The sequence below is a fragment of the Sphingomonas sp. CROZ-RG-20F-R02-07 genome, from assembly GCF_022662335.1.
Taxonomy (GTDB): Bacteria; Pseudomonadota; Alphaproteobacteria; order Sphingomonadales; family Sphingomonadaceae; genus Sphingomonas.
Map to the genome: position 1 here is coordinate 1 of NZ_JAKNQJ010000009.1, position 112,796 is coordinate 112,796.

Genomic DNA, 112,796 nt, shown 5'->3' on the forward strand with positions numbered 1-112,796 from the left:
GCAGCAGCGTGACCGCAAGGGCGACGATCGCCGCCAGTCCGGCAAGCTGACCGTCAACCGCGCGCTCGGCGACGACGGCGCGCGTTCGCGCAGCCTCGCCGCGCTGAAGCGCGCCCGCGAAAAGGAACGCCGCGGCGTCGGTGGCCCGCGCGAGGCGCAGGCCAAGCAGGTCCGCGACGTGGTGGTGCCCGAGGCGATCACCGTGCAGGAGCTCGCCAACCGCATGGCCGAAAAGGGTGCAGACCTGGTCAAGACGCTGTTCAAGATGGGCATGCCCGTCACGATGACGCAAACGATCGACCAGGATACGGCCGAGCTGCTCGTCACCGAATTTGGCCACAACATCGTCCGCGTGAGCGACTCCGACATCGATATCGCGCACGACACCGACGAGGATGCGGTCGAGACGCTGCGTCCGCGGCCCCCGGTCGTCACGATCATGGGCCATGTCGATCACGGCAAGACGAGCCTGCTCGACGCGCTGCGCGGCACCGACGTGGTGCGCGGCGAGGCCGGCGGCATCACCCAGCATATCGGCGCCTACCAGGTGACGCTGAAGGACAAGCAGAAGATCACCTTCCTCGATACGCCCGGCCACGAGGCGTTCACGCAGATGCGTGCGCGCGGCGCGGACGTGACGGACATCGTGGTGCTGGTGGTCGCGGCGGACGACGGGCTGATGCCGCAGACGATCGAGGCGATCAACCACACCAAGGCGGCCGGCGTGCCGATGATCGTGGCGATCAACAAGGTCGACAAGGAAGGCGCCAATCCGCAGAAGGTGCGCGAGCGCTTGCTGTCGGAAGAGATCGTCGTCGAGGACATGGGCGGCGACGTCCAAGACGTCGAGGTGTCGGCGCTCAAGAAGACCGGACTCGACACGCTGATCGAGAAGATCCTGCTCCAGGCCGAGCTGCTCGAACTGCGCGCCAACCCCGATCGCCAGGCCGAAGGCACGGTGATCGAGGCCAAGCTCGACAAGGGCCGCGGCCCCGTGGCGACGATCCTCGTCAGCCGCGGCACGCTGAAGGTGGGCGACGTGTTCGTCGTTGGCGCCGAAAGCGGCAAGGTGCGCGCGCTGGTCGACGACAAGGGCAAGCAGGTGAAGGAAGCGGGGCCGGCAATGCCGGTCGAGGTGCTCGGTCTCTCGGGCGTCCCGTCCGCAGGCGATCCGCTCCAGGTGGTCGACAACGAGGCGCGGGCGCGCGAAGTGGCGGAATACCGTGCCGGCGTGAAGACCGACAAGCGGACGACCTCAACCCCCGCCAGCCTGGAGTCGATGTTCTCCGCGCTGAAGGAAAAGCAGGCGATCGAATATCCGCTGGTCGTGAAGGCAGACACGCAGGGCACGGTCGAGGCGATCGTCGGCGCGATCAACAAGATCTCGACCGACCTCATCAAGGCGCGCGTGCTTCATTCGGGCGTCGGCGGCATCACCGAATCCGACGTGACGCTGGCCGGCGCGTCGGGGGCGCCGATCATCGGCTTCAACGTGCGCCCCAATGCCAAGGCGCGCGAGATCGCCGAGCGCCAGAAGGTCGCGTTCAAATATTACGACGTGATCTACGACCTGACGGACGACATCCGCGCCGGCATGGCGGGCGAGCTCGGGCCGGAGGCGTTCGAGACGGTGGTCGGCCGCGCCGAAATCCGCGAGGTGTTCTCGGCGGGCAAGCACGGCAAGGCGGCGGGCCTGCTCGTCACCGACGGTATCATCCGCAAGGCGCTCCGCGCGCGCATCACACGCAATGACGTCATCATCTACCAGGGCGAGATCGCCTCGCTGCGTCGCTTCAAGGACGACGTGGCCGAGGTTCGCGCCGGTCTCGAATGCGGCGTGACGTTCACGCAGAACTTCGTGGACATCAAGGCGGGCGACTATCTCGAAACCTTCGAGGTCGAGATGCGCGAGCGCACGCTGTAAAGGGCTTCCCCTCCCGCCCGCGCGGGAGGGGATATCGCGATGAAGAACGACACGCCCGAAACCAAATCCGTCCGCACGCTGCGCGTCGGCGAGCAGGTGCGCCATGCGCTCTCCGCGATCCTCCAGCGCGGTGACGTGCATGACGACGTGCTGGCGAAGCATCCGGTGACGATCACCGAGGTGCGCATGTCGCCCGACCTGCGCCACGCCACCGCCTTCGTGAAGCCGCTGCTCGGCGCCGACGAGGAGAAAGTGTTGAAGGCGCTGCGCACCAACACCGCCTTTCTGCAACGGGAAGTCGCCGCGCGCGTACAGACGCGCTATGCCGCCAAGCTGAAGTTCCTGGCCGACGAAAGCTTCGACGAGGGCACGCATATCGACCGGTTGCTGCGTGATCCCAAGGTCGCGCGCGATCTGACCGACGATTGACGGGGGCACCGGTAAGCCACATCTTGCCGACAGGCGCGCTCGGCCGCATCCTCGTCAGGCGGCCAGTGTCCGGAAGCCCCATTCCCATCGAGACGCTCGCCTGATGGCCAAACTCTATTTCTATTATGCCTCGATGAACGCAGGCAAATCAACCAACCTGCTCCAGGCCGATTTCAACTATCGCGAGCGGGGCATGGCGACGATGCTATTCACCGCGGGCGTCGACACGCGGTTCGAACGCGGCACGATCACGTCACGGATCGGGCTGTCCGAACCGGCGATTGCGTTCGATTCCGGCACCGATCTGGGCGCCTGCGTGCGCGAGCGTCATGCGCGCGAGCCGGTTGCGTGCGTGCTCGTGGACGAGGCGCAGTTCCTGACCGGCGCACAGGTCGATCAACTCGCCCGGCTGTGCGACACGACCGGCATCCCGGTGCTCGCCTATGGGCTGCGTACCGATTTTCGGGGCGCGCTCTTCGAGGGATCGGCGCGGCTGCTGGCGATCGCGGACAGTCTGGTCGAGATCAAATCGGTATGCACCTGCGGGCGCAAGGCGACGATGAACCTGCGGGTGGATTCCCAAGGCCGAGCGATCGCCGATGGCGAACAGACCGACATCGGCGGCAACGAACGCTATGTCGCGCTGTGCCGCCGGCATTTTACCGCGGCATTGGGTTAGGGCGTCGCACCGCATGCATGGCTGGATCATTCTCGACAAGCCGCTGGGGCTCGGATCGACGCAGGGCGTGTCCGCGGTGAAGCGTGCGCTGCGCCAGGGCGGCTATGGCAAGTGGAAGGTGGGCCATGGCGGCACGCTCGACCCGCTGGCGACGGGCGTGCTGCCGATCGCGATCGGCGAGGCGACGAAGCTGGCCGGGCGGATGCTCGACAGCGACAAGCGATATGAATTCACCATCGCGTTCGGCACGCAGACCGACACGCTGGACGGCGAGGGCGTGCCGGTCGCCACCGCGCCGCTGCGCCCGACGCGCGAGGCGGTGGCGGCGGTGCTGCAGCGCTTCACCGGGCCGATCGCGCAGGTGCCGCCCGCCTATTCCGCGCTGAAGGTGGATGGCGAACGCGCCTATGATCGGGCGCGCGCGGGCGAGACGGTGGTGCTCGCCAGCCGTGACGTGACCGTCCATGCGCTGGGCATCGTCGGCGACCCGGCGCCGGGCGCGTTGGAGGCGATCACGCTCAGCGCCCATGTCTCCAAGGGGACGTATATCCGCAGCCTCGCGCGCGACATCGCGGTGGCGCTCGGCACGGTCGGCCATGTGACGATGCTGCGGCGGACAAAGGCGGGGCCGTTCGGCCTCACCCAGGCGATATCGCTGGACAAACTCGACGAACTCGGGCAGGCGCGCGCCCTTGAACACCTACTCCTGCCGTTGAGGGCGGGGCTGGACGACATCCCGGCTCTATCCCTCACCCCCGCCCAGGCAGGAGCGCTCCGACAGGGGCGCGTGCTGGACGGGATCGCCGATGACGATGGCCTCCGCTTCGCCGTCCTGGACGATGTCCCGGTCGCGCTGGTCGAGGTTCAGGCGGGAAACGCCGTCGTCGTCCGCGGCTTCAACCTCCCGATGTCGAAGGAAGCATCATGACGATCACCGCCGAACGCAAGACCGAACTCGTCCGCGAACATGCCCGCCAGGACGGCGACACCGGTTCGCCCGAAGTCCAGGTCGCGATCCTCACCGAGCGGATCAAGAACCTGACCGAGCATTTCAAGGGCCACAAGAAGGACAATCATTCGCGCCGCGGTCTGCTGATGATGGTCAACAAGCGGCGTTCGCTGCTCGACTATCTCCGTCACAAGGACGGCCAGCGCTATCTCGATCTCATCGCGAAGCTCGGCCTTCGCAAGTAACCCGAAGGGCGCCCCCGTGGCGCCCTTCTCGTATGCGCCAGTTCCGCAATCCGGCGAACTGGCCGCGGGTCATGACAGACCCGGAACCGCCGCGGACCGGCTTAGTCCGCACATAGGCCCCGGCCGGCATCCGGCCGCCGGAGTGAAGGAAAACAGATGTTCGATACCCAGACCGTAAGCGCCCAGTGGGGCGGCAAGACGCTGACGCTCGAGACGGGCCGCGTCGCCCGCCAGGCGAACGGCGCCGTGCTCGCCACCCTGGGCGAAACCGTGGTGTTGTGCGCGGTCACCGCCGCACGCACCGTCAAGGAAGGGCAGGATTTCTTCCCGCTCACCGTCCATTACCAGGAGAAGTTCTCCGCCAGCGGCCGCATCCCCGGCGGCTTCTTCAAGCGCGAGCGTGGCGCCACCGAGAAGGAGACGCTGACCAGCCGCCTGATCGATCGCCCGATCCGCCCGCTGTTCCCGGAAGGCTTCTACAACGAGATCAACGTGATCTGCCAGGTTCTCAGCTATGATGGCGAGAACGAGCCCGACGTGCTCGCGATGGTCGCGGCGTCGGCGGCGCTGACGATCTCGGGCGTGCCGTTCATGGGCCCGATCGGCGCGGCACGCGTCGGCTATGTCGATGGCGAATACATCCTGAACCCGACGCTGGAAGAGACCAAGTCGGGCGATCTCGACCTCGTCGTCGCCGCCACCGGCCAGGCCGTGATGATGGTCGAATCCGAAGCCAAGGAGCTGTCGGAAGAGGTGATGCTGGGCGCGGTGCAGTTCGCGCACACGGCGTGCCGCGAGGCCGCGAACCTCATCATCGATCTGGCCGAAAAGGCCGCCAAGGAGCCTTGGGAAATGGCCGAGCAGGCCGACCTGTCGGCCGCCAAGGACAAGCTGAAGAAGCTGATCGGCAAGGACATCGCCGCCGCCTACAAGGTGACCGACAAGTCCAAGCGCTCGGACCTGCTGAACGCCGCGCGCGCCAAGGGCAAGACGGCGTTCGCCGATGCGAGCCCGCAGGACCAGATGGCTGCCGGCAAGCTGATGAAGAAGCTGGAGGCGGAGATCGTCCGCGGCGCCATCCTGAAGGACGGCACGCGCATCGACGGCCGCACCACCACGCAGATCCGTCCGATCGAGGCGATGGTGCATTTCCTGCCGCGCACGCACGGCTCGGCGCTGTTCACGCGCGGCGAGACGCAGTCGATCTGCACCACGACGCTCGGCACGCGCGACGCGGAGCAGATGATCGACGGGCTGAACGGCCTGTCCTACGAAAACTTCATGCTGCACTACAACTTCCCGCCCTATTCGGTCGGTGAAGTGGGCCGCTTCGGTGCGCCTGGCCGCCGCGAAGTCGGTCACGGCAAGCTCGCCTGGCGCGCGCTGCATCCGGTGCTGCCGTCGAAGGACGAGTTCCCCTACACCATCCGCGTCCTCAGCGACATCACCGAGAGCAACGGCTCGTCGTCGATGGCGACGGTCTGCGGCGGTTCGCTCAGCATGATGGACGCCGGCGTGCCGCTGAAGCGCCCGGTTTCGGGCATCGCGATGGGCTTGATCCTCGAAGGCAAGAACTTCGCGGTGCTGTCCGACATCCTCGGCGACGAGGATCATCTGGGCGACATGGACTTCAAGGTGGCGGGCACGTCCGAGGGCATCACCACGATGCAGATGGACATCAAGATCGCCGGCATCACCGAAGAGATCATGGGCAAGGCGCTGGCGCAGGCCAAGGAAGGCCGCGCCCACATCCTGGGCGAAATGGCCAAGGCGCTCGACCACACCCGCGAGGAACTGTCGGCGCACGCGCCGCGCATCGAGACCTTCACGATCGACAAGTCGAAGATCCGCGAAGTGATCGGCACCGGCGGCAAGGTGATCCGCGAGATCGTCGCGCAGACCGGCGCCAAGGTCGACATCGACGACGAGGGCGTCATCAAGGTCAGCTCGTCCGACAGCGCGCAGATCGATGCCGCGATCGCGTGGATCAAGGGCCTGGTCGAAGAGGCCGAAGTGGGCAAGGTCTATGACGGCAAGGTCGTCAACCTGGTCGATTTCGGTGCGTTCGTGAACTTCATGGGCGGCAAGGACGGGCTCGTCCACGTTTCCGAGATCAAGAACGAGCGCGTCGAGAAGGTGTCGGATGCACTGTCCGAAGGCCAGGCCGTGAAGGTGAAGGTCCTCGAGATCGATCCGCGCGGCAAGGTGCGCCTGTCGATGCGCGTCGTCGATCAGGAGACCGGCGCCGAGCTGGAAGACACCCGCCCGGCGCGCGAACCGCGCGAAGGCGGCGATCGCGGTGCGCGCGGTCCGCGGCGCGACGGCGATGGCGGCCGTGGCCCGCGTGGCGACGGCAATGGCGGCAATGGCGGCAATGGCGGCGGCGGCCGTGGCGGCGATCGTGGTCCGCGCCGGGACGGCGATGGCGGCCGCGGCCCCCGTCGCGATGGCGGCGGCGCTCCGCGCGGCGAGCGTTCGGGCGGTGACCGTTCGGGCGGCAAGGACGAGGGCGCGGCGCCCGAGTTCGCGCCGGCCTTCCTGACGGGCGATCGCGACTGATCGTTTCGCCACCGCGAAACGGGAAAAGGGGCTCGGGCGACCGGGCCCCTTTTTCGTTGAGGGCGCCGTCATCGTTAACCGGCCCTTATCCCTGTTTCGCCAAAGCGGATCGCGGCTCGGGGATGCGTGCGCCCGGGCAAGCGGGGTCGGTCATGGCGGTAAAGCTCATCATCTGGGATCTCGACGATACGCTGTGGCGGGGAACGCTGGCGGATGGCGAGCCCGTCACCCCCTTCCCCGCGCGCGTCGCGCTGATCCGCGCATTCAATGCCCGCGGTGTCGTCTCGGCGATCTGTTCGAAGAATGATTTCACGACTGCGCAGGCACGGCTGACCGAACTTGGGCTGTGGGACGAATTCGTCTTTCCGCAGATCGCGTTCGAGCCCAAGCCGCAGGCGATCGCGCGGATCATCGCGGACATGCAGTTGCGCGCCGTCGACGTGCTGTTCATCGACGACAATCCGCTGAACCTGGGCGAAGTCCGCTTCCTGCTGCCCGAGATCCAGTGCCTCGACGCCACCGCCGCCGATGCCGACACGGTGCTGGCGGCGCTGCTCGCCGCGCAGACCGGCACACGCAGCCGCGTGGCGGATTATCGGGTGCTGGAAACCCGGCGTGCCGATCGCGCCATGGGCCTTCCGCTATCCGACGTGGAATTCCTGCGATCCTGCGAGATCCGCGTCTGCCTGCCGTTCTGCATGGAGACGCTGGATCATGTCGGCCGCATCGCCGAACTCATCAACCGGTCGAACCAGTTGAACTACACCGGCTCGCGCGTGACGGTGGAGGAACTGCGCGAAACCATCATCGACGTCGTTCGCCACGCCAGCCTCGCGGTCTTCGCATGGGACCGATACGGCGATTATGGTCTGGTCGGCTTCGTCATGCTGGAGCGCGACCATGATCGCGCGCCGTTCGGCGTCCGCCATTTCGTGTTCTCGTGCCGCGCGATGCATATGGGGCTGGAGCGCTATGCGCTCGATCACCTCCCCGTTCGCGGTGCCACGCTCTATCCGGCCATCGCGGAGATGGCAGAGCCCGGTTTTGCCGACCGGTTCGATGCCACGCCATCGGACTGGATCGAATGCCGCCTGATCGACGATGACGAAAGCCGCAGCCGATTACTGGCCGATCGCATGGTCGCCGAGCCGGTGCTGCGGATCATGGCGAATTGCCAGTCGGGTGGCCTCGCCCATTTCAGCACGCTTCGCGCGCAGATCCTGTTCGATAATTTTCCGAACGTGTTCCTGCTGCGCAGCGTTCTGGACGATGAATTTCCCAGCCAGCCATTCCCACCCTATCTCGTTTATGCCGTGGGCACCGAATATGCGAACGGCCCGTGGGGGCCACTGGCGCAAATGCTCGATACCGGGCTTTACGCGCTGTGCGCGCGTCGGCTCGCGGCATTCGTTGCCGAACGCGGGATCGAAATGCTGGTGCTGCTGCCCCCCGACGATCAGCCGGACGGCTTCTATCGTCCGGATATCGGCATGAGCGCGGAACGCACCCGCGCGTTCAACGCGATCTGGCGCGATATCGTCACCCCCGGCCTGTCGATCGGGGAGCTGGGCCTGCTGCACGGCCCCGACGAGATGTACGACATCAACCATCACCGGCCGGAGTCGCTGCAAAAGGTCGCCGGCCTGATCGACCTCTGGCATGCGCAGGTTTCGGGCGAGGCGCCGACGATGGATAGGCAAGCCGCCTGATCCTGACGTCCTGCGGTCATCAAGTGGGGAGCTTCTGTTGCTCGGTGCTCCCCGTACCGCCGGTGTCCGCTTCTGTTGCCCGGTGCGGCCCGAACCGCGCTTTTGTTCGTGTAACCTAAGGCCGTGAGGCCGTCAGTTACGCGGCAATCGCGAGTGCTTCGTTATCGTTGGCACTTGTGTATGGGCCGTCGCGGTGGTCCCATTCCGAGCGAAACATAGCGCTTTTCAACACACGTCGATCCTGGTTCGACCCCGTCATCGGCGCCCGCCCCGAAGGATGGAAGCCGGTGGTGGAGTCGCCGGGTACTGCCCCCGGGTCCGCTGCGCCTATTGTACGCCACGCTTTATCGCCATAGCCGGACAGGAGAATCCCACCGGCACGCCCGATATAGGCGCTGGGCGGGCGCATGGAAACCCCGCCTTTCGCTCGCCACAAACCCGCGCCATAGAAACCTGGATCATGTTGACCCAGCGTTCCCGCTACGCGCTTCGCGCGATGCTCTACCTTGCCGAGGCGCCGATGGGCGCGCCGCCGATCCCCATGGGGCGGATCGCGGCGGAGGCAAACGTGCCGCGCAAGTTTCTCGAGCTCATCCTGGCCGATCTGCGCGAGGCGGGGCTGCTCCACAGCCACCGCGGCAAGATGGGCGGCTATTGTCTCTCGCGCCCGACGCACCTGATCTCGCTCGGCGACGTGATCCGCGTGATCGAAGGCCCGCTCGCGCTGGTCCCCTGCGTCAGCCGAACCGCCTATCGCCGCTGCACGGACTGCAAGAGCGAGGCGGACTGCGCGATCCGCCACGCCATGATGCGCGTGCGCGACGAGACCGCGCGGATCCTGGACGGCACCAGCCTGGCGGACGCGAACGCCGAGGACCTTGCCGCCGCTTGAGCCCGGGCGGGGTGCGGCTCGCTAGGACGGAAAAAAGCCTTCCAGAATGCTCTACCTGAAACCCAAGCCGAACACCGACCCGCCCTAGCCGACGCGGCGCGCCTTCAGTTCGTCGCGGATCTCGCGGAGCAACGTGACGTCGGCGGGTTCGGCGGCGGTCTTCACCTCGGGCTTGGGCATCAGCCGGTTCACCGCGCGGACGACGAGAAAGATGATGAAGGCGACGATCAGGAAATTCACCGCCGCGGTGACGAACGCGCCATAGCCGAACAGCGCGACGCCGGCCTTTTTCAGCGCGGCATAGTCGCTCGATCCGCGCAGTGCCGCGGGCACCGGGCCCATCACGATGAAATAGCTCGAAAAGTCCAGGCCGCCGAAGATCTTGCCAATGATCGGCATCAGCACGTCGTCGGTCAGCGACGTCACGATCTTGCCGAAAGCGGCACCGATGATGACGGCGACGGCGAGGTCGAGCACGTTCCCCCGCATCACGAACGTCTTGAACTCTTTCAGCACGGCGCCATTTCCCTTCTCGATTTGGCCTGCATCCTCCATGATGCGCGTGGTAGGGATAGGCCAGAAACCGGGAGGGATGTCCATGAAGCTTCGTGCCGCACTCGCAATGACCGCCGCCGTGTCGCTGGCCGGCTGCGGGTTGAACAGCATTCCGACCGCGGAGGAAAATGCCAAGGCACGCTGGGCCGATGTGCAGAACGACTATCAGCGCCGCGCCGACCTGATCCCCAATCTCGTCGCCACGGTGAAGGCTGCGGGCGCGCAGGAGAAGAGCATCCTCGTCGAAGTGACGCAGGCGCGCGCCGGTGCGCAATCGACCCAGCTTTCGGGCGACGATCTGAAGGATCCGGCCAAGGTGGCCGCATTCCAGCGGGCGCAGGGTGCCGTCACCATGTCGCTCCAGCGACTGCAGGAGGCCTATCCAGAGCTGAAGAGCCAGGGCAATTACACCACGTTGATGAGCCAGTTGGAAGGCACCGAGAACCGCATCGCGATCGCGCGCCGCGACTACAACCAGGCGGTGCAGGAGTATAACACGCGCATCCGCACCTTCCCCGACGCGGTGGGTGCCAAGGTGTTCTACGGTGCCAAGCCGATGGTGCCGTTCGCCGCCACGACGCCAGGTGCGGACACCGCGCCATCGGTCAATTTCGGCAACGCGAACTGATCGCGGTGCGCGCACTGGCCCGCCTCCTGCTCGCGCTGCTGGTCGCGCTGTTCGCGCTGTCGCCGGCGGCGGCGCAGACCTTCCCGAAGTTCACCGGGCTGGTGGTGGATGCCGCCAACGTCCTGCCCGACGCGACGAAGGCGGATCTGACCGCCAAGTTGCAGGCGCTGCAGCGCGATACGCACCGCCAGCTGGTGGTGGCGACGATCCCGGACCTACAAGGCTATCCGCTCGAGGATTATGGCAATCGCCTGATCCGCGCCTGGGGCGTGGGGCTGAAGGGCGTGGACAATGGCGCGATTCTCTTCATCGCGCCGAACGAGCCCGCGGGCCATCGGGGCCCGCGGATCGAGGTCGGCTACGGACTCGAGCCCGTGCTGACCGATGCGCTGTCCAGCACGATCATCAACCAGCAGATGATGCCCAAGCTGCAAGCCGGCGACGTGCCCGGCGCGATGGAGGCGGGCACCGATGCGATCATCGGCCAGTTGCGCGCCTCGCCCGATGAAGCCAAGGCCAGGACTGACGCCGCGGTGACGCAGTTCGACCGCGCCCACCGGCGTTCGTCGAGCGGCGGCGTGCCCATCGGATTGATCTTCTGGGCCATGGTGATCGGCTTTATCGGCCTGTCGTTCCTGCGGCGCGGATCACAGGGCGGCAGCCGCTTCGGCGGCAGCGCGCTGCCGATCTTCCTCTGGGGATCGAGCCTGGGCGGCGGAAGCTGGGGCGGCGGTGGCGGTTCCGGTGGCGGCGAGAGCAGCGGCGGGTGGGGTGATGGTGGCTTTTCGGGCGGCGGTGGCGGCTCGGGCGGCGGCGGCGGGGCATCGGGCGGATGGTGAGCTTCGACGAAGGCGCACGGACGCGGATCGCGGCGGCGGTGACCGCCGCGGAGGCAACGACGGATGCGGAGATCGTGCCGATCGTCGCGGCGCGTTCAGATGCCTATCACGACGTCGCGCTCCATTGGACGCTGATCGGCATGTTCCTGGCGCTGGCGCTCGTCGCGGCAATGCCCGCGCCGCTGGTGGCGCTGCTCGATCGGCTGCACGGCGGATGGGATATGGCGCTGCCGACGGGGATGCTCGTCAGCGCGCTGATCGTGCTCGTCGCGATCGTTTTTCTCGCATTTCGACTTCTCACCGCGCCGCTCACGGTCAGGATGGCGCTGACGCCGGGGCGTACCAAGACGCGGCGCGTTCGGGCGCGCGCGGTGCTGCTGTTTCGTGCTGCGATCGAGATGCGCACCGCGAGCCGGACGGGCGTGCTGCTCTATCTTTCGCTGGCGGAACGGCGTGCGGAGATCGTCACCGATGCCGCGGTCCTCGCGCGTGTCCGGCCCGAGGCCTGGGGCCATGCGATGCACGCACTGGTCGAAGCGCTGCGTGACGGGCGCGCGGGCGACGGGATGGTGGCCGCGATCGCGCAGGTGGGCGCGGTGCTGGCCGAGTCGTTCCCGCACACCGGCACCGATCCGAACGAGCTGCCCGACCGGCTGATCGAATTGTGAGCGATCTGGTCTGGGAGGGGCGGTTTCTGACCGTCCGCAAATCCGGCAGCTGGGAATATGCCGAGCGCCAGGGGAGCCTTGGCGCCGCGGTGATCGTGGCGGTGGACGACGGCCATCTGATCCTAGTCGAGCAATATCGCATCCCCGTCGGCCGCCGCTGCCTCGAACTACCCGCCGGGCTGGTCGGCGATACCGAGGCGGGCGAGTCGATCGCCCTCGCCGCCGCGCGTGAGCTTGAGGAGGAAACCGGCTATCGCGCCGACCGGATCGTGTCGGAGGGAAGCTTCTATTCCTCGCCGGGCATGACGTCGGAAAGCTTCACGCTCGTTCGCGCCGAGGGGCTGACCCGGGTCGGCAACGGCGGCGGCGAGGATGACGAGGAGATCATGGTCCACCGCGTCGCGCTGCCGCACGTGCCGGGCTTCATCGATGCCAAACGCGCCGAAGGGATCGGGATCGACGCCAAGCTGCTCCTGCTGCTGGGCGCGCGCCTCCTCCCTATTTGAAATTGTCGGCGTAGGCCTGCAGCTTCAGCGTCTTTTCGGGCGCGGGCACCACGACGTAATCGAACCCCTCGCGCTCGCAATGCGCGACCGCGGCCTCCATGGTCGGGAAGCCCAGGCGGATTTGGTCGCGCGTGTCGCCGCTGCCGGCCCAGCCGGTCAGCGGATCGGGGCGCTTGGGCTCGGACGGCTCGAATTCGAGCTGCCACTGGCCGGTCCGATACCGGCCGGACTGCATCGCGTTCTTGGGGCGCTGGAAGATACGGGCTGTAGGCATGGGCCTCTCCTTACCCAGAACCACGGCGGCGCGCATCCGCATTTTTCGTGCGCAGCGTCGGGTCGGCGGCGGCGGGATCGTCGGGCCAGGGATGGCGCGGATAGCGGCCGCGCATGTCCTTGGCCACCGCCGCCCAGCTTCCCGCCCAGAAGCCCGGCAGGTCGCGCGTCGTCTGGATCGGCCGCCCCGCGGGTGAAGTAAGGCTCAGCACCAGCGGCACGCGCGCGGTGCCGATCGTCGGGTGCACCGCCAGCCCGAACAGCGCCTGCACGCGCAGTTCGACGCGCGGCCCGCCCTCCGCGGCATAGTCGATCGCGTGCGTGCTGCCCGCGGGGCTGGTGAAGCTGGCCGGGGCGAGCGAATCGATCGTGCGCATGCCGTCCCACCCGATCAGGTCGCGCAGCGCATCCGCCAGCGCCGCGCCGGGCACCGCATCGAGCCGCCGCCGGCCCGCCAGCAACGGCGCCAGCCATTCGTCGGCACAGTCGATCAGCGCCGCATCGTCCAGCCCGACGCCGGCGAACGCCGCACGCTGGCGCAGCGCCAGCGCCGCCGCGCTCCAGGGCAGCAGCGCCAGGCCATGCGTGCGCACCCCGCCGAGCAGCGCCGCCGCGATCGCCGCCGGATCGGCGTTAGCATCGGTGCCGCTCGACAGGCGCAGCGTGCCGAGCGTCCGTTCGCGCAGCACCCGCACGCCGCCGGTATCGGGATCGAAGACGACCGTCCGTCGAGTCGCGATCCGGTCGGCGAACAGCGATTCGATCGTGGCGAGATCGGTGGCGGCCGCGGCGAGGATTCGCGCGCCGGCCGCCGACCCCTGCGTCTCCGCCACCGCGAGCCATTCGGCGCGCGCGAGCGGCGATGTCGGATCGAGCCGGAAGCCCCGCCCGCCGGCCGACGCCCACGCCTCCCCACGCGCGTCGCGGCGGCGCGCGACCCGATCGGGAAAGGCGAGCGCAATGCAGATGGGCAACCCCGCCGCATGACCCTCGTCCGCGCCGCCACTGCGAACGAGCGCCGCCCAGCGTTCTGCAAGCTTGCGCGCTGCCTGCGCCTTGGTGCCGCGCTCGCTGCGCCAGCGGCGCAGCCGCGTCTCCAGATCGGGGTCGTTGCCGCCGAGCCCGCGTTCGCCGAGCAGGACCGCGATCTCCGCCGCGATGCCCGCCAGCCCGATTTCGGCCGCGCGCACCAGCATATGCGCCAGCCGCGGCGGCATCGGCAGCGTCGCGATCCGCCGGCCATGCGGTGTCGGCCGGCCATCGCCGTCCAGTGCCTCCAGCGCCTCCAGCCGCGTTCGCGCCTCGGCCAGCGCCGCATCGGGCGGCGGATCGATCCAGCGCAGGTCGCGCGGGCTCCCTACCCCCCAGATCGCGCAGTCGAGCGTCAGCGCCGACAGGTCCGCCTCCAGGATCTCGGGCGGATCGAACCGCGGCAGCCCAGCCGTCGCCGCCTCTTCCCACAGGCGATACGCGACGCCCGGCCCCTGCCGCGCCGCACGGCCCGCGCGCTGCACCACCGCCGCCTGGCTCGCACGTTCGGTCACGAGCCGCGTCATCCCCGCCGCGCGATCGTAGCGCGGGCGCCGGGCAAGGCCCGAATCGACCACGATGCGAATGCCGTCGAGCGTCAGGCTGGTCTCGGCGATGCTCGTCGCCAGCACCACCTTGCGCCGGCCGTCCGGCACGGGAAGGATCGCCGTGCGCTGCTCGGCCGGGTCGAGCGTGCCGTGCAGCCGGTGGAGCGCGATCGTATCGGGCAGCGCCTCCAGCCGCTCGGCGACGCGCTCGATCTCCGCCACGCCGGGCAGAAAGGCGAGCACCCCGCCCTCCGCCTCGCCCAGCGCCAGCCGGATCGCCGACGCCACCGCATCCTCGATCCGATCGGCGGTGCGGCCGATATGGCGCAGCGCCAGCGTGTGGCTGCGGCCCTCGCTCTCGATCACCGGCGCCTCTTCGCCGCCGCCCATCAGCGCGGCGAAGCGCGCGCCGTCGAGCGTGGCGGACATGGCGAGCAGCCGCAGTTCGGGCCGCAACCCTGCCTGCGCGTCGAGCGCGAGCGCGAGGCCGAAATCTCCGTCGAGGCTGCGCTCGTGCACCTCGTCGAACAGCACCGCGGACACGCCCGCGAGCTCGGGATCGGCCTGGATGCGCGCGACGAAGATCCCCTCGGTGACGACGGTGACTCGCGTCGCGGCGGAACGCTTGCTGTCGAGCCGGGTGGCGTAGCCGAACGTCCGCCCCACCGCTTCGCCCGCATTGGCCGCCATCCGCTCGGCCGCCGCCCGCGCGGCGAGGCGGCGCGGGGAAAGCAGGAGGATCTCGCCGGTGCACCAGGGCTGCCCCAGCAACGCGGGCGCCACCGCCGTCGTCTTGCCCGCGCCGGGCGGGGCGACGAGCACGGCGTTGGGCGTACGGCTGAGCGTCGCGAGCAGGTCCGGCAGGACCGATTCGATCGGCAGCGCGGTCATGATCGGGGAGCGAAGTGGAGGAAGTGGAGGTGCTTCACGGATGAAGTGGAGAGACGGTGTTCGGGCGTTCGCGGGTAAAGTCCGGAGGGGGCGAGCGCGGGGGGCATGGGGATCGGGTGCCACGAAATGGCGACGTAGGACAGGGCGTGGGTTCGGTCTTGCCGGAGAGCGGCGGATTTCGCGGGCCCCCTCTTCGTTACCAGCATCGCTCCGCCTGCGGCATCCGGTTCGCGCGAAGACTCGAAGACGCGAAGACGCAAAGATGGCGTGCTCGGGGCGACGCCCCTCCACGCGCACCATCGACCCGAGGCAGGAGACACGACGCCGCCGGCTCCAAGCCCGCCTCTCGGCGCCTCCGCGCGGACCGGTCCGGACCGCAGAATGGGTTCACGCGGAGGTGCGGAGGCGCGGAGGGAATAGGTGAGCGCGATGCCGTGAATAAGCACGCCTGTTCGACCATCAAGCTTTGGCGTTTAAGACCTTATCTTATTCCGTTCGCCCTGAGCTTGTCGAAGGGCCCGTTCTGCAGGCTTAGGCTCGGCCGTCGAGAGCGCGCTTCGACAAGCCCAGCACGAACGGATCTGGAGACTGGATCGGACTGACGTCGTCCCGCCCCCTGCCCCCGCATTCACGAAACGCCGCTGCCGCCGTTCGCGCCGATGATGCTGCCGCTGGTATAGCTGTTGCCCGCCTCCGCCAGCGTCACGTACAGGCCGGCCAGTTCGGCGGGTTCGCCGGGGCGGCCATAGGGGGTGTCGGAGCCGAACTTCTCCAGCCCTTCCGCCGTCTGTCCGCCGGCCACCTGGAGCGGCGTCCACACCGGGCCGGGCGCCACGCCGTTGACGCGGATGCCCTTGGTGGCGAGCTGCTTGGCGGTGCCCTTGATGAAGATCAGGATCGCACCCTTCGTCATCGCGTAATCGAGGATGTCCTTGCCTGGGCTGAACGCGTTGACCGAGGTGGTGCACACGATCGCCGAACCCGGCTTCAACAGCGGCACCGCCGCCTTCACGATCCAGAACATCGCATAGACGTTGGTCTTCATCGTCTGTTCGAACTGCGCCGAGCTGATGTCGAGGATCGACTCCTTGGCCTGCTGATACGCGGCGTTGCTGACCAGGATGTCGAGCCCGCCGAGCTGCTGCGCCGCACGCCCCGGCAGCGCCGTGCAGAACGCCTCGTCGCGGATGTCGCCCGGCAGCAGCACGCATTTGCGCCCCGCTGCGCGGATCAGTTTGGCGACGTCCTGCGCATCGGGCTCTTCGGTCGGGTAATAGTTGATCGCGACGTCGGCGCCCTCACGGGCATAGGCGATGGCGGCGGCGCGGCCCATGCCCGAATCGCCGCCGGTGATGAGCGCCTTGCGCCCGGCGAGACGGCCCGAGCCCTTGTAGCTCTTTTCGCCGCAATCGGGGACGGGAGTCATCTTGCTCTGCAGGCCGGGCCAGGGCTGCGACTGCATCTGGAACGGGGGCTTGGCGTAGAGTTCGTGCGGATCGGTCAGCGGCATCGCCCCCGCCCCTGCCCCAGCGGCGTCGGCGGGTGCGGCGATCCCGATCGCGGCGGTGGCGAGGCCGGCGACCGCTGCACCCTTCATCACATCGCGTCGGCTGGTCGAATCGGTCATGGCTAATTCCTTGGAAAGACGGGACGAGAATCGCATGGGTGCGCAAAAGGGTCCGTCGCGCTTGCAGAGGCCACGCCCCCTCCCCTAACCCTGCGCCGATGACGCCGATCCCCGCCACCGAGGCTGAAGCCGCCACCCGCCTCGAAGCGCTCGCGGGCGAGATCGCGCATCACGATGCGCGCTATCACGGCGAGGATGCGCCCGAGATCACCGACGCCGCCTATGACGCGCTGGTGCGCGAGAATGCGGCGATCGAGACGGCGTTTCCGCATCTCGTCCGCGCCGATTCGCCCTCCGCCAAGGTGGGCGCGGCGCCGGGCGGCCATCTGGCCAAGGTGGCGCATGCCCGGCCGATGACCAGCCTCGACAACGCCTTTTCGGACGAGGAGGTGGCGGAATTCGTAGGCCGCGTGCGCCGTTTCCTGAAGCTCGACGAGGGCGAGCCCGTCGCGCTGACCGCCGAGCCCAAGATCGACGGCCTATCCTGCTCGCTGCGCTACGAGGCGGGCGTGCTGGTGCAGGCGCTGACCCGCGGCGACGGCCAGGTGGGCGAGGACGTGACCGCCAACGTGCGGACGATCCCCGACATCCCCGCGGCGCTGCCCGACGGCGCGCCCGCGATCTTCGAGGTGCGCGGCGAGGTGTATATGGCGAAGGCGGATTTCGCCGCGCTCAACGCGCGGCTGCTCGCCGAGGCGGAGGATCCCGACAAGGCGCGCCAGTTCGCCAACCCGCGCAACGCCGCCGCCGGGTCGCTGCGGCAGAAGGATGCGGGGGTGACGGCCAGCCGGCCCTTGCGCTTCCTCGCGCATGGCTGGGGCGAGGCGAGCGCGGTGCCGGCGGAGACGCAGGCCGGGCTGGTGGCGCTGCTGCGCGACTGGGGCTTTCCGATCGCGGCGGGGTTCGCGCGGGTGGACGATGCCGCGGGCGCGCTCGCGGTGTATCGCGCGATCGAAGCGGCGCGGGCGGACATGGCCTATGATATCGACGGCGTCGTGTACAAGGTCGACCGGCTCGACTGGCAGGCGCGGCTCGGCCAGGTGGCGCGCGCGCCGCGCTGGGCGATCGCACACAAATTCCCCGCCGAGCGTGCGCAGACGACGCTGCGCGGGATCGACATCCAGGTGGGCCGCACCGGCGCGCTGACACCGGTCGCGCGGCTCGAGCCCGTTACGGTGGGCGGCGTGGTCGTGACCAACGCCACGCTCCACAATGCCGACGAGATCGCGCGGCTGGGGGTGCGCCCGGGCGACCGCGTCCTGGTGCAGCGCGCGGGCGACGTGATCCCGCAGATCGTCGAAAATCTCACGCCCGAGGCGGAGCGTGCGCCGTGGGTATTCCCGCAGACCTGCCCCGAATGCGGGTCCGCCGCCGAACGCGGCGAAGGCGAGGTGGTCTATCGCTGCACGGGCGGGCTGATCTGCCCGGCGCAGCGCGTCGAGCGGCTGATCCATTTCGTCTCGCGCCACGCGTTCGACATCGGTGGGCTGGGGCTGAAGCGGATCGAGGAGTTCTTCAACGACGGGCTGATCGCGTCGCCGGCCGACATCTTCCGCCTGAAGGACCACCGCGACACGCTGATCGCGCGCGAGCGGCTGGCCGATGTGTCGGTCGATAAGCTGCTCGCCGCGATCGAGGACAAGCGGCGCGTCCCGCTCGACCGCTTCCTCTTCGCGCTCGGCATTCGCCATGTCGGCGAGATCACCGCGCGCGATCTGGCGCGCCGCTACGTCTCGGTGCGCGCGCTGGGCGCGGTGCTGCGCCATGCGGTGCGGCTCTATGGCGCGACGAAGCCGGCGATCGGCGAGAGCGAGCGCAAGTTCGTCCTGCGGCGCGACCGGCTGCTGGTGGCGGCGATCGAGACGGCGGGGATCGGGCCCGAGGTGGCGGGCGCGCTGATCGCCTTCGCCGCCGAGCCGCACAACCGCCGCGTGGTGTTCGATCTGCTGCGCGAGGTGGCGCCGCTCGACGTGGTGCACGAAACGCGCGCGTCCCAGGTGTCGGGCAAGACGCTGGTGTTCACCGGATCGCTCGAGACGCTGTCGCGCGACGAGGCCAAGGCGCAGGCCGAATCGCTCGGCGCGCGCGTGGCGGGGTCGGTATCGGCCAAGACCGATCTGGTGATCGCCGGGCCGGGCGCCGGATCCAAGCTGACCAAGGCCGCGGGGTTGGGCATCGCCGTCATCAGCGAGGCGGACTGGGCCGCGATCGTCGCCGGCGGCTAGCCCCGGATCGGTTCATTTCCGTTGCCTTTTTGCAACGCAGCATGACCGGAATTTCACCTGCGCAAAACTCGGGTGGCATGTGTCACGGAACCGAAATATCCGCCGTGCAGGGGACGGCATCGGCGGGGATGCCGCAGGGCTCGAGCGTGGACGCTCCAGGGGGAATTTTGATGCGTAACAACCTTTTCATGGGTGTGGCTCTCGTCGCGCTCGTCGCACCGGCCGGCGTGATGGCGCAGGAGACGACCTCCTCCATCCGCGGTTCCGTCACCAATGCGGGCGCGCCCGTTGCCGGTGCGTCGGTCGTCGCGACCAACGTGCCCTCGGGCACGCGCTCGACCGCGACCACCGATGCGGACGGCGCGTTCAACCTGAACGGCCTGCGTCCCGGCGGCCCCTACACGGTCGAAGTGACCAGCCCGCAGGGCAACACCACCGTCACCGACATCCAGACCGTGACGACGCAGGCCTATGACCTGCCGATCGACCTCGGCGGTGCAGGCGCGGGCGGCCCGGACATCGTCGTCACGGCCGCTTCGATCGGCAAGGCCGGTTCGAACTCGCAGGGCCCGGTGACCGTGCTGACCTCGGCACAGATTGCCCAGGTCGCCACGATCAACCGCGACGTCCGCGATCTGGAGCGCCGCGATCCGTTCGCCCGGCTCGACGACACGCCCACCGGTGGCCGCGCCGTGTCGTTCGCCGGCCAGAACGCGCGCTACAACAGCTTCACGGTGGACGGCGTGCCCATCACCGACAATTTCGGCCTCAACACCGATGGCCTGCCGAGCCGGCGTTCGCCGATCCCGCTCGATGCAATCGGCCAGTTCCAGGCGAAGGTCGCCACCACCGACGTGCGCGACGGCAACTTCCAGGGCGGCCTCGTCAATCTCGTCCTGCGTTCGGGCACCAACAACTTCCAGGGCACCGGCTTCTATTCGCGCCAGACCGACGGCCTGAGCGGCGATCGCACCGGCGACCTGCGGATCAACCTGCCCAAATACGGCCAGGACAATTACGGCGCGGAACTGTCGGGCCCGCTCATCAAGGACAAATTGTTCTTCATGGTTTCGGGCGAGCGCATCCGCGGCGCCTTCCCGCTCGTGGAAGGCACGGCGACCAACAATGCCGGCACTACGATCCCCAACATCTCGCAGGCGCAGGTCGATCAGGTCGTCGCGATCGCCAAGTCCAAGTACAACTATAACGCCGGCGGCGTTCAGACCGATTCGGGCGACAAGGACGACCGCATCGTCGCGAAGATCGACTGGAACATCAGCGATCGCCAGCGTTTCGCGCTGACCGGCACCTATGCCAAGGATCAGATCAACATCAACAGCTCGAACACGTTCGTCACCGGCACGCCGGGGCTGAGCCTGTCGTCGAACAACTATATCTCGGGCAACCGCCTCTATACGATCGTCGGCCAGCTGAACTCGGATTGGACCGACAGCTTCTCGACCGAATTGCGCGGGTTCTACAAGAACTATGTCCGTCTGGCGCAGCCGCTGCTCGGCAACAATTTCGCGCAGTTCCGCGTCTGCGATGCCGCGCAATCGGATCGCGGTGCCGCCGGAAACGTGGCGACCAGCACCACCCAGGCCACCAGCTGCGCCAACGGCAGCGGCGTCATCTCGATCGGTCCGGACAACTCGCGCCAGACCAACCAGCTCAACTCGCACACCTGGGGCGGGCTGGCGCAGGCGCGCCTGACGATGAACGGCCACGATCTGCGCGTCTTCACACAGATTCAGGACACGCAGATCTTCAACGCGTTCGTGCAGAACAGCGCGGGCAACTATTATTTCGACTCGCTCGCCGATTTCCAGTCGGGCAACGCCCAGTCGCTCACCTATTCGAACGCGGTGCCTTCGGATAACCCGAACGACGCGGCGGCGCGCTTCGGCTATCAGTCCTACACCTTCGGCGTGGAGGACAACTGGCGCGTCACCGACACGCTGAACATCTCGTACGGCGCGCGCTACGATCTGTATGGCGGCCATGCGGCACCCGCGTTCAGCCCCAGCTTCACCAACCGCTACGCCAATGGCGGAGTCGTGATGGGCCAGAACACGATCATCGGGCCGAACACGCAGTTCATCAACGGCCTGGGCCTGTTCCAGCCGCGGGGCGGCTTCGACTTCAAGCCGGTCAAGAACCTGAGCATCCGCGGCAGCGGCGGCATCATCGCCGGCGGCACGCCGGACGTCTATGTCTCGAACAGCTTCTCGAACACGGGCATCCTGACCAACAGCATCACGATCCGTCAGCAGAACGGCAACAATGCGGCTGGCCAGCCGGTCTACCAGGGCGTCGATACGCAGGTGACGGGTGCCGCCGCGCTGCAAAACGTGACGGGCACGGCCATCCCGGGCGCGGTCAACACCTATCTCAACAGCGGCACCGTCTCGTCGACGGCCACGACCAACGCGCTGGCGCGCAACTTCAAGATCCCGTCGCAGTTCCGCGCCACGCTGTCGGCCGACTACAAGCTCGATCTGCTGGGTGGCCAGTGGACGGTCGGCGCCGACGGCTTCTACTCGAAGGTGCGCAACCAGGTCTATTTCACCGACATCCGCTCGGTGCCGATCGCCGGTGCGCTCACCCCGGACGGCCGCCAGCGTTATACGGGCGTGACGAGCTTCGCCGACACCAACTCGGACATCTTCCTGACCAACACGTCGAAGGGCCGCAGCTATATCGGCGTGGCGCGGTTCGATGCGGCCTGGGATTTCGGCCTCTCGCTGTTCGGCAGCTTCACCTATCAGGACGTGAAGGACCAGGCGCCGGCGACGTCGTCCACGGCCAGCTCCAACTACGCTAACGGCGCGTTCGTCGATCCGAACAATGTCGCCTACGGCATCTCGAACGATCAGGTGAAATACTTCTACAAGTACGGCGTCACCTACGATCACGCCTTCTTCCGCGACTACAAGACGACCCTCTCGCTGTTCGGCGAGACGCGCATCGGCCATCCGTACAGCTACACCTTCCTCGATCCCTCGACGGGCCGCAGCCCGATCTTCGGGACGATCGGCAGCGGGTCGCGCTATCTGATGTACGTGCCGACCTTCGGCGGCGACTCCAAGGTGTCTTACGATACCGTGGCGCATCAGCAGCAGATCGAGCAGTATTTCCAGTCGGTGGGTCTCGGCAAATATCAAGGCCAGGTCAGCCAGCGCAACGTGTTCCACTCGCCGTGGTTCACCAAGCTGGATCTCCATCTGTCGCAGGAACTGCCCACGTTCGTCGGGAAGTCGCGGATCACGGTGTTCGCCGACATCGAGAACTTCACCAACCTGCTCAACCGCAAGTGGGGCCAGATCTCGGAATATGTCTTCAACTACAACGTGGCGCCTGTCCGCGTGCAGTGCCTGACGGCGCCGGTCGCCACCGGCGTCGCCGCCACCACGGCACAGCAGGTGACGACGACCGCGCAGACCTGCGCGCAGTATCGCTACACGCCGGCCGTCACCAATGCGGACGGCAGCTTCCAGGCGCCGGCGCTGTCGGTCTATGCCCGCCAGTCGCTCTACGCGATCCGTCTCGGCGCGCGCTTCAGCTTCTAAGCCGACGCCGCCCGATCGGGTCCGAGGGGCCGCCGTTCCACACCGGAACGGCGGCCTTTCGCGTTCTTCGGCCGCGCGAACGCTCCATCCCGCCACTACGCGCGCCGCCGCTTTGCGCACGAACGCCGCGGCGTGTAGGAACCGATGCGATGTCGGCTCCTTCCCTCGCCTCTACGCCAAGCCCGTCCACGCCCGGACGCACACCCTATGCTACGCCCCTGCCCGTCGCGCGGCCGTTCTTCGAGAACAAGAGCCGCGCCTTCTGGACGCTGCAGGCGGCGGGGTGGTCGGGCTATCTCGTGCTGCGCGGGGTCGCGTCGGTGTCGAACGGGCTGACGCTGGAGGCGATCGTCCCGATCATCATCGAGGCGATCGTCGGCTATTGCATCACGCTGCTGCTCTCGACGCTCTATGGCTATTATCGCCAGCTCGCGCGGCTGCCGGGGATCGCGCTGACGGTCGTCACGCTCGCCGCCGCGGTGGGGCTGTATGCGGTGCTCGACGCCTATGCCTTCTCGTTCCAGACGAACGTGCCGGGGATCACGCTCACCCGGCTGCTCGGCTCCACCTATGTCGCCTTCACCGTGCTCGCCGGCTGGTCCGCGCTCTATTTCGCGATCAATTTCTATCTGATCGTCGAATCGCAGATCGACCAGATGCAGCATCTGGAGGTGCAGGCCTCGTCCGCGCAGCTCGCGATGCTGCGCTACCAGCTCAACCCGCATTTCCTGTTCAACACGCTGAACTCGATCTCGACGCTGGTGCTGCTGAAACAGACCGAGCGCGCCAATGCGATGCTCAGCCGGCTGTCGTCGTTCCTGCGCTATACGCTGGCCAACGAGCCGACGGCGCATGTCACGATCGCGCAGGAGATGGAGACGCTGAAGCTCTATCTCGAGATCGAGAAGATGCGCTTCGAGGAGCGGCTGCGCCCCAAATTCGAGATCGATCCGGCCGCCGAGCGCGCGCGCCTGCCCTCGCTGCTGCTACAGCCGCTGGTCGAGAATGCGATCAAATATGCGGTCACGCCGCAGGAGGACGGCGCCGAGATCCGCGTCGCCGTTCAGTTGAACGGGGAACGCGTGCAGATCGGCGTATCCGATACCGGGCCGGGCTTGAACGGCGCGCGGCAAAGTCCGAGCCTTTCAACCGGCGTCGGCATTGCCAATATACGGGAGAGGCTGGCGCAGGCGTACGGACCCGATCACCGTTTCGAGATCCGTGCGATGCCCGCGGGCGGGTTCGGGGTGGAGATCGAGATCCCCTACCAGCTGGGTGAACCGAATAGAGAGAATGCATGACCATCCGCACCATCCTCGTCGACGACGAACCGCTCGCCATCCAGGGCCTAGAACTGCGCCTGGCGGCCTTCGACGATGTCGAGATCATCGACAAATGCCAGAACGGCCGCGAGGCGATCCGCAGCATCAAGACGCACAAGCCCGATCTCGTCTTTCTCGACATCCAGATGCCGGGCTTTGACGGCTTCTCGGTGGTGCAGGGGCTGATGGAGGTGGAGCCGCCGCTCTTCGTCTTCGTGACGGCATATGGCGATCATGCGCTGAAGGCCTTCGAGGCGGATGCGCTCGACTATCTGATGAAGCCGGTGGACGAATCGCGACTGGCCGACACGATCGAACGGGTGCGGCAGCGGATGTCCGAAAAGCGCGGCGTCGAGGATGCGGACAAATTGCGCGAGGTGCTGGCCGATGTGGCGCCCGATGCCGCGGCCGACATCGCCGATGGCGCGGGCGGTGGCGGCGAGCCCGCGGCGAACCGCTTCGAACGGCTCATCAACATCAAGGATCGCGGCCAGATCTTCCGCGTCGACGTCGACACGATCGAGCGGATCGACGCGGCGGGCGATTACATGTGCATCTATACCGGCGACAACACGCTGATCCTGCGCGAGACGATGAAGGATCTGGAAAAGCGGCTCGACCCGCGCCGCTTCCAGCGCATCCACCGTTCGACGATCGTCAATCTCGATCTGGTCAAGCAGGTGAAGCCGCACACCAATGGCGAATGCTTCCTGGTGCTCAATTCGGGCGCCAGCGTGAAGGTGTCGCGCAGCTATCGCGACGTGGTGGCGCGCTTCGTCCACTGACCGGCGGCATCGGGAGAATGGCATGCGCGACCTGATCCTGAAGATGTCGATGTCGCTCGACGGCTTCGTGAGCGACCCGGAGGGCGACAACCGCTGGATGTTCGGCGGCGATCCCGAGGCGAAGGCCTGGTCGATCGCGCATCTGTGGGAGGGCGGGCTGCACATCATGGGCAGCCGGACCTTCGCGGCGATGGCATCGCACTGGCCCGGCTCCACCGATCCGTTCGCGGCGCCGATGAACGCGGTGCCCAAGGCGGTGTTCACGCAGCACGGGGCGGCGGTGCTGCCCGCCCCCTGCACCGCCGGCGGCTGGGGCGACGCCTATGTGGCGAGCGGCGACCTTGGCGAGGAAATCGCCGCGCTGAAGGCGGAGGGCGGCAAGCCGATCATCGCGCATGGCGGCGTGCGCTTCGCGCGCGGCTTGTTGGCGGCGGGGCTGGTCGATCGGCTGGTGCTGATGGTGATCCCGGTGGCGCTGGGCCGGGGCCTGTCGGTCTTCGCCGATCTGGCCGCACCGCTGCCGCTCACCCTGATCCAGGCCCGGGCCTTTCCGGGCGGTGCGGTGGCGCATATCTATCGGGCGTGATCGCGCCGCCGGAATCCGGCGCTCGCCTCCTCTCGCCGAACGATGCTGCATCTGCTAACGAGCGGCCATGCTGAACCTGAACAACATCACGGTGCGCCTGGGCGGGCGCGTCATCCTCGACGGCGCCACCGCATCGCTGCCGCCGGGCAGCCGCGTCGGGCTGATCGGCCGCAACGGCGCCGGCAAGTCGACGATGGTGCGCGTGATCGCCGGCCAGCTCGAGCCCGACGACGGCTCGGCGGACATGCCGCGCGGCGCCAAGATCGGCTATATCGCGCAGGAGGCCCCGCACGGCCAAGCGACGCCGTTCGAGACCGTGCTGGCCGCCGATATCGAGCGCGCCGCACTGATGCTGGAAAGCGAGACGAGCGAGGATCCCGACCGGCTGGGCGACGTGTACGAGCGGCTGATCGCGATCGACGCCTATACCGCGCCCGCGCGGGCGGCGCAGATCCTGCTGGGCCTGGGCTTCGACGAGGAGATGCAGGCGCGGCCGCTCGACAGCTTTTCGGGCGGGTGGAAGATGCGCGTGGCGCTGGCCGCGCTGCTGTTCTCGCAGCCCGACCTGCTGCTGCTCGACGAGCCGTCGAACCATCTCGATCTCGAGGCGGTGATGTGGCTCGAGGATTTCCTGAAAGGCTACAAGGCGACGATCGTGGTGGTCAGCCACGAGCGCGATTTCCTGAACAACGTGGTCGATCACATTCTCCACCTGCAGGGCGGCAAGATCACGCTCTATCCCGGCGGCTATGACGCGTTCGAGCGGCAGCGGGCGGAGCGTCTGGCGCAGATCGAGGCGGCGCGTGCCAATCAGGCGGTGCAGCGCGAGAAGCTGCAGGAATATATCGCCAAGAACAGCGCCCGCGCCTCGACCGCGAAACAGGCGCAGAGCCGGCAGAAGATGCTCGCCAAGATGCAGCCGATCGCGGAAAGCTATAACGATCCCACCCTCTCCTTCGGCTTTCCCAACCCGACCGAGCTGCGCCCGCCGCTCATCACGCTCGACATGGCGAGCGTGGGCTATGCGGACGTGCCGATCCTCAAGCGGCTGAACCTGCGGCTCGATCCGGACGACCGGATCGCGCTGCTGGGCCGCAACGGCAACGGCAAGACGACGCTCGCGCGGCTGCTGGCGGCGCAGCTCGCGCCGATGGACGGCCAGATGGCATCGACCAACAAGATGAAGGTCGGCTATTTCACCCAGTATCAGGTCGAGGAGCTCGACCCGACGGACACGCCGATCGAGCATATGGCGCATCTGATGAAGGGCGCCACGCCCGCCGCGGTGCGTGGGCAATTGGGGCGGTTCGGCTTTTCGGGCGACAAGGCCACGACCAAGGTGGGCAAGCTGTCGGGCGGCGAGCGCGCGCGGCTGGCACTCGCGCTCATCACCCGCGACGCGCCACACCTGCTGATCCTCGACGAGCCGACCAACCACCTCGACGTCGATGCGCGCGAGGCGCTGGTGCAGGCGCTCAACGCCTATTCGGGCGCCGTCGTGCTCGTCAGCCACGATCGCCACATGCTGGAGCTGACCGCCGACCGGCTCGTGCTGGTCGATGACGGCACGGCGCGCGAATATGAGGGCAGCCTGGACGATTATATCGCGCTGGTGCTGAAGGGCGATTCGGCCAAGGGCGACGCGGCGTCGAAGGAAAGCCGCAAGGCCGACAAGAAGGCCGCCGCCGCCAGCCGCGAGAAGGATGCGGCGCTGCGCAAGACGGTGCGCGAACTGGAGGAGCAGACCGCCAAATTCACCAAGGAGCGCAACGCGATCGACCGGGCGATGTTCGATCCGGCGACCGCCGAGCCGCGGTTCGCGCGGCTGTCGATGGGCGAACTCGGCCAACGCCGCGCCGAGGTGAATGCCAAGCTGGAAGCGAGCGAGGCCAAATGGCTGGAGGCGAGCGAGAAGCTGGAGGGCGTGGCGGCGTAGAGCGGGCTGGCATCAGATTGACCGGATCACCAGATCCGTTCGTGCTGAGCCTGTCGAAGCACGCGCTCCGGGGTCGTGCCGTCGCATCCTGAACAGGCACGTCGACATGTTCGGTGCGAACGGATCAAGGTACCGCCAGCAAACTCCAGCCTCCCGCCGCCCGGGCGGGAGCGGTCAGGCCTCGTCGATCACGTCCTGCGGGCCCGTGCCGCCGGCGGCGGCCCGTTCGAACCAGGCCTCGACCTCGCCGGACAGCTTCAGCGTCAGCGGATTGCCGTGGCGATCGACCTTCTTGCCGAGCGCGACGCGGATCCAGCCTTCGGAGATCGAATATTCCTCGACGTCGTGGCGCTCCTGCCCCTTGAAGCGGATGCCGATGCCGCGTTCGAGCAGCGGCTGATCGAAATGCGGGCTGCGCGGATTGATCGACAGGCGATCGGGGGGCGTGTCGGTGGAGGGCGTATCGGTCATGCCGCGCGCTTAGCCGCCAACATCGCCCGCACGCCACAAAAAAGCGGCGCGGGGATCGCTCCCCGCGCCGCCTTCGTCAGACCCTGGGTCAGTTGCAGACCCGAACCGGCACGTTGCGGCCGTAATACGGGTCCCAACGCCACTGGCGCCAGCAATGCGGGGCGTAATAGCCGTTATAGCCCTCATAGCCGTTGTAATAGGCCCGTGGCGGGGGCGGGGGCGCATCATAATAGCCACCGCCATAATAGCCGCCACCATAGTATCCGCGATTATGGTCGCTTGCGATCGCCGCACCGACACCCAGGCCGAGAATGCCGCCGAGCACCGCCGCACCGCCGGCACCGATCCCGCCGCGATGATAGCCACCATGGTATCCGCCGCGATAACCGCCCCAGCGCTGTGCCTCGGCCGGCGCGGTTGCCGTGAGGGCGGTCGCGGCCAGCGCGATGCCCAATCCTGCCTTCTTCAGAAACGCGTTCATCTGAAACCTCCTGTAGCGACACGCCCGGTCCGCATGTTCGTTTCAACGCACCAAGTGCGACCGTGTTTCAGGAGATAGCCGAGTCGCTCTGAACCGAAGCGGAATGCGCCGTTAAGATGAGGTTTAGGTACCGATCAGCGCGTGTGGTGATAGCGGCATTGCGCGATCTCGATCTGCTGATCGTCGCCCCTGCCTGTCATCCGGTAGACGAGGCGATGCTCCTCGGTGATGCGGCGCGACCACCATCCGTTCAGCTTTTCGCGAAGCGGCTCGGGTTTGCCGATGCCGCGGAACGGCGATCGCATCATGTCGGCAATCAGCGCGTTCAGCCGATCATGGATGGGCGGATCATTGGCCTGCCAATGCAGGTAATCCGCCCATCCCCGCGACGCGAAAACCAGCTTCATGCGCGCTTGTAGGATTGCGCCTGCTCGTCCCACACGACCGCCAGGCCTCCGCCGCGATCCAGTTCGGCAACGGCCCCATCGAGCCGTTCGGCATTTGCCGGGCTGGAGCGGAGGTACAGCGTCTCCAGCATCGCATCACATTCGCGCTGCGCGAGCATCACGACGGGCTCGCTGCCCTGTCGTGTGATGAGGATCGCGTCACGATCGTCGTTCGCGCGGTCCATGTAATGGGCCAGGCGCTTGCGCAGATCGGTATAGCCGACATGGATCATGCGTACGTCATGACGTACGCATGATCCGGAGATAATGTCAGGCGGTGACCTTGGCGCGGCTGGCCTTCTTGCGCTCGTTGGCGTCCAGGTGGCTCTTGCGCAGCCGGATCGACTTGGGCGTCACCTCGACCATCTCGTCGTCGTCGATATAGGCGATCGCCTGCTCCAGCGTGGCGCGCTTGGGCGGGGTCAGGCGGACCTGGTCGTCCTTGCCGCCGCTCGCGCGGAAGTTGGTCAGCGCCTTGGTCTTCATCGGGTTGACTTCGAGATCGTCGGGCTTGGCGTTCTCGCCGACGATCATGCCCTCGTACAGCGCTTCGCCATGGCCAACGAACAGGATGCCGCGCTCCTCGAGCGGACCGAGCGCATAGCTGTTCGCCTCACCCGCACCGTTCGAGATCAGCACGCCGTTCTTGCGGCCCTCGATCTTGCCCTTGTGGGGGCCGTATTTCTCGAACAGCCGGTTCATGATGCCGGTGCCGCGCGTATCGGACAGGAATTCGCCGTGATAGCCGATCATGCCGCGGCTGGGCGCGGAGAAGGTGATGCGCGTCTTGCCGCCCGTGGAGGGGCGCATGTCGGTCATCTCGGCTTTGCGCAGGTTCATCTTCTCGACCACCGTGCCCGAATATTCGTCGTCCACGTCGATGATGACGGTTTCGTAAGGCTCGGTCTTGTTGCCGTTCTCGTCCTGGGCGAACAGCACGCGCGGGCGGCTGATGCCGAGTTCGAAGCCCTCGCGGCGCATCGTCTCGATCAGCACGCCGAGCTGCAGCTCGCCGCGGCCGGCGACTTCGTAGCTGTCGCGATCGGCGGCTTCGGTCACCTTCACGGCGACGTTCGATTCGGCTTCGCGGAACAGCCGGTCGCGGATCATGCGGCTCGTCACCTTGCTGCCTTCGCGGCCGGCCATCGGCGAATCGTTGACCGCAAAGCGCATCGACAGCGTGGGGGGATCGATCGGCTGCGCGTGCAGCGGCTCGGTGACGGTGATGTCGGCGATCGTGTTGGCCACGGTGGCGATCGACAGCCCGGCGAGGCTGATGATGTCGCCCGCCTTGGCCTCCTCGACCGGCACGCGGTCGAGGCCGTGGAACGACAGGATCTTCGACGCGCGGCCCGTCTCGACGATCTTGCCGTCGTTATCGAGCGCGTGGATCGCCTGGTTGAGCTTGACCGAGCCTGAATTGACGCGGCCCGTCAGGATGCGGCCAAGGAACGGATCGCGATCGAGCAGCGTGACGAGGAAGGTGAATGGCACGTCCTCCACTTCCACCGCGGGTGCGGGCACATGGCTGACGATCGTCTCGAACATCGGGATCAGCGTGCCCTCGCGCGCGTCCATGTCGGTCGAGGCATAGCCGTTGCGGCCCGAGGCGTAGAGCACGGGGAAATCGAGCTGCTCGTCGTTCGCGTCGAGCGACACGAACAGGTCGAACACCTCGTCGAGCACCTCCTGGATGCGCGCATCGGGGCGGTCGACCTTGTTGACGACGACGATCGGCTTCAGGCCCAGCGCCAGCGCCTTGCCGGTGACGAACTTGGTCTGCGGCATCGCGCCTTCCGACGAATCGACCAGCAGGACGACGCCGTCGACCATGCTGAGGATACGTTCCACCTCGCCGCCGAAATCGGCGTGGCCGGGCGTGTCGACGATGTTGATGCGGATGCTTTCGCTGGCGCCCGGCGGCGTCCAGTCGACCGAGGTGGGCTTTGCGAGAATGGTGATCCCGCGCTCCTTTTCGAGATCGTTCGAATCCATCGCGCGCTCTTCGACGCGCTGGTTGTCGCGGAACGTGCCCGACTGGCGGAAGAGCTGATCGACGAGCGTGGTCTTGCCGTGATCGACGTGCGCGATGATGGCCACATTGCGGAGGCTCATGAAAATTCCTGATTATCGTGAAGGAGCGTTGCGCGCGCCCATAGCGCAAATGGTGCGTTGCGGGAAGGGTGGCTTATGCGATGGGGATATCCGCGACGTCGCGCGCACCGTGCAGGAGCCGCACCAGCTCCATCCCGCCATCGATCGGCCGGTAGTAAAGCACGTAATTGCCGACCGTGAAGCTGCGCAGCCCGTTGCCAAGCTCGGGCCGTTCGCGGCCGAGCCGCGGATTGGCGGCCAAGAGCCGGAGTTTGGCATCGATCCGCTCGAGCAATGCGTCCGCGAACGCTTCGCTGTCGGTCGCGACGTAGCGCCAGATGCCGATCGCGTCCGAACGCGCGAGCGGAGACCGAACGGCGCGCACCGATCAGGCCGAGCGCGAGGCCGCCTTGATTTCGTTCACGTCCCAGTCCGCCGCCGGCCCGCTCTCCAGCCCTTCGGTGATCGCCTCGCGCAGGCGTTCGATCCTGTGGGCGGCGGCATCGGCGGGGGCGTGAACCGGCTCGTCGGAACCGATCGGCTCGAGCACGACCGCGCCGTCGGCGCGGCGATAGATCCGCACCTCGTCGGCCAGAAATCGATACGCCTTGGGTAGGCGGACGGCCTGGCTGCGGCCGGTCCAGAAGATCTTGGCCGTGTCGTTCACCGCACGGGCTCCTTGATAGCTATCGCGGATATATACCATTGCCGCCACTGGACAAGCGTATTATCGTAACAACACACTTGTGGGCGGCGGCTTTCATCGCCAGACTCGTGGACGAACATGGAGCGACGACGATGGCGACGACGGCCGAAACGCTGACCGAAGCACCCGCGCTGGTGCTGACCCCGCCCGATCCCGTGCCCGTCGTGCAGTCGACGAGCGCCGCCGGGCTGGTGCCGGTCGATGCCGGCGTGAAGTCGAAGCTGGACGAGCGCGTCGACGGGTTCGTCACCGATCTGGTCGCGCAGGACGTGAACTCGCCCGAATTCGGCAAGCGCGTCGATGCGATCACGGCGATGGGACAGAAGGAGATCCGCGACGCGGCGGGCCAGTCCAACCGCTTCCTCGATCGCCCGATCCGCGCGATGGACAAGGAAAGCGGCGTCGGCGCCGATCTGGCGCAGCTGCGCCGGGTGATCGAGGAACTCGATCCCGGCCGCAAGGGCGCGCTGTCGGGGCCGCGCAAGATCCTGGGCATCATCCCATTCGGCAGCAAGCTGAACACCTATTTCGACACCTACAAATCCTCGCAGACGCACATCGCCGCGATCCTGAAGAGCCTGGCTTCGGGCAAGGACGAGTTGCTGATGGACAATGCCGCGATCGACACCGAACGCGCGAACCTGTGGGCCGCGATGGGCCGGCTGGAGCAAATGATCCATCTGTCCAAGGCGATGGATGCCAAGCTGGAGGACAAGGCGAACGAACTCGACGCGACCGACCCCGCCAAGGCCAAGGCGATCCGCGAGACGGCGCTGTTCTACACCCGCCAGCGCAGCCAGGACCTGCTGACGCAGATGGCCGTCACCGTGCAGGGCTATCTTGCGCTCGATCTCGTCAAGAAGAACAATGTCGAGCTGGTGAAGGGCGTGGACCGGGCGAGCACCACCACCGTCTCGGCGCTGCGCACCGCGGTCACGGTGGCGCAGGCGCTCACCAACCAGAAGCTGGTGCTCGAACAGATCACGCAACTGAACACAACCACCGCGAACATCATCGATTCGACGGGCAAGCTGCTGAAATCCAACACCGCCGCGATCCACGAACAGGCCGCCGCCTCCACCATCCCGATCGAGACACTGCAGCGCGCGTTCCAGAACATCTACGACACGATGGACGCGATCGACACGTTCAAGCTGAAGGCGCTCGATTCGATGAAGACGACGGTCAACACGCTGGGCAACGAAGTGGAAAAGTCGCGCGGCTATATCGCGCGGGCCGAGGGCGCCGCGCAGGGCAGCCTTTCGGGACCGGCAGCCAGCCCCTTCAAGCTGGAGGCGATGTAGGCCTTGAGCCAGGTGGACGAGCAGATCGAGCGCGCGCGCGCGACGATGGCGCGCATTTCGGACGGGTATCGCGATGCGCCCGCGCGGCGGCGCACGACTCAGGCGATCGGACGCCGGCTGACGCGAATCGCCATGGCCGATGCCGCGATCCTGATCGCCGCCGTGCTGTTCGGCAGCATCGTCGCGCCGCTGGGGATCATGGGCGCCGTGCTGGTGATGGCGCTGCTCGTCGCAGCCACGCTCCTGTTCGCGCTCGTGCCTGCCGAAGGCCGCGCGCCGCCGCCCGAGAAGCTGCGCACGGTAGACCTGAAGGCGCTGCCGGCGCAGACCGAGCGCTGGCTCGGCGCTCAGCGGCCGATGCTGCCCGCCCCCGCCCGCACGCTGGTGGATCAGATCGGCGCCCGGCTCGACACGCTGTCGCCGCAGCTCGGCCGGCTCGACGGCGAAACCGAGGCGGGGCTCGAGGTGCGCCGGCTGATCGGCGAGCAGCTCCCCGCCTTCGTGGCCGATTACAACCGCGTGCCGGGCGCGCTTCGCCAGACCCCGCGTAACGGCAAGACGCCCGATGCCGAGCTCGTCGACGGGCTGCGGCTGATCGAGCGCGAGATCGCGGACATGACCGCGCGGCTGGCGCAGGACGATCTCGATGGCCTCGCCACCCGGCGGCGCTATCTGGAGACGCGCTACGGCGACGACGGCGCGGCGCCTACGCCCTAGGACGCGGCTCGCCGGTCGCGGCCGGATCGCAAAAAAGCCGGGCGTCCGCGACGCGCGATTGCGAAGTCCGTGAAGCACCGCCATGTTCGTACCGGACGAACCATGCGAGAGGGCCCTTGGATCCGGAGCAGATCATCGCCATGCGCGACCTTGTCGATCATCTGAATGCGGCGTTGGCGATTGCCGACGGCCTGTCCCAGACGCTGCTGGCCGCTTTGCTGTGCGAGTGCCTCGATAACGCGCAGCGGGTGCTCGGCGCGGCGATCTCCGATCGCGGCTGACGCCGCCGATCAGCCGTCCAGCACCTGACGCGCACGATCCGCGATCCGCGTCACGGCGGCGGCGTGGATCCCCGGCGCGGCGGCGATCACGCCGAAGGCGCGCGGATCGGGCCGGTTGAAGCGCAAGGGCGCCCCCAGCGCATCGCTGACCCCCGCGCCCGCTTCGCCCGCGATCAGCACCGCGGCGGCGACGTCCCACTCATGACCCCAGCGCAACGTCGCGACCAGATCCGCCTCGTCCGCCGCGACCATGGCGATCCGGAGCGCGATGCCGTTGGGCTTGTCGACCGCCACGAAATCGCGATCGATCCGCGGCAACGCATCGGCCGGAACGCGAGCGCCCGCCAGGCCGCGGCGCGCGCTCGCATGCAGCGCCGTACCGTTGCGGGTCGCGCCGCCGCCCCGCGTCGCCACCCAATGCTCGCCCCGCGCCGGCGCGTCGAGCACGCCCAGCACCGGCTCGCCATCCTCGACCAGCGCGATCGACACCGCCCAGCCCCGCCGCCCGCGAAGATAATCGCGCGTTCCGTCGATCGGATCGATCACCCACACCCGCGAGCGGGTCAGCCGATCGGCGCTGTCGGCGGTCTCCTCCGACAGCCAGCCCGCATCGGGAGCGATCGCCGAGAGCCGCGCGCGCAGCATCCGGTCCACCGCCAGATCGATCTCACAGGCGGGGCTCGCATCGGCCTTGCTCCAGCTTTCGACATCGGTGCGCCAGCGGGCGAGCGCCAGCGCGCCGGCCTCGCGCGCGACCTGCGCGACCGCGGCGGCGAGATCAGCCACCCGCGACGGTCATCCCCTCGATCCGCACGGTCGGCACGTTGGTGCCATAGCGAAACACCAGATCGTTGGCGGGCACGAGCGCCAGGAACATGTCCCTCAGGTTGCCGGCGATGGTGAACTCGGCGACGGGCGCGGCGATCTGACCGTCCACGATCCGGAAGCCCGCCGCACCCCGGCTGTAATCGCCAGTCAGGCCGTTCACGCCCATCCCGATCAGCTCGGTGACATAGACGCCGTCGGCGATGTCCGCGATCAGCGTCGCCGGCGGCATCGCGCCCGCTTCGAGATACAGATTGCTGGTGGAGATGCCCGGGCCGCCGCCGATGCCGCGCGCGGCATGGCCGGTCGGCTCCAGCGCCAATTGCCGCGCCGATGCCGAATCGAGCAGCCACGTCTCCAGCGTCCCGTCCTCGACGATCGTCGTCGGCGATACCGGCAGCCCCTCGCCGTCGAACGGCCGCGAGCGTAGCCCGTGCGGGCGGTGCGGATCGTCGCGCACGCACACGCCGTCCGCGAACACGCGGCTGCCGAGCGCATCGAGCAGGAAGCTCGTCTTGCGCGTGATCGCCTGCCCGCCGATCACACCGATCAGATGCCCGAGCAGCGAACCCCCGACGCGCGGATCATAGACGACGGTCATCGGGCCGCTCGGTAGCCGGCCGGGATCCAGCCGGGCCACGGCCTGCGCGCCCGCACGCGCACCGATCGCCTCGGGCGCGTCGAGATGCGCGCGATGCCGCGCGGAGTGATGCGCGTAATCGCGCTGCATCGCGCCACCCTCGCCCGCCAGCACGCTCGCCGATATGCCATAGCCGGTGGCGGCATAGGCGTTCGCAAAGCCGTGGCTGGTGGCGAGCGCCCAGACCGAGCGCGCCGCACTCGCGCCCGCGCCCTCGCTGTTCGTAACCCCCGGCACGGCGCGCGCGGCATCCTCCGCCGCCAACGCCACGTCGCGCAGCTCCTGCGGGCTGGCAGTGCCGCCGTCGTCGAGATCGAGCAGCGGCGCGGCCCCGTGCATCAGCCGCTCGGACGGCGCCAGCCCCGCCCAGCGATCCTCGGGCGCCTCGCGCGCCATGGCGATCGCGCGAGCGACGAGCGTGTCGAGCGCATCGTCCGACAGATCGGAGGTGGAGACGCTCGCGGTGCGGTGGCCGACGAACACGCGCAGCCCCATCTCCGCGCTTTCCGACCGGCCGACATCCTCCAGCGCGCCCAGCCGCACCGACACGTCGAGCGAGGCATCGGCGGCATAGACGGCGTCGGCGGCATCGGCGCCCGCGGCAGTGGCGCGCGCGACGATATCATGGGCGCGGGTCCGCGCGTCTTCGGGGGTCAGCATCGGCCCGACTTAGGGACGCGGGGCGCGGCGCGCTACCCCGCCGTGCCCACCACCAGACAGGCTGCGAACATCAACAGCCCGGCGAAGCGGTTGGCGCGAAACCGCGCGAGCGCGCCCGCGCCGTCGTCGGGCGCGAGCGTCGCGGCCTGCCAGCCGAGATGGAGCGCGACCGGGAGCAACGCCGCGAGCGCCAGGATATCGGGCCGCACCAGCCAGAACGCTCCCGCCCAGAGCAGGATCGCCACGGCATAGAAGCCGGCCACGCCCTCCCGCACATGCGCGCCCATCGCGAGCGCGGACGAGCGCACGCCGATCAACGCATCGTCCTCGCGGTCCTGAAGCGCGTAGATCGTGTCATAGCCGATCACCCAGGCGATCGACCCCGCGTAGAGCAGCGCCATCGGCCAGGAGGCGCGTCCCTGGATCGCGATCCAGCCCACCGGCAGCGCCCAGGAAAAGACGATGCCCAGCCATGCCTGCGGCCACCAGGTGATGCGCTTCATGAAGGGATAGGCCGCCACCGGCGCGAGGCTCGCCACCGCGACCGCCGCCGCCACGGGCGAAAGTTGCACCAGCACGATCAGCCCGACGAGGCACAGCGCAATGAGCCACGCCCATGCCGTCCGCACCGACACTAGCCCGCTGGGAATCGGGCGGGCGCGGGTGCGCGCCACCTGCGCGTCGAGATCGCGATCGACGATGTCGTTATAGACGCACCCCGCCCCGCGCATCGCGATGCTGCCGATCAGCAGCCAGAGCAGCAGATCCCAGCGCCGCACCGCGCCGCCCGCCAGCGCCACGCCCCAGGCGCCCGGCCAGAACAACAGCCACCATCCGATCGGCCGATCGAACCGCGCCAGCAGCGCAAGGCCGCGCATCCGTCGCGGCAGGCGCCCGACCAATCCGCCATGTTCGCTATCGGGAACGATCTGTTCGGCCATGCCGCCGGTTAGGAACACGGCGTTTGGCGCGCAACCCCGGAATGGTTACGTACGGCGCACGATGCCGCAGCCTTTGCCCCCTCGATGATCGGCCTGTCGGTCGCCGTCGGCCGCTTCGTGGAGGCGTTGTTCTGGGCGATCTTCCGCGTCGCCGGCGTCGTCGCGGGTGTCGCGCTGCTGGGGCTGGTGGCGCTGGCGCTGGTCGTCTGGCTGGTGCGCCGCCTCTGGCGACGGCGCAAACCTCCTGCCGAGCCGGAATAGCCGCCACCGCCACCGCCCCCCTCCCCGTGGCCCGGCGGATTTGTTACGGGGTGCCATGCCCGCCACCCCCGCCTGGCCGCCGCGATCGACGCCGCGGCTCTTCGTCGCCTCGCCGCTGTCGCTCGGGGCCCTCGCGCTCGACGGGCCGGCCGCGCATTATCTCGCCGGCGTGATGCGGATGCGGGTGGGCGATCCGGTCAAGCTGTTCGACGGCGAGACCGGCGAATGGCTGGGCGTCGCGCAGAGCGTCGGCCGGCGCGATCTGGTGCTCGACGTGACCGAGCGGTTGCGGCCGCGCGAGCCGGTACCCGATCTGTGGCTGTGCGCCGCGCCGCTGAAGAAGGGCCGCGTCGACTGGCTGGCGGAAAAGGCGTGCGAGCTGGGTGTCGCGCGGCTCGTTCCCACGCTCACCCGCCGCACCGTGATCGACAAACCCAACACCGAACGTCTGCGCGCGCACATGATCGAGGCGGCCGAGCAATGCGGCCGCACCGCGGTGCCCGACTGCGCCGAGCCGGTGAAGCTGGGCGCGCTGCTCCGCGATTGGCCCGCCGAACGCGCGCTGTTCTTCGCCGACGAGACCGGCGGTCTGCCCGCCCTGGCGGCGATGCGCGATCGCCCCGGCCCGGCGGCGATCCTGATCGGCCCCGAAGGCGGCTTCGACGATGACGAGCGCGCCGCGATCCGCGCCTGCCCCGCGGCGATCGGCATCGGTCTCGGCCCCCGCATCCTGCGCGCCGACACCGCCGCTGCGGCGGCGGTATCGCTGTGGATGGCGGCGGCGGGCGACTGGTAGCGTGCGCGATCGTGCGCACGCTCGATAGGCCTAGCAGCCCCGTTCATCGCAGCGTAAGGCGCGGATCATGACGACTGCCACGCCCAAGCCGATCATCGAATCGCGCGACCAGCTCATCCAGAGTTTCGCCCGGGGCGAGAAGCCCAAGGACCGCTGGCGGATCGGCACCGAGCACGAGAAGTTCGTCTATGCGCGCGCCGATCATCACGCGCCCTCCTATGACGAGGCCGGCGGCATCCGCGCGCTGCTCGGCGAACTCGAGCAATATGGCTGGAAGCCGGTGTACGAGGGCGATCACGTCATCGCGATGTCGGGCGCCGACGGCAGCATCAGCCTGGAGCCCGCCGGCCAGTTCGAACTGTCGGGCGCGCCGCTCGAAAGCCTGCACGACACCTGCGCCGAGACCGGGCGGCATCTGGAGCAGGTGAAGGCCGCGGGCGAGAAGCTCGGGATCGGCTTTCTGGGTCTCGGCATGTGGCCCGACAAGACGCGCGCCGAGCTGCCGCGGATGCCCAAGGGCCGCTATGTCATCATGCTGAACCATATGCCGCGCGTCGGCACCATGGGGCTCGACATGATGCTGCGCACCTGCACGATCCAGGTGAATCTCGACTATTCGTCCGAAGCCGATATGGTGAAGAAGTTCCGCGTCGGGTTGGCGCTCCAGCCGCTCGCGACCGCGCTGTTCGCCAATTCGCCGTTCACCGAGGGCAAGCCCAACGGCATGCTGTCCTATCGCAGCCATATCTGGTCGGACACCGATCCGCACCGCACCGGCATGCTGCCCTTCGTGTTCGAGGATGGCTTCGGCTACGAACGCTATGCCGAATATGCGCTCGATGTGCCGATGTACTTCGTCTATCGCGACGGCCGCTACATCGACGCGGCGGGCCACAGCTTCCGCGATTTCCTGAAGGGCGAGCTGGCGGTGCTGCCGGGCGAGAAGCCGACGCTCGACGATTGGAACGACCATCTGTCGACGGCCTTCCCCGAGGTGCGGCTGAAGACCTTTCTCGAGATGCGCGGCGCCGATGGCGGCCCGTGGAACCGGATCTGCGCGCTGCCGGCCTTGTGGGTGGGGCTGCTCTACGATCAGGGTGCGCTGGATGCGGCATGGGATCTGGTCAAGGGCTGGACGATCGACGAGCGCCAGGCGCTGCGCGACGCGGTGCCGCGGCTCGCGCTGGACGCGCCGTTGCCGGGCGGCGGACGGCTGCGCGATATCGCCAGCGACGTGCTCGACATCGCGAGCGCCGGGCTGTCGGCGCGGGGGCGGACGAACCGTGCGGGCGACAACGAGACCGGCTTCCTCGATCCGCTGCGCGCAATCGTGCGTACGGGCAAGGTGCCCGCGCAGAGCCTGCTCGATCGCTATCACGGCGCCTGGGGCGGCGACGTGAGCAACGTGTACGACGAAGAGAGCTTCTAGGCCGCGGCGCGGGGGCGCCGTCCCCACAACCACGCGAAGACCAGCGGCACCGCGCCGTTGCGCTGCATCCATGCGCTATAGGCGACATAGGCCGGATCGGCGGACAGATGCCGCTCCTCGGTCTTCGCGCGCCAGTAATAGATGCCGCTGACCACCCCCATCAGCACGGTCGCGCGGATCGCGTCGGTGGTGCTGCCCATCGTCAGCACCGGCACGCTGGTAAGCCACCACAACAGGTTCTTGGAAAGATAGGCCGGATGGCGCGACCAGGCATAGGGGCCGTGCGTCAGGATCCCGCGGTTGGTGAGATTGGAAAAGCGCGGCCCGAACGCGACGGTGGCGGAGGCGTAGATGCCCGCCAGCACCACGAGCGCGGCGCCGGCGCTCCACAGCAGCACCGGGTGGAACTGGAACCAGAACGCCCAGTCGCGGCCGTTGACGCCGTAATCGAACAACGAACCCCCGCCCATCAGGCTGGTTGGCGGATAGCAGAGCAGCGCCGCCACCCAGGCCGCGGCATAGGGGTTGGCGGTGCGAATGTGCGAATCGAGCGGGCGGAAGGTGAGGATATAGCCGACCGTCGCGAAGACCATGTCGATCACGAACATGAACCCGACGAGCGCGTTCGCCAGCGACACCGGATCGGCCAACAGCCCCGTGCCGGCGTTGCGCACGAACGGCCCGAAATTGCCCGGCACGCCCGCCAGCATGAACGCCAGGAAGAACGCCTTCACCGCCCAGATCCGCAAATGGTTGTAGAGCGCGGCGCGGTCGACCCCATCCTGCCCCGTCAGCCATGCGCCGAACGCCCAGGCGCCGTCGCGCGGCGCGACGAGCCGCCGGTCCAGCCACAGCACATAGGCGATCGAGCCCACGAACATCACGGGCGCGGCGACCGAGAAACACGCCATCGCGAACACCCAATTGCCGCTCCAGTAGAAGCGGAACGTGCCGTAGATCGCCGCGATGCCGGCCCAGGTGGCCCAATAGCCCGCAAGCTTCGTCAGGCTGGTGTCCAGCGTCTCGCGCCAGGGGCGTGGCGCATGCCAGTCGATTCCGGTGCTCGGATGGCGGTGGACCTTGTTGACCAGCAGCGACCAGCCGATCATCGGCACCGCGCAGGCGGCCAGATCGACCAGCGCCGAATAAGGCCCGTCGAGATGCCAGAGCACCGCCAGCCCCAGCCACGCGAGCAACCCCGCGAGCCCCGCCAGCCCCGCGCCCCGGCTGACCGCGGACGGCGGACGGGGATCGGCCATGGTCGCAGAGCCGCCTATCATGTCGTGATCCATGGCTTCACGGCTTAGCGGGGAATGGTAAGCAAGCCATGAAACATTCCCCCGCTTGCACCCCGCCCCCGCCCCGGCTAACCGGGTGAGGCACGCGGGTGTAGCTCAATGGTAGAGCAGAAGCCTTCCAAGCTTACGACGAGGGTTCGATTCCCTTCACCCGCTCCATCTTCGGCGTGCCTCCGACCTTCCGAAAACGCCGCTGGCGGCGCGGCGCGGCGGCTGTCATGAGGCGGTCATGCTCCTGATCCTCGCGCTTGCCGCGCAGGCGGTTCCCGCCGCGTCGCCCGTCCGGCCGCAACCCGCCGGCACCATCTTGGTCGATCCCGCCGCGATGTTCATCGCTGCCTGCGATGCCGATGGCGATGCGCGCGTCACCCGCGCCGAGCTCGATCCGTGCGTGGCGCGCAGCTTCGCGACCGCGGACGGCGCGGCCGGTGGCTCGATCGGCTATATCGCCTATGCCGAGTGGGCGAAGCGCTGGCTGGGCGACGCCAACGCGCTGCCGAGCCCGTTCGAGGTGGATACGAACGGCGACGACCGGATCACGCTCGCCGAACTGCAAGGCCGCTTCGCGCAGATCTTCCAGCGGCTGGACGTCGATCGGGACGGCGCGCTCACCCGCACCGAGCTGGTGACGATCCGCGCGAGCGCGCCACGCCTGCCGGACGACGCGGGCGGGCGGAAGAAGCGCCGGTGAGCCGCTTTTCCTTCACGATCGCGGCGACCGATGGCCGTGCACGGACCGGCGCGATCGCGATGCGCCGCGGCACGATCCGCACCCCCGCCTTCATGCCGGTCGGCACCGCAGCCACGGTCAAGGGCATGAAGCCCGCCGACGTCGCTGCGTCGGGCGCCGACATCATCCTCGGCAACACCTATCACCTGATGCTGCGCCCCGGCGCCGAGCGGGTCGCGCGGTTGGGCGGCTTGCATGCGTTGATGGGGTGGGACCGCCCGATCCTGACCGACTCCGGCGGTTATCAAGTGATGAGCCTGGCCGACCTGACCAAGCGCAGCGAGGAGGGCGTCGCGTTCAAGTCGCATCTCGACGGCACGCGGCACCTGCTGACGCCGGAGCGTTCGATCGAGATCCAGCGGCTGCTCGGCTCGGATATCGTCATGGCGTTCGACGAGCTGGTGCCGACCACCGCGACGGCTGAAGTGCAGGCCGCGGCCATGGAGCGTTCGATGCGCTGGGCACGGCGATCGCGCGACGCGTTCGACGGCGGCGGCGCGCATGCCGAGGGCGCGGCGATCTTCGGCATCCAGCAGGGCGCGCTCGACCAGGGCCTGCGCAAGGCCTCGGCGGATGCGCTGACCGCGATCGGCTTCGACGGCTATGCGGTGGGCGGCCTGGCGGTGGGCGAAGGGCAAGAGGCGATGTTCGGTTGTCTCGATTTCGCGCCCGATCAATTGCCCGCCGACAAGCCGCGGTATCTGATGGGCGTCGGCAAGCCGACCGACATCGTCGGCGCGGTCGAGCGCGGAATTGACATGTTCGACTGCGTGATGCCCACGCGCTCGGGCCGCACCGGCCAGGCCTTTGCACGGACCGGCCCGATCAACATCCGCAACGCCCGGTTCGCCGAGGATCAGGGGCCGCTCGATCCCGCCTGCCCCTGCCCGGTCTGCGCGACCTGGAGCCGCGCCTATCTCCACCATCTGGTGCGCAGCGGCGAGATGCTCGGCGCGATGCTGATGACCGAGCACAATATCTGGTTCTACGAAACGCTCATGGCAGACTTGCGCACGGCGATCGCGGCGCAGACACTCACCCTGTTCGCCAACCAATTCCGCGCCTTGTATGCAGGCGCGGCTTCGCATTCCGGAGAGCCCGCGTGACCGATTCGACCGACGACGCCCCCAACGAGATCCTCGCCGCTGCCAAGGAGGCCAAGGCGCGCAGCGAAGCCGCCGCCAAGGCGGTAACGGGCAAGGCCAAGAGCTGGCCGCTCGCCAAGATCGGGCTGGGCGTCGGGATCGGTTCGGCGGCGATCGCGGGCGCGGTGCTGTTCGCCAACCGGTCCAAGGACCAGTGAGCCTGCGTCGCGCGCTCGCCGCGCTGCTGATCGGCAGCATCGCCGCGCCGGTCATCGCCGCGCCGGCGCCGGCATCGGTACCGCCGATCGCGTTCACCGAACGCACGCTCGGCAACGGGCTGCGCGTCTATGCGATCCGCGACACGACGACGCCCAACGTGGCGATCCAGATGTGGTACGATGTCGGCTCGAAGGACGATCCCAAGGGTCGCTCGGGCTTCGCGCACATGTTCGAGCATCTGATGTTCAAGGCGACGCGCAACCTCGTCTCCGAACAGTTCGACCGCCTGACCGAGGATGTCGGCGGCAACAACAACGCCTCCACCAACGACGACTATACCGAATATCACGAGACGGTTCCCGCCAACCACCTCCAGCGGCTGCTGTTTGCCGAGGCGGACCGGATGGCGAGCCTCGTCGTCGAGCCCAGGAGCTTCGGTTCGGAACGTGCCGTGGTCGAGGAGGAGTTGCGCCAGAGCACGCTCGCCCGCCCCTATGGCAAGCTGTTCTCGGTCGATCTGTCCGCCGCCTCGTACACGCGCCATCCCTATGCGCGCTCGACGATCGGCAGCATCCCCAACCTCGAATCCGCCTCGATCGACGATGTGCGCGCGTTTCATGCGACCTATTACCGGCCGGACAATGCGATCCTGGTCGTGTCGGGCAATTTCGATCCTGCGCAACTGAACGCATGGGTGGACCGGTATTTCGCCGGGATCGCGCGGCCTTCCACACCGATCCCCCGCGTCACGGTGGTCGAGCCGCCGCGCACGCATGCAGTGTCCTACACCGTCTATGAAGCCAACACGCCGCTGCCGGCCGTGCTGCTCAGCTATCACGTGCCGCCCGATCGCGCGCCCGACGTGCCGGCGCTGACCGTCCTCCAGACGATCCTGGCGACCGGCGAAAGCTCGCGGCTCTATCAGTCGCTCGTCTATCGCGACCAGCTCGCGCAGGATGCGGCGGCCAGCCTCGACACCAAGCAGGGCACGGGCAACCTCGCGGTCTATGCGATCATGGCCGGCGGCAAGGACGTCGCGTTGGGCGAGGCCGCGTTGAAGCGCGAGATCGCGGCGCTGCGCGACACGCCCGTGAGCGCGGCCGATCTGGCGCAGGCGAAGAACCAGATCGTCACCGCGACGCTCAGGAGCCGGGAGACCGCCGAGGGCAAGGCGCGCACCATCGCCTCGTCCGCCATCATCGATGGCGACCCGCACGATGCCGACCGCCAGCTCGCCGCGATCGCGACCGTCAGCGCCGCCGACGTGCAGCGCGTGGCGCGCGCCTATCTCGCCGACGATCAGGCGGTGACGATCCGCTATCTGCCGATCGAGAGCAAACCGGCCAGCGCGGTGGCGGACACGATCGCGGTCTCGCCCAGCGTCGTCGTGGCCGACCTCGCCCCGCCCCGCGACGTCGCGATCGTCACCCCCGCGAGCGCTGCAGAGCGCGCCTCGCTGCCGCCAGTCGCGGCGGCGGTGAAACCCAACGTGCCGCAGCCGGTGGAGACGGTGCTGGCGAACGGCATCCGGCTCGTCACGCTCGAACGCCACGGCCTGCCGCTCGTCACGGCGACGTTGGTCGCGCGCGGCGGCGCGGCGGACACGCGCGCGCCCGCGGGTGCGGCCAGCCTGTCGGCCACGCTGCTCACCAAGGGCACCGCGACTCGGTCCGCGACGCAGATCGCGCGTGCGATCGAGTCGCTCGGCGGATCGATCGGCAGCGATGCGGACCGCGACGGCGCGACGATCGATGTGACGGTGAAGTCGGACCAGCTCGCCCCCGCCATGGACATCCTGGCGGATGTCGCGCGCAACCCCGCCTTCGCCGCGCCCGAGATCGAACGCGCCCGCGCGCAGGCCGTCGATGCAGCAGGCGTCGCGCTGAAGAACCCGGCGCAGGTGGCAGCCCTTGCCGCCTCGCGCGCGGTGTTCGGCGCGCATCCCTATGGCGCCCCCCTGGAAGGAACGCCCGCCTCGCTCGCCGCGATCACGCGGGGCGACCTGACGGCGAGCTATCGGCGGAGCTGGGTGCCGGCGCGCACCACGCTGATCCTCGTCGGCGACATCACGCCCGCCAAGGCCATCGCGCTCGCCAATGCGCGGTTCGCCGACTGGCATGTCGCCGATGCCGCGGCGGCCCCCATGGCGCCGCCACTCGCGGCACCTGCCCCACGCGTGATCGTGGTCGACATGCCCGATGCGGGCCAGGCCGGCGTGGTCGTGGCGCGCACCGGGATCGCGCGCGCCGACCCGCGCTATTATCCGCTTGCCCTGGCCAACACGATCCTCGGCGGCGGCTTCTCGTCGCGGTTGAACCAGGAAATCCGCATCAAGCGCGGCTTGGCCTATGGGGCGGGCAGCAGCATGCAGGCCCGCCGCGAACCCGGCCTGATCGCCGCACGCACGCAGACCAAGAACCCGTCTGCCGCCGAAGTAGTCGAGCTGATCGTCGCGCAGATGCGCGCGATGGGCGCAGCGCCCGCATCGCCCGGCGAGATCGAGACGCGCAAGGCGGTGCTCGTCGGCAATTTCGGCGCGACGATCGAGACGACGGGTGGTGCCGCCGGGCTGCTCGCCAATTATGTCGAGGAGGACGTGCCGCTTGCCGAACTGCAGCGCTTCACCGATCGCGTGCAGGCGGTGGATGCGGATGCCGAGCAGAAAGTGTCGGTCGCGCTGCTCGATCCCGCACCCGCCAGCATCGTCGTGGCGGGCGACGCACGGCAGTTCCTGCCCGCGCTGCGTAAGGTCTATCCGCAGCTCGAGGTGATCCCGTCCGCCGCGCTGAAGCTCGACGTGCCCGCGCTGCGATGATCCGCCGAACATTGCCGGGCGCCCTCTTCGCCCCGGAGCGGGACGGGCCGCATTCGCAGGCGGACGGCGGCGGCGCGATCGGCTAGGGCCGCGCGGATGCGGGTTCGGGCGACGACATGGCGGGTGGTGACTCGGGTCTGGCTGGTGTTGGCCGGGCTGGGTCTGGCGGCGCTGCTGGCCATGATCGCGCATGCGGCGTGGCGGGCGGTCGAGGCGGATCATGCCGCGCCGGCCGCGGCGACCATCGGTGCTACGGCCAGCGGCTATGAAGCGGACGCGCATTTCCCGGGCGCGGCGCTGCTCTATGCCGGCGAAGGCCCGCGCCCGGCGATGGCGGCGCCGGCCCGCGGCACGACGGGCACCGCGCCGTTGCCCGCCTTGCCCATTCCGGCCGCCATGGCCGCCGCGATCGTGGCGGCGAACACCGGCGTCGTTCCCGCGCGGCCCTTCGCCTTTGCCGGTGGTGCCACGGACCGGGCGCGGGCGGCGGAATGCCTGACCGCCGCGATCTATTACGAGGCGGCTTCCGAACCCGATGCCGGGCAGCAGGCGGTGGCGCAGGTGGTGCTCAACCGCGTTCGCCACCCCGCCTTCCCCGCGACGGTGTGCGGCGTCGTCTATCAGGGCTCCGAACATGCCGGCTGCCAGTTCAGCTTCGCCTGCGACGGCGCCACCGCACGCGTGCCGTCGCGCGCCGGCTGGGCGCGCGCGGCGCATGTCGCGGGCGCGGCGCTGGCGGGGTATGTCTTCGCGCCGGTGGGGCTTGCCACGCATTATCACACCTATGCGGTAACCCCCGCCTGGAACCGCGCGCTGGTGATGACCGATGCGGTGGGCGCGCATTTCTTTCACCGGTGGAAGGGCTATTGGGGCACTGCCGCCGCCTTCAGCCAGCACTACCACGGCGGCGAGCCGGTGCCGGGGCCGCACGTCCCGGTCGCCGCGCCGCCGGTGGCGCTCGCGACGATCGTGCCCGCCCCCGCCGCCGCTCCTGCGCCCGTTACGCCCGCCGCCACGGTGCAGCCCGCCTATCGCGACAGCGGCACGATCCGCCCGACACCCGCGCCCACCGACAACCTGCCCCCCGCGTCGCAGGTGCTCGACCGGTGGAAGGATTCGGGCAAGCCGCTCTACGGCCTCGCCGGCCCCAAATAACGGGCAAGCCAGGCGAGCGAGCGGCGGCGCACATCGGCCGCATTCGCCGCGCCGCGGATGCCGTGCCCCTCGTCCGCATAGATGACGAGCGACGTCGGCACGCCCATCGCCTTCAACCCGCTCCACCATTCGACCGACTGGGTGGGCGGCACCTCGATGTCGCGCTCCCCCACCGAGATGAAGGTGGGCGTCTTCGCGCGCGTCACATAGGTGATCGGCGACAGCTTCCGGTAGATGTCGGGATCGGCATAGAGCGACTGGCCGAAATAGGGGATCATCCACTGGTCGATCCCGTTGGTGCCATAATAGCTCGTCCAGTCCGACAGGCCCGCGGCCGCCAGGATCGCCTTGAACCGGTTGGTCTGCGTGTTGGCCCACATCGCCATGAAGCCGCCATAGCTGCCGCCCATCAGCCCCAGCCGCGCATCGTCGATCGGCGCGACCTTCTCCACCGCGTCGATCCCCGACAGGATATCGCGCAGATCGCCGCCGCCGAAATCGCGGCGGTTGGCGGCGGTGAACGCCTCGCCCTGGCCGTAGCTGCCGCGCGGATTGGGCAGGAACACGGCATAGCCCGCGCCGATCAGGTCGCCGAGGCCACCCGGCGTCACGAAGCCCGGCACATGCGCCGCCGCCGGCCCGCCATGCACGTCGACCACCATCGCCCGCTTGCCCGACGCGGGCGTGCGCGGCGTCAGCAGCCAGCCCTGCACGTCATGGCCTTCGTTGCGCCAGGTTATGCTGCGCGACGCGACGATCGGCGCCACCGCATCATTGTCGTGGGTGACGGCGCGCATCGCGCCGACGGGCCCCGCCTGGATCGCCGGGGCATGTTCGAAATCCTGCACCACGCTCGCCGCGATCCGGCCGTCCGCGCTGTAGGCGGCGCGGCCGTCGCCCGCGGCCAGGCTGGCGGGGCGGCTCCACAGCACCGCCGGCCCTTTGGCCGGATCGAACGCGATCACCTGCTGCTCGGCGCCGGCGAGCGTCGTCGCGCGGATACCGCCGCGGGTCCAGTCGAGCGAGGTGACGCTCGCCTTATAGTCGGGCGTCCGGTCGGTCGGCGTGCCGCCGCCGATCGGCACCGTCCAGATATCGCCGCCCACCGAGCCGAAGTCGCTCATCAGGCCGCCGATATAAGCGACGGTCTTCCCGTCCGGCGAGACGCGCGGGTAATTGGCCTGGGTCGACGGCCTGGCAATGGGACGGACGGTGCCGGTGCGCGCATCGATCGCGTCCAGCGTCGCCACCCACCAGTTCGCATCGCCATTGCCGAGCGCAGTGGTCGCCACGAAGCCCGCGCCGTCGGGCGTCCAGTCATATTCATAGACATAGCGGCCGGCGGGCGAGACCGGCGCCACGTCCTTCGCCGCCACCGTGCCACCGATGTCGAAGACCGCGAGCCGTTGTTCGTCGTTCGCCTCGCCGATCTCGCCGACCTGCCGGACGCCCGCCTGCGAAGCCCCCGCCTCCTTGTTGGCGGCCAGCGTCACCAGCAAGGCGATGCGGCGGCCGTCGGGCGAGAAGCGCGGCGTCTGCGCGATGCCGCCGATGGTGGCGATGGTCCGGGCGCCGCGCGCATCGGCGACCGACAGCCGCACCACGCCCGCCGCGCGATCCCGCGCCAGGAAGGCCAGCGTGCCGTCGGGGCCGAAGGTTAGCCCCGAATAGCTGCACGCCGCGCACGGATCGATCTTGCGCAGGATCGCGCCGTCGAGGCCGCGCACCATGATCGCGCCGTGATCCGCGTCGCCGCTCTCGACGTCCGCGATCCGGTCGCCCGCCGGCGAAAGCGCGAGCGCGGCGAACCGGTGGACCTGTGCGGATGCGGGACTAGCCGCGAGGATCAGGGCAACGAGGGGAAGCGCGGGACGGAGCATGGACGGGGCTTTCGCAAGGACCCGCTCCGGTTAACCCAGCGCTTCCAACATTACGAGGGGTCAGAGCGGCGTCAGGCCGCGCCGGTCGCCTCGGTGAAGCCGCTGCCGCGATCGGCGACGAGCGTGGGGGCGGGCCCGGTCGCCGGGCGAAGCGCCTCGCGCTCGTCTGCGGTCGGCACCGCGGTGGGATCGGGCCGGAAGGCTTCGGGAGCCCGGTCGCCGGGAGCGGGGCGGTGATCGCCCATCAGATCGGTGGGGACGTGCTCGGCACCGGGATCGGAATGGCCGCTCGGCGCGGGCTTGGGCTGTTCCGCCATGCCGACCGGGGCCGCCGCCATATCGGCGGGGCGCGGGTCGATCGGCGCGGTGACGCTGTCGCCGGGGACCGCGCCCACGCCCGGCATCGTGTTCGCCGGCGAGCGGGCGGCGTTTCCGCCGGGCCGGGCGCCGCTGCCGGGCTTCGGCCCGAACTTGCCGACGCCCACCACCCAGGCCGCCGCGCCGACCGCAAAGGCGGCGAGCCCCAGGCCCATCTTCCCGTAATTCATGACCGTTCATCCCTCGCTGCGTAGGAGGACAGGAACGGACCGGAGCCGATCCGTGTTCCGGATCAGCCGATCATCAAAGGCTTGTCGTGCGCGACGTCGTCGTCTTCGTCGTCATGCGCGAGATCGTTCGCCGCGCCGTTCGCGGGGACGGCGTTCGCCGCCAAGTCGTTCGCGGCTTCGGTGGTGGCCTTGCGCGTATCGCGCAGCACCTGCGTGCGCTCGGCACGGGCGGCCATCGCGCCCCAGGCATTGGCGGCCCGCGTGCAACGCTCGCGGACATTGTCGAGGAGGGCGGCGTCGGCATTGGCCTGTTCGGCCTCTGCGCGCAGGCGGTAGAAGTTCGCTTCGTCGGCCATGGGATCTCCTAGACGGGTACGGGGTCGGGAAGCGGCCCGGACGATCGCCCGGGCCGCGCCGTTCGCGTCAATCCGCGGCGGAGAGGTTCACCGCGCTGGTCTTGCCGCGACGGTCCTGCTCCAGCTCGTACGTGACGCGCTGGTTCTGGTTGAGGGTCTGCATGCCCGCACGCTCGACGGCGGTGATGTGCACGAACGCGTCCGCGCCGCCATCCTCGGGGGCGATGAAGCCATAGCCCTTGTCGGCGTTGAAGAACTTGACGGTGCCGGTGATGGCCATGGGAGATACTTTCTTCTTCGTGGGCGTGCCCGACTGCCGGGCCCGCTCGGTCGCGAGGCAGCAGGGAAAGAAGGAGAAAGGAGCCGCAAGAGCGCCGTAGACCGTCGATGTGCGACTGTAGCCCGCCTCATATGGGCGCAATCGCGCAGTTTGGCAAATCGGGTGCAGGGCCGGGGAGCGGCGCGGTGCGGGGCGATGCCGCTTCGCGCGCCGCTGTGTTCCCCGCTCGGCACTCCACCTTGCACTCGACTTGTACCCCGGCGAAGGCCGGGGCCCAGTCGGGAGACGCCTGTGACGACGCGCCGCCGTCCATCACGGAAGACGTGCCAACTGGGCCCCGGCCTCCGCCGGGGTACAAGGTAGCGCCTGGGGTGAGAGGAGGCTCCAGGGTGGCAGGAGGCTCCAGCGCGTCAGGCGCCGCTCGCGCGGGAGGCTCCCACACGGAAACGGCATCCTCCGTGCCCTCCACCTCTCCGCCCTGCGCCAGCGCGGCGAACCAGGCGTCGCGTTCGCGCGCATCGCGCATCCGGCGCGGGGCCAGTTCGGCATCGGCGGCGGCCTCCATCGCCGCCTCTTCCGCGTCGTCGAGCCCGCGCTCATAGTCGACGTCGCCATAATCGCCGTCCTCATAGCCGTCGAACCCGGCCGGCGGCGGAAAGCGCGTCATCCAGCGGCCGCCGTCGCTGCACCACCACACCGGGTCGGGCCCCTCGGCGTCGAGCCGAAGTGGAGGAAGTGGAGGCGTGGACGCATCCTCCGCTTCGCCCGGCGCGGCCGCCGCACCGCCCAGCGCCACCAGCCCGGCCGCCTCGGCGCGCAGCCATTGCCCGGCGGTCCACTCGGCGCGGCGGGCGGGATCGAGATCGGCCATGTCCACCTCCATCAGCCGGCCCGCGCCGGTGCGCAGCCACGTGTCCGCCCGCGCCAGCGCGATCACGGGAGCGAGATCGGCGGCATCGTCGCCGAGCCTGGTGGCCAGGAACAGGCCCGCGCGCGCCGGCCCCGCCTCGCGGTCGAGCAGATCGAGGAACGCGTCGAACTCGGCGGCGACCAGCCGCGCGGCCTGCCCGGCGGCGCCGTCCTGCGCGGCCGCCTGGCGATCCGCGCGGTGGAGCATCATCGTGGCGAGCCGGTTGTCGTAGCGGTGGCGGGTGACGATGCTGCCGTCGGGGCGCTCGATCGTCTCGGTGACGCCGGCGATCGCGCGTTCGTGCAGCGCGTCGCCCAGCCGCTCGCGCCCGAGCAGCCGCGCCCCGTCCCACGCCAGCGCGAAGGTCGCGCCCGTCGCCCGCCGGCGCAGCGCATAGGCGCTCGACACCGCCATGCCGACGCGCGCGCAGGCGACCGCCACCGTCTCCCCTTCCGCGATCGCCTCGCAAAAGCCGCGCTGGCGATCGGGCGTCCACCCGTCATGCCGCGCGCCCTGCGCGGGGGCGGGCGCGGGCGGCGGCGCGAGGAACGCGGACAGCGCGTTCACGCTGCACCCCGCATCGGCTGGAGCGGCGTGTGGTGGGCGGTTGGGTGGCGGGCGGCATCGCGCGGGGCGATCCGGCGGGCGAAGGCGGGGGTGTGTGGGTGGGGCATGGGGTCCTCCGTGTCACGAGAGGGCCGAGCAGATATGCCGGAACGGGGCGTGTAGGACAGCCCGCGCCGCGAGAATTTGGCAAAGCCAAAGGCGAGCCTCCGGGCGCGGGCCCGGCCGGCGGGGCCAGCAGCCCCGACCGACGACGCGGCTTCGCCGCGGCGCGCCCGCCATCCCTTCTCACATCCGATGCTTCTCCGGTTGCGAGATGGGCGGCCCATCCACACACTCCCGCTTGACAACCGACATTATGTAGCTACATAAAGAGGTATGCGTGGAGATCAGCTTCGATCCGCTCAAACGGGACGTCACGCTGCAAGAGCGCGGACTCGATTTCGCCGATGCCGGGACGGTGTTCGAAGGACCGACCTTCACCTTCGAAGACACGCGGTTCGTCTATGCCGAGCGCCGCTTTTCGACCTTCGGCCTGCTGAACGGTCGCATGGTGGTGCTGATCTGGAGCGAAACCGCAGAAGGTCGACGGATCATATCGATGAGGAAAGCCAATGACCGCGAGCAAGCCCGCTATCGTCACCGAATGGGTTGACCCCGACGACGCGCCGGAATGGACGGACGAGATGTTCGATGCGGCCGAGATCGCCGTGGGTGGAAAGGTCGTCCGACCGGCGACGGGCCATCTCGGCCCGAACGGTGTCGTGCGTGGCCGACCGCCGCAGCGGGACAAGGCGAAGCAGCAAGTGACGCTGCGGCTGGACGCGGACGTGCTCGCGTGGTTTCGCCAGAGCGGGCCGGGCTGGCAGGGGCGGATCAATGCGGCTTTGCGGAAGGTGGAAGGACTGTGCTGATCTTTCCGCGATAAATTATTTCGGTCGCATGTATTCCAGCATGCTGAGCATATTCGTCGCGTTGATAACGCCCCAACATTCCCGGAGGGTAAGGCTGATAAGGAAATACATCCAAAATCCTGCCATCCACGCATCCCATCGATCGCCAAGGAACGAGATTTTAACCCCACCTCCTGCCATTATTGCTACATAGCTTATCATTACAATCACAACAAGAATGGCAAGCTGGAATCCGTATATATAATCTTCAGTAGGCCTTTCGTCAGTGAAAAGCTTTTCTCGCAATTCTTTTATCTGCAGCATCGTAGATGCACGCGTAGTCCACGCCATCGACAACCCAATGAGAATAGAACAAGCGGGAAACAAGGCTTTTTGAGCAAATATGAATGGATTCTCATTAATTAGGCTCATTGAAAGTGCCGCGACTATTACATGGATAGCCATATAGTTATTCAAGACGTTATAAATTCCTCGAGGCCCCTTCTTAGAGCCACGGGTTAACCACTCCCAAAAGTTATCCATTATTTACTGGGTTCCGCCGTACACGGCGATACGCCCTTCTGGCACCTTCAAGGACCGCCGACAAAATCGAGGCATCTGGATCAGGCTCGACCGGCTCTGTCACGGGATTTCCTGTAATATGTATACGCTTCGGCAGGCCACCCTCACTCGGGCGGATTGTCGCGGCAGCCTTCTCACCATCTGCAGCTACCGCATTTGCGATTTCCTCGATCACATCTTTGTTAAGATCCATTCCTTCGGTCTCAATCGTAGAAGTCTCTCCTCCGACTTCCTGTGTAAATTCCTTCGCTGGACCTTGTATTAAGCGATCCACATCGATCGGGTTTGGCCGCGATACGGTGAAACTAAATCTTATCACCGCCTTCGATCTATGGATAGCCTCTATGAAGCCAACGGGGTCTTGTATCGGCTCGACCGATATAATCGAGTTTGCCCTTTCTGCAAAGGGCGCTGCATTCAACAGGGTGGCCAACTTGTTTGCGATTTGAGAGGTATTCTGGGAAACGCCCGCCTTTCGGATTATCCCACAAACTTGTATTTCTTCGTCAAATACGCCGAATGTAAATGGCGCCCGCATGGCTTCTTCTTCAAGAAAGTCATGGGTACTATCATCAAACTGCTGTACAGTTACAGCCTGCTTTCGCCCCATCGCAAACGCGACGCCACCTTCGCCAATATTTTTTACATTTCCAATGTGCCACTCTGAACCTCTGCCTACATCCGCTGTGGGCTTAAACTCAATAGATCTCACAATGATGGAGGAAGGGGTATCCGAGCTACGCAACAAGTCTCCTTGCGGTAAAGTCTCGCATTTTATGCGTAACACATGGATGTAAAACATCGCACCCCCGTTGGCTGTCTCCCATCCGTTAGATCATTCCACTATGATTTTAGCAACGGCGCCAGATACCGCCCCGTAAAGCTCCCCGCCGCCTTCGCCACCGCTTCCGGCACGCCTTCCGCCACGATCTCGCCGCCCTTCACGCCGCCTTCGGGCCCCAGGTCGATCACCCAGTCCGCGGTCTTGATGACGTCGAGATTGTGTTCGATCACCACCACCGTATTGCCCTGCTCGACCAGCGCGTGGAGCACTTCGAGCAACTTGCGCACGTCTTCGAAATGCAGGCCGGTGGTCGGTTCGTCGAGGATGTAGAGCGTGTTGCCGGTCGCCCGCCGCGACAGTTCCTTGGCGAGCTTCACGCGCTGCGCCTCGCCGCCGCTCAAGGTCGTCGCCTGCTGGCCGACCTTCACATAGCCCAGCCCCACCTCGACCAGCATCGCCATCCGGTCGCGGATGGGCGGCACCGCGGCGAAGAAGGCGGCGGCGTCCTCGACGGTCATGTCGAGCACATCGGCGATGCTGTGGCCCTTGAACTTCACCTCCAGCGTCTCGCGGTTGTAGCGCGCGCCGTGGCACACGTCGCACGTCACATAGACGTCGGGCAGGAAGTGCATCTCGATCTTCAGCACGCCGTCGCCCTGGCACGCCTCGCACCGGCCGCCCTTCACGTTGAAGCTGAAGCGGCCGGGCTTGTAGCCGCGCGCGTTCGATTCCGGCAGCCCGGCGAACCAGTCGCGGATCAGCGTGAAGCTGCCGGTATAGGTCGCCGGGTTGCTGCGCGGGGTGCGGCCGATCGGCGACTGATCGATGTCGATCACCTTGTCGAGATATTGCAGGCCGGTGATCCTGTCGTGCTTGCCCTGCTGGATCCGCGCGCCGTTCAGCTCGCGCGCGGCGGCGGCATAGAGCGTGTCGATCGTGAAGCTCGACTTGCCGCTGCCCGACACGCCGGTGATGCAGGTGAAGGTGCCCAAGGGGATGCTCGCGGTCACGCCGCGCAGATTGTTGGCCACCGCATTGTGGACGGTGAGCTTCTTGCCGTTGCCCTTGCGGCGCTTGGCCGGCACCGGCACCTTGCGGACGCCGTTCAGGTAATCGGCGGTGATGCTGGTCTTGGATTTGAGCAGCTGCTTCAGCGTGCCCTGCGCGACGACCGCGCCGCCGTGCACGCCGGCGCCCGGCCCCATGTCGATGATGTAATCCGCGGTGCGGATCGCATCCTCGTCATGCTCGACCACCAGCACGGTGTTGCCGAGATCGCGCAAGCGCCGGAGCGTGGCGAGCAGCATGTCGTTGTCGCGCTGGTGAAGCCCGATGCTCGGCTCGTCGAGCACGTAGAGCACGCCCGACAGGCCGCTGCCGATCTGGCTGGCGAGGCGGATGCGCTGCGATTCGCCGCCGCTGAGCGTGCCCGAGGTGCGATCGAGGTTGAGATAATCGAGCCCGACATTGTTGAGGAAGCCGAGCCGCTCGACGATCTCCTTCAGGATGCGCTCGGCGATCGCGTTCTGCTGGTCGCCCAGATGCTGCGGCAGATCGGTGAAGAAGGCGAGCGCGTCGACCACCGACAGATGCGTGGCATAGGCGATGTCCTTCATCGCGATCTTCACCGCCAGCGCCTCGGGCTTCAGGCGCGCGCCGTGGCAGACCTCGCAGGGTGCTGCGGACTGGTACTTCGCCAGCTCCTCGCGCATCCACGCGCTCTCGGTCTGGAGCATGCGGCGGTTGAGATTGCCGATCACGCCCTCGAAGGGCTTGGAAACGTCGTACTTCTTCTTGCCGTCGATGAAGGTCAGCGTGACGGGCTTGCCCTTGGAGCCGTGGAGGATGGTGCGGCGCACCTCCTCGGGCAGCTCGGCCCACGGCGTCTCGAGCGAAAAGGCGAATTCGCGCGCCAGGCTGCCCAGCACCTGCATGTAATAGGGGCTGGGCGGATTGGATTTCGCCCAGGGCACCACCGCGCCCTTCTTGATCGACAGGCCGTGATTGGGCACGACGAGGTCCTCGTCGAACAGCAGCTTCTCGCCGAGGCCGTCACAGGCCGGGCACGCCCCCTGCGGCGCGTTGAAGCTGAACAGCCGGGGCTCGATCTCGCTGATCGTGAAGCCGCTGACCGGGCAGGCGAATTTCTCGCTGAACACGATGCGGCCGGGCGGCGCGTGATCGCCCAGCACTTCGGATTTGGGGGTATGCGCCTCGACCGGATCGGCGGGATCGACATAGGCCAGCCCCTCGGCCAGCTTCAGCGCGGTCTCGAAGCTCTCCGCCAGCCGGGTCGCGATGTCGCCGCCCGTCACGAGGCGGTCGACCACCACCTCGATGTCGTGCTTGTATTTCTTGTCGAGCGCGGGCGCCTCGTCGATCTCATGCACCTGCCCGTCGATCCGCACGCGGGTGAAGCCCGCCTTCTGCCATTCCTGCAGCTCCTTGCGGTATTCGCCCTTGCGGCCGCGCACGACGGGCGCGAGCAGGTACAGCCGCGTGCCCTCGGGCAGCGCCAGCACGCGGTCGACCATCTGGCTGACGGTCTGCGCGGCGATCGGCTCGCCGGTGGCGGGGCTGTAGGGCACGCCGACGCGCGCCCAGAGCAGGCGCATATAGTCGTAGATCTCGGTGACGGTCGCCACCGTGGAGCGCGGGTTGCGGCTCGTGGTCTTCTGCTCGATCGAAATGGCGGGGGAGAGCCCCTCGATATGATCGACATCGGGCTTCTGCATCAGTTCGAGGAACTGGCGCGCATAGGCCGACAGGCTCTCGACATAGCGCCGCTGGCCCTCGGCATAGATGGTGTCGAAGGCGAGGCTCGACTTGCCCGACCCCGAGAGGCCGGTGATGACCGTCAGCGTGTCGCGGGGGATGTCGATGTCGACGTCCTTGAGGTTGTGCTCGCGCGCGCCGCGGACGGAGATCTTGGTCAGGGACATGGACGAGTTCTACTTCTGTTCTGCAGGGAGCGCCAGAGGGCGGATCGGGCCGGGGGACGAGATAGGAACACGAACGTCGCCCCGCCACCATGGTTGCGCGCCGGGGTCGAAGCCCCGCTGGTTGAAGGTGGGCGATCGTGTATTATCTGTCTGATACACGAAAGGACGCGACCATGGCCAAGACGACGAAGATCCCCAAGCGCATCGCCGGGGTGAAGCTGCCCAAGGACCTGCGCAAGGCCGGCAACGCGCTGATCGAGCGCGCGCAGAGCCCCGAAGGGCGGCAGGTGCTGACCGCCGGCCTCGCCATGGCCGCGACCGCCGCCACCGCCGCACTCGCCAAGCGCGCGCAGACCCCGCCCGAGCCCGCGCGGCCCGCCCCCGAAGCCCCCGACGCCCCGCCCCAGGGCACGCAGAGCGCGCCGGATCCGCAGGCGATGGCCGACGCCTTCATGGGCGCCGCCGAGCGCGCGCTGGGGCAGTTTTTCGGGAAGCGGGTGTAAAGCTCCTGGCGGGGCGGGCGAGGATCGCTCGCATCCGCGATGGGCGCACGCGGCATGACCATCGCCGTCGAGATGGATCGGAAACGAATGCGAAATCCCGACCCATCGCTTTGACACCGCAAGCCGGCGGCGCATGATCGCGGCTTCAGGCTCGGGGGCTCGCATGACACGATCGTTTATGCTTTTCGCATTGCTGCTCGCGGCATCGCCAGCCTCCGCGCAGCAGGCGGGGGCTGCGCAGGCGGGAGGCGAACAGGCGGGCACGCCCGCGTCCGCTGCCAATCTCGCGCTCGGGGCGGACATCGCCGCCAAGCTGTTGCCCGACGGCACCTATCAGCGGATCATGGGCGGCGCGATGTCCACGATGATGGACGGCATCACCAGCCAGATAACCGCAATGCCGCTCGCGCCGTTCCTGCGCTCGGCCGGCCTGCCGGCGGCCGATACCGCACGGATGGGCAAGGCGACGCTCAAACAGGTCATGGAGATCGTGGATCCTGCCTATGACCAGCGCATGCGCGTGATGATGCCGGTGATGATGCGCGAAATGGGCCGCGTCATGTCGCAGGTCGAACCCCAGATGCGCGACGGACTCGCGCACGCCTATGCTGCCCATTTCACGTCGGCGCAGCTCCGCGACATCGATCGCTTTTTCAATACTCCCAGCGGCGGTGCCTTCGCCTCGCAGAATATGACGATCGCCAGCGATCCGGCGGTAGTGCGAACGCTGACGGCCTTCATGCCGACGCTCGTACAGGCGTTGCCCGGGATCATGCAGAAAACACAGGCTGCGGTGGCCGACCTGCCGAAAGCCAAAACGCCGCAGACTCTCTCGGACGCGGATCGGCAGAAGCTGGGGCGACTCCTCGGAACCTATATCGGTCGGGCGCCGCAAATGGGCGCGCCCGCACCCGCCGCGCCAGCCGCACCGGCCGGCCCCGACAGGGCGGTCGCACCGGTCGGCAATATCGCGGCTTTGTTCGGCCCCGACGCCTATCCCCCCGCCGCCATGCGCGCCGAGAGCCAGGGGCGCGTCGTGGCGAACCTCGGCATCGATCCGGCCGGCAAGGCATTTGCGTGCACCATCGCCGTCTCGAGCGGCAGCAGCGTCCTCGACGCGAGAACCTGCGAAATCGCCATCGCCACCATGCGGTTCACTCCGGCGACGGACCACAAGGCCCGCCCGATCGCCGGCACATACCAGCTACCCGTCCGTTGGGTACTGCCCGCCGACGCCGGTCCCGAACGCGCGTCGGCTGCGCCGACGCCCGTCGGTAGCTGACCGTTCTCCCGACGCGGGCGTGGAGAGCGTGCTGAAGTCACGCCGCCGCGAACGCGGCGCGGGCGCGAGTTCAGGGGACCGCAGCGGGCTGTGTCCCGGCGGGGACGTCACGCGTAGGGAGGCGCGGCGGCGACCCTTCTCCGGCCAAGGCCGGAGCCCAGTCGGGGGACGATCGCGATGAGCCGGTGCGCGCCGTCACCGGAGACGCCCTAACTGGGCGCCGGCCTTCGCCGGGGAACGATGGGTTTCGGGACGGCGGCGAACACCCGCGTCCCGATCATGCCGCGCCCTTCCCTCGCCACGCGAGCGACGCGCGGTTCAGCGCCGCCATGTCCGCCTCGCCCGCCACCGCCGCCTCACCGAGCGCGATGGCGCGGGCCAAGGCCGCCGCTTCCGCATGCGCATAGGCCGGGCGGCGCGCGACATGATCGTACCAGCAGCCGCCGAACGCATGGTCGAGCAGGATGCGCTGGAAGCAATGGTCCGCGCGCACCGGCCAGCCGCGCGGGGCCGCGAGCGCGGGGAGCGTGACGCGCGTGAGATGAAGCCACGCCGTCTCGAGTGCGGCGCGGGCGGGATCAGGGGACGGCATGCGCGGTGCTCCGCGGGCAGGAAACCGTCATGGGAGCAAGTCCCATGACGTCGGACGCGGCGTTGGGCCGCGCCGGCTGGTCTGACCGCTGCTTGGCTCGACCGTAGCTTCGCTACGACCTCGCCCGGTCAGACGTGGATCGGCTTGCCCGTCACCGCCATCGCGGCTTCCTTCATCGCCTCGGCATGCGTCGGATGCGCGTGGCAGGTGTAGGCGATGTCCTCGCTGGTCGCGCCGAACTCCATCGCGATCGCGGCTTCCGCGATCATCGTGCCGGCGAGGCTGGCGACGATCCACACGCCCAGCACGCGGTCCGACTTGGCGTCCGCGATCACCTTCACGAAGCCGTCGGTGTCGCGGTTGGTCTTCGCACGGCTGTTGGCGACCATCGGGAACTTGCCGACCTTCACGTCGCCCTTTTCGCGCGCGGCCTCCTCGGTCATGCCGACGCCCGCGATCTCGGGCATGGTGTAGACGACGCTCGGGATCACGTCCTCGTTCACGATGCCGGTCTGGCCGGCGATGTTCTCGGCCACCGCGACGCCCTCGTCCTCCGCCTTGTGCGCGAGCATCAGGCCGGGGATGCAGTCGCCGATCGCCCACACGCCGTCGACGGCGGTGCGGAAGCTGTGATCGGTCGCGATCTGGCCGCGGGCGTTGGGCTCCAGCCCGATCGCGGCGAGGTTCAGCCCGTCGAGATTGGGCTTGCGGCCGATCGCGACCAGCACCGCATCGGCGTCCAGCGTTTCAGCGGCACCGCCGGCGGCGGGTTCCACCGACACGCTGGCGCGCGCGCCCTCGACGGTGACGCCGGTCACCTTGGTGCCGGTCTTCAGCTCCATGCCCTGCTTCTTGAACAGCTTGGCGCTTTCCTTGCGGACCTCGCCGTCGAAGCCCGGCAGGATCTGGTCGAGATATTCGACCACGGTCACCCTGGCGCCCAGACGCCGCCAGACCGAACCCAGCTCCAGCCCGATCACGCCGCCGCCGATCACCACCAGATGCTCGGGCACCTTGGGCAGCGCCAGCGCGCCGGTGCTGTCCACCACGACCTGCTGGTCGATCTCCACCCCCGGCAGCGGCGTGACGCTGGAGCCGGTCGCGATGACGATGTTCTTCGCGGTCACGGTCTGGCCCGCCACCTCGACGCTGTGCGCGTCCTTGAAGGCGGCGCGCCCCTTCAGCCACGTCACCTTGTTCTTCTTGAACAGGAACTCGATGCCGCCGGTCAGCTCCTTGACGGCCTTCGCCTTTTCGGCGTGCATCTGGTCGAGGTTGAGCGTCGCGCCCTGGATCTCGATGCCGAACTTGGCGAGATGGCCACTGCTGGCCTCCTCGAAGATCTCGGACGCATGGAGCAGCGCCTTGGACGGGATGCAGCCGACGTTGAGGCACGTGCCGCCCAGCGTCTCGCGGCTTTCCGCGCACGCGGTGCGCAGGCCCAGCTGCGCCGCGCGGATCGCCGCGACGTAACCGCCCGGGCCGGAGCCGATCACGAGGACGTCATAATCGTAGGTTTCGTCGGCCATTTTCATCTCCGTTCCCCGGCGGAGGCCGGGGCCCAGTTGCGGGACGGCATGTAATGATCGCCGCGCCCGTTTACATCGGCCTTCCCCACTGGGCCCCGGCCTCCGCCGGGGAACAGGCCATCTCGGTTGCTTACAGGTCGATCAGGATCCGCGTCGGGTCCTCGATCGCGTTCTTCAGCGCGACGAGGAAGGTGACCGCCTCGCGGCCGTCGATCAGGCGGTGGTCGTAGCTGAGCGCCAGATACATCATCGGGCGGATCACCACCTGGCCGTTCACCGCGACCGGGCGTTCGTCGATGCGGTGGAGGCCGAGCACCGCGGACTGCGGCGGGTTGATGATCGGGGTGGACATCAGCGAACCGAAGACGCCGCCGTTCGAGATGGTGAAGGTGCCGCCCTTCATCTCGTCCATCTTCAGCGTGCCGTCCTTGGCGCGGCGGCCGAAATCGCCGATCGTCTTCTCGACCTGCGCGACGCTCATCCGGTCGGCATCGCGGATCACGGGAACGACGAGACCGCCGGGCGACGAGACCGCCACCGAAATGTCGGCATAGTCGTGATAGACGATGTCGTCGCCGTCGATCGAGGCGTTGACGCTCGGGATGTCCTTCAGCGCCATCGTCGCGGCCTTAACGAAGAAGCCCATGAAGCCGAGCCGTACGCCGTGCTTCTTCTCGAACAGATCCTTGTACTTGGCGCGCGCGGCGATCACCGCGGTCATGTCGACGTCGTTGAACGTCGTGAGCATCGCGGCGGTGTTCTGTGCCTCCTTCAGGCGCTTGGCGATCGTCTGGCGCAGCCGCGTCATGCGGACGCGCTCTTCCTTGCGGCCGGCGGCCGGCGCGGCGGGAGCGCCCCCGTCCGACGGGGCGGCGGCAGGCGCGGCGGCGGCGGGCGCGGCGGGCCTGGTCGCGGCGGCGACGACATCGTCCTTGGTGATCCGACCGTCGCGGCCCGAGCCCTTCACGGTCGAGGGATCGACGCCGTGCTCGAGCACCGCGCGCCGCACCGAGGGCGACAGCGCCGCCGGCGAATCGCTCGCCGGCGCCTCGCCGCTGCGCTCGCGGGGCTGCTCGCCGGGGCCGGGGCCGGTGCCGTCCTTCGCCTTGTCCGCCATGTCGGCGTTGCCGGTGGTCGCCCCTGCCTGCGGGGCTGCGGCCGGCGCCGCGCCGCCGGCGTCGACCGTCGCGATCATCGCACCGACCTGCACCGTGTCACCCACCTTCACGGCATGCTCGCCCATCACGCCCGCGACGGGCGAGGGCACTTCGACCGAGACCTTGTCGGTCTCCAGGCTGGCGATCGGCTCGTCGGCCTTCACCGGGTCGCCCGGCTGCTTCAGCCATTCGCCGAGCGTCGCTTCGGTGATCGATTCGCCCAGAACGGGTACGGTGACTTCGGTTGCCATGTTCTTTTTTCCTTACCACCCCGGCGGAAGCCGGGGTCCAGGTACGCAACGACGCGGATCGATCGTTGCGCTACGTTACATCCACCTTGCCAACCACCCGGCGTTCGCCCGGGTGGTTGGCCGTTCCCTTACGACTTCCGCGTACGCCGGATCTCGTCGCGCACATTCTGTCCCAGCGCGTCCGCGACGAGCGCGGCCTGCTCCGTCTGATGGCGCTTCATCAGGCCCGTGGCGGGCGAGGCCGACGCCATCCGGCCGGCATAGCGCGCGCGCGCGATACGCCCACCGGCGCTGGCCAGCGCCTCCTCGATCATCGGCTCGACGAAGAACCAATAGCCCTGGTTCTTCGGCTCTTCCTGCGCCCAAACCACGTCCTCGAGCGCGGGCATGCGCGCCAGGCGCTTGGCCAGAGGCTCGCCGGGGAAGGGATAGAGCTGCTCGATACGGACGATCTGCGTCGTCGTGTCGCCCGCCGCGTCGCGCGCCTCCATCAGGTCGTACGCCACCTTGCCGGTGCACAGCACGACGCGCTTCGTCGCGGCATCGGCGGGGGCGGCGGGGTCGGACAGGATGCGCCGGAAATGCGTGTCGCCGACGAATTCCTCCGCCTTCGACACCGCCATCTTGTGGCGCAGCAGCGATTTGGGCGTCATCACGATCAGCGGCTTGCGGAACGAACGGTGCATCTGCCGGCGCAGCAGGTGATAGTAGTTCGCCGGCGTCGTGCAGTTCGCGACCTGCATATTGTCCCCTGCGCACAATTGCAGGAAGCGCTCGGGCCGTGCCGAGCTATGCTCGGGCCCCTGCCCCTCGTAACCATGCGGCAGCAGCATCACGAGACCGTTGGCGCGCAGCCACTTGGCCTCGCCGCTCGCGATGAACTGGTCGATCATGATCTGCGCGCCGTTGACGAAGTCGCCGAACTGCGCCTCCCACAGCACCAGCGTCTTCGGGTCGGCCAGCGCATAGCCATATTCGAAGCCGAGTACGCCATATTCGGATAGCGGGCTGTCGAGCACCTCGAAATTGCCATGCTCGATCGAACGCAGCGGCACATATTTATGCTCGTCGGTCTGGTCGACCCACACCGCGTGGCGCTGGCTGAACGTCCCGCGGCCCGAATCCTGGCCCGACAGGCGCACGCCATACCCCTCGGACAGCAGCGACCCGAAGGCGAGTGCCTCGCCCGTCGCCCAGTCGAAGCCGGCACCCGCACGAAACATCTCGCGCTTGGCATCGAGCACGCGGCCGAGCGTCTTGTGGATCTTCAGATCCTCGGGGATCGTCGTCAGCGTGCGGCCGAGCGCGTCGAACAGCTTGGGCGCGATCCCCGTCTCCAGGTTGCGCCGCGCGCTTTCGGCATCGGCCGGCGCGTGCAGGCCCGACCAGCGGCCGGCGAACCAGTCCGCCTTGTTCGGCTGATAGGCGGCACCCGCCTCGAACTCGCCCTCGAGCAACGTCGTGAACTGGTGGACCTCCCGGTCGACCCAGGCCTGGTCGACGATCTTCTCCTCGATCAGCCGCTGGCCATAGACCGTGCCGACGCCGGGATGCTGGCGAATCTTGTCGTACATCAGCGGCTGGGTGAAGCTCGGCTCGTCGCCCTCGTTATGGCCGAAGCGGCGATAGCACCACATGTCGATCACGATGTCGCGGTGGAAGGTCTGGCGGAATTCCATCGCCATCTTCGTCGCGAAGGTCACCGCCTCGGGATCGTCGCCGTTGACGTGGAAGATCGGCGCCTGGACGCCCTTGGCCACGTCCGACGGATAATCGGACGAGCGCGCGAATTGCGGGCTGGTCGTGAAGCCGATCTGGTTGTTGATGATGAAATGGACGCAGCCGCCGGTGTTATAGCCGCGGATGCCCGAGAAGCCGAGGCATTCCCACACGATCCCCTGCCCCGCGAACGCCGCGTCACCATGGATCAGCACGGGCAGCGCGTGGAGATGCTCCTTCAGATCGCCCGCGATCGTCTGGATCGCGCGCGTCTTGCCGAGCACCACCGGATCGGCCGCCTCCAGATGGCTGGGGTTGGCGACCAGGCTCATATGCACCTTGTGGCCGTCGAACTCGCGATCGGTGCTGGTGCCCAGGTGATATTTCACGTCGCCCGATCCGCCGACTTCCTCGGGATTGGCCGAGCCGCCGCCGAATTCGTGGAAGATGATCCGCAGCGGCTTGGCCATGACGTTCGCCAGCACGTTCAGCCGACCGCGATGCGCCATGCCGAACACGATCTCGTTGACGCCGAACTGGCCGCCATATTTGATGACGCTTTCGAGCGCGGGGATCATGCTCTCGCCGCCGTCCAGCCCGAAACGCTTCGTGCCGACATATTTGCGGCCGAGGAACTTCTCCCATTGCTCGGCGGCGATCACCTTGGTGAGGATCGCGCGCTTGCCCTCGGGGGTGAACTGGATCGCCTTGTCCTTGCCCTCCATCCGGTCCTGGAGGAAACGGCGTTCCTCGACATCGGCGATGTGCATATATTCGAGGCCGACCTTGCCGCAGTAGTTCGCGCGCAGGATCGCGACGACCTCGCGCACCGTCGACCATTCGAGGCCCAGCGTGCCGCCGAGATAGACCGGACGATCGAGATCGCCGTCGGAAAAGCCGTGATATTCGGGGCTGAGATCGGCGGGCAGATGCTGGCGCGCGAGGCCGAGCGGATCGAGATCGGCGGCCAGATGCCCGCGCACGCGGTAGGTGCGGATCAGCAGCTGCACGCGGATCGCGTCGGACGCGGCCTTGGTCACGTCGACCGCGGGCGCGGCGGCGGCGGCGGCGGCGGCGGGTGCGGCGGGCTTGCCCTTCTGCGGCTTGGGCGCGGGCTCCATCTGCGTCGGATCGAGCGCGGCGGTCAGATCGTCGGTGGTGCTGAGCGGCCAGGCGGCATTCGCCCAACTCGGGCCGCCGGCCGACCCTTCCAGCCCCTCGAAGAAGCTGCGCCAGCCGGGCTCGACACTGTCGGGCATGGTCCGGAAACGCGCATAGAGCGTCTCCACGAAGGCCGGGCTGACGCCGGCGGCGATGTCGCTGAAATCCTGGCCTTCGTAGCCCATGATCGTCTTCCTCTTTTCCCTTTCCCCTTGTGGGAGAGGGAGGGGCCCAAGCTGAAAGCCTGGGAGGCTGAGGGGGAGCACGCTCGCGAGGTCTCGAGCCTCACTCCCCCTCATCCGGCGCTACGCGCCACCTTCTCCCACGTGGGGAGAAGGGTTTTTAGCCGTTCAGCACCGACAGCAGCGTGGTGCCCAGTTCCGACGGCGAGGCCGAAACCTTGATCCCGGCGGCTTCCATCGCCGCGATCTTGTCCTCGGCGCCGCCCTGGCCGCCCGACACGATCGCGCCGGCATGGCCCATGCGGCGCCCCGGCGGTGCGGTGCGGCCGGCGATGAAGCCCGCCATCGGCTTCTTGCGGCCGCGCTTGGCCTCGTCGCGGAGGAACTGCGCGGCTTCCTCTTCGGCGGAGCCACCGATCTCGCCGATCATGATGATCGACTGGGTGGCTTCGTCGGCCAGAAACAGCTCGAGCACGTCGATGAAGTTCGTGCCGTTGACGGGATCGCCGCCGATGCCGACCGCGGTCGTCTGGCCGAGCCCGGCGTTCGACGTCTGGAACACCGCCTCATAGGTGAGCGTGCCCGAGCGCGAGACGACGCCGACCGAACCCTTCTTGAAGATCGAACCCGGCATGATGCCGATCTTGCACTCGCCAGGCGTCAGCACGCCGGGGCAGTTCGGCCCGATCAGCCGCGACTTGCTGCCCGACAGCGCGCGCTTCACCTTCACCATGTCGAGCACCGGAATGCCCTCGGTGATGGTGACGATCAGCGGGATCTCGGCGTCGATCGCCTCGAGGATCGAATCGGCGGCGAAGGGCGGCGGCACGTAGATCACGCTGGCCGTCGCGCCGGTCTTCGCCTTGGCCTCGGCGACCGTGTCGTACACGGGCAGGCCGAGATGCTCGGTGCCGCCCTTGCCGGGCGTGACGCCGCCGACCATCTGCGTGCCATATTCCAGCGCCGCCTTGGTATGGAAGCTGCCGGTTTCGCCGGTCATCCCCTGGGTGATGACCTTGGTGTTCTTGTCGACGAGGATGCTCATTAGGTCTCCGATCCTACCACCCCGGCGAACGCCGGGGTCCAGTTGGGAAGGCGGTCATGGTTGGGCGATGCGATCGTACAGGTCGTTCCACGCGGGATTGAGCCCTTCGATCTCCTGCACCTTCCAGGTCCGCCTCCACTCTTTCATCTGCCGCTCGCGCAGCCTTGCCGCTTCCCATTCGCCGCAAGCCTCGTACCAGACGAGCGCCTTGCAGCCGTAACGCTTCGTGAACCCGGCGACGACGCCGTTGCGATGTTCCCACACGCGCCGCGCCAGGTTCGTCGTCGAGCCTAGATAGATCGCACCGTTCCGGTGGTTGGCCATGATGTAGACGAACGCCTGGTTCTCCATCACGTCGGCTTTCCCAACTGGACCCCGGCGTTCGCCGGGGTGGTGCCACAGGCTCAGTTCAGCGCAATCAATTCAGCGAACCGTCGATCGCCTTGCACGCCACCAGCAGCTCCTTCACCGCCTCCACCGACACGGTCAGATTGGCCTTCGCCTCGTCGTCCAGCTTGATCTCGACGATCTTCTCCACGCCGCCCGCGCCGATCATCACCGGCACGCCGACATAGAGGCCGTCGAGCCCATATTGGCCCTCGACATAGGCGGCTGCGGGCAGCACGCGCTTCTGGTCGTGGAGATAGGCCTCCGCCATAGCGATGCCGCTGGTGGCGGGCGCGTAATAGGCGCTGCCCGTCTTCAGCAGCGCGACGATCTCGCCGCCGCCGCCGCGCGTGCGCTTGACGATCGCGTCGATCTTCTCCTGGCTGGACATGCCCATCGCGATCAGATCGGGCACGGGGATGCCCGAGACGGTCGAATAGCTGATGACCGGCACCATCGTGTCGCCGTGGCCGCCGAGCACGAAGCTCGTCACGTCCTTCACCGACACCTGGAACTCGTCGGCGAGGAAGTGGCTGAAGCGCGCCGAATCGAGCACGCCCGCCATGCCGACCACCATATGGTGCGGCAGGCCTGAGAATTCGCGCAGCGCCCACACCATCGCATCGAGCGGGTTGGTGATGCAGATCACGAAGGCGTTCGGAGCATTCGCCTTGATGCCCTCGCCGACCGCCTTCATCACCTTCAGGTTGATGCCGAGCAAGTCGTCGCGGCTCATGCCGGGCTTGCGCGCCACGCCCGCGGTGACGATGATGACGTCGGCGCCGGCGATGTCGGCATAGTCGTTCGAGCCGGTGATGGTCGAATCGAAGCCCTCGACCGGGCCGCATTGCGACAGATCGAGCGCCTTGCCCTGCGGAACGCCCTCGACCACGTCGAACAGGACGATATCGCCCAGTCCCTTCAGTGCCGCCAGGTGCGCGAGCGTGCCGCCGATATTGCCGGCGCCGATCAGCGCGATCTTCTTGCGAGCCATCCAGTCCTTCTCCGTTTTCGTCACAGATGCGGTTGGCCACGCCGCCTACGCCTTTTGCGCGGCCCCGGCAACCGCTAAAGCGGCCGGATCACGGCTCTTATTGCACTTGGTTCGCAATATCGACAGCGCCATGGCCTTCAGCGAGATAGGCGTCGGAGCGCATCTCCTCGAGCCGGCTGACGGTGCGTTCGAATTCGAAGGCGCCGTCGCCCCGTTCGTAAAGCTGGCCGGGCTGCGCGTCCGCCGCCGCCAGCAGCTTGACCTTGTGTTCGTAGAGCGCGTCGATCAGCGCGACGAAGCGCGCCGCCTCGTTGCGGCTGTCGGGGCCGAGCCGCGGCACGCCCACCAGGATGACGGTGTGGTAGCGCCTTGCGATCGCGAGATAATCCGCGCTGCCCCGCGCCTCGCCGCACAGTTTCTTGAAGGCGAAGACCGCGACGCCCTTCAGGCTCTTGGGCACGCGCAGCGTCCGCCCGCCGCCCACCGGCAATTCCTCGGCGGGCACATGCGCGGCATCCTCGGGCGGGTAATCGGTCAGGCGGAAGAACGCCGCGGACAGCTGCGCCGTCGCCTCGGCGCCGTTGGGGACGAGCCAGGTGTCCTGCTGCCCCAGCCGGTCGCGCCGGTAATCGACCGGACCGTTGAGCGCCACGACGTCGAGCCGTTCGCCGATGAGCGCGATGAAGGGCAGGAAATGCTCGCGGTTGAGGCCGTTCTTGTAGAGATCGGCCGGGGCCCGATTCGAGGTGGCCACGATCGTCACGCCGGCCAGGATCAGCGCGGTGAACAGCCGCGAGAGGATCATCGCATCGGGCGAATTGGTGACCATCATCTCGTCGAAGGCGAGGCAGCGCACCTCCTGCGCCAGCGCCGCGGCGACGGGCGCGATCGGGTCGCCCTGTTCCTTGCGGCGTTCGGCGGCGATGCGCTGGTGCACCTCCAGCATGAATTCGCCGAAATGGACGCGGCGTTTGCGCTGGATGGCCAGGTTCGCGAAGAACAGGTCCATCAGCATCGATTTGCCGCGCCCGACATCGCCCCACAGATAGACCCCGCGCGGCGCCGCCGGCTTCGCCCGTGCCAGCCGCCACAGCACCGAGCCGCGGCGCGGCGTGGCCTCCAGCTCGGCCTGGAGCGTCGCGAGGCGCGCGGCGGCGGCGGCCTGTTCGGAATCGGGGCGAAGCTCGCCCGCCGCGATCAGCGCGTCATAGGCCTGGAGGACGGTGGTCATGTCCGTTTCCCGATCGGGTCCCGGTCTTCGCCGCGGAACATGAGGTTCATGCCTTGCTCGGCTTGCGGATCGTCGCCGAGAAGGCCGCGATCCGCGCCTCGCCCTGCACCACCAGCCCGCGCAGGAACAGCAGCCGCCCCGTTTCCTTCAACAGCTCGACCTGCGCCTCGATCGGCTCACCGATCCTGCCGCCGCCGATGAACTGGGTGTTGAGATCCAGCGTCACCGCGGTGCCCGCCACGATCAGCCCGTGCCCCCGCGCCGCGGCGAACAGCGAGACGTCGATGAAGCCGAGCAGCGCGCCGCCATGGACGTGGTTGCTAAGGTTGGAATGGCGATGCTCGGGCGTCATCCGCACGCGCGCGAACGCACCGTCCATCCGAAAGAGCAACGGCCCGAGCAGCGTGTTGAAGCGCGTGGGATCGCTCAGCGACCAGCGTCGCCAGCCGGGATGATCGGGCGACTCGGCATCGGTGAAGTGCGGGTCAGCCATCGCCAGTTTTCCGGGACAGGATCACACCACCCGTTCGGCTTCCATCTTCTTCACTTCGGCGATCGCCTTGGCGGGGTTCAGCCCCTTGGGGCACACCGTCGCGCAGTTCATGATCGTGTGGCAGCGATAGAGGCGGAACGGATCCTCCAGCGCATCGAGCCGCTCGCCCGTCATCTCGTCGCGGCTGTCGGCGAGCCAGCGATAGGCCTGGAGCAGAATCGCCGGCCCCAGGAACTTGTCGCTGTTCCACCAATAGCTCGGGCACGAGGTGGAGCAGCAGGCGCACAGAATGCATTCGTACAGCCCGTCGAGCTTCTCGCGATCCTCGGGGCTCTGGAGCCGCTCCTTGCCCGAGGGCGGCGGCGTGACCGTCTGCAGCCAGGGCTTGATCGAGCTGTATTGCGCGTAGAAATGCGTGAAGTCGGGCACGAGGTCCTTGATGACCTCCATGTGCGGCAAGGGCGTGATCCGCACCTCGCCCTTCACGTCCTCGATCGCCTTGGTGCAGGCGAGCGTGTTGGTGCCGTCGATGTTCATCGAGCACGACCCGCAAATGCCCTCACGGCACGAACGGCGGAAGGTGAGCGAGGAATCCTGCTCCGCCTTCATCTTGATGAGCGCGTCGAGCACCATCGGCCCGGTCTCGTCGAGGTTCAGCTCGAACGTGTCGTAACGCGGATTCTCGCCGCTGTCGGGATCGTAGCGATAGACCTTGAACGATTTCATCCGCCCCTTGAGGCCCCGGCTTTCGGATGTGTGCGCCTTGCCCTTCTTGACGACGCTGTTCTTGGGCAGGGTGAATTCGGCCATGGCCGTGGTCGCTCCTCGGATGATGCCGGACGGGCTATGCCTTTCAGGTGGCGTGCGCAACCCCCGCGCGCAACCCGCCCGGCCATCAGATCACGTCGAGCACCAGCCCCAGGTCGCGCGCCTCCTCCGCCTCGATATACCAGTTGTTCGGCGCCTTCGAGCGCAGATCGTCGAACGACACGTTGGAGCCGGCGACGAGATCGCGAAACCCCTCCTCCTCGATCGCGATCGAATGCTCGATCTCGTGGAGCGTGGCCTTCAGCGTCGGCACGCAGCTGCGCAGCGGCCCCTCGATCGTCATCGTCTTCTGCAGCTTGCGCTCATGGATCATCAGCCGCGTCCGGCGGGTGAGGAACCGGTGTTCGACCGGAAAGGCCGACATGAACGTGGCACCGGCGGAATAGACCGCCACCTTGCCGAGGAACAGGATCTCGCGGCCGGTATAATCGCGCAGCAGGCGGATATCGGTGCCCATCGCACGCGCCACCTCGGGATCGCCGCCCAATGTGGTGATCGCCACCACCAGCGTGCCGTCTGCCGGACAGGCGGCGAGCTGCTGGCGGAAATTCTGGTACATCGCATCGTCCACCGTGCCGAGCAGGCGGATATGGGGCTGGGCGAGCAACGGATAGCGTTTGGGATCGTCGGTCATGGCGCGCGAAACCGCCGATCGGGCCTCGGGTTCCCGGCGGAACCCCTGGCCATTCCCCTCGGTTGAGTGCGCAACTCCGGCATAAGGCGCGTATTCATGGCCATCCCATTGAAACCCTTGAAGGATCAGGTGATCGTCATCACCGGCGCGAGTTCGGGGATCGGCCTCGTCACCGCCCGCACCGCCGCGGCGCGCGGCGCCCGGGTGATGCTGGTGGCGCGCAGCGAGGGCGCGCTGTCGGACGCGGTCGATGCGATCCGCGCGGACGGCGGCACGGCGGACTATCACGTCGCCGATATGGGCGATGCGGATGCGGTGAAGGCCGCCGCCGCGCAGGCGGTCGCGCGCTTCGGCCGGATCGACACCTGGGTGAACAATGCCGGCGTGGCGATCTACGCCAAGCTGATGGAGACGCCGGCTGACGAGCACCGGCAATTGTTCCGCACCAATTATTTCGGCATGGTCCATGGCTGCGAGGCCGCGGTGCCGCTGCTGGCGGCGGGCGGCGCGCTCATCACGGTGGGATCGATCGCGTCGGACATGAGCAGCCCGGTAATGGGCGCCTATTCCGCGTCCAAGCACGCGGTGCAGGCCTATGTGCAGGCGCTGCGCATGGAGCTGCGCGCGGCGGGCTCGCCGATCTCGGTGTCGCTGGTGAAGCCCGCCGGGATCGACACGCCGATCGGCCAGCATGCCGCCAACCACGAGGGCGGCGAAGCGCAGATCCCGCCGCCGGCCTATGATCCGCAGCTCGTCGCCGACGCGATCCTCGATTGCGCGGTCCACCCGCGCCGCGAGATCACCGTGGGCGGCGCCGGACGCGCGCAGGCGATGTTCGCGGTGCATTTCCCCGCATTGTTCGAACGCCTCGCACCGCGCGCGGCGAAGAGCTTCGTCGACCGCGACAAGACGCAGCCGCGGCCGAGCAACCTGTTCGAGGGCGTCCATGCCGGCCACGAACGCTCGGGCGAGCAGGCGCCGCTCAAATCCAGCGCCTATACCGCCGTGATGCTGCGCCCCGGCGCGGCCCTCGCCGTCGGCGGCGGCCTGGCGGCGGGCGTGGCGGCGCTGCTGCTGGCGCGATGGCGGGCGCGGGGTTGACGTTATAACGTTGTGCTTACCGGCAAGCTCGTCTAAATCGTGCCGCGGAGGCTCAGGTGCAGACATCGTTGCGGAAGATGGGGAATTCGACCGGGCTGATCGTACCGCGCGCCCTGCTCGGTGAGATCGGCCTGAGCGTCGGCGCCGTGATGGATCTGCAGGTGAAGGACGGCAAGCTCGTCGCCTCGCCGGTCGTATCGCCGGCACGCGCAGGATGGGCGAACGCGGCCGAGGCGGTCGCCGAAGACACGCAGGAGGCGGCCGCGTGGCGGGCCTTTCCGAACGAAGACGATAGCGCGCTCACATGGTGATGCGCGGCGAGGTCTGGCTCGCGGCGCTGGACCCCACCATCGGCAGCGAGATCCAGAAGACCCGCCCCTGCCTGATCGTCTCGCCCGACGAACTGAACGCTCATCTCAGGGCCGCGATCGTCGTGCCGATGACGACGGGAAGCCACCCCGCTCCATTCCGCATAGCGCTTCGCTTCAAAGGCAAGGACGGGTTGCTGCTGCCCGATCAGATGCGAACGCTGGACAAGACGCGTCTCGTCAAAAGGATCGGCAAGATCGAGCGTGGCACATTGGTCGCCACGCTCGAAATCCTGGTGGAGATGTTCCGCTTCTAGAGCCCGATGACGTTAGATTGATCCAATCTCTCTACCGTTCGTGCTGAGCTTGTCGAAGCACGCTCTCCACGCTCGCACCGTCGCGTTCCGAACAGGCCATTCGACAAGCTCAGGGCGAACGGGGCGAAGTAAGGTCATCCCGCGCTGGCAGCGGCTTAATACACCCGCTTCTTCGGCTTGATATATTCGGCGTCGTCGGTGAGCGTGTAATCGTGCACCGGGCGATAATCGATGTGCGTCGCCCCGCCCGTGCCGCCCCAGCCGGTGAAGCTGGTGATGGTGTGCTTCATCCAGTTCGCGTCGTCGCGATCGGGGAAATCCTCGTTCACATGCGCGCCGCGCGATTCCTTGCGGTTGGCCGCCGAATCCATCGTCACCACCGCCTGCGCGATCAGATTGTCGAGCTCCAGCGTCTCGACCAGATCGGTGTTCCAGATGAGGCTCCGGTCGGTGATGCCGACATCGGCCATCCGCGCATAGGTCGCCTTGATCTTCGACTGGCCCTCGGTCAGCAGCTCGTCCGAACGGAACACGGCGCAATGCTTCTGCATCGTCTTCTGCATCTCGAGCCGGATCTGCGCGGTGGGCGAGCCGCCCTTGGCCGAGCGGAAATGGTCGAGCCGACCGAGCGCCATCTCTTCCGAACCCTTGGGCAGCGGCGCATGAGTCGTGCCGGGCTTCAGCGTCTCGCGGATGCGCAGCCCCGTCGCGCGGCCGAACACGACCAGATCGATCAGGCTGTTGGAGCCCAGGCGGTTGGCGCCGTGGACCGAGACGCATGCCGCCTCGCCCACCGCGAACAGGCCGGGCACGACGCTGTCGGGATTGCCGTCCTTCAGGTTCACGACCTCGCCGTGGAAGTTCGTCGGGATGCCGCCCATGTTGTAATGGACCGTCGGCGTGACCGGCAGCGGCTGGCGCGTGAGATCGACGCCGGCGAAGATCTTGCCCGTCTCGGTAATGCCCGGCAGCCGTTCGTGGAGCACCTTGGGATCGATATGATCGAGGTGCAGCCAGATATGGTCGCCGTCCTTGCCGACGCCGCGGCCCTCGCGCATCTCCATCGCCATCGAGCGCGACACCACGTCGCGGCTGGCGAGATCCTTGGCGGAGGGGGCATAGCGCTCCATGAAGCGCTCGCCCTCGCTGTTCGTCAGATAACCGCCCTCGCCGCGCGCGCCCTCGGTGATGAGGACGCCCGCGCCGTAGATGCCGGTCGGGTGGAACTGGACGAACTCCATGTCCTGCAGCGGCAGGCCCGCGCGCAACACCATCGCGTTGCCGTCGCCGGTGCAGGTGTGCGCCGAGGTCGCGGAGAAATAGCAGCGGCCATAGCCGCCCGTCGCCAGCACCACCTGGTGCGCGCGGAACCGGTGGATGCTGCCATCCTCCATGCACAGCGCGATCACGCCCCGGCACGCGCCGTTTTCCATGATGAGGTCGAGCGCGAAATATTCGACGTAGAAGTCCGCGTCATACTTCAGGCTCTGCTGGTAGAGCGCATGGAGCATCGCGTGGCCGGTGCGGTCCGCCGCGGCGCAGGTGCGCTGCACCGGGGGGCCCTCGCCCATGTTCTGCATATGGCCGCCGAACGGGCGCTGGTAGATCGTGCCGTCCTGGTTGCGGCTGAACGGCACGCCGGCATGTTCCAGCTCGATCACCGCGGCGGGCGCCTCGCGCACCATATATTCGATCGCGTCCTGGTCGCCGAGCCAGTCGGAGCCCTTGACCGTATCGTACATGTGCCACGACCAGTGATCGGGCGAATTGTTGCCCAGACTCGCGGCGATGCCGCCCTGCGCGGCGACGGTGTGGCTGCGCGTCGGGAACACCTTGGTGATGCAGGCGGTCTTCAGACCGCTTTCGGCGATGCCCATCGTGGCGCGCAGGCCGGAGCCGCCGGCGCCGACGACGACCGCGTCATAGGTATGGTCGATGATCTTGTAGGCGGACATCAGGCGGCAGCTCCGAAGGCGACCTTCAGGATCGCGAAGATGGCGGTCGCGGCGGTCGAGAGCGTGAAGAGGTTCAGCACGACCATCGCGGCGACGCGCGCCTCGTCATGCTGGTAATCCTCGATCACCACCTGCAGCCCCAGCCGGAAATGGTAGAAGACGGACAGGATCAGCAGCAGCATCGGCACCGCCGCCCAGGTGGAATGGAGCCAGCCATGGACGCTGGTATAATCATAGCCGGGCATCCGTGCGATCGACACGATCAGCCAGATCATCAGGAACAGGTTGCCGCCCGCGGTCAGCCGCTGGTGCCACCAGTGATGCGCGCCCGCATGCGCGGAGCCCAGGCCGCGGACCCGGCCGAGTTCGGTGCCGCCACCCATCACTTCGTCCCCAGATAGAGCCAGAACGCCACCGTCAGCAGCACGGCGGCGACGATCGTCGCCCAGGCGCCGATCCGGTTGATCTTCAGTTCATACCCCGCGCCCGTGTCGAGCACGAGATGGCGGATGCCGTTCGCCATGTGCTGGAACAGCGAATAGGTGAGACCGATGCCGATCACATAACCGATCGCGTTCAGATGCCCCGCATCGGTGAGGAACCAGCGCTGGAAGCCGGCATAGCTGTCGGCCCCGCCAGCGATCGCGGCGAGCCACCACACCAGCAGCAGCGTGCCGACCGTCGCCATGCCGCTGCCCGTCGCGCGGTGCAGGATCGAGACGGTCATGTTCACGCGCCATTTCCAGATGCCCAGATGCGGGCTGACGGGGCGCGAGGGGGAGCGGGATGCCAAGGGCGTGGTCCTCGAATGCGGATGTGCGCCGGTCTATGAGACGCAGCGCCCCGCGATGCAAGCCGCCGCCTGCGCGCAAAGCAACACAGGCATCGTTGCCGCCGATCCGGTTCTAACCGCGCCTTAACCAATCGCGCCTAGTCGTCGGATCACGAAACCCCGCGCCGCCGGAGACCTGATGTGATCGCGACCGACCTGCCCCAGCCCACGACGATCGCCGCCGCCATCGATCTGCCCGCCCGTTTGCGGGCCTTCGACGGCGGCGACGGCACGCTCGTCTCGTCCGCGGCGGAATTGTGGACGATCATCGAACCCGATGCCGCGCTGATCGTCGACGCTTATTGGGCGCATTGGAGCGCGGCCAACCCCGGCAAGGCGCATTGGACGCCGCTCGAGGCGCACCGCCGCGCCGAGGCGGGCACCGCGTATCTGCGCAACCGCTTCTGCCGGCTCGATGGCCGCGCGTGGGTCGAGTCGCTCGAACGCTCCATTGCTTCGGCCCATGCCAATGGCGTGTCGACCATGGCGGTGCTCGCCATGAGCTGCGCGAGCGACCGGATGGCGATGAAGTCGCTGATGGCGCGGCTGCCCACCACCGATCCCCGCCACGAGCGGATGCTCGACACGCTGCTCCGCCTGTTCGGCATGGAAACCGAATTGACGGTCGAGCTGTTCGCCGGCTTCACCGCGCACCGCGACGGCCGCAACCGGGACCGGCTGGCAGGCGATTTCCGCGACGGGATCGCTGCGGTGGTCGAGGCGGCGAGCGAGGAAGGCCATGTGCTGCGCGGGCAGGCGGTACGCTCGTCCTCGTCGGTGCGCGGCATGCTGGGCAAGGCGAGCGAAGTGGCCGCCGCCGCCGAACAGTCCGCGGTCGCCATGCGCGAGGCGGCGCATACCGCCGCCGGGCTGATCCGCGCGATCGAGGATGCGCGCACCGAGGTGGAAGCCGCCGCCGAGATCGCCAACCGCGCCTCGGTGCAGGCGGGCCGCGCGGTCGGCATGTCCGAGGCGCTGAGCGATCATGCGCAGTCGATCGAGTCGATCCTCGGCCTGATCCGCGACATCGCCGGCCAGACCAACCTCCTCGCGCTCAACGCCACGATCGAGGCGGCACGCGCGGGCGATGCCGGCCGCGGCTTCGCGGTCGTCGCGCAGGAGGTGAAGAGCCTCGCCAACCAGACCGCACGCGCCACCGACGACATCGCCGCCAAGATCGCGGCGATCCAGTCCGCCACCAAGGGCACCGTCGACACCAATGCCAGCATCAAGGCGACCGTCGCCGAGGTGCAGGAATCCGCGCAGCGCATCCGCTTCGCCATGGAGGCGCAGGCGCAGACCGTCACCGCGATCACCGCCGCGGTGGACGAAACCGCGCTCGCCGCGGATTCGATGTCCACCACGATCGCCACGATCCGCTCCGATACCGAGGCGGTGGCATCCGAGATCGACGAGGTCGGGCGCGGCTTCGACGTGCTCGACAGCCGGCTCGGCAGCCTCAAGGCCCGCGCCGGCGACTTCGTCACGAAGGTGGCCGCCTGATGTCGACCGCCTTCGCCACGCAGCCGGCATCGATCGGCCAGTCGCGCTCGCTCAGCGACCGGCTGCGCGATTACGACTGGGACGGCGCGATCCAGCCGGCCTGCACCCGGATTGCCGCGCTGCTGACGATGGCGGATCACCATGCGATCTCGCGCAGCTTCTGGACGCATTATCTTTCGCTCGATGCGGCGCGCCATCTGCGCGACGCGATCGTCGGCGACGTTCTCGCCGCGCGGATCGAGGAAAGCGCGCGCTATGTGCGGGTCCGGTATACCGCGCCGTACGACGAGACCTGGCAGCGCATGGCCGAAACCAACGCCGAGCAATGCCGGGTGTCGAGAGTGCCGCTTCCCACGCTGCTCGCGTCGCTGACCTTCGCGCACAGCGTCACGCTCGCGCTGATCGAAGAGCGACTGGGCGATGATCGCCGGAGCATGCGCCAATTGGGTGACGTGGTGCAGCGGCTGGCGCTGATCGAATCGGACGTGATGGCGATGCATCTGGCCGAGCAGAACCGGAAGGATCTGCACGCGGAGCGGCAGATGCGGTCGGTCGCGTTCCGCCAGACGATCGCCGAATCGATCGAGGGCGCCGCCGCGCTCGGGAACCGGATCCGCGTCCAGGCGGGGAGCGCATCGGCCTCGACTCGCGGCATGCTGGGCAAGGCGAACGAAGTGGCCGCCGCCGCCGAACAGTCCGCGGTCGCCATGCGCGAGGCGGCACACACCGCCGCCGGGCTGATCCGCGCGATCGAGGATGCGCGCACCGAGGTGGAAGCCGCCGCCGAGATCGCCAACCGCGCCTCGGTGCAGGCGGGCCACGCGGTCGGCATGTCCGAGGCGCTGAGCGATCATGCGCAGTCGATCGAATCGATCCTCGGCCTGATCCGCGACATCGCCGGCCAGACCAACCTTCTCGCGCTCAACGCCACGATCGAGGCGGCACGCGCGGGCGATGCCGGCCGCGGCTTCGCGGTCGTCGCGCAGGAGGTGAAGAGCCTCGCCAACCAGACCGCACGCGCCACCGACGACATCGCCGCCAAGATCGCCGCGATCCAGTCCGCCACCAAGGGCACCGTCGACACCAATGCCAGCATCAAGGCGACCGTCGCCGAGGTGCAGGAATCGGCGGAGCGCATCCGCTTCGCCATGGAGGCGCAGGCGCAGACCGTCACCGCGATCACCGCCGCGGTGGACGAGACTGCGCTCGCCGCCGATTCGATGTCGACCAGCATCGCCACGATCCGCTCCGGCACCGAAGCGGTGGCATCCGAGATCGACACGCTGGGCCGCGGCTTCGGCGAGGTGGACGATCAACTGGGCGTGTTGCGCGGCGCGGCGGATTCCTTCTCGGCCAGCGTGGGCTAGCGCGCGAACCCGCGCTAAGGGTGCGGGCATGACCATCCTTCTCACCGGATCCAGCCGCGGCATCGGCGCGGCGATCGCCACCGCGCTCGGCGCGCGCGGCGCCACCGTCATGGGCCATGGCACCGCCAGCGGCATCCCCGCCGACTTCGCCGACCCCGAAGCCCCCCGCGCGCTCTGGGCGGAGGCGCTCGACCGGGCGGGTGGCGCGATCGACGTGCTGGTGAACAATGCCGGCGTGTTCGAGGCCAATCCGCTCGCCGCCGACGACTGGACCGCCGCCTGGGAGCGCACCATGCGCATCAACCTCACCGCCGCCGCCGAACTCTGCCGCCTGGCCGTGCTCCACTGGCAGGCGCGCGGATCGGGCGGCCGGATCGTCAACATCGCCAGCCGCGCCGCCTATCGCGGCGACAGCCCGGCGCACTGGCATTATGCCGCCGCCAAGGCGGGGATGGTAGCGATGACCAAGACGATCGCGCGCGGCTATGCGCGTGAGAACATCCTGGCCTTCGCGGTCTGCCCCGGCTTCACCATGACCGGCATGGCCGAGGATTATGTCGCGAGCCGCGGCGGCGACGCGTTGCTGGCCGACATCCCGCTCGGCCGCGTGGCGATGCCCGACGAGGTGGCGAAGGCCGCGTGTTTCCTGGCGCTCGACGCGCCGCCGTCGATGACGGGCGCGGTGCTCGACGTGAACGGGGCCAGCTATGTCCGCTGAGGCATGGAAGCTGTCGCTGCCCTGCACCCGCGCCGAGGCTGAGGCGATTGACGCGGGCGAGCATGACGGGGGCCTCGTGCTGATGACGACCGAGGAAGTGAACGACGACGCCGAACGCTGGCGGCTCGACGCCTATCTGGAGGCCGAACCCGATGCCGCGACGCTCGCCGCGATCCGCGCGCTGGTGCCGAGCGCGGGCAGCGCGGCGCCGCGGATCGAACGGCTGGCGGATGCCGATTGGGTGACGATGAGCCAGGCGGGGCTCGCGCCGCTGCATGTCGGCCGCTTCTTCGTCCATACGGGCGAGGCGGCGCCGCCGCCGGGCGTGCGCGCCTTCCACATCCCGGCGGGCCGCGCGTTCGGCACCGGGCATCACGAGACGACGAGCGGCTGCCTCGCGATGCTCGACGCGCTGGCCGATCGGGATTTCGGCAACGTCATCGACATCGGCACGGGCACGGGGCTGCTCGCCTTCGCCGCGGTGGAATTATGGCCCGGCGCGGACGCCACCGCGACCGACATCGATCCGGTCGCGATCGCGGTCACGCGCGAGAACGCGGCGCTGAACGGGGTGGCGGGCCTCGACCTGATCGTGGCGGACGGCACGCTCGATCCTGAGATCGTGGCGCGCGCGCCCTACGACCTCGTCATCGCCAACATCCTGGCCGGCCCGCTCGTCTCGATGGCGCCCGAGATCGCGGCGATCGCGGCACCGGGCGCGGCGATCGTGCTGGCGGGCCTGCTGGAGACGCAGCGCGAACCGGTGGCGGCGGCCTATGCGGCGTGCGGCTGCACGGTGGAGGCGGTCGACCGCCGCGGCGACTGGAGCGTCCTGCGGCTGGCGGCAGGCGCGGTGCGCTTCGTGGCGGACGGCCCGTTCGACCCCAAGGGCCGCGACGGCTGGGCGCTCGACATCTGAGGTGCCTCTCATCCTCCCCTGCAGGGAGGGAATTTTGATGACGTTACCCTGCTCCGTTCGCCCTGAGCCTGTCGAAGGGCCTGTGACGCAGGCGAAGGCTCGGCCGTGGAGAGCGTGCTTCGACAGGCTCAGCACGAACGGAAGAGGGATCGGATCAACCTGACACCATCCCGCGCTAAAAGCCCGGCAGGGCTGAGATCGTCCCGCTCTAGGCCCGCGTCCGCTCCGCCGCATAGGCCTGCGTCCCGCGCGTGAGCAGCACGTCGGCGGGCTCGATCGCGGCCACGGGAATGTCGGGCTGCGTCTTCAATTCGGCATAGAGCGGCGCGAAGTCGGTCTCGACGGTCGCGCGGAGCAGATCGTCGAAGCTCGGGATCACGAAGTAATTCTGCTGGAAATCGTCGATCCGGTATTCGGTGCGCATCACGCGCGCCAGATCGAAGGCGATGCGATTGGGGCTCGGGTCGTCCAGCGCGAAGCGGGTCTCGGCGAAGCTCGACACGATCCCCGAGCCATAGATGCGCAAGCCCTCGGGTTCGGCGATCAGCCCGAATTCCACCGTGTACCAATAGAGCCGGCCGAGATATTTGAGCGCATCCATCGACAGCGCGCGCTGGCCGCCCTTGCCATACGCCTCGAGATAATCGGCGAACACCGGATCGGCGAGCATCGGCACATGGCCGAATACGTCGTGGAAGACGTCGGGTTCCTGGATGTAATCGAGCTGGTCGGGCCGGCGGATGAAATTGCCCGCGACGAAGCGGCGATTCGCCATGTGATCGAAGAACACGTCGTCGGGCACGAGCCCCGGGACCGCGATCACCTGCCAGCCGGTGAGCCCCATCAGCCGCTCCGACAGTTCGGCGAAATCGGGGATGCCGGGCTTCGACAGCTTCAGCACGTCGAGCCCACGCAGATACGCGTTGGACGCCCGGCCGGGCAGCAGCGCCGCTTGACGCGCGAAGAGCGTATCCCAGGTGGCGTGCTCCTCGGGCGTGTAGCGATCCCAATCCTGGGCGATCGTCCAATCGGCGGCGGCGCCGGCGGGGGGAGCGTCGAGAACGTGCGTATCCTGTGCCATGATCCTGCCCTATCATGCCGTCGTGACGACCGGAACGCCCCTGTGACGATCGCGGTTGCACGAAAATGGGGCAACGCGCTCCTCGGTGCGGCGATGGCGGCGCTGCTCGGCTATGCGGCGGCGGGGCTGATCGGCGGCGCGATCCCCACGCATGCCGGATGGCGGCCGCCGGTCGCGGGCGTGCCCGTCTACCTCGAAAGCAACGGCATCCATGTCGGCATCGTCGTCCCCAAGCGGGCGGCGGGGGTGGACTGGCGACCGATCGCTCGCCCAGGCGGTCTGCGCGACCCGCGCTATGCCGCTTACGACCATCTCGCGATCGGATGGGGCGAGCGCGGCTTCTATCTGGGCACGCCGACCTGGTCCGACATCCGCCCGGCGACCATTGCCACCGCCGCGATCGGCAGCGACGCGACGCTCGTCCATCTCGAACATGTGCCCACGCCGGTGCCGGGCGGCGACGTGCGCCGGATCCTGCTGCGCCCCGAGGAATATCGCCGCCTCGCCGCGTTCGTCCGCGCCAGCATCGTGGCCGGTGGGCGCCATGATCCGGGCTATGGCGACTACGACGTGTTCGTGCAGGCGCGCGGCCATTATGATGCGGTGCACACCTGCAACGCGTGGGTCGGCGAGGCGCTGCGCGCCGCCGGGGTGCGCGTCGGCGCGTGGACGCCCTTTCCGGTCACGCTGCTGGGCTGGTTCCCGCCCGAGGCGCCCCTTCCCGCCCCGACGGCCGGCCGCTCTTACCGGTAGTTCGCCGCCGGCCGCTGCTGCAGATCGGCGCAGGCCGGATCGTCGGGATGCTTGCCGCACCGTTTCTGCAATTCGCGGTGCTCGCGGCCGGCGCGCTGCTCCTGCTTGCGCATCTTGCGGCCATAGTTGCGGTCCGCCTCGGACTGGCTGGTGGTGGCCCAGTCGACCGCCTTGCTGCCCGCCTTCACCGGGAGCGTCGCGACGTTCCACGCGGTCTGCGCGACGCAGCCGGCGGTCGCGAGCGGCAGCAGGAGCAGAAGGATCGTTCGACGCATGGGTTCGCCTCTTCGAGGTAAGGGAGCTTGTTGCGAGACGTTAGCAGATTTCGCGCGAAACCAACGCTTCATCTCCTCGTTCTTCCGGTTCATCCAGCGGGGCGATCCATGAAATTCACCATCAACGGCGAAACGCGCGAGACCGAGGCCGACATCCGCGCGTCGCTGCTCGACGTGCTGCGCGAGCATCTCCACCTCACCGGTACGAAAAAGGGCTGCGATCACGGCCAGTGCGGCGCGTGCACCGTGCTGGTGAACGGCCGCCGGATCAATTCCTGCCTGACGCTCGCGGTGATGCACCAGCAGGACGAGATCGTCACGATCGAGGGGCTGGGCCAGCCCGAGGCGCTGCATCCGATGCAGGCCGCGTTCGTGCGGCACGACGGCTATCAATGCGGTTATTGCACGCCGGGGCAGATCTGCTCGGCGGTGGGCATGCTCGACGAGGTGAAGAAGGGCTGGCCGAGCTACGTCTCGGAATCGCTGGAGACGTCGTCGCTGGACGACGAGGAGATCTCGGAGCGGATGAGCGGCAATCTGTGCCGCTGTTCGGCCTATCCGAACATCGTCGACGCCATTTCCGAAGTCGCCGGGCTGAACCCCGCCGCCCGCCAGACTGTGGGAGAGAAGGCATGAAGCCGTTCACCTACGAACAGGCCGCCAGCCCCGAGGCGGCGGTGATGGACGGCCAGGCGCCGGCGACCAAGTTCATCGCCGGCGGCACGAACCTGCTCGACCTCATGAAGCTGCAGGTTGAGACGCCCGAGCGGATCGTCGACATCAGCCGGCTCGATCTGGCCGAGATCGAGGAGCGCGCCGATGGCGGGCTCACGATTGGCGCGCTGGTGCCCAACAGCGATCTGGCCGCTGACCCCCGCGTGATCGCCAAATATCCGGTGCTCAGCCGCGCACTGCTGGCCGGCGCGAGCGGACAGTTGCGGAACAAGGCGTCGACCGGGGGCAATCTGCTCCAGCGCACCCGCTGCTATTATTTCTACGACACCAGCACCGCCTGCAACAAGCGTTCGCCCGGCAGCGGCTGTTCGGCGATCGGCGGCACCAACCGGATCCTCGCGATCCTCGGCACCAGCGACCAGTGCATCGCCACGCATCCGGGCGACATGCCCGTCGCGATGCGCGCGCTGGACGCGACGATCGTCACGCTGAAGCCCGATGGCGACCGGCGCCGGATCGCGATCCACGATTTCTACCGTCTGCCCGGCGACACGCCGCAGATCGAAACCGTGCTGGAGCCGGGCGAGCTCATCACCCATGTCGAGCTGCCGACCCCGCCCGAGGGCAAGCAGCTCTATCGCAAGGTGCGCGACCGGGCGTCCTATGCCTTCGCGCTCGTCTCGGTGGCGGGCGTGGTGAAGATGGAGGGCGGCACGATCGCGTCGGCCGCGCTCGCCTTTGGCGGGCTGGGGCCGATGCCATGGCGCGACCCGGCGGTCGAGGCCGCGCTGGTCGGCAAGACACCGTCCGACGCGGTGTTCGCCGCCGCCGCCGACGCGTTGCTGCGCGACGCGCGCGGCTATGGCGACAATGATTTCAAGATCCCGCTCGCCCGGCGGACGCTGATCGCGTCGCTCCGCGAGCTGACCGAGGATGCCGCATGAGCACCACCAACAGCCTGACGATGAACCAGCCCGTGCCGGCCAGCCTGCTCGACATCGGCGCGCAGGATCTGATCGGCAAGCCGCTCGACCGCGTCGAGGGCCCGCTGAAGGTGACCGGCACCGCGTTATACGCCGCGGAATACCGCGTCGAGGATCTGGCCTATGGCGTGCTGGTCGGTGCGAAGATCGGCAGCGGCAAGATCGTCTCGGTCGACGCGGATGCGGTGAAGGCGATCCCCGGCGTGATCGACGTGGTCACCGATTACGACACCTTCATCCAGGTATCGGCCCAAGGCGGCGAGACCAAGGCGCCCGCCCAGGGCGTGAAGACCGTCACCTATCGCGGCGAGATCGTCGCGATCGTGCTGGCCGAGAGCTTCGAGGTGGCGCGCGACGCGGCGCAGCGGCTCGAGATCGTCTATGACGAGGACGAGGGCGCGTATGATTTCGACGCGTCCGATCGCAAGGTGGACAGCAAGCTGCCCCCCAACAACGTGCCCGCGCACAGCAGCCAGGGCGATCTGGACGCGGCGATGGCCGATGCCGCGGTAACGCTCGACGTCACCTACACGACGCCCAGCCAGAACAGCGCGGCGATGGAGCCGCACGCCTCCACCGCGGTGTGGAAGGACGGCTCGCTGACGCTGTTCGGCGCATATCAGATGCCGACGTCGGATTCGCAGCAGCTCGCCAAGGCGCTGGGCGTGAGCAGCTCGAAGGTGCGGATCATCACCCCCTATGTCGGCGGCGGCTTCGGCTCGAAGCTCGGCATCGCGCCCGAGAGCGTGGCGGCGGCGGTCGCGGCCAAGCGGCTCGGCCGCCCCGTCAAGGCGGTGATGGCGCGCCAGCAGGTGTTCGAGGCCACCCCGCGCCGGTCGAACACCGAACAGCGCATCCGGCTCGCTGCGGACGCCCAAGGACGGCTGACCGGCATCGGCCACGAGACGCTCGCGTCCAATCTGGAGGGCCAGGATTTCTTCGAGCCGGCCGGCGTGTCGACCCACTTCATGTATGCCGGCGAGAACCGGACGATCACGCATGATCTGGTGCGGCTGAACTGGGGCCTCGCGGGATCGATGCGCGCACCGGGCGAGGCGGTGGGCATGCTCGCCGTCGAAGGCGCGATGAACGAGCTGGCCGACAAGATGGGGATCGATCCCATCGAACTGCGGCGCCGCAACGATCCGGCGACCGATCCCGAAAAGGACATCCCCTATTCGAGCCGCCAGCTGACGCGCTGCCTCGACGAGGGCGCCAAGGCCTTCGGCTGGGACAAGCGCCAGGCCAAGCCCGGCTCGACGCGCGACGGCGAATGGCTGGTGGGCATGGGCATGGCCTCGGCGACGCGGTCGAACGTGCTGATGGAATCGTCCGCCTGCGTGACGATCACGCCCGCCGGCACCGCGGTCGTGGAAAGCGCGATGACCGATATCGGCACCGGCAGCTACACGATCCTCACCCAGATCGCGGGCGAGATGCTGGGCCTGCCGATCGACCGCGTCACCACCAAGCTGGGCGATACCGCCTATCCGCCCGCCGCCGGATCGGGCGGATCCTGGGGCGCGGCGTCGTCGGGATCGGCGGTGTATCTCGCCTGCGAGATGCTGCGCGAGAAGCTCGCCGACGCGATGGGCGTCGATCCCGAGGCGCTGACGCTGAAGGACGGGCTCGCGATCGGCGACAACCGCTCGGTGCCGATCGGCAGCCTCGTCGGCGAAGGGCTGGAGGCGACCGGCACGATCAAGCCGGGGCAGCAGGAAAAGACCTTCACCCAAGCCTCCTATGGCGCGCATTTCGCCGAGGTGGGCGTCAATGCGGTCACGGGCGAGGTGCGCGTGCGCCGCATGCTGGGGGTGTTCGCCGCGGGGCGCATCCTGAACGCCAAGACGGCGCGCTCGCAATGCCTGGGCGGCATGACGTTCGGCATCGGCACCGCGCTGACCGAGGAGCTGATCCACGATCCGCGCACGGGCAAGGTGGTGAACCACGATCTGGCCGAATATCACGTGCCGGTGAACGCCGACGTGCCGCAGATCGAGGTGCGGTTCCTCGAGGAGCGCGACATCCACGCCAATCCGATCCACGCCAAGGGCATCGGCGAACTCGGCATCTCGGGCGCGGGCGCGGCGATCGCCGCTGCGGTGCACGACGCCACCGGCATCTGGGTGCGCGACTATCCGCTGACGCTGGACAAGTTGCTCGACCAACTTCCGGCGGTGTAACGCCTCGCCATCGCTATCCCGGCGGCCCTGCCTTGCCGGGCGGATCGAAGGAAAATCATGGCCGAAAACGACACCGTCCTGGCCGCCGCGCGCGGCTGGAAGGGCGAGCCGATGGCGATCGCCACCGTCGTCTCCACCTGGGGATCGGCGCCGCGACCCAGGGGCAGCCACATGCTCGTCCATGCCGATGGCCGGTTCGAGGGATCGGTGTCGGGCGGTTGCGTCGAGAGCGACATCCTCCAGACCGCGGCCGACGTGATCGCGGGCGCCCCCTTCCAGGTGAAGCGCTACGGCGTGGCCGATGCCGCCGCTTGGGAGGTGGGCCTGCCCTGCGGTGGCGAGATTTCGGTGATGGTACAGCCCGTCTCCGCCGCCGGCTTCGATCCCGAGCTGTTCGACCGGATCGCGGCCGCGCGCGACGAGGGGCAGGCGATCACGGTCTCGACCGATCTGGAGACGGGCCATTCGGATGCGCGGCCGGTCGAGACGGGCGCCGCGTTCGTCAACCGCTACGATCCGCCGCGCCGGCTGCTGATCGTCGGCGCGGTGCAGATCGCGCAGGCGCTCGCCGGGCTCGCACGCGAACTGGGCATCGCCACCGTCGTGATCGATCCCCGCGCGCGCTTCCTCACCGAGGAACGCTTCCCCGGCACCACGCTCGACGATCGCTGGCCCGACGAGGCGATCGCGGCCTATCGGCCCGGCCCCTCCACCGCGGTGGTGACGCTCAGCCACGATACCAAGATCGACGATCCCGCGCTGATCGCCGCGCTCGGTTCGGGCGCCGCCTATGTCGGCGCGCTGGGTTCGCGCCGCAGCCACGCCGCGCGTCGCGAACGCCTCGCCGCCGAGGGGATCAGCGAGGCGCAGCTCGACCGGATCGACGCGCCCGTGGGGATCGACATCGGCGCGATTGGGCCGTCCGAGATCGCGCTGTCGATCGCCGCCGCGATGGTGGGAGCCTTTCATGATCGATCTTGAGAAGACCGTCCTCATCCTGCTCGCCGCGGGGCGCTCGTCGCGCTTTCCGAACGGCAACAAGCTGGAACAGGAATTTCTCGGCCGCCCGGTCGGCCTGCACGTCGCGGTCGCGCTGGAGGACATGCCGTTCCTCGACCGGATCGCGGTGGTGGACGGCAGCACGCTCGATTACGGCGCACACGGCTTTCGCGTGATCCACAACGACGATCAGGCGGCCGGGATGTCGCACTCGGTCGGGCTCGGCGTCGCCGAGGCGAAGCGGCTGGGTGCGGAGGCGGTGCTGATCGCGCTGGCCGACATGCCGCGCGTGACCGCCGCGCATATCTACCGCATGCTCGACGCCGCGGATTCGGCGGACGCGGTGGTCGCGTCGAGCGACGGCGCGCACCCGCGCCCGCCCGCGCTGTTCGCGCGCGAACGCTTCGATTTCCTCATGGCGCTCGAGGGCGACGAGGGCGCACGCCGGATGGTGCGCGCCGGCCGCCACGTCGTCACCGCGCGCGCCGAGCTGGTCGATATCGACACGCCCGAGGATCTGGAGCGCCTGCGCACGCTGGTCCATTCGCCGCCACACAGCGTCGCCCGGCCATCGCCCACGATCGGGGATGCCGGGGTCTAGGGGCGGGTAACGTCAGCTTGACCGGATCACCAAATCCGTTCGTGCCGAGCTTGTCGAAGCACGTTCCACAGGCGAACCCCTCGCATGCGGAACGCGCCCTTCGACAAGCTCAGGGCAAACGGTTCGTATAGAGCTATTCCAGCTCCAGGATCACCTGATCCACCGCCAGGCTTTCGCCCGCGCTTGCTGACACGGATTTGACGGTGGCGGTCTTCTGGCTGCGCAGGATATTCTCCATCTTCATCGCCTCGACGACCGCGAGCGCCTGCCCCGCCTCCACCTTGTCGCCCACGCCCACGTCGAGCCGCACGAGCAGCCCCGGCATCGGCGCCAGCAGGAAGCGCGAGAGATCGGGCGGCACCTTCTCGATCAGGTGCTGCGCATAGGGCGCGACATGCGCGGGCAGCACGCGCGCCGCTTGCGTGGCGCCGCGCGTGGTGAGCGCGAAGCCGCCCCGGGTGCGCTGGATCCGCACGCTCAGCGCCGCGTCGCCCACCTGCGCCGCCACCATCCGGTCCCCCGGCGTATATTCCAGATCGAGGTCGATCGCCTCGCCGTCCACGGTGATGCCGTCGGTCGACACTGACACCGCATGGTCGGCGCCGCCGATCCGCACCACCCAGTCGGCGGGCGGGCGCAGCCGGCGGCCGAGCTGGCCGTCCGTCCGGCGCGCGCGATCCGCATCGGCGGTGGCGGCGAAGGCGGCGATCGCGGCCAGCGTACGCAGCAGGTCGGGCGCGGCCGGCGCGCCGTGGAAGCCGTCCGGATATTCCTCCGCGATGAAGCCCGTCGTCAGCGCGCCCGCCTGGAAGCGCGGATGCTGCATCAGCGCGGAGAGGAAGTCGATATTGTTGCCGACACCGTCAATCTCGAACGCGTCGAGCGCCTCGATCTGGAGCGCGGTCGCCGCCTCGCGCGTCGGCGCCCAGGTAACGAGCTTGGCGATCATCGGATCGTAGAACATCGACACCTCGCCGCCCTCGCGCACGCCGTCGTCGATCCGGACATAGCCTTCGGTCGGGGAACCCGGCAGCGGCTGCTGGTGCGTCTCGGCCTCCGGCGGGGCGTAGCGCACCAGCCGGCCGATGCTCGGCAGGAAGCCGCGATAGGGATCCTCGGCATAGACGCGGTTCTCGATGGCCCAGCCGTCGAGCCGCACATCGGCCTGCGCGAAGCCCAGCGGCTCGCCCGCCGCGACGCGGATCATCAGCTCGACCAGATCGAGCCCGGTGATCGCCTCGGTGACGGGATGCTCCACCTGCAGCCGGGTGTTCATTTCGAGGAAGTAGAAGCCTTCGCCCGAGCTGTCCGCGCCCGAGACGATCAGCTCGACCGTGCCCGCCGAATGATAGCCCACCGCGCGAGCGAGCGCGACCGCCTGCTCGCCCATCGCCTTGCGCATCGCGGGCGTGACGAAGGGCGACGGCGCCTCCTCCACCACCTTCTGGTGGCGGCGCTGGATCGAGCATTCGCGCTCGCCCAGATAGACGATGGTGCCGTGCTGGTCGCCCATCACCTGGATCTCGATGTGGCGGGGCGATTCGATGAACTTCTCGATGAAGACGCGGTCGTCGCCGAAGCTTGCCAGCCCCTCGCGCTTCGTCGCCTCGAAGCCTTCGCGCACGTCCTGCTCGGAATAGGCCAGCCGCATGCCCTTCCCGCCGCCGCCGGCCGAGGCCTTCATCATCACCGGATAGCCGATCTCGCCCGCGATCCGGCAGGCTTCGTCGGTGTCGGCGATCTCGCCCAGGAAGCCCGGCACGACGTTGACGCCCGCCGCCTTGGCCAGTTTCTTCGATTCGATCTTGTCGCCCATCGCCGCGATGGCGTTCGGCGGCGGACCGACGAACGCGATCCCCGCCTCCGCGCACGCCCGCGCGAAGCTCTCGCGCTCGGAGAGGAAGCCATAGCCCGGATGGATGCCGTCGGCGCCGGTCTCCTTGGCGGCGAGCAGGATCAACTCGGCCTTCAGGTAGCTTTCGGCGGCCGGCGCCGGCCCGAGCCGCACGCTCTCGTCCGCCATCAGGACGTGCGGGCTGCGCGCATCGGCATCGGAATAGACCGCGACCGTCGCGATCCCCATCCGCCTGGCGGTGCGCATCACCCGACACGCGATCTCGCCGCGATTGGCGACCAGGATTTTCTTGAACACTAGCGTTCCCCGGCGAAGGCCGGGGTCCAGCCCGGCACCATGATAGACGCGGCGGCATAATCGACACCCCGCGCCGCAACTGGACCCCGGCCTCCGCCGGGGAACAAGCACATTCTGGTCGTCACCGTGTAAGGGACGAGACGACCGTCACACCGCCGCCACCCGCATCGGCTCCTCGCCCAGCATCGGCACCATCCCCAGCTTCGCCAGCAGCGCCGCGTCCGCGCCGTCGCCGGCATTGCCCGTCGTCAGCAGCTTGTCGCCGGTGAAGATCGAGTTCGCGCCCGCCATGAAGCACAGCGCCTGAGTCGCGTCCGACATGCTCTCGCGCCCCGCGGACAGCCGGACCATGCTCTGCGGCATCGCGATCCGCGCCACCGCCACCGTGCGGACGAATTCGATATCGTCGAGTCGCGCCATCGGCGTGTCGGCCAGCATGTCGCCGAGCGGCGTGCCGCGCACCGGCACCAGCGCGTTGACCGGCACGCTTTCCGGGTGGCGCGGCAGCGTGGCGAGCGCGTGGACGAAGCCGACGCGGTCGGCACGCGTCTCGCCCATGCCGACGATCCCGCCGCAGCACACGCTGATCCCCGCCTCGCGCACATTGGCGAGCGTCTCCAGCCGGTCGCCGAAGCTGCGGGTGGTGATGACGTTGCCGTAATTTTCGGGCGAGGTGTCGATATTGTGGTTGTAGTAATCGAGGCCCGCCTCGGCGAGCTGACGCGCCTGGTGCGGCGCCAGCATGCCGAGCGTCATGCAGGTTTCCAGCCCCATGGCCTTCACCCCCTCGACCATCGCGACCACCTTGGCCATGTCGCGATCCTTGGGGTTGCGCCAGGCGGCGCCCATGCAGAAACGCTGCGATCCGGCGGCCTTGGCCTCCGCCGCGCTGGCGAGCACGGCCTCCACCTCCATCAGCTTTTCGGCCTTCAGCTGCGTGTCCGCGCTGGCCGACTGCGAGCAATAGCCGCAATCCTCGGGGCAGCCGCCGGTCTTGATCGACAGCAAGGTGCACAATTGCACCTCGCTCGCGGCATGATGCGCGCGGTGCACGCCCTGCGCGCGCCACATCAGTTCGTCGAACGGCAGGTCGAACAGCGCGGCGATCTCCGCGCGGGTCCAGTCGGTGCGGACGGCCGGCGCATCACGATCGCCAAGCGACGGAGCCGGGCGATCGGAACGACGACGCGTGTCGGTCATGGCGTCACCGTCAGGGCGTGAAGCTGGCCGGTGCGCGCGCGGGTCAGGTCGGCCTTGCAGCCGAGGATCACCATCTCTTCCATGCTACCACCGCGGTTCCGATAGCCTTCGCTCACGCATTCGGCGTCGCGAAAGGCGAGCCAGGCCCGCTGGCTGGCGAGCAAGGCCGCCGCATAGGTCGGGCCGGTGGTCGCGTCGGGTTGGGGGTGCGCGTCGCTCGCCTTCATCTGCGCCATGGTCGCGCGGTATTGCGCGTTCATGGCGGCGTCCGCCCGCATCCAGTCGGCGCCCGCACAGGCGTTGAGATCCGCGGTGCGCGGCGACGCGCACCGCGGATCGCCGGGTGGCGTCGCGGCGGCGAGCGTCAGGGCAAACAGCAACATTGCCTTCTCCTATTCCGCCGCTTCGCTTTGCGGCGGCATGTTGTGGCCGAGCAGACGCAGCACGTCCTCGGCGGCTTGAATGAGGTTCGTACCCGGTCCGAAGATCGCCTGCACGCCGGCATCGCGGAGCGCCTGATAATCCTGCGCCGGGATCACGCCGCCCGCGATCACCTTGATATCGGCATGGCCGGCGTCGCGCAAATGGCCGATCAGCTCGGGGATCAGCGTCTTGTGCCCCGCGGCCAGGCTGGAGGCGCCGACCACGTCCACGTCGCGGTCGATCGCCAGCGCGGCTGCCTCGGCCGGCGTCTGGAACAAGGGGCCGGGCACCACCTCGAACCCCAGGTCGCCGAACATGCTGCTGACCAGATTGGCGCCGCGGTCATGCCCGTCCTGCCCCATCTTCGCCACCAGCATCCGGGGCTTGCGGCCGAGCCGGCGCTCGGTGGCGGCGACGCCCTCCTCCAGCCGCGCCCAGCGCGCGTCGCCGTCATAGGCGCCGCCATAGATGCCGCTGACCGGGGTCGGCTGCGTGCCGTAGCGGCCGAACACATCCTCCATCGCGGCCGAGATCTCGCCGAGCGTCGCGCGCGCGCGGGCGGCGTCGACCGCGCGCGCCAATAGGTTGAACTGCTCCGGATCCCGTTCGCCCTGAGCTTGTCGAAGGGCGTGTTCCGGGGCCTGTGCTTCGACAGGCTCAGCACGAACGGGGGTATGGCGGGCGGCCTCCCGCAACGCATCGAGCGCGGCGCGGCACGCCGCCTCGTCACGTGTCGCCTTCACGTGCGCGATCCGCCGCACCTGCGCCTCGCGCACCGCGACGTTATCCACGTCGAGGATGTCGATCGGGTCTTCGTCCGCCTTGCGGTATTTGTTGACGCCGACGATCACGTCCTCAGCCCGGTCGACGCGCGCGGCACGGGCGGCGGAGGCTTCCTCGATCATCGCCTTGGGCCAGCCGGCGGCGACCGCCTTCGCCATGCCGCCCTCGGCCTGCACGCGCTCGATGATCGCCCACGCGCCGTCGACGAGGCTCTGCGTCAGGCTCTCGACATAATAGCTGCCGCCCAGCGGATCGACGACCTTGGTCATCCCCGTTTCTTCCTGGATCACGATCTGCGTGTTGCGCGCGATGCGGGCGGAGAAATCGGTGGGCAGCGCGATCGCCTCGTCGAGCGCGTTGGTGTGGAGCGACTGGGTGCCGCCGAGCATCGCCGCCATCGCCTCGATCGTCGTGCGCATGACGTTGTTGTACGGATCCTGCTCGGTCAGCGACACGCCTGACGTCTGGCAATGGGTGCGCAGCATCTTGGAGCGTTCGTCCTTAGCGCCCAATTGCGTCATCGCGCGATGCCACAGCACGCGCGCGGCGCGCAGCTTGGCGATCTCCATGAAGAAGTTCATGCCGATCGCGAAGAAGAAGGACAGGCGCCCGGCGAACTTGTCGATGTCGAGCCCGCTCGCGACGCCGTATTTCACATACTCCATGCCGTCGGCGATGGTGAAGGCGAGCTCGTGGAGCTGCGTCGCCCCCGCCTCCTGCATGTGATAGCCGCTGATCGAGATGCTGTTGAACTTGGGCATCTCGCGCGACGTGTAGCCGAAGATGTCCGAGATGATCCGCATGCTCGGTTCGGGCGGGTAGATATAGGTGTTGCGGACCATGAACTCCTTGAGGATGTCGTTCTGGATGGTCCCGTCGAGCAGCTTGCGGTCGACGCCCTGTTCTTCCCCGGCGACGATGAAGAAGGCGAGGATCGGGATCACCGCGCCGTTCATCGTCATGCTGACGCTCATCTGGTCGAGCGGGATGCCGTCGAACAGGATCTTCATGTCCTCGACGCTGTCGATCGCGACGCCCGCCTTGCCAACATCGCCCGTCACGCGCGGATGGTCGCTGTCGTAACCGCGGTGGGTGGCGAGATCGAACGCGACGCTCAGCCCCTTCTGCCCGGCGGCGAGGTTGCGGCGGTAGAAGGCGTTCGATTCCTCCGCGGTCGAGAAGCCGGCATATTGCCGGATCGTCCAGGGCCGGCCGGCATACATCGACGCGCGCACGCCGCGGGTGAAGGGCGCGAACCCCGGCAGGCCGGGATCGTCGCGCACGTCTTCCGCGGTGTAGAGCGGCTTGACCGCGATCCCCTCCGGCGTGTGCCAAGTGAGGTCGCGGCCCTTCACCTCCTTCGCGGCGGCCGCCTCCCATGTCGCGAGGCTGGGATGCGCGGCAGGCTCGGGCTGCGGCGGTGCCGGCGGCGCGGCGCCGCTGTCCTCGCCGGTGTTGGTCTCGATCTCAGCCATGAAACACCCGTTCGTCCTGAGCTCGTCGAAGGACATGTCGCAAGTGAAGCGCCCGAGACGCGTGCTTCGACAGGCTCAGCACGAACGGGGGGAAGAAACGGGCCATCCTCACGCGCCCCGGAACGCGGGCTTGCGCTTTTCGAGGAACGCCATGCCGCCTTCCCGGCTGTCGGCGGTGCCGCGCGCCGCGCGCTGGTTCTCCGCCTCGGCGTTCATCGCCGCGGCATAGTCGCTCTGGAGCGCGGCGGCGAGGCCGCGGCGCATCAGCCCCAGCGCCATCGTCGGCCCGGCCGCCAGCCGCTCGGCCAGCGCGAACGCCGCCGCATCCAGCGCATCGTCGGCGACGACCTTGTGGATCATCCCCCATTCGAGCGCCCTGGCCGCCGGCACCTTTTCGCCCAGCAGCATCATCTCGGTCGCCCGCGCGCGGCCGATCAGGCGCGGCAGCATCCACGACGCGCCGCCATCGGGGACGAGGCCGATGTTGACGAAGGCCTGGAGAAAATAGGCCGTCTCGCTCGCCACGCAGAAATCCGCCGCCAGCGCCAGGCTGCAACCGATCCCCGCCGCCGGTCCGCGCACCGCGCTGACGACCGGCACCGCGAGATCGGCGATCGCCTGCATCGCCGGGTTGTAGCTCCCGGTCAGCGCTTTGAACGTCGTCTCGCCGGGATTTTCGCTGCCGAGCGCACCGCCGCCGACGTCCGCGCCCGAACAGAAGGCGCGGCCCGCGCCCGTCACCAGCACCGCACGCGCTCCGTCGAGCGACTCCAGCGCCGCGGCGATCGCCTCGAACATCGCCGGCGGCGCGGCGTTCAGCCGGTCCGGCCGATCGAGCGTCAGCACCAGCACGTCGCCGCGCCGCTCGCGCCGGATCAGGTCGTCGGTCATCCGCATCTCTCCTAGTGGGCGCCTTTCGGCGTCTCCATCAATTCGACCAGCATACCGCCCATGTCGCGCGGATGCACGAACACGATGGGCGTGCCGTGCGCGCCGATCCGCGGGCTGCCCAGGATCGTCGCGCCCTTTGCCGTCAGATCGGCGACGGCGGCGTGGATGTCGGGCACCTCGAAACAGACGTGATGCTGCCCACCCGCGGGATTCCTGCGCAGAAAGCCGGCGATCGGCGAGGCGTCGTCATAGGGCTCGATCAGCTCGATCTGCGTGTTGGGCGCGTCGATGAAGCACACCCTCACCCCTTGCGCGGGCAGGTCGAACGGTTCGCCGATCGCGGTGGCGCCGAGCAGGTTGCGATACGTCTCGATCGCGCGCGCGATCGATGGTGTCGCGACGCCGACATGGTTGAGGCGGCCGAGGGTCATTCGGGCAACCGTGCCGGCTCATCGGGCCGAAACGGCGTCCGCGTCGCGCCTTGTACGAACCCCTCGAGCCGCGACACCCGCTCCGACAGCGAGGCGTGAGCGCGGCTCAACGCGACCACGTCCTTGCTCAACGCCGCCATATCGTCCCGCATCGCCTTGATCGCCTCCTGATAGAGGACGATCGACTTGAAAACGCTCCATGTCTTTTCCGATACCGACATCAGGCGGCGATATCCTGCTGACCCGGCACCGATGGTCCAAGCGCCTCCGCGATGGCGGCGCGGGCCTCCGCGATGCTGGCACGCATGGCGTTCAGATCCTCGTGCATGCGCGGCAGCGCCCGCTCGATCTCGGCGATGACGAGCGCTCGCGCCTCGTCCTCCTCCATGCTTTCCTGGGCGATATAGCTGGTGGTGGCCTCGCGCACGACATGCCCGGTCGACATGCCGTTGCTGGCGGCAAAGGCATCGAGCGCCGCCTTGTGGTCGGGCGTGGTCAGAAACGTGACTCGTTCGGTCTGCATCGGAGCGCTCCTTCACATGACCTTATAATGTGTCGGATGGTCGGTCACAACGGGATGTTGTCGTGCTTCTTCCACGGGTTCTCCAGCGCCTTGCCCTTCAGCTTGCGCAGACCGAGCGCAATGCGGCGGCGGGTGGAATGCGGCTGGATCACCTCGTCGATGAAGCCCTTGCTCGCCGCCACGAACGGGTTGGCGAAGCGCGCCTCGTATTCCGCCGTGCGCTCGGCGATCTCTTCCGCCGTGCGGCCGCGGAAGATGATCTCGACCGCGCCTTTCGCGCCCATCACCGCGATCTCGGCGGTGGGCCAGGCATAGTTCAAGTCGCCGCGCAGATGCTTCGACGCCATCACGTCATACGCGCCGCCATAGGCCTTGCGCGTGATGACGGTGATCTTGGGCACGGTCGCCTCGGCATAGGCGAACAGCAATTTGGCGCCGTGCTTGATGATGCCGTTATGCTCCTGCGCGGTGCCGGGCAGGAAGCCGGGCACGTCGACGAACGTCACGATCGGGATGTCGAACGCGTCGCAGAAGCGCACGAACCGTGCCGCCTTCTTGCTCGAATTGATGTCGAGCACGCCCGCCAGCACCATCGGCTGGTTCGCCACGAAGCCGACCGTGCGTCCCTCGATCCGCCCAAAGCCGGTGACGATGTTGGCGGCGTGGCCCGGCTGCGTCTCGAAGAAATCGCCCTCGTCCACCACCTTCCGGATCAGCTCGTGCATGTCATAAGGCTGGTTGGCGCTCGCCGGGATCAGCGTGTCGAGGCTTTCCTCGATCCGGTCCCAGTCGTCCGCGGTCGGGCGTTCGGGCACGCCCACGCGGTTGGATGCGGGCAGGAAATCGATGAAGTCGCGCGCCGCCAGCAGCGCCTCGACGTCGTTGTCGAACGCGTTGTCGGCCACGCTCGTCTTGGTGGTGTGCGTGACCGCGCCGCCCAGCGCCTCCTGCGTGACGACCTCGTTCGTCACCGTCTTCACCACATCGGGCCCGGTGACGAACATATAGCTTGAATCCTTCACCATGAAGATGAAGTCGGTCATCGCCGGCGAATAGACCGCGCCCCCCGCGCACGGGCCCATGATGAGCGAAAGCTGCGGCACCACGCCCGACGCCAGCGCGTTGCGCTGGAACACCTCGGCATAGCCGCCGAGGCTGGCCACGCCCTCCTGGATGCGGGCGCCGCCCGAATCGTTCAGGCCGATGACGGGCGCGCCGACCTTCAGCGCCATGTCCATCACCTTGCAGATCTTCTGCGCGTGGCGTTCCGACAGCGAGCCGCCGAAGACGGTGAAATCCTGGCTGAACACGAACACCAGCCGGCCGTTGATCGTGCCCGATCCGGTGACGACGCCGTCGCCGGGGATCTTCTGCTCCGCCATGCCGAAATCGACGGCATTGTGCTCGACGAACATGTCGAGCTCCTCGAAACTGTCCTCGTCGAGCAGCACGGCCAGCCGTTCGCGCGCGGTCAGCTTGCCCTTGGCGTGCTGCGCGGCGATCCGCTTCTCGCCGCCGCCCATCCGGGCGGCCTCGCGGCGGCGATCGAGTTCCTGCATCGTGGACGACATGGCCTCTCCTTGCGCGCTCCATTCCGGAGGCGCACCGGAAAAGCAAGCGCGGCCGGTCGATCCGTCAGGCGAACGCCCAGCGCAGCGTCTGCGCGATGCCGAACGTGCCAGCGCGCACCAGCGGCGCGGCGATCCCCGGTCCGGAAAAGCCGTGCATCGTGCGCGCCCATTCGGGCAGAAGGTCGATCCCCGCCTGCATCGTCAGCGCCTGCATCGGCGCGATCGCGGGGCTGGCGGGCTTCTGGTCGAGCACGAGCCGGGCCACCTCGCGCGTGCGGTCGTCGACGCGCAGGTCGCCGCGCATCGTGCGGATCAGCACCGCCGCCGCCGCCCGGCTGCGCGGCGCGGGATCGGCGCCAAGGGCCGTTGCCATGTCGGCCATCTCGGCGAAATAGCGATCCTGATCGGCACGCGTCATGCGCGGCTCGCCATAGCGCCGCCAGCCGGCGAGAAAGCTCGTCGCCTCGGTCACATGCACCCAGGCGAGCAGGGCCGGATCGTTCGCGGCATAGGGCGTGCCGTCGGGCAGCGTGCCCGTCACCTGGACGTGGATTCGCCGCACCCGCGCGATCGCCGCCTCCGCCTCGTCGCGCCCGCCATAGGTGGTGAGCGCGATGAACCTGGCGGTGCGCTTCAACCGGCCATGCATGTCGGCGCGGAAATTGGAATGGTCCCACACCCCCGCCAGCACGGCGGGATGAAGCATCTGGAGCAGCAGCCCCGACACGCCGCCCACCAGCATCGACGTCACGTCGCCATGCACCCGCCATGCGACCGATCCGGCACCGAACAGCCCGTCCTGCCGCCGCGTCACCGGAGCCTCGCCCTTGGCCGGATCGTTGAACAACCCCACCACCTCGCGCGCGATCCGCGACTTGAGCGAGCGGACGAGCGGGCTTGGAAACGGAGAGGCCATGCGACGCTCAACGTGCGGCGATGCGCGCGGGTCCGGCGGCGTGTGGCGAACGGCCTATGCCGCACGGCAAGGCGCGATTGCGAACGGGTGTTTCGGCAAGCTCGGCACGAACCGACTTCGGGGACTGGATCAAACTGGCTCCAAGGAGGGAGAGCACGCGGAGGCGCGGAGGAGTTGGACCCGGCCGCGCCGGCGGGCTTTCATCGCGGCCTGTGAGCATCAGAACGCTGTCGCGTTCGATCCGCCTCCGCGCCTCCGCGTGCCCTCCCTTCGGCCGCCCTATTCCGCCGCGATCGCCGCATCGGGGTCGCACGCCACGTCGTCCGGCAGCGCCCAGATCAGGTCGCCGCGGCCCAGCACGCGGCCGTCCTGCGCGCGCACTGCGACCGGCTCGATCGGCCGCCGGTCGCGCGCATCGACCAGGATCGGATAGGCTGGCACGCACGTCTCCCACCGCTCGCCCCATTGCCGGAGCGCGATCATCGTCGGCAGCAGCGCAAAGCCCTTGTCGGTCAGGCCATAGACGATCTTGCGCCGATCCTCCGGAAACGGCGTCCGCGCAAGGATGCCGTGCTCCACCAGCCGCGCCAGCCGGTTCGCCAGGATGTTGCGCGCGATCCCCAGTTCGGACTGGAACTCCTCGAAATGCTGGAGCTTGTTGAACGCCGCGCGCAGGATCAGGAACGACCAGCGTTCGCCCACCGCCTCCAGCGCGGCGGGCAGGCTGCAGGCGAGCAACGGTTCGCGCAACTTCGTCATGGCCGCATCCTCTCGCATGACACCCTAACGGAAAAACCGTGGCGAGGCACGGCGGTAATGTGTTGCCAAGCGACGGGCACCGGCCCCATCTAGATCGCGTGCTACGCCAATATGAACTCGTCGATCGCGTCCTCGACTATGATCCGCAAGCCGACGAGGCGCTGCTGAACCGCGCCTATGTCTTCTCGATGCAGGCGCATGGCAGCCAGAAGCGGGCGAGCGGCGATCCCTATTTCAGCCATCCGATCGAGGTGGCGGGCATCCTGACCGATCTGCATCTCGACGACGAGACGATCGCGACGGCGATCCTGCACGACACGATCGAGGATACGGTCGCCACGCCCGAGGAGATCACGCGGCTGTTCGGCGCCAGCGTGGCGCGGCTGGTCGACGGCGTCACCAAGCTCAGCAAGATCGAGGCGCAGACCGAAAACGAGCGCGCCGCCGAGAATCTGCGCAAGTTCCTGCTCGCGATGTCGGACGATATCCGCGTCCTGCTGGTGAAGCTGGCCGATCGGCTGCACAACATGCGCACGCTCCACCACATCGCGAAGCCCGAGAAGCGGCGGCGGATCGCGAAGGAGACGATGGACATCTACGCCCCGCTCGCCGAGCGGATCGGGATGTACGAGTTCATGAAGGAGATGCAGACGCTCGCCTTCGCCCAGCTCGAACCCGACGCGTATGAATCGATCACCCGCCGGCTGGACCAGCTCAAACAGGGCGACGGCGGCGACCGGATCGCAAAGATCGGATCGGGGCTGAAGCTGCTGCTCGGCCGGTCGGGCCTGGAAACCGAGATATCGGGGCGCGAGAAACATCCCTATTCGATCTGGCGCAAGATGCAGGAGCGCCACATCAGCTTCGAGCAGCTCTCGGACGTGATGGCGTTCCGCGCGATCGTGCCGCGCGTGGAGGATTGCTATGCCGCGCTGGGGGTCATCCACCGGCGCTGGCCGATGGTGCCGGGGCGGTTCAAGGATTATATCTCGACGCCCAAGCGCAACGGCTATCGCTCGCTCCACACCACGGTGATCCATGCCGAGAATGCGCGCGTGGAGATCCAGATCCGCACCCCCGAAATGCATGCCGAGGCCGAATTCGGGCTCGCCGCGCACTGGGCGTACAAGCAGGGCGGCGCGGGCGGCCTGGGCGTGCGGCCCGAGACGCAGCATAGCTGGATCGCCGATCTGGTCGAGATCCTCGACACCGCCGAGAGCCCCGAGGAGCTGCTCGAACACACCAAGATGGCGATGTATGCCGATCGCATCTTCGCCTTCTCGCCCAAGGGCGAGCTGATCCAGTTACCCAAGGGCGCGACGCCGATCGATTTCGCCTATGGGGTGCACACCGATCTGGGGGATCAGGCGGTGGGCGCCAAGATCAACGGCCGCGTCGTTCCGCTGCGCACCGCCATCGAGAACGGCGACCAGGTGCAGATCCTGCGCTCCAAGGCGCAGGAGCCGCAGCCGGCCTGGCTCAATTTCGCGATCACCGGCAAGGCGCGCGCCGCGATCCGTCGCCATCTGCGGCAAAAGGCCAAGGGCGAGCAGGTGAAGCTCGGCCGCAAACTGTACGAGGACATCGTCCAGCGGCTCCCGGCGCAGATCGGCGCGGACGCGATGAGCCATGCGCTCAAACGCCTGAAACTGTCGGACGAGAATGCGCTGATGGCGGCGATCGCGCGGCGCACCTTGCCCGACAGCGCGGTGATGGAGGCGCTGATGCCCGGCTCGGCGGGGGCGGACGTGGTGCAGCCGCACGCGCTCGCACCGCAATCGAGCGCCATCTCGATCAAGGGCCTGACGCCGGGCATGGCCTATGATCTCGCCACCTGCTGCCATCCGGTGCCGGGCGACCGGATCGTCGGGCTGCGCCGCCCCGATGCCGGGATCGAGGTGCACGCGATCGATTGCGCCACGCTGTCCGATCTCGCCGAACGGTCGGAGGACGAGACCGACTGGATCGACGTGTCGTGGGGCGACAAGACACAGGGCGCGACCGCGCGGATCGCGGTGGAGGTGAAGAACGAGCCCGGCGCGCTGGGCGTGCTCGCCACGATCATCGGCGCGCACAAGGCCAACATCATCAACCTGCGGCTCGACAACCGCGATACCGGGCTGCACACCAACATCATCGATGTCGAGGTGCACGACCTGACGCAGCTCATGCGGCTGATCGCGGCGCTTCGCGCGGCCGACGTGGTGAACACGGTGGAGCGGGTCTAGAATTCGATGACGGCACCTCGACCCGTTCGCCCGGAGCGTGTCGAAGGGCCTGTCCAGAATGCGATGGCGCGAGCGCGAAGAGCGTGCTTCGACACGCTCGGCACGAACGGATTTCGTGATCCGGTCGAGACGATGCCATTCCGCGCCGTCGCCATCGGACTTCCCCGTGTTCCATTCCGCGTTCGGCCGCGTCGCCCCATGGCAACAAAATGGTGACGCTGCGCCGCGCCACCGCTACCAATCCGCGCCATGCAACGCCCCGCGCTCTCGATCGTCATCCCCTGCTACAACGAGGCGGCCTGCCTCGATCTGCTCCATGCGCGCGTCGGCGCGGCGGCGCGGGGGTGCGTGGGCCACGATTACGAGCTCGTGCTCGTCAACGACGGCTCGCGCGACGATAGCTGGGCGGTGATGCAGCGCCTCGCCGCCGCCGACCCGCGGCTGGTGGCGATCAACCTGTCGCGCAATCACGGCCACCAGCTCGCGCTCACCGCCGGGCTCGACCTGTGCTCGGGCGCGCAGATCCTCATCATCGACGCCGATCTGCAGGATCCGCCCGAGCTGCTCGGCGACATGCGCGCGGCGATGGTCGCGCAGGGCGCCGACGTGATCTATGCGGTGCGCCGCAAGCGCGCGGGCGAAACCTTGTTCAAGAAGGCGACCGCCGCGGTCTTCTACCGCGTGCTGGACCGGGTGACCGACACGCCGATCCCGCTCGACACCGGCGATTTCCGGCTGATGAGCCGGCGTGCGCTCGATGCGTTCCTGTCGCTGCCCGAACAGGCGCGCTTCATCCGCGGCATGGTCGCCTGGGTGGGGTTCCGCCAAATACCCTTCCCCTATGATCGCGCCGAACGGCATGCGGGCGAGACGAATTATCCGATCGGCAAGATGATCCGCCTCGCCTTCGATGCGGTGACGGGCTTCTCGACCGCGCCGCTCCGCTTCGCCAGCCATGCCGGCCTCGCGCTCACCGCCGCCTCGCTGCTGCTGCTCGTCTATATCGCGGTCGGTTTCTTCACGGGCAGCGCGGTGCAGGGCTGGACCTCGACGATGCTCGTCGTCGTGCTGCTGGGCGCGGTGCAGATGTTCGTGCTCGGCATGATCGGCGAATATCTGGGGCGGCTCTATATCGAATCGAAGCACCGGCCGCTATACATCGTGGCGGACGTCGCGGGGCCGGTGCAGGGCCGCGCCACGCTTGGGTTTCGCGCGGAGCCGGTCGACGCGGCCGCGGGCGGGACGGACGTCGCAGCGGATCCGTGCGGAGCCGCGTAGATCGCGAACGGCGGTGGCCCCGAGCGTATCCGCCTTTATCCCGGCACCGCCAGCGTGACGATCGATAGGCCGGGCGTCATCGGCACCCGGCCGACGGCATGGCGCTCGAGCCGGAAGATCCGCTCGAACAGCGCGTTCACCGCCTTGGGCGGGGGCGAATCATCGCTGTCGTCGCGGTGCAGCAGCCGGCCCACGATGCGCGCGGCGGCGGCGAGCGGAAACAGCAGCGAGTTGAAATAGGTCAGCCGCGTCGGCGTCAGCCCCGCACGCACGATGGCGGCGGAAAGCGTCGCGCGCGAATAGCGGCGGTGATGGTGGTTCACCACGTCGTGCGCGCTCCACATCCACTGGTGCGCGGGCACCGCGATCAGGATCTTGCCGCCGGGCTTCAGGCAGGTCGCCATCGCCGCCAGCGCGGCCACGTCGTCTTCGATATGCTCCACCACGTCGAGCACCGCGACCAGATCATAGGCGCCGCGTTCCACCCCGGTCAGCGCCGGGAGCGGCGCGTCGCCGACGGGCTTGCCCAGCCGCTCGCTGGCGATCGCCCGTGCGGCGGGATCGATCTCGATCGCGTCGACCGTGCCGAACGTGCCCAGCATCGGCAGATTGTGCCCGGTGCCGCACCCGATCTCCAGGATGCGCGCCTCCGCCGGCAGCGCGGCATAGCGCGTCAGATAATCCGCCAGGATGTCGCGGCGCGCGCGATACCACCAATGCGTCGAATCATGCGCGGCCATGCGGTCGTAGACGATACGGTCCATATCAGGCGAATACCCAGAAACGGTTGAGGGCGAAGGTGATGAGCGGGGTGACGCACACGATCGGCACCAGCGGCCACCAGGTGGCCCCGTGCAGCGGCCCGGTGAGGATCGCGACGAACGCGGTGTTCAGGCCGAAGCTGACCAGGCTGACCGCGAAGAACCGGCCGCCGGTCCGTGCGAAATCGTCGCGTTCGCCATGCCCCTGGAAGCTCCACCGGCTGTGCAGGAAATAGCCCGAGACCATCGCCCCCATATAGCCGAGGATATTGGCCACCACGGGCCAGGCGGCGCGTCCGCCGATATCGGCGAGTTCGTGGCCATAGGTGGCGAGCGGCCAGTAGATGACGCCGAACACCAGCGTCGACAGCCCGCCCGCGATCCCGAAGCGGACGAGCTGCGCCAGCATGCCGCTCGCCCGCCAGTGATCCAACCGCCTCGCCAAGCCCGACACGCCGCTCTTCCCTGAAAACCGTCCCCGCCCTAAGGCCATCTCCGCGGGAGTGGAACCGGAAACGGTCCTGATGGGATGATGCGTTTGAACGACGATACGGGCGCACGCTTGCGCCGGATGCTCGATCGCCGCTGGATGGCGCTCACGCTGCTCGTCTGGGCGGCCGTCACCGCCTGGTATCTGTGGTCCGACTGGAACCAGATTCGCTGGTGGTCGCTGGGCGACACCGACGACAATATGCGCCTGATGCAGGTGCGCGCCTGGATGGCGGGGCAGGATTGGTACGACCTGCGCCAATACCGCATGAACCCGCCGGGCGGGTTCGACATCCATTGGAGCCGCATCGTCGATCTGCCGATCGCCGGGCTGATCCTGTTCTTCCGCCTGTTCACGAGCGCCGCCTGGGCGGAGCGGCTCGCCTGCGGCCTGGCGCCGCTGCTGCCGCTGTCGGTCGCGATGCTGGGCGTGGGGGCGACGGTGCGGCGGCTGGTGAGCCCCTATGCCTGGCCGCTGGCGCTCGTCTTCCTGCTCGGCACCTCGGCGACGATGCTGATGTTCATGCCCGAACGGATCGACCATCATGGCTGGCAGCTCGCGATGCTGTCGCTGACGGTGGCGGGGCTGTGCGATCCCGCGATGCGCCGCGGCGGGCTGACGGTGGGCCTGGCGAGCGCGGTCAGCCTGGCGATCGGTCTGGAGATGCTGCCCTTCGCCGCGATGGCGGGCGCGATCATCGCGCTGCGCTGGATCCGCGACCGGGCGGAGGCGCCGCGGCTGATGGTCTATGCGCTGGCGCTGGGCGGCGGCAGCACCTTCGGCTTCGTCGCCTTTGCCTCCTATGCCAATCGCGTGATGCGCTGCGACGCGCTGACGCCGGTGTGGCTGTCGGTGATGATCGCGGCCGGCGTGCTGCTGTTCGCGCTGGCCCTCGCGTCGCCGCGCTCGGCGGGCGTGCGGCTGGGGCTGGCGGCGATCAGCGCGGTGCTGATCGGCGTGGGCTTCGCGCATTTCTTCCCGCAATGCCTCGGCCGCCCCGAACAGGTCTCGCCCGAACTGGCGAAGAACTGGCTGAACAACGTCCGCGAAGCCAAGCCGATCTACCAGCATCCCTTCCGCCTCGCCTTCGCGATCGCGGTGTTTCCGGTGATCGGGCTGATCGGCGCGGTATTCGCCGCGTGGCGCGCGCGCCGCGCCGCCAATGCGGTCGGCTGGGCGGCGGTCGCGCTGTTCACCGGCTTTGCCTGCCTGATGCTGCTGTGGCAGGCGCGCGCGGGCCCGGGTGCGCAGCTGCTCGCGGTGCCGGGCGCGGTGGCGCTCGTCTGGGCGTTCCTGCCGCGGCTGCTCGATCACACGTCGATGGCGGTGCGCGTGCTGGCGCCGGCCGCGGTGGTGGTGGTCGCCTCGTCCTTCTTCGCCGGGCTGGTGCTGCCCTATCTGCCCGTCGGCAAGCCGAGTGCCTATACCGCGCGCGTCAACCACGCCTCGGGCAATTGCGTGCGCACGACGGTGCTGCGCCCGCTCAACCATTATCCCGCGCAGACCGTGTTCAGCTTCATCGATCTGGGGCCGCGGATCATCACGATCACGCATCACGACGCGGTGGCGGGCCCCTATCACCGGAATGGCGACGCGATCCTCGACGTGCAGCACGCGTTCGGCGGACCACCCGCCCTGGCGCATGCGATCATGAAGCGCCACGGTGCGACGTTGCTGCTGCTCTGCCCCAACATGGCGGAGGCGACGATCTACCGCGCGCGCTATCCCGGCCGCTTCTACGACCAGATGGCGCACGGCAAGCGGTTCGCCTGGCTCACCCCGCTGCCGCTGCCGCGCGGCGACCCGCTGCGGCTGTTCCGGATCGACTAGCGCAGCACCACCGACAGCCCGTCCAGCACGAACTGGACGGCAAGCGCGGCCAGCAGCACGCCGAGCAGGCGCGTGATGACCGCCTCGATCTTCGCGCCCAGAATCCGCATGATCGGGCCCGCCGCCAGCAGCGCGATCAGCGTCAGCAGCAGGATAGACGCCATCGCGCCCAACACGACCAGGCTGCGCTCCAGCCCGTCGTTGCGGGACATCAGCAGCATCACGCTCGCGATCGATCCCGGCCCCGCGATCATCGGCATCGCCATCGGAAAGATCGAGACGTCGTCCGCCTCGGGATCGTGCGCCACCTTGGCGGCGCGATCCTCGCGGCGCTGGGTGCGCTTTTCGAACACCATCTCGAGCGCGATCAGGAACAGCATGATGCCGCCCGCGATGCGGAAGCTCGCCAGGCTGATCCCCAGCCCCTTCAGCAGCGCCTCGCCGAACAGCGCGAAGACGAACAGGATCGCCGCCGCCACGCCCACCGCGCGGATCGCCATCGCGCGTTTCTGCGCGGGGCCGGCCGCCGCCGACAGCCCGGCATAGATCGGCGCGCAGCCGGGCGGATCGATCACCACGAAGAAGGTGATGAACGACGAGACGAACAGCTCGATCACAGCGCGCCCTCGTCGATCGCGACGCCTTCGCGCCGGCCGGCGGAGACGAGCGTGTTGCGCAGCAGCACCGCGATCGTCATCGGCCCGACGCCCCCCGGCACCGGCGTGATCGCGCCCGCCACCGACAAGGCGCCGGCGAAATCCACGTCGCCCACCAGCCCGTCGGCGGTGCGATTGATGCCTACGTCGATCACGGTCGCGCCCGGTTTCAGCCAATCGCCCAACACCATCGCCGCGCGGCCCACCGCCGCCACCACGATATCCGCGCGGCCGACCACCGCGGGCAGATCGCGCGTGCGGCTGTGCGCCAGCGTCACGGTGCAGCTCGCCGCGGTCAGCAGCGCGGCCATCGGCTTGCCGACGATGTTCGACCGGCCGATCACCACCGCGTCCTTGCCCGCCAGATCGCCCAGCGCGTCGCGCAGCAGCATCAGGCAGCCGAGCGGCGTGCACGGCACGAAGCCCGGCAACCCGGTCGCCAGCCGCCCGGCGTTCACCGGATGGAAGCCGTCGACATCCTTGTCGGGATCGATCGCGAGGATCACCGCGGTCTCGTCGATATGGGCGGGCAGCGGCAACTGGACGAGGATGCCGTCCACCGCCGGATCGGCGTTGAGCGTGGCGACCAGCGCGAGCAGCGCGGCCTCGGTCGTGTCGGCAGGCAAGCGATGCTCGATGCCGGCCATGCCCGCCGCTTCGGTCGCCTTGCCCTTGGCGCGCACATAGACCGCGGACGCGGCGTCCTCGCCCACCAGCACCACCGCGAGGCCGGGCCTGCGCCCCGCCCGTTCGGCGAAGACCGCGACCTGCTCCGCGACGCGTGCGCGCAAGCCAGCGGCAAAGGCTTTTCCATCGATGATCGTGGCGTTCATGGGGCGGCGGCATAGAGGCCGGCGGCGATTCGCGCCAGCAGCGCCGCGTCGCCGGCGATGGCGATCCGCTTCAGCCGCGCGGTCTGCCCGCCGATCAGCGTCACCTCGCGCTTCGCCACGCCGAACACCCGGGCGACCAGCGCGAGCAGCGCGGCATTGGCCGCGCCCTCCACGGGCGCCGCGGCGAGCCGCGCGGCGAAATGCTCCGCCGTGCCGGGCGTCAGCGCATCGCGCCCGCCGCGCGGCGTCACCCGTACCGCGATCGTCAGCCCGGCCGGCGTTTCCGCCCAAGCCGGCATGCGGTCAGCCCGCCACCACCGCGCCACCGTACATCTGCTGCACGATCGCCGCCTGGACGATCTTGTCGAGAATGATGATCGCGATCAGCACCACCATCGGCGACAGGTCGAGCGCGCCGAAATCGGGCAGGATGCGCCGGATCGGGCGATAGAGCGGCTCGGTCATCCGCTGGAGCGCGGTCCACACCGAACGGACGAAATCGTTGGAGGTGTTGATGACGTTGAACGCGATCAGCCACGACAGGATCGCCTGCACGATAATGATCCACCACACGACATCGAGCAGGATTTGAACGATCTGAAGCAACAGGATCAACGCGAAAGCCTCCCAGCAGCGGACGGGGTGCAGATAGGCGATGAAGCCATGGCGTGCCAGAGGCCAATGGCTCGATCGACGTCCGCACCGACGGACCAGGCTTCGAAGGGGCAGAAGATCGTTCGCGCGAAGACGCCAAGACGGGAAGAGGGCGCGCCCGGCGGCGCCTGCAGCCTTCGCGCAAATGGGTTCACGCGGAGGCGCGGAGGCGCGGAGAAAAAGGGCCGGCCGCGCCAGCGGCCCTTCATCCCCATGCCAGGATACCGGTACGCTGCCGCGCACGAAACATCTTCGCGTCTTCGCGGCTTAGCGCGAAACTCTTCTTCTCCGCGCCTCCGGGCCTCGCGTGAACCGATCTTCGCTACGCCACGCTCAGCCTAGCACCGCACCAGCGTGCCCGCGCCCGCCGAGGTGAAGATCTCGAGCAGCACGGCATGCGGCACGCGCCCGTCGAGGATCACCGCGGCGCGCACGCCCGCCTGCACCGCGGCGACGCACGTCTCCAGCTTGGGGATCATGCCGCCGGTGATCGTGCCGTCGCCGCGCAGCCGCACCACGTCGGCGGGCTTCAGGTCGGTCAGCAACTCGCCCTGCTTGTCGAGCACGCCGGCCACGTCGGTCAGCAGGAAGAACCGGCGTGCGCCCAGATGCGCCGCGATCGCACCCGCCATGGTATCGGCGTTGATGTTGTAGGTATGGCCGTCGTCGCCGATCGCGATCGGCGCCACGACGGGGATGATCCCGGCGTCGCACAGCGTGTCGATGATCCGCCGGTCGACCGCCACGGGCTCGCCGACGAAGCCCAGATCGACATGGCGCTCGATCCCCTGGCGTTCGTCGGGGCTGTCGCGGCCCACCTTGCGGGCGCGCACGAAGCTGGCATCCTTGCCCGAGATGCCGACCGCACGACCGCCCGCCTGGCCGATCCAGCCGACGATTTCCTTGTTGATCGATCCGGCCAGCACCATTTCGGCGATATGCGCGGTCTCGGCATCGGTGACGCGCAGCCCGTCGACGAAGCGCGATTCGACGCCCAGCCGCTTCAGCATCGATCCGATCTGCGGGCCGCCGCCATGCACCACGACGGGGTTGATCCCCACCGCCTTCAGCAGCACCATGTCGTTGGCGAAGCTGCGCTGCAGCGCGGGCGAGCCCATCGCATGGCCGCCATATTTGATGACGAAAGTCTCGCCGGCATAACGCTGGAGATAGGGCAGCGCCTCGGTCAGCGTATGCGCCTTGGCGAGCAGGTCCGCATTCGGGGTATAGTCGGTCATGCGCGGGGCCTTAGCGGCTGCGCCGGGGGAGTGAAAGACGCCCGGCCCCGGCCGCGCGGCTCAGGCGCGATCCAGCCGCCGCCCGATCGTGACGAACAGATAGATCAACAGCGGCACGATGACCGCGGACAGGATCACCTTCACGATCATCTGCCCGATCAGCAGCTCGCGGATCGGAAACACGCCCAGGAACGCGATGCTGACGAACAGCAGCGTGTCGACCACCTGGCTCAGCACCCCCGCGATCGCCGCGCGCAGCCACAGGAGCGGCGCGCCCTCGCGCCCCTTCAGCCAGGAGAAGACCGAGACGTTCAGCGTCTGCGAAATGCCGTAGGAAATGATGCCGCCGACCCAGATCCGCGGCGTGCCGCCCATCATCAGCGCGAACGCGTCGCGCCGTGCCGGCATCATGTCGCCCGACGCCGGCAGCGCGAGGACGATCAGCGAGAGCAGGATCGACACGATCAACGGCACGAAGCCGAAACGCACCAGCCGGTTCGCGACCGTACGCCCGTGCAGCTCGGCCACCGCGCTCGACACCGCGACGAGCAGCAGAAAGGCGAAGATCCCCGCCTCGATCGCCAGCGGCCCCAGCCCGAGCACGGGACCGAGCGCCGAGAGCGGCCCCAGCGCCACCTGCTTGTTGCCCAGCACGCCGGCGATGCACACCATGCCGCCATAGAAGATCGACAGCGCGAAGAGCGAACGCGGGATGGCGGGGGCGGGTCTGTCCATCGCTGCGGTGCTAGCGCGCCCGGCGCGCGCGCACAATCGGCTGTCCTCTCAACGGATTTGGCGCCATACCCGGCGCCAGGGGATGTCGCGGGCCGTACCCGCGCGTCCGGGGAAAGGGGCTCATGCGCGTCAACACCACCATCGTCCACGGGATCGCCCGCGCGTGAATCGCATCCTGATCGGCCTGGCCGGCATCGCGGTGATCATCGGTATCGCCGTCCTGCTCTCGACCGACCGCCGCGCGATCCGGCTGCGCGTCGTCGGCAGCGCCTTCGCGCTCCAGGCGGGGATCGCGGTGCTGGTGCTCTACAGCCGCGGCGGCCAGGCGGTGCTGTCGTTCCTGTCGGGCGGCGTGGCGGACCTGCTCGGCTATGCCAAGGCCGGCACCGATTTCCTGTTCGGCCCCCTGGCCTCGCCCGCGATCGGCGGCCACAGCTTCGCGATCGCGGCGCTGCCCGTCATCATCTTCTTCGCCAGCCTCGTCTCGATCCTCTATCATCTGGGCATCATGCAGCTGGTCGTGCGCTGGATCGGCGGCGGCATCGAGAAACTGATCGGCGTGTCGAAGGTGGAATCGCTGTGCGCGGCCGCGAACATCTTCGTCGGGCAGAGCGAATCGCCTTTGGTGATCCGCCCCTATCTGGCCGCACTCACCCCCGCGCAGCTCTTCACCGTCATGACGAGCGGGATGGCGGGCGTGGCAGGCACGATCCTCGCCGCCTATGCCTCGATGGGCATCCGTATCGAATATCTGCTCGCCGCCAGCTTCATGGCGGCGCCCGGCGGAATCCTGATGGCCAAGATCATCATGCCCGACGGCGTCACCCCGCCGCCGGGCGAACTGCCGCTGGGCGACATTCCCGGCGAGGCGATCGCGGGCGAGCCGCTGCCACAGGCCAGCCATGACGAGGAAAAGCCCGCCAACCTCATCATGGCGGCGGCGCAGGGCGCGCAGACCGGCGTGAAGCTGGCGGTCGCGGTCGGCGCGATGGTGCTGGCCTTCGTGGCGCTGGTGGCGCTGGCCAACGGCTTGCTCGGCGGGATCGGCAATCTCGTGGGGTTGCCCGGGCTCAGCTTCCAGGCGCTGCTCGGCTATGTCTTCGCGCCCGTCATGTTCCTCCTGAACGTGCCCTGGTCGGAAGCGGGGATCGCGGGCGGGCTGTTCGGGCAAAAGATCGTGCTGAACGAGTTCGTCGCCTATATCTCGCTCGGCACCCAACAAGGCCATCTGTCGCCGCGCACGATCGCGGTGGTCACCTTCGCGCTGTGCGGCTTCGCCAATTTCTCGTCGATCGCGATCCAGATGGCGGTGACGGGCAGCCTCGCCCCCAACCAGCGTCCTACGATCGCCAGGCTCGGCCTGCGCGCACTGGCCGCGGGCAGCCTCGCCAACCTGATGAGCGCGGCGCTCGCCGGATTGCTGATCGGCTGAGCGTTTCGCGCTTGCTCCTGACGCAGCGTCATCGCGTAGACGATTCGCCATGGAGGAGATGCTCGATATCGGCGAGGTGGCCAGGCTCACGGGGCTGACGCTTCGCGCGCTGCGCTTCTACAAAGGCCGCGGGCTGGTGGCACCCCTACGCACTGCGGGTGGCCGGCGCGTCTATGGCCGCGGCGAGCTGGCGCGGCTGAACGCGGCGTTGGCGCTCAAGCAGGCGGGCTTCTCGCTTGCCGAGATCGCGCGGCTGCTGGCGGGCCGAGCCGTCGACATCGGCCGCCTCGTCGATGCCCGGCTGGCCGAGATCGACCGGCGCGCCGCGGCGATCGCCGAGGCCGGCGCGCTGCTCCGCACCGTCAGGTCCCGCATTGATCGTGGCGAGCCGATCGACGTCGCGACGCTCTGCTCGCTCATTCGAACGGGAAACGACACGATGGAACAGGACGATTGGAAGGCGGTCACCGACCGCTACATGACCGACGAGGCGCGCGCGGACTTCGCCGCGGCGCGGACGGCGATACCCGCCGATTTCGATCAGGCCGCCTATGCGGCGCGTTGGAAGGCGCTCGGCGAAAAGGTGGAGGCGGCGCTGCCGCTCGATCCGCACTCGGCGGACGCGGGCGCACTCTACGACGAATGGCAGGCGCTGCTGGCGCCGTTCGCCGCCATCGCCACGCCCGCCATGACCACTGGCATCACGCGGATGTACGACGGCATCGAGACGTGGAAGGGCAGCCGAACGCCGCCCTTCTCGTCCGCGGTGTGGCAGTTCATCCGCTCGGTCGGCGCGGCGCGCCAGGCGGCCTAACCGAGTTCCCTTCCCGGCGGTCGCGCCGGGAAGGGATGGCGGATCAGGGCATCATCACCGTGTCGATGACGTGGATCACGCCGTTCGACTGGTAGACATTGGGGATGGTGATCGTCCCCGTGTCGCCCTTGCCGTCCATGATCGTCCAATGGCCCATCGCCTTCTTGAACATCAGCGGCTCGCCCTGAACGGTGGTGTAGGTCGCGGTGCCGCCGTTGGCCTTCGCCTTGGCGGCGATGTCGGCGGCGGTGATGCGGCCGGGGACGACGTGATAGGTCAGGATGCTGGTGAGCTGCGCCTTGTTCTCCGGCTTCACCAGCGTGTCGACGGTGCCGGCCGGCAGCTTGGCGAACGCGGCGTTGGTGGGGGCGAACACGGTGAAGGGGCCGGGGCCCGACAGCGTGTCGACCAGCCCGGCGGCCTTCACCGCGGCGACGAGCGTGGTGTGGTCCTTCGAATTGACGGCGTTCTCGACGATCGTCTTGGTCGGATACATGGCGGCACCGCCGACCATCGGGTCCTTGGGGGCGGCGATCGCGCCGGCGCTGGCCAGGATCGCGATGGCGGCGATCGAAGTGCGGATGGGGTTCATGAGCGTCTCTCCTGTCGGCACCGGCACGGTGCGGCGGGAGATACGGCGCGAGGTGGCGGGTGGATGCAGCGCCGAAACGATCCCGTCCCGCCCCCCGCCGCCCGCTCCTCCCGCTCCTCCCGCAAAGCGCTTGAGCCCGGCCGGCGCCGCGCGCAAAGCACGGCGATGCGGATCCCGATGCTCGCCCTTCTCCTCATGGCGCTCTGCGCGCCCGCCGCCGCCCGCCAGCAGACCGCCGCCGACCGCGACGCGCAGGCGATCGATGCGGCGGCGCGCGAATATCGCGCGATCGACGTCGCGCTCACCGCACGCACCAGCCTCGCCGACCGGCGCACGCTCCATGCCGAGGCCGCCGCCGTCGCGCAGGTCGCCGCCGCGCGCACCGCCGACCTCCAGGCGCAGCTCGCCACGGTCCAGACCGAACTCGCGCAGCTCGGCCCCGCGAAGGCGCCCGCAGCGGCGACGCCGCGCGCGCGGGTGGACCGGGCGCGGCTGGAGAAGCAGCGCGTGCCGCTCGACCAGGGCGTCGAGCGCGGCCGCAAGCTTTACGCCGACACCGCGCGCCTGCTCGCCGAGACCGCCGCCAGCCCCACCGACCGGCTGGTCGAGCAGATCTCGACGCGCACCCATTCGCCGCTCTCGCCCGATTTCTGGCGCGCGATCGCCGCCGAATGGCCGCGCGACGCGCAGCGGCTGATGCTGCTCGGCAATGTCGAAGGCGATGCGATCGGCGGCGCGCGGCCGGGCGACCTATGGGCGGCGGTGCTGGGGCTGGCGGCGGCGCTGCTGATCCTGTTTCCGCTGCGGCTGTGGCTGCGCGGAGTCGGGCGCCGGATCATGCTCGATCACGCGCCCTCCAACCGGCTGCGCAAATCGGGGCAGGCCGCCTGGATCGTGGCGAGCGGCACGCTGCTGCCCGGCATCGCCGCGGCCTGCGCTATGACGGGGCTGCGCGCCGCGGGGCTGGTCGCGCCCGCCTGGGTGCCGCTCGGCGACGCGCTCACCCGCGCGTCGACGGTCGCGGGGCTGATCTGCGGCCTCGGCTCGGCGCTGCTGATGCGGCGCCAGCCGCAATGGCGGCTGCTGCCCATCGCCGACGATACCGCG

General features: G+C 68.4%; 111 protein-coding genes, 1 tRNA gene and 1 other RNA gene (1 of these 113 running past the window's edge). 53 read left to right on the forward strand and 60 right to left on the reverse strand.

Features of this window, described 5'->3' with window-relative positions:
• The 7 genes from infB to L8H00_RS13290 all read left to right on the forward strand — a co-directional run.
• Positions 1-1,924, forward strand: a 1,924-nt coding sequence (gene infB / locus L8H00_RS13260) for a translation initiation factor IF-2 (protein ID WP_242097776.1), incomplete at its 5' end; no start/stop codon positions are given.
• A gap of 39 nt (positions 1,925-1,963) precedes the next feature.
• Positions 1,964-2,353, forward strand: a complete 390-nt coding sequence (gene rbfA, locus L8H00_RS13265) for a 30S ribosome-binding factor RbfA (protein ID WP_242097777.1) — start codon at positions 1,964-1,966, stop codon at positions 2,351-2,353.
• A gap of 103 nt (positions 2,354-2,456) precedes the next feature.
• On the forward strand, positions 2,457-3,032 hold the full coding sequence (locus L8H00_RS13270; RefSeq protein WP_242097778.1) for a thymidine kinase: 576 nt from the start codon (positions 2,457-2,459) through the stop codon (positions 3,030-3,032).
• Positions 3,033-3,045: 13 nt separating this feature from the next.
• Positions 3,046-3,960: a tRNA pseudouridine(55) synthase TruB gene (gene truB, locus L8H00_RS13275; RefSeq protein WP_242097779.1), complete on the forward strand. Its 915-nt coding sequence runs from the start codon at positions 3,046-3,048 to the stop codon at positions 3,958-3,960.
• A complete protein-coding gene (rpsO, locus tag L8H00_RS13280; RefSeq protein WP_242097780.1) occupies positions 3,957-4,226 on the forward strand; it encodes a 30S ribosomal protein S15 in 270 nt (89 codons plus the stop codon). Before truB ends, rpsO begins: the two co-directional genes overlap by 4 nt.
• A gap of 156 nt (positions 4,227-4,382) precedes the next feature.
• Positions 4,383-6,785, forward strand: coding sequence for a polyribonucleotide nucleotidyltransferase (gene pnp, locus L8H00_RS13285; protein ID WP_242097781.1), 2,403 nt, complete (start codon positions 4,383-4,385; stop codon positions 6,783-6,785).
• 152 nt (positions 6,786-6,937) lie between these two features.
• Positions 6,938-8,494 carry an HAD family hydrolase gene (locus L8H00_RS13290; protein WP_242097782.1) on the forward strand — a complete coding sequence of 519 codons (1,557 nt, stop codon included), beginning with the start codon at positions 6,938-6,940 and terminating at the stop codon, positions 8,492-8,494.
• A 61-nt stretch (positions 8,495-8,555) separates the two neighbouring features.
• Here the strand turns inward: L8H00_RS13290 and ssrA are convergent.
• Positions 8,556-8,912: a transfer-messenger RNA gene (ssrA, locus tag L8H00_RS13295) on the reverse strand.
• 42 nt (positions 8,913-8,954) lie between these two features.
• On the opposite strand from ssrA, the gene L8H00_RS13300 reads away from it, so the two are divergent.
• Positions 8,955-9,386, forward strand: a complete 432-nt coding sequence (locus L8H00_RS13300) for an Rrf2 family transcriptional regulator (protein ID WP_242097783.1) — start codon at positions 8,955-8,957, stop codon at positions 9,384-9,386.
• A gap of 84 nt (positions 9,387-9,470) precedes the next feature.
• Here L8H00_RS13300 and mscL read toward each other — a convergent pair whose 3' ends face one another.
• Positions 9,471-9,902 carry a large conductance mechanosensitive channel protein MscL gene (gene mscL / locus L8H00_RS13305; protein ID WP_242097784.1) on the reverse strand — a complete coding sequence of 144 codons (432 nt, stop codon included), beginning with the start codon at positions 9,900-9,902 and terminating at the stop codon, positions 9,471-9,473.
• Between the two features lie 82 nt (positions 9,903-9,984).
• Between mscL and L8H00_RS13310 the strand changes: the two genes are divergently transcribed.
• Genes L8H00_RS13310 through L8H00_RS13325 form a run of 4 tightly spaced genes read left to right on the forward strand, consistent with a single transcriptional unit; the run spans position 9,985 to position 12,582 of the window.
• Entirely contained in the window at positions 9,985-10,569 is a 585-nt protein-coding gene (locus L8H00_RS13310; RefSeq protein ID WP_242097785.1) for a LemA family protein, read from the forward strand.
• A 14-nt stretch (positions 10,570-10,583) separates the two neighbouring features.
• The gene (locus L8H00_RS13315; protein WP_242097896.1) at positions 10,584-11,408 is read left to right on the forward strand and encodes a TPM domain-containing protein; all 825 of its coding nucleotides are present in this window, start codon (positions 10,584-10,586) and stop codon (positions 11,406-11,408) included.
• Positions 11,405-12,076, forward strand: a complete 672-nt coding sequence (locus L8H00_RS13320) for a hypothetical protein (protein WP_242097786.1) — start codon at positions 11,405-11,407, stop codon at positions 12,074-12,076. The genes L8H00_RS13315 and L8H00_RS13320 overlap by 4 nt, the downstream gene beginning before the upstream one ends.
• Positions 12,070-12,582, forward strand: a complete 513-nt coding sequence (locus L8H00_RS13325) for an NUDIX hydrolase (protein WP_242097897.1) — start codon at positions 12,070-12,072, stop codon at positions 12,580-12,582. The genes L8H00_RS13320 and L8H00_RS13325 overlap by 7 nt, the downstream gene beginning before the upstream one ends.
• On the opposite strand, the gene L8H00_RS13330 is transcribed toward L8H00_RS13325, so the two are convergent.
• The 3 genes from L8H00_RS13330 to L8H00_RS13340 form a co-directional block, all read right to left on the reverse strand.
• Entirely contained in the window at positions 12,575-12,856 is a 282-nt protein-coding gene (locus tag L8H00_RS13330) for an ETC complex I subunit (RefSeq protein WP_242097787.1), read from the reverse strand. The two genes, L8H00_RS13325 and L8H00_RS13330, sit on opposite strands and share 8 nt — an antisense overlap.
• 10 nt (positions 12,857-12,866) lie before the next feature.
• Positions 12,867-15,323, reverse strand: a complete 2,457-nt coding sequence (hrpB, locus tag L8H00_RS13335) for an ATP-dependent helicase HrpB (protein ID WP_242097788.1) — start codon at positions 15,321-15,323, stop codon at positions 12,867-12,869.
• A gap of 628 nt (positions 15,324-15,951) precedes the next feature.
• Complete coding sequence (locus L8H00_RS13340; RefSeq protein ID WP_276589043.1) at positions 15,952-16,950, reverse strand: SDR family oxidoreductase; 999 nt, start codon at positions 16,948-16,950, stop codon at positions 15,952-15,954.
• A 98-nt stretch (positions 16,951-17,048) separates the two neighbouring features.
• Between L8H00_RS13340 and ligA the strand changes: the two genes are divergently transcribed.
• From ligA to L8H00_RS13370, 6 genes are all read left to right on the forward strand, one after another.
• Entirely contained in the window at positions 17,049-19,175 is a 2,127-nt protein-coding gene (gene ligA / locus L8H00_RS13345; RefSeq protein ID WP_242097789.1) for an NAD-dependent DNA ligase LigA, read from the forward strand.
• Between the two features lie 170 nt (positions 19,176-19,345).
• Positions 19,346-22,744, forward strand: a complete 3,399-nt coding sequence (locus L8H00_RS13350; protein ID WP_242097790.1) for a carboxypeptidase regulatory-like domain-containing protein — start codon at positions 19,346-19,348, stop codon at positions 22,742-22,744.
• Positions 22,745-22,893: 149 nt separating this feature from the next.
• Entirely contained in the window at positions 22,894-24,045 is a 1,152-nt protein-coding gene (locus tag L8H00_RS13355; protein ID WP_242097791.1) for a sensor histidine kinase, read from the forward strand.
• Complete coding sequence (locus L8H00_RS13360) at positions 24,042-24,851, forward strand: LytTR family DNA-binding domain-containing protein (protein WP_242097792.1); 810 nt, start codon at positions 24,042-24,044, stop codon at positions 24,849-24,851. The genes L8H00_RS13355 and L8H00_RS13360 overlap by 4 nt, the downstream gene beginning before the upstream one ends.
• Before the next feature lie 22 nt (positions 24,852-24,873).
• Positions 24,874-25,437, forward strand: coding sequence for a dihydrofolate reductase family protein (locus L8H00_RS13365; RefSeq protein WP_242097793.1), 564 nt, complete (start codon positions 24,874-24,876; stop codon positions 25,435-25,437).
• A 67-nt stretch (positions 25,438-25,504) separates the two neighbouring features.
• The gene (locus tag L8H00_RS13370; RefSeq protein WP_242097794.1) at positions 25,505-27,373 is read left to right on the forward strand and encodes an ABC-F family ATP-binding cassette domain-containing protein; all 1,869 of its coding nucleotides are present in this window, start codon (positions 25,505-25,507) and stop codon (positions 27,371-27,373) included.
• Between the two features lie 174 nt (positions 27,374-27,547).
• Here the strand turns inward: L8H00_RS13370 and L8H00_RS13375 are convergent, their stop codons facing one another.
• The 7 genes from L8H00_RS13375 to L8H00_RS13405 all read right to left on the reverse strand — a co-directional run bounded on the left by L8H00_RS13375 (position 27,548) and on the right by L8H00_RS13405 (position 31,532).
• A complete protein-coding gene (locus L8H00_RS13375; protein ID WP_242097795.1) occupies positions 27,548-27,844 on the reverse strand; it encodes a DUF3297 family protein in 297 nt (98 codons plus the stop codon).
• Between the two features lie 88 nt (positions 27,845-27,932).
• Complete coding sequence (locus tag L8H00_RS13380) at positions 27,933-28,325, reverse strand: hypothetical protein (protein ID WP_242097796.1); 393 nt, start codon at positions 28,323-28,325, stop codon at positions 27,933-27,935.
• A 134-nt stretch (positions 28,326-28,459) separates the two neighbouring features.
• Positions 28,460-28,732 carry a Txe/YoeB family addiction module toxin gene (locus L8H00_RS13385; protein WP_242097797.1) on the reverse strand — a complete coding sequence of 91 codons (273 nt, stop codon included), beginning with the start codon at positions 28,730-28,732 and terminating at the stop codon, positions 28,460-28,462.
• On the reverse strand, positions 28,729-29,004 hold the full coding sequence (locus tag L8H00_RS13390) for a type II toxin-antitoxin system prevent-host-death family antitoxin (protein WP_242097798.1): 276 nt from the start codon (positions 29,002-29,004) through the stop codon (positions 28,729-28,731). The genes L8H00_RS13385 and L8H00_RS13390 overlap by 4 nt, the downstream gene beginning before the upstream one ends.
• Before the next feature lie 37 nt (positions 29,005-29,041).
• Positions 29,042-30,886, reverse strand: a complete 1,845-nt coding sequence (typA, locus tag L8H00_RS13395; RefSeq protein ID WP_242097799.1) for a translational GTPase TypA — start codon at positions 30,884-30,886, stop codon at positions 29,042-29,044.
• Positions 30,887-30,959: 73 nt separating this feature from the next.
• Positions 30,960-31,250: a type II toxin-antitoxin system RelE/ParE family toxin gene (locus L8H00_RS13400; protein WP_242097800.1), complete on the reverse strand. Its 291-nt coding sequence runs from the start codon at positions 31,248-31,250 to the stop codon at positions 30,960-30,962.
• A 3-nt stretch (positions 31,251-31,253) separates the two neighbouring features.
• Complete coding sequence (locus L8H00_RS13405) at positions 31,254-31,532, reverse strand: hypothetical protein (protein ID WP_242097801.1); 279 nt, start codon at positions 31,530-31,532, stop codon at positions 31,254-31,256.
• Positions 31,533-31,663: 131 nt separating this feature from the next.
• Between L8H00_RS13405 and L8H00_RS13410 the strand changes: the two genes are divergently transcribed.
• The 3 genes from L8H00_RS13410 (at position 31,664) to L8H00_RS13420 (ending at position 33,873) form a co-directional block, all read left to right on the forward strand.
• On the forward strand, positions 31,664-32,875 hold the full coding sequence (locus L8H00_RS13410; protein ID WP_242097802.1) for a toxic anion resistance protein: 1,212 nt from the start codon (positions 31,664-31,666) through the stop codon (positions 32,873-32,875).
• 12 nt (positions 32,876-32,887) lie between these two features.
• Positions 32,888-33,592 (forward strand): hypothetical protein, encoded by a 705-nt coding sequence (locus tag L8H00_RS13415; RefSeq protein ID WP_242097899.1) that lies wholly within the window; start codon positions 32,888-32,890, stop codon positions 33,590-33,592.
• Positions 33,593-33,708: 116 nt separating this feature from the next.
• Positions 33,709-33,873, forward strand: coding sequence for a hypothetical protein (locus L8H00_RS13420; RefSeq protein ID WP_242097803.1), 165 nt, complete (start codon positions 33,709-33,711; stop codon positions 33,871-33,873).
• Between the two features lie 9 nt (positions 33,874-33,882).
• Here L8H00_RS13420 and L8H00_RS13425 read toward each other — a convergent pair whose 3' ends face one another.
• Genes L8H00_RS13425 through ubiA form a run of 3 tightly spaced genes read right to left on the reverse strand, consistent with a single transcriptional unit; the run spans position 33,883 to position 36,939 of the window.
• Positions 33,883-34,659, reverse strand: a complete 777-nt coding sequence (locus tag L8H00_RS13425; RefSeq protein ID WP_242097804.1) for a 3'(2'),5'-bisphosphate nucleotidase CysQ — start codon at positions 34,657-34,659, stop codon at positions 33,883-33,885.
• Entirely contained in the window at positions 34,652-35,998 is a 1,347-nt protein-coding gene (locus L8H00_RS13430) for a TldD/PmbA family protein (RefSeq protein ID WP_242097805.1), read from the reverse strand. The genes L8H00_RS13425 and L8H00_RS13430 overlap by 8 nt, the downstream gene beginning before the upstream one ends.
• A gap of 32 nt (positions 35,999-36,030) precedes the next feature.
• Positions 36,031-36,939 (reverse strand): 4-hydroxybenzoate octaprenyltransferase, encoded by a 909-nt coding sequence (ubiA, locus tag L8H00_RS13435; RefSeq protein ID WP_242097806.1) that lies wholly within the window; start codon positions 36,937-36,939, stop codon positions 36,031-36,033.
• Between the two features lie 84 nt (positions 36,940-37,023).
• Here ubiA and L8H00_RS13440 point away from each other — a divergent pair, with 84 nt between their 5' ends.
• The 3 genes from L8H00_RS13440 (at position 37,024) to L8H00_RS13450 (ending at position 39,425) form a co-directional block, all read left to right on the forward strand.
• Positions 37,024-37,200 (forward strand): hypothetical protein, encoded by a 177-nt coding sequence (locus tag L8H00_RS13440; protein ID WP_242097807.1) that lies wholly within the window; start codon positions 37,024-37,026, stop codon positions 37,198-37,200.
• 55 nt (positions 37,201-37,255) lie between these two features.
• Complete coding sequence (locus tag L8H00_RS13445) at positions 37,256-37,996, forward strand: 16S rRNA (uracil(1498)-N(3))-methyltransferase (protein WP_242097808.1); 741 nt, start codon at positions 37,256-37,258, stop codon at positions 37,994-37,996.
• 67 nt (positions 37,997-38,063) lie between these two features.
• Positions 38,064-39,425 (forward strand): glutamate--cysteine ligase, encoded by a 1,362-nt coding sequence (locus L8H00_RS13450; RefSeq protein WP_242097809.1) that lies wholly within the window; start codon positions 38,064-38,066, stop codon positions 39,423-39,425.
• Here L8H00_RS13450 and L8H00_RS13455 read toward each other — a convergent pair.
• Positions 39,422-40,705 (reverse strand): isoprenylcysteine carboxylmethyltransferase family protein, encoded by a 1,284-nt coding sequence (locus tag L8H00_RS13455; RefSeq protein ID WP_242097810.1) that lies wholly within the window; start codon positions 40,703-40,705, stop codon positions 39,422-39,424. The genes L8H00_RS13450 and L8H00_RS13455 overlap by 4 nt on opposite strands.
• 103 nt (positions 40,706-40,808) lie before the next feature.
• Between L8H00_RS13455 and L8H00_RS13460 the strand changes: the two genes are divergently transcribed.
• The 6 genes from L8H00_RS13460 to L8H00_RS13485 all read left to right on the forward strand — a co-directional run bounded on the left by L8H00_RS13460 (position 40,809) and on the right by L8H00_RS13485 (position 46,727).
• Positions 40,809-40,882, forward strand: a tRNA-Gly gene (locus L8H00_RS13460).
• Between the two features lie 70 nt (positions 40,883-40,952).
• Positions 40,953-41,414, forward strand: coding sequence for an EF-hand domain-containing protein (locus tag L8H00_RS13465; protein ID WP_242097811.1), 462 nt, complete (start codon positions 40,953-40,955; stop codon positions 41,412-41,414).
• Positions 41,411-42,559 (forward strand): tRNA guanosine(34) transglycosylase Tgt, encoded by a 1,149-nt coding sequence (gene tgt, locus L8H00_RS13470; RefSeq protein WP_242097812.1) that lies wholly within the window; start codon positions 41,411-41,413, stop codon positions 42,557-42,559. Before L8H00_RS13465 ends, tgt begins: the two co-directional genes overlap by 4 nt.
• A complete protein-coding gene (locus L8H00_RS13475) occupies positions 42,556-42,756 on the forward strand; it encodes a hypothetical protein (protein WP_242097813.1) in 201 nt (66 codons plus the stop codon). Before tgt ends, L8H00_RS13475 begins: the two co-directional genes overlap by 4 nt.
• Entirely contained in the window at positions 42,753-45,572 is a 2,820-nt protein-coding gene (locus L8H00_RS13480) for a pitrilysin family protein (RefSeq protein ID WP_242097814.1), read from the forward strand. Before L8H00_RS13475 ends, L8H00_RS13480 begins: the two co-directional genes overlap by 4 nt.
• 96 nt (positions 45,573-45,668) lie before the next feature.
• On the forward strand, positions 45,669-46,727 hold the full coding sequence (locus L8H00_RS13485) for a cell wall hydrolase (RefSeq protein WP_242097815.1): 1,059 nt from the start codon (positions 45,669-45,671) through the stop codon (positions 46,725-46,727).
• Here L8H00_RS13485 and L8H00_RS13490 read toward each other — a convergent pair.
• From L8H00_RS13490 to L8H00_RS13510, 5 genes are all read right to left on the reverse strand, one after another.
• Positions 46,703-48,607, reverse strand: a complete 1,905-nt coding sequence (locus tag L8H00_RS13490) for a prolyl oligopeptidase family serine peptidase (protein ID WP_242097816.1) — start codon at positions 48,605-48,607, stop codon at positions 46,703-46,705. The genes L8H00_RS13485 and L8H00_RS13490 overlap by 25 nt on opposite strands.
• Positions 48,608-48,678: 71 nt before the next feature.
• Positions 48,679-49,155, reverse strand: a complete 477-nt coding sequence (locus L8H00_RS13495; protein ID WP_242097817.1) for a hypothetical protein — start codon at positions 49,153-49,155, stop codon at positions 48,679-48,681.
• Between the two features lie 62 nt (positions 49,156-49,217).
• A complete protein-coding gene (locus L8H00_RS13500; protein ID WP_242097818.1) occupies positions 49,218-49,511 on the reverse strand; it encodes a hypothetical protein in 294 nt (97 codons plus the stop codon).
• Positions 49,512-49,578: 67 nt separating this feature from the next.
• Positions 49,579-49,791 carry a cold-shock protein gene (locus L8H00_RS13505; protein ID WP_242097819.1) on the reverse strand — a complete coding sequence of 71 codons (213 nt, stop codon included), beginning with the start codon at positions 49,789-49,791 and terminating at the stop codon, positions 49,579-49,581.
• Between the two features lie 127 nt (positions 49,792-49,918).
• The gene (locus tag L8H00_RS13510; RefSeq protein ID WP_242097820.1) at positions 49,919-51,268 is read right to left on the reverse strand and encodes a hypothetical protein; all 1,350 of its coding nucleotides are present in this window, start codon (positions 51,266-51,268) and stop codon (positions 49,919-49,921) included.
• Between the two features lie 379 nt (positions 51,269-51,647).
• Here L8H00_RS13510 and L8H00_RS13515 point away from each other — a divergent pair, with 379 nt between their 5' ends.
• Together L8H00_RS13515 and L8H00_RS13520 are read left to right on the forward strand one after the other, a co-directional pair.
• A complete protein-coding gene (locus L8H00_RS13515) occupies positions 51,648-51,920 on the forward strand; it encodes a BrnT family toxin (RefSeq protein WP_242097821.1) in 273 nt (90 codons plus the stop codon).
• The gene (locus tag L8H00_RS13520; RefSeq protein ID WP_242097822.1) at positions 51,880-52,179 is read left to right on the forward strand and encodes a BrnA antitoxin family protein; all 300 of its coding nucleotides are present in this window, start codon (positions 51,880-51,882) and stop codon (positions 52,177-52,179) included. The genes L8H00_RS13515 and L8H00_RS13520 overlap by 41 nt, the downstream gene beginning before the upstream one ends.
• A gap of 15 nt (positions 52,180-52,194) precedes the next feature.
• Here L8H00_RS13520 and L8H00_RS13525 read toward each other — a convergent pair whose 3' ends face one another.
• The 3 genes from L8H00_RS13525 to uvrA all read right to left on the reverse strand — a co-directional run bounded on the left by L8H00_RS13525 (position 52,195) and on the right by uvrA (position 56,466).
• A complete protein-coding gene (locus L8H00_RS13525) occupies positions 52,195-52,623 on the reverse strand; it encodes a hypothetical protein (RefSeq protein WP_242097823.1) in 429 nt (142 codons plus the stop codon).
• A gap of 70 nt (positions 52,624-52,693) precedes the next feature.
• Positions 52,694-53,542: a hypothetical protein gene (locus tag L8H00_RS13530; RefSeq protein WP_242097824.1), complete on the reverse strand. Its 849-nt coding sequence runs from the start codon at positions 53,540-53,542 to the stop codon at positions 52,694-52,696.
• 41 nt (positions 53,543-53,583) lie between these two features.
• Complete coding sequence (gene uvrA / locus L8H00_RS13535) at positions 53,584-56,466, reverse strand: excinuclease ABC subunit UvrA (protein WP_242097825.1); 2,883 nt, start codon at positions 56,464-56,466, stop codon at positions 53,584-53,586.
• A gap of 173 nt (positions 56,467-56,639) precedes the next feature.
• Between uvrA and L8H00_RS13540 the strand changes: the two genes are divergently transcribed.
• Positions 56,640-56,969, forward strand: coding sequence for a hypothetical protein (locus L8H00_RS13540; RefSeq protein WP_242097826.1), 330 nt, complete (start codon positions 56,640-56,642; stop codon positions 56,967-56,969).
• Positions 56,970-57,285: 316 nt separating this feature from the next.
• Positions 57,286-58,251 (forward strand): TonB family protein, encoded by a 966-nt coding sequence (locus L8H00_RS13545; RefSeq protein WP_242097827.1) that lies wholly within the window; start codon positions 57,286-57,288, stop codon positions 58,249-58,251.
• A 277-nt stretch (positions 58,252-58,528) separates the two neighbouring features.
• On the opposite strand, the gene L8H00_RS13550 is transcribed toward L8H00_RS13545, so the two are convergent.
• From L8H00_RS13550 to L8H00_RS13600, 11 genes are all read right to left on the reverse strand, one after another.
• On the reverse strand, positions 58,529-58,843 hold the full coding sequence (locus L8H00_RS13550) for a GCN5-related N-acetyltransferase (RefSeq protein ID WP_242097828.1): 315 nt from the start codon (positions 58,841-58,843) through the stop codon (positions 58,529-58,531).
• 128 nt (positions 58,844-58,971) lie between these two features.
• On the reverse strand, positions 58,972-60,372 hold the full coding sequence (gene lpdA, locus L8H00_RS13555; protein ID WP_242097829.1) for a dihydrolipoyl dehydrogenase: 1,401 nt from the start codon (positions 60,370-60,372) through the stop codon (positions 58,972-58,974).
• Between the two features lie 130 nt (positions 60,373-60,502).
• Positions 60,503-61,780, reverse strand: a complete 1,278-nt coding sequence (gene odhB / locus L8H00_RS13560) for a 2-oxoglutarate dehydrogenase complex dihydrolipoyllysine-residue succinyltransferase (protein ID WP_242097830.1) — start codon at positions 61,778-61,780, stop codon at positions 60,503-60,505.
• A gap of 128 nt (positions 61,781-61,908) precedes the next feature.
• The gene (locus L8H00_RS13565) at positions 61,909-64,845 is read right to left on the reverse strand and encodes a 2-oxoglutarate dehydrogenase E1 component (RefSeq protein WP_242097831.1); all 2,937 of its coding nucleotides are present in this window, start codon (positions 64,843-64,845) and stop codon (positions 61,909-61,911) included.
• Between the two features lie 157 nt (positions 64,846-65,002).
• Complete coding sequence (sucD, locus tag L8H00_RS13570) at positions 65,003-65,887, reverse strand: succinate--CoA ligase subunit alpha (protein WP_242097832.1); 885 nt, start codon at positions 65,885-65,887, stop codon at positions 65,003-65,005.
• A 54-nt stretch (positions 65,888-65,941) separates the two neighbouring features.
• Entirely contained in the window at positions 65,942-66,238 is a 297-nt protein-coding gene (locus L8H00_RS13575; RefSeq protein ID WP_242097833.1) for a GIY-YIG nuclease family protein, read from the reverse strand.
• A gap of 67 nt (positions 66,239-66,305) precedes the next feature.
• Complete coding sequence (gene mdh, locus L8H00_RS13580) at positions 66,306-67,268, reverse strand: malate dehydrogenase (RefSeq protein ID WP_242097834.1); 963 nt, start codon at positions 67,266-67,268, stop codon at positions 66,306-66,308.
• Positions 67,269-67,365: 97 nt separating this feature from the next.
• A complete protein-coding gene (zapE, locus tag L8H00_RS13585; protein ID WP_242097835.1) occupies positions 67,366-68,499 on the reverse strand; it encodes a cell division protein ZapE in 1,134 nt (377 codons plus the stop codon).
• 46 nt (positions 68,500-68,545) lie between these two features.
• Positions 68,546-68,992: a PaaI family thioesterase gene (locus L8H00_RS13590; RefSeq protein ID WP_242097836.1), complete on the reverse strand. Its 447-nt coding sequence runs from the start codon at positions 68,990-68,992 to the stop codon at positions 68,546-68,548.
• Between the two features lie 21 nt (positions 68,993-69,013).
• Positions 69,014-69,802, reverse strand: coding sequence for a succinate dehydrogenase iron-sulfur subunit (locus L8H00_RS13595; RefSeq protein WP_242097837.1), 789 nt, complete (start codon positions 69,800-69,802; stop codon positions 69,014-69,016).
• Positions 69,803-69,887: 85 nt separating this feature from the next.
• Entirely contained in the window at positions 69,888-70,454 is a 567-nt protein-coding gene (locus tag L8H00_RS13600; protein ID WP_242097838.1) for an ATP-dependent Clp protease proteolytic subunit, read from the reverse strand.
• 96 nt (positions 70,455-70,550) lie between these two features.
• Here L8H00_RS13600 and L8H00_RS13605 point away from each other — a divergent pair, with 96 nt between their 5' ends.
• The 3 genes from L8H00_RS13605 (at position 70,551) to L8H00_RS13615 (ending at position 72,180) form a co-directional block, all read left to right on the forward strand.
• Positions 70,551-71,555, forward strand: coding sequence for an SDR family oxidoreductase (locus L8H00_RS13605; RefSeq protein ID WP_242097839.1), 1,005 nt, complete (start codon positions 70,551-70,553; stop codon positions 71,553-71,555).
• A gap of 68 nt (positions 71,556-71,623) precedes the next feature.
• Entirely contained in the window at positions 71,624-71,866 is a 243-nt protein-coding gene (locus tag L8H00_RS13610; RefSeq protein WP_242097840.1) for a hypothetical protein, read from the forward strand.
• Positions 71,860-72,180: a type II toxin-antitoxin system PemK/MazF family toxin gene (locus L8H00_RS13615; RefSeq protein ID WP_242097841.1), complete on the forward strand. Its 321-nt coding sequence runs from the start codon at positions 71,860-71,862 to the stop codon at positions 72,178-72,180. The genes L8H00_RS13610 and L8H00_RS13615 overlap by 7 nt, the downstream gene beginning before the upstream one ends.
• Before the next feature lie 155 nt (positions 72,181-72,335).
• On the opposite strand, the gene sdhA is transcribed toward L8H00_RS13615, so the two are convergent.
• The 3 genes from sdhA to sdhC are packed head-to-tail and all read right to left on the reverse strand — an operon-like array spanning position 72,336 to position 74,928.
• Positions 72,336-74,138 carry a succinate dehydrogenase flavoprotein subunit gene (gene sdhA / locus L8H00_RS13620; protein ID WP_242097900.1) on the reverse strand — a complete coding sequence of 601 codons (1,803 nt, stop codon included), beginning with the start codon at positions 74,136-74,138 and terminating at the stop codon, positions 72,336-72,338.
• Positions 74,135-74,518, reverse strand: a complete 384-nt coding sequence (sdhD, locus tag L8H00_RS13625; protein ID WP_242097842.1) for a succinate dehydrogenase, hydrophobic membrane anchor protein — start codon at positions 74,516-74,518, stop codon at positions 74,135-74,137. The genes sdhA and sdhD overlap by 4 nt, the downstream gene beginning before the upstream one ends.
• Positions 74,518-74,928, reverse strand: a complete 411-nt coding sequence (sdhC, locus tag L8H00_RS13630; protein WP_277924443.1) for a succinate dehydrogenase, cytochrome b556 subunit — start codon at positions 74,926-74,928, stop codon at positions 74,518-74,520. Before sdhC ends, sdhD begins: the two co-directional genes overlap by 1 nt.
• 183 nt (positions 74,929-75,111) lie before the next feature.
• On the opposite strand from sdhC, the gene L8H00_RS13635 reads away from it, so the two are divergent.
• The 4 genes from L8H00_RS13635 to L8H00_RS13650 are packed head-to-tail and all read left to right on the forward strand — an operon-like array spanning position 75,112 to position 79,474.
• Complete coding sequence (locus L8H00_RS13635; protein ID WP_242097902.1) at positions 75,112-76,470, forward strand: methyl-accepting chemotaxis protein; 1,359 nt, start codon at positions 75,112-75,114, stop codon at positions 76,468-76,470.
• Positions 76,470-77,837 (forward strand): methyl-accepting chemotaxis protein, encoded by a 1,368-nt coding sequence (locus tag L8H00_RS13640; protein ID WP_242097843.1) that lies wholly within the window; start codon positions 76,470-76,472, stop codon positions 77,835-77,837. The genes L8H00_RS13635 and L8H00_RS13640 overlap by 1 nt, the downstream gene beginning before the upstream one ends.
• Positions 77,838-77,865: 28 nt before the next feature.
• The gene (locus L8H00_RS13645) at positions 77,866-78,555 is read left to right on the forward strand and encodes an SDR family oxidoreductase (RefSeq protein WP_242097844.1); all 690 of its coding nucleotides are present in this window, start codon (positions 77,866-77,868) and stop codon (positions 78,553-78,555) included.
• Positions 78,545-79,474: a 50S ribosomal protein L11 methyltransferase gene (locus L8H00_RS13650; RefSeq protein WP_242097845.1), complete on the forward strand. Its 930-nt coding sequence runs from the start codon at positions 78,545-78,547 to the stop codon at positions 79,472-79,474. The genes L8H00_RS13645 and L8H00_RS13650 overlap by 11 nt, the downstream gene beginning before the upstream one ends.
• Before the next feature lie 208 nt (positions 79,475-79,682).
• On the opposite strand, the gene phhA is transcribed toward L8H00_RS13650, so the two are convergent.
• Entirely contained in the window at positions 79,683-80,555 is an 873-nt protein-coding gene (gene phhA / locus L8H00_RS13655) for a phenylalanine 4-monooxygenase (protein ID WP_242097846.1), read from the reverse strand.
• A 42-nt stretch (positions 80,556-80,597) separates the two neighbouring features.
• Here phhA and L8H00_RS13660 point away from each other — a divergent pair, with 42 nt between their 5' ends.
• Entirely contained in the window at positions 80,598-81,308 is a 711-nt protein-coding gene (locus L8H00_RS13660; RefSeq protein ID WP_347340735.1) for a TIGR02117 family protein, read from the forward strand.
• Here the strand turns inward: L8H00_RS13660 and L8H00_RS13665 are convergent.
• Positions 81,299-81,583 carry a hypothetical protein gene (locus L8H00_RS13665; RefSeq protein ID WP_242097847.1) on the reverse strand — a complete coding sequence of 95 codons (285 nt, stop codon included), beginning with the start codon at positions 81,581-81,583 and terminating at the stop codon, positions 81,299-81,301. The genes L8H00_RS13660 and L8H00_RS13665 overlap by 10 nt on opposite strands.
• A 108-nt stretch (positions 81,584-81,691) precedes the next feature.
• On the opposite strand from L8H00_RS13665, the gene L8H00_RS13670 reads away from it, so the two are divergent.
• Genes L8H00_RS13670 through L8H00_RS13690 form a run of 5 tightly spaced genes read left to right on the forward strand, consistent with a single transcriptional unit; the run spans position 81,692 to position 87,024 of the window.
• On the forward strand, positions 81,692-82,219 hold the full coding sequence (locus L8H00_RS13670; protein ID WP_242097848.1) for a 2Fe-2S iron-sulfur cluster-binding protein: 528 nt from the start codon (positions 81,692-81,694) through the stop codon (positions 82,217-82,219).
• Positions 82,216-83,202: a xanthine dehydrogenase family protein subunit M gene (locus L8H00_RS13675; protein WP_242097849.1), complete on the forward strand. Its 987-nt coding sequence runs from the start codon at positions 82,216-82,218 to the stop codon at positions 83,200-83,202. The genes L8H00_RS13670 and L8H00_RS13675 overlap by 4 nt, the downstream gene beginning before the upstream one ends.
• A complete protein-coding gene (locus tag L8H00_RS13680; RefSeq protein WP_242097850.1) occupies positions 83,199-85,424 on the forward strand; it encodes a xanthine dehydrogenase family protein molybdopterin-binding subunit in 2,226 nt (741 codons plus the stop codon). Before L8H00_RS13675 ends, L8H00_RS13680 begins: the two co-directional genes overlap by 4 nt.
• Before the next feature lie 57 nt (positions 85,425-85,481).
• Entirely contained in the window at positions 85,482-86,405 is a 924-nt protein-coding gene (locus tag L8H00_RS13685) for an XdhC family protein (RefSeq protein ID WP_242097851.1), read from the forward strand.
• Positions 86,392-87,024, forward strand: a complete 633-nt coding sequence (locus tag L8H00_RS13690) for a nucleotidyltransferase family protein (protein ID WP_242097852.1) — start codon at positions 86,392-86,394, stop codon at positions 87,022-87,024. The genes L8H00_RS13685 and L8H00_RS13690 overlap by 14 nt, the downstream gene beginning before the upstream one ends.
• Positions 87,025-87,157: 133 nt before the next feature.
• On the opposite strand, the gene L8H00_RS13695 is transcribed toward L8H00_RS13690, so the two are convergent.
• The 11 genes from L8H00_RS13695 to L8H00_RS13745 form a co-directional block, all read right to left on the reverse strand.
• Positions 87,158-89,176, reverse strand: a complete 2,019-nt coding sequence (locus L8H00_RS13695; protein ID WP_347340736.1) for an acetyl/propionyl/methylcrotonyl-CoA carboxylase subunit alpha — start codon at positions 89,174-89,176, stop codon at positions 87,158-87,160.
• 147 nt (positions 89,177-89,323) lie between these two features.
• Positions 89,324-90,376, reverse strand: a complete 1,053-nt coding sequence (bioB, locus tag L8H00_RS13700; protein WP_242097853.1) for a biotin synthase BioB — start codon at positions 90,374-90,376, stop codon at positions 89,324-89,326.
• Positions 90,373-90,759: a lysozyme inhibitor LprI family protein gene (locus L8H00_RS13705; RefSeq protein ID WP_242097854.1), complete on the reverse strand. Its 387-nt coding sequence runs from the start codon at positions 90,757-90,759 to the stop codon at positions 90,373-90,375. The genes bioB and L8H00_RS13705 overlap by 4 nt, the downstream gene beginning before the upstream one ends.
• Positions 90,760-90,768: 9 nt before the next feature.
• Entirely contained in the window at positions 90,769-93,057 is a 2,289-nt protein-coding gene (scpA, locus tag L8H00_RS13710) for a methylmalonyl-CoA mutase (protein WP_242097855.1), read from the reverse strand.
• A gap of 108 nt (positions 93,058-93,165) precedes the next feature.
• On the reverse strand, positions 93,166-93,948 hold the full coding sequence (locus L8H00_RS13715) for an enoyl-CoA hydratase-related protein (protein ID WP_242097856.1): 783 nt from the start codon (positions 93,946-93,948) through the stop codon (positions 93,166-93,168).
• Positions 93,949-93,959: 11 nt separating this feature from the next.
• On the reverse strand, positions 93,960-94,379 hold the full coding sequence (gene mce, locus L8H00_RS13720; RefSeq protein ID WP_242097857.1) for a methylmalonyl-CoA epimerase: 420 nt from the start codon (positions 94,377-94,379) through the stop codon (positions 93,960-93,962).
• Positions 94,376-94,600, reverse strand: a complete 225-nt coding sequence (locus tag L8H00_RS13725; RefSeq protein WP_242097858.1) for a hypothetical protein — start codon at positions 94,598-94,600, stop codon at positions 94,376-94,378. The genes mce and L8H00_RS13725 overlap by 4 nt, the downstream gene beginning before the upstream one ends.
• Positions 94,600-94,902, reverse strand: coding sequence for a hypothetical protein (locus L8H00_RS13730; RefSeq protein ID WP_242097859.1), 303 nt, complete (start codon positions 94,900-94,902; stop codon positions 94,600-94,602). Before L8H00_RS13730 ends, L8H00_RS13725 begins: the two co-directional genes overlap by 1 nt.
• Before the next feature lie 44 nt (positions 94,903-94,946).
• The gene (locus tag L8H00_RS13735; protein ID WP_242097860.1) at positions 94,947-96,473 is read right to left on the reverse strand and encodes an acyl-CoA carboxylase subunit beta; all 1,527 of its coding nucleotides are present in this window, start codon (positions 96,471-96,473) and stop codon (positions 94,947-94,949) included.
• Positions 96,474-96,537: 64 nt separating this feature from the next.
• On the reverse strand, positions 96,538-97,389 hold the full coding sequence (locus L8H00_RS13740) for an oxygenase MpaB family protein (RefSeq protein WP_242097861.1): 852 nt from the start codon (positions 97,387-97,389) through the stop codon (positions 96,538-96,540).
• A gap of 279 nt (positions 97,390-97,668) precedes the next feature.
• Positions 97,669-98,148 carry a helix-turn-helix domain-containing protein gene (locus L8H00_RS13745; protein WP_242097862.1) on the reverse strand — a complete coding sequence of 160 codons (480 nt, stop codon included), beginning with the start codon at positions 98,146-98,148 and terminating at the stop codon, positions 97,669-97,671.
• Positions 98,149-98,246: 98 nt separating this feature from the next.
• Here L8H00_RS13745 and L8H00_RS13750 point away from each other — a divergent pair, with 98 nt between their 5' ends.
• Together L8H00_RS13750 and L8H00_RS13755 are read left to right on the forward strand one after the other, a co-directional pair.
• Positions 98,247-100,376, forward strand: coding sequence for a bifunctional (p)ppGpp synthetase/guanosine-3',5'-bis(diphosphate) 3'-pyrophosphohydrolase (locus L8H00_RS13750; RefSeq protein WP_242097863.1), 2,130 nt, complete (start codon positions 98,247-98,249; stop codon positions 100,374-100,376).
• A gap of 249 nt (positions 100,377-100,625) precedes the next feature.
• The gene (locus L8H00_RS13755; RefSeq protein ID WP_242097864.1) at positions 100,626-101,654 is read left to right on the forward strand and encodes a glycosyltransferase family 2 protein; all 1,029 of its coding nucleotides are present in this window, start codon (positions 100,626-100,628) and stop codon (positions 101,652-101,654) included.
• A gap of 35 nt (positions 101,655-101,689) precedes the next feature.
• Here the strand turns inward: L8H00_RS13755 and L8H00_RS13760 are convergent, their stop codons facing one another.
• Positions 101,690-102,418: a class I SAM-dependent methyltransferase gene (locus L8H00_RS13760; RefSeq protein WP_242097865.1), complete on the reverse strand. Its 729-nt coding sequence runs from the start codon at positions 102,416-102,418 to the stop codon at positions 101,690-101,692.
• Between the two features lies 1 nt (position 102,419).
• Entirely contained in the window at positions 102,420-102,869 is a 450-nt protein-coding gene (locus L8H00_RS13765; protein ID WP_242097866.1) for a GtrA family protein, read from the reverse strand.
• A 78-nt stretch (positions 102,870-102,947) separates the two neighbouring features.
• Between L8H00_RS13765 and L8H00_RS13770 the strand changes: the two genes are divergently transcribed.
• Positions 102,948-104,735 carry an AcrB/AcrD/AcrF family protein gene (locus L8H00_RS13770; RefSeq protein ID WP_242097867.1) on the forward strand — a complete coding sequence of 596 codons (1,788 nt, stop codon included), beginning with the start codon at positions 102,948-102,950 and terminating at the stop codon, positions 104,733-104,735.
• On the opposite strand, the gene L8H00_RS13775 is transcribed toward L8H00_RS13770, so the two are convergent.
• From L8H00_RS13775 to L8H00_RS13800, 6 genes are all read right to left on the reverse strand, one after another.
• Positions 104,732-105,352 (reverse strand): MarC family protein, encoded by a 621-nt coding sequence (locus L8H00_RS13775; protein ID WP_242097868.1) that lies wholly within the window; start codon positions 105,350-105,352, stop codon positions 104,732-104,734. The genes L8H00_RS13770 and L8H00_RS13775 overlap by 4 nt on opposite strands.
• Positions 105,349-106,224, reverse strand: a complete 876-nt coding sequence (gene folD, locus L8H00_RS13780) for a bifunctional methylenetetrahydrofolate dehydrogenase/methenyltetrahydrofolate cyclohydrolase FolD (protein WP_242097869.1) — start codon at positions 106,222-106,224, stop codon at positions 105,349-105,351. Before folD ends, L8H00_RS13775 begins: the two co-directional genes overlap by 4 nt.
• The gene (locus L8H00_RS13785; RefSeq protein WP_242097870.1) at positions 106,221-106,523 is read right to left on the reverse strand and encodes a DUF167 family protein; all 303 of its coding nucleotides are present in this window, start codon (positions 106,521-106,523) and stop codon (positions 106,221-106,223) included. Before L8H00_RS13785 ends, folD begins: the two co-directional genes overlap by 4 nt.
• 4 nt (positions 106,524-106,527) lie before the next feature.
• Entirely contained in the window at positions 106,528-106,839 is a 312-nt protein-coding gene (locus L8H00_RS13790; RefSeq protein ID WP_242097871.1) for a YggT family protein, read from the reverse strand.
• 377 nt (positions 106,840-107,216) lie between these two features.
• A complete protein-coding gene (gene argB, locus L8H00_RS13795; protein ID WP_242097872.1) occupies positions 107,217-108,116 on the reverse strand; it encodes an acetylglutamate kinase in 900 nt (299 codons plus the stop codon).
• Between the two features lie 60 nt (positions 108,117-108,176).
• Positions 108,177-108,851, reverse strand: coding sequence for a queuosine precursor transporter (locus L8H00_RS13800; protein ID WP_242097873.1), 675 nt, complete (start codon positions 108,849-108,851; stop codon positions 108,177-108,179).
• Positions 108,852-109,014: 163 nt separating this feature from the next.
• Here L8H00_RS13800 and L8H00_RS13805 point away from each other — a divergent pair, with 163 nt between their 5' ends.
• Both L8H00_RS13805 and L8H00_RS13810 read left to right on the forward strand, forming a co-directional pair.
• A complete protein-coding gene (locus L8H00_RS13805) occupies positions 109,015-110,283 on the forward strand; it encodes a NupC/NupG family nucleoside CNT transporter (protein WP_242097874.1) in 1,269 nt (422 codons plus the stop codon).
• Between the two features lie 49 nt (positions 110,284-110,332).
• A complete protein-coding gene (locus tag L8H00_RS13810) occupies positions 110,333-111,097 on the forward strand; it encodes a MerR family transcriptional regulator (protein ID WP_242097875.1) in 765 nt (254 codons plus the stop codon).
• 43 nt (positions 111,098-111,140) lie between these two features.
• On the opposite strand, the gene L8H00_RS13815 is transcribed toward L8H00_RS13810, so the two are convergent.
• Positions 111,141-111,689: a fasciclin domain-containing protein gene (locus L8H00_RS13815; protein WP_242097876.1), complete on the reverse strand. Its 549-nt coding sequence runs from the start codon at positions 111,687-111,689 to the stop codon at positions 111,141-111,143.
• 177 nt (positions 111,690-111,866) lie between these two features.
• Here L8H00_RS13815 and L8H00_RS13820 point away from each other — a divergent pair, with 177 nt between their 5' ends.
• Positions 111,867-112,796: the 5' end (the start) of a DUF3772 domain-containing protein gene (locus L8H00_RS13820; RefSeq protein ID WP_242097877.1), read on the forward strand. 1,455 nt of this gene lie beyond the right edge of the window; only the first 930 of its 2,385 coding nucleotides appear in the window; it begins with the start codon at positions 111,867-111,869; its stop codon lies beyond the right edge, outside the window.

Excerpts from the sequence above, each read along its gene's own strand:
- L8H00_RS13705 (WP_242097854.1), bottom strand. The coding sequence starts at position 90,759 with ATGTTGCTGTTTGCCCTGACGCTCGCCGCCGCGACGCCACCCGGCGAT.
- bioB (WP_242097853.1), bottom strand. The coding sequence starts at position 90,376 with ATGACCGACACGCGTCGTCGTTCCGATCGCCCGGCTCCGTCGCTTGGC.
- L8H00_RS13665 (WP_242097847.1), bottom strand. The coding sequence starts at position 81,583 with ATGCGTCGAACGATCCTTCTGCTCCTGCTGCCGCTCGCGACCGCCGGC.
- L8H00_RS13590 (WP_242097836.1), bottom strand. The coding sequence starts at position 68,992 with ATGGCTGACCCGCACTTCACCGATGCCGAGTCGCCCGATCATCCCGGC.
- L8H00_RS13685 (WP_242097851.1), top strand. The coding sequence starts at position 85,482 with ATGGCCGAAAACGACACCGTCCTGGCCGCCGCGCGCGGCTGGAAGGGC.
- L8H00_RS13675 (WP_242097849.1), top strand. The coding sequence starts at position 82,216 with ATGAAGCCGTTCACCTACGAACAGGCCGCCAGCCCCGAGGCGGCGGTG.
- argB (WP_242097872.1), bottom strand. The coding sequence starts at position 108,116 with ATGACCGACTATACCCCGAATGCGGACCTGCTCGCCAAGGCGCATACG.
- L8H00_RS13445 (WP_242097808.1), top strand. The coding sequence starts at position 37,256 with ATGCCCGCCACCCCCGCCTGGCCGCCGCGATCGACGCCGCGGCTCTTC.
- L8H00_RS13455 (WP_242097810.1), bottom strand. The coding sequence starts at position 40,705 with ATGATAGGCGGCTCTGCGACCATGGCCGATCCCCGTCCGCCGTCCGCG.
- L8H00_RS13300 (WP_242097783.1), top strand. The coding sequence starts at position 8,955 with ATGTTGACCCAGCGTTCCCGCTACGCGCTTCGCGCGATGCTCTACCTT.
- L8H00_RS13355 (WP_242097791.1), top strand. The coding sequence starts at position 22,894 with ATGTCGGCTCCTTCCCTCGCCTCTACGCCAAGCCCGTCCACGCCCGGA.
- L8H00_RS13815 (WP_242097876.1), bottom strand. The coding sequence starts at position 111,689 with ATGAACCCCATCCGCACTTCGATCGCCGCCATCGCGATCCTGGCCAGC.
- L8H00_RS13740 (WP_242097861.1), bottom strand. The coding sequence starts at position 97,389 with ATGGCCTCTCCGTTTCCAAGCCCGCTCGTCCGCTCGCTCAAGTCGCGG.
- lpdA (WP_242097829.1), bottom strand. The coding sequence starts at position 60,372 with ATGGCCGACGAAACCTACGATTATGACGTCCTCGTGATCGGCTCCGGC.
- L8H00_RS13505 (WP_242097819.1), bottom strand. The coding sequence starts at position 49,791 with ATGGCCATCACCGGCACCGTCAAGTTCTTCAACGCCGACAAGGGCTAT.
- L8H00_RS13770 (WP_242097867.1), top strand. The coding sequence starts at position 102,948 with ATGCGTTTGAACGACGATACGGGCGCACGCTTGCGCCGGATGCTCGAT.
- truB (WP_242097779.1), top strand. The coding sequence starts at position 3,046 with ATGCATGGCTGGATCATTCTCGACAAGCCGCTGGGGCTCGGATCGACG.
- typA (WP_242097799.1), bottom strand. The coding sequence starts at position 30,886 with ATGAGCCTCCGCAATGTGGCCATCATCGCGCACGTCGATCACGGCAAG.
- L8H00_RS13500 (WP_242097818.1), bottom strand. The coding sequence starts at position 49,511 with ATGGCCGACGAAGCGAACTTCTACCGCCTGCGCGCAGAGGCCGAACAG.
- hrpB (WP_242097788.1), bottom strand. The coding sequence starts at position 15,323 with ATGACCGCGCTGCCGATCGAATCGGTCCTGCCGGACCTGCTCGCGACG.
- L8H00_RS13370 (WP_242097794.1), top strand. The coding sequence starts at position 25,505 with ATGCTGAACCTGAACAACATCACGGTGCGCCTGGGCGGGCGCGTCATC.
- L8H00_RS13530 (WP_242097824.1), bottom strand. The coding sequence starts at position 53,542 with ATGTTTTACATCCATGTGTTACGCATAAAATGCGAGACTTTACCGCAA.
- L8H00_RS13730 (WP_242097859.1), bottom strand. The coding sequence starts at position 94,902 with ATGCAGACCGAACGAGTCACGTTTCTGACCACGCCCGACCACAAGGCG.
- phhA (WP_242097846.1), bottom strand. The coding sequence starts at position 80,555 with ATGGCACAGGATACGCACGTTCTCGACGCTCCCCCCGCCGGCGCCGCC.
- sucD (WP_242097832.1), bottom strand. The coding sequence starts at position 65,887 with ATGAGCATCCTCGTCGACAAGAACACCAAGGTCATCACCCAGGGGATG.
- L8H00_RS13390 (WP_242097798.1), bottom strand. The coding sequence starts at position 29,004 with ATGATCCATGTCGGCTATACCGATCTGCGCAAGCGCCTGGCCCATTAC.
- L8H00_RS13800 (WP_242097873.1), bottom strand. The coding sequence starts at position 108,851 with ATGGACAGACCCGCCCCCGCCATCCCGCGTTCGCTCTTCGCGCTGTCG.
- ligA (WP_242097789.1), top strand. The coding sequence starts at position 17,049 with ATGACGCCGATCCCCGCCACCGAGGCTGAAGCCGCCACCCGCCTCGAA.
- L8H00_RS13755 (WP_242097864.1), top strand. The coding sequence starts at position 100,626 with ATGCAACGCCCCGCGCTCTCGATCGTCATCCCCTGCTACAACGAGGCG.
- L8H00_RS13575 (WP_242097833.1), bottom strand. The coding sequence starts at position 66,238 with ATGGAGAACCAGGCGTTCGTCTACATCATGGCCAACCACCGGAACGGT.
- L8H00_RS13640 (WP_242097843.1), top strand. The coding sequence starts at position 76,470 with ATGTCGACCGCCTTCGCCACGCAGCCGGCATCGATCGGCCAGTCGCGC.
- L8H00_RS13380 (WP_242097796.1), bottom strand. The coding sequence starts at position 28,325 with ATGAACGCGTTTCTGAAGAAGGCAGGATTGGGCATCGCGCTGGCCGCG.
- pnp (WP_242097781.1), top strand. The coding sequence starts at position 4,383 with ATGTTCGATACCCAGACCGTAAGCGCCCAGTGGGGCGGCAAGACGCTG.
- L8H00_RS13465 (WP_242097811.1), top strand. The coding sequence starts at position 40,953 with ATGCTCCTGATCCTCGCGCTTGCCGCGCAGGCGGTTCCCGCCGCGTCG.
- L8H00_RS13430 (WP_242097805.1), bottom strand. The coding sequence starts at position 35,998 with ATGCTGACCCCCGAAGACGCGCGGACCCGCGCCCATGATATCGTCGCG.
- L8H00_RS13605 (WP_242097839.1), top strand. The coding sequence starts at position 70,551 with ATGGCCATCCCATTGAAACCCTTGAAGGATCAGGTGATCGTCATCACC.
- L8H00_RS13565 (WP_242097831.1), bottom strand. The coding sequence starts at position 64,845 with ATGGGCTACGAAGGCCAGGATTTCAGCGACATCGCCGCCGGCGTCAGC.
- L8H00_RS13550 (WP_242097828.1), bottom strand. The coding sequence starts at position 58,843 with ATGCCGTCCCCTGATCCCGCCCGCGCCGCACTCGAGACGGCGTGGCTT.
- L8H00_RS13440 (WP_242097807.1), top strand. The coding sequence starts at position 37,024 with ATGATCGGCCTGTCGGTCGCCGTCGGCCGCTTCGTGGAGGCGTTGTTC.
- sdhD (WP_242097842.1), bottom strand. The coding sequence starts at position 74,518 with ATGGGTGGCGGCACCGAACTCGGCCGGGTCCGCGGCCTGGGCTCCGCG.
- L8H00_RS13495 (WP_242097817.1), bottom strand. The coding sequence starts at position 49,155 with ATGAATTACGGGAAGATGGGCCTGGGGCTCGCCGCCTTTGCGGTCGGC.
- L8H00_RS13600 (WP_242097838.1), bottom strand. The coding sequence starts at position 70,454 with ATGACCGACGATCCCAAACGCTATCCGTTGCTCGCCCAGCCCCATATC.
- odhB (WP_242097830.1), bottom strand. The coding sequence starts at position 61,780 with ATGGCAACCGAAGTCACCGTACCCGTTCTGGGCGAATCGATCACCGAA.
- L8H00_RS13410 (WP_242097802.1), top strand. The coding sequence starts at position 31,664 with ATGGCGACGACGGCCGAAACGCTGACCGAAGCACCCGCGCTGGTGCTG.
- L8H00_RS13715 (WP_242097856.1), bottom strand. The coding sequence starts at position 93,948 with ATGACCGACGACCTGATCCGGCGCGAGCGGCGCGGCGACGTGCTGGTG.
- L8H00_RS13745 (WP_242097862.1), bottom strand. The coding sequence starts at position 98,148 with ATGACGAAGTTGCGCGAACCGTTGCTCGCCTGCAGCCTGCCCGCCGCG.
- zapE (WP_242097835.1), bottom strand. The coding sequence starts at position 68,499 with ATGACCACCGTCCTCCAGGCCTATGACGCGCTGATCGCGGCGGGCGAG.
- mdh (WP_242097834.1), bottom strand. The coding sequence starts at position 67,268 with ATGGCTCGCAAGAAGATCGCGCTGATCGGCGCCGGCAATATCGGCGGC.
- L8H00_RS13525 (WP_242097823.1), bottom strand. The coding sequence starts at position 52,623 with ATGGCTATCCATGTAATAGTCGCGGCACTTTCAATGAGCCTAATTAAT.
- L8H00_RS13520 (WP_242097822.1), top strand. The coding sequence starts at position 51,880 with ATGACCGCGAGCAAGCCCGCTATCGTCACCGAATGGGTTGACCCCGAC.
- L8H00_RS13735 (WP_242097860.1), bottom strand. The coding sequence starts at position 96,473 with ATGTCGTCCACGATGCAGGAACTCGATCGCCGCCGCGAGGCCGCCCGG.
- L8H00_RS13785 (WP_242097870.1), bottom strand. The coding sequence starts at position 106,523 with ATGCCGGCTTGGGCGGAAACGCCGGCCGGGCTGACGATCGCGGTACGG.
- L8H00_RS13490 (WP_242097816.1), bottom strand. The coding sequence starts at position 48,607 with ATGCTCCGTCCCGCGCTTCCCCTCGTTGCCCTGATCCTCGCGGCTAGT.
- L8H00_RS13310 (WP_242097785.1), top strand. The coding sequence starts at position 9,985 with ATGAAGCTTCGTGCCGCACTCGCAATGACCGCCGCCGTGTCGCTGGCC.
- L8H00_RS13650 (WP_242097845.1), top strand. The coding sequence starts at position 78,545 with ATGTCCGCTGAGGCATGGAAGCTGTCGCTGCCCTGCACCCGCGCCGAG.
- L8H00_RS13690 (WP_242097852.1), top strand. The coding sequence starts at position 86,392 with ATGATCGATCTTGAGAAGACCGTCCTCATCCTGCTCGCCGCGGGGCGC.
- L8H00_RS13270 (WP_242097778.1), top strand. The coding sequence starts at position 2,457 with ATGGCCAAACTCTATTTCTATTATGCCTCGATGAACGCAGGCAAATCA.
- L8H00_RS13670 (WP_242097848.1), top strand. The coding sequence starts at position 81,692 with ATGAAATTCACCATCAACGGCGAAACGCGCGAGACCGAGGCCGACATC.
- L8H00_RS13615 (WP_242097841.1), top strand. The coding sequence starts at position 71,860 with ATGGTGATGCGCGGCGAGGTCTGGCTCGCGGCGCTGGACCCCACCATC.
- rbfA (WP_242097777.1), top strand. The coding sequence starts at position 1,964 with ATGAAGAACGACACGCCCGAAACCAAATCCGTCCGCACGCTGCGCGTC.
- L8H00_RS13385 (WP_242097797.1), bottom strand. The coding sequence starts at position 28,732 with ATGAAGCTGGTTTTCGCGTCGCGGGGATGGGCGGATTACCTGCATTGG.
- L8H00_RS13330 (WP_242097787.1), bottom strand. The coding sequence starts at position 12,856 with ATGCCTACAGCCCGTATCTTCCAGCGCCCCAAGAACGCGATGCAGTCC.
- ubiA (WP_242097806.1), bottom strand. The coding sequence starts at position 36,939 with ATGGCCGAACAGATCGTTCCCGATAGCGAACATGGCGGATTGGTCGGG.
- L8H00_RS13725 (WP_242097858.1), bottom strand. The coding sequence starts at position 94,600 with ATGTCGGTATCGGAAAAGACATGGAGCGTTTTCAAGTCGATCGTCCTC.
- L8H00_RS13350 (WP_242097790.1), top strand. The coding sequence starts at position 19,346 with ATGCGTAACAACCTTTTCATGGGTGTGGCTCTCGTCGCGCTCGTCGCA.
- L8H00_RS13375 (WP_242097795.1), bottom strand. The coding sequence starts at position 27,844 with ATGACCGATACGCCCTCCACCGACACGCCCCCCGATCGCCTGTCGATC.
- folD (WP_242097869.1), bottom strand. The coding sequence starts at position 106,224 with ATGAACGCCACGATCATCGATGGAAAAGCCTTTGCCGCTGGCTTGCGC.
- rpsO (WP_242097780.1), top strand. The coding sequence starts at position 3,957 with ATGACGATCACCGCCGAACGCAAGACCGAACTCGTCCGCGAACATGCC.
- L8H00_RS13290 (WP_242097782.1), top strand. The coding sequence starts at position 6,938 with ATGGCGGTAAAGCTCATCATCTGGGATCTCGACGATACGCTGTGGCGG.
- L8H00_RS13365 (WP_242097793.1), top strand. The coding sequence starts at position 24,874 with ATGCGCGACCTGATCCTGAAGATGTCGATGTCGCTCGACGGCTTCGTG.
- mce (WP_242097857.1), bottom strand. The coding sequence starts at position 94,379 with ATGACCCTCGGCCGCCTCAACCATGTCGGCGTCGCGACACCATCGATC.
- L8H00_RS13340 (WP_276589043.1), bottom strand. The coding sequence starts at position 16,950 with ATGACCGATTCGACCAGCCGACGCGATGTGATGAAGGGTGCAGCGGTC.
- L8H00_RS13485 (WP_242097815.1), top strand. The coding sequence starts at position 45,669 with ATGCGGGTTCGGGCGACGACATGGCGGGTGGTGACTCGGGTCTGGCTG.
- scpA (WP_242097855.1), bottom strand. The coding sequence starts at position 93,057 with ATGGCTGAGATCGAGACCAACACCGGCGAGGACAGCGGCGCCGCGCCG.
- L8H00_RS13760 (WP_242097865.1), bottom strand. The coding sequence starts at position 102,418 with ATGGACCGTATCGTCTACGACCGCATGGCCGCGCATGATTCGACGCAT.
- uvrA (WP_242097825.1), bottom strand. The coding sequence starts at position 56,466 with ATGTCCCTGACCAAGATCTCCGTCCGCGGCGCGCGCGAGCACAACCTC.
- L8H00_RS13645 (WP_242097844.1), top strand. The coding sequence starts at position 77,866 with ATGACCATCCTTCTCACCGGATCCAGCCGCGGCATCGGCGCGGCGATC.
- L8H00_RS13680 (WP_242097850.1), top strand. The coding sequence starts at position 83,199 with ATGAGCACCACCAACAGCCTGACGATGAACCAGCCCGTGCCGGCCAGC.
- L8H00_RS13595 (WP_242097837.1), bottom strand. The coding sequence starts at position 69,802 with ATGGCCGAATTCACCCTGCCCAAGAACAGCGTCGTCAAGAAGGGCAAG.
- L8H00_RS13450 (WP_242097809.1), top strand. The coding sequence starts at position 38,064 with ATGACGACTGCCACGCCCAAGCCGATCATCGAATCGCGCGACCAGCTC.
- L8H00_RS13360 (WP_242097792.1), top strand. The coding sequence starts at position 24,042 with ATGACCATCCGCACCATCCTCGTCGACGACGAACCGCTCGCCATCCAG.
- L8H00_RS13540 (WP_242097826.1), top strand. The coding sequence starts at position 56,640 with ATGGCCAAGACGACGAAGATCCCCAAGCGCATCGCCGGGGTGAAGCTG.
- L8H00_RS13810 (WP_242097875.1), top strand. The coding sequence starts at position 110,333 with ATGGAGGAGATGCTCGATATCGGCGAGGTGGCCAGGCTCACGGGGCTG.